Raw genomic sequence first — 115343 nt, 5'->3', positions numbered from 1 at the left:
GCAGCCAATAGGGACGAAACACGCCCTCCGTCCCGGTCTCGGCGATGTACAGCGGTCGGCCGTATCGTGCCGATACCTCGACCAGCAGGTCGGATAACGGACGGTGCAGCCAATCGCCAAGGTAGACGGTCCGATCACCGTCGATCCACTGGTTGTTATAGTAATAATTCACCCCGACAAGGTCGAGCGCGCCGGCATATCCGCCCAACTCGGGCGCCTGGCGTCCCAACAGCATATCGACGGCTTCGAACTGCCCCTCGTTATGGGCGCTTGCCCGCGCCACGGCCTCGGGGCTGGTCCCGTTCGGCCAGATATGGATCAACGGTTCGGCACAAGCGATAATGGCCTGCGGATCGACGGCCCGCACCGCTGCGGTTGCTGCAAGGGCTGCCCTGACCAGTTGACGCTTCAATTCGCCGCCACGGCCGCGTGCAAACGGATTGAGGCCCCCGGTATCGCCACCGCTCCACGCCCAGAAACTCATCTCATTGACCGGCGTAAAGGCTGCGGGACGGCCACCGTGATCCTTGACGACTTGCGCCGCAGCGCCCGCAAAGGCCGCAAACCGGTCGACGAACGATGCCGACCAGATGTCGATGCCGTTCGGCACGCCATAATGCATCAGATCCCAGACAACTTGCATTCCCGCCTGCCCTGCGGCCTCCAGCATCGGGACCACACTCGACCAGTCATAGCGCCCGGGGCGTGCCTCGATCTTGTGCCAGCGCAGGCCGTCGCGGCACGCCGACATGCCATGCGCTTGCAGCAGCGCATAGTCTTCGGCGGCGCGCCGGTCATGTCCCGTCGTCGCTAACAGATCGAGCCTGATGCCGTCGCGGCGCTTGTGCGTGGCGCATTCAAAGCCACCCATGAGGTCACTCGCCAGCAACCTCCCCCGGGGGGCGGTCGCCGGCGCCGGCGCGATGATCATGCAGCGCTGGCCACATCATCCGGCAGGGCGAGGTCAACAGGCGGCCGCGCCGCGCTGCTACGTGGAATACTGGCTTCGATACGTTCGAACGTCGCCAGCGCCTGGCCCGTGACCTGGTCCATGTTGTAATAGCGATACGTCGCCAGGCGGCCGACGAACCAGACATCGGGCGTCGCCTGCGCCAAGGCTTCGTACCGCTTGTACAAAGCAGCATTTTCGGGACGCAGGATCGGATAATAAGGGTCGCCCTCAGCGGACGGATATTCGTATGTGATCGCCGTCTTGGGATGCACCTGCCCGGTCATGTGCTTGTATTCACTGATACGGGTGTAATCCTCGGTCTGCGGGTAATTGATCGTACCGGTCGGCAGCGCCTGTTCGACATCCAAGGTTTCGTGTCGGAACTGCAGCGAGCGATACGGCAGCTTGCCGTGGCAATGGTCGAAATACTCGTCGATGGGACCCGTATAGATCAGGTTACGATGCGGCACGAGATCGCGAATGGTCCGATAGTCGGTGTTCGTCATCACCGCGATATTGGGATGGTCGAGCATTTTCTCGAACATGCGCGTGTAGCCGTCGCGCGGCATAAACTGGTGGCTGTCCGTAAAATAGCGGTCGTCTCGATTGGTCCGGATCGGCACGCGCGCGGTTATCGATTTGTCGAGTTCGGACGGGTCGAGACCCCATTGTTTGCGGGTGTAACCCTGGAAGAATTTTTCGTAGAGTTCGACGCCCACCACCGACACTACGACATCCCTGGATGTCTTCACGACGTCGACCGGCTCTGCACGCGCGGCAAACCAGTCGGGCAATTCGTCACTCGTCAGATTCAGATTGTAAAGCTTGTTGACGGTATCGAGATTGATGGGGATCGGCACCAGCATGCCATCGACCTGCGCCAACACGCGATGTTCGTACGGCCGCCATTCGGTGAATTTCGACAAATAGTCGAAAATCCGCTCGGAATTCGTGTGAAAGATATGGGGACCATATTGGTGGACGAGTAGCCCGTGTTCATTGAAACGATCGAATGCATTGCCACCTATGTGGTTACGACGGTCGACGACGAGAACCCGATCACCGCGTTGCGACGCCAGTCGCTCCGCGAGGACCGATCCCGCGAAGCCGGCGCCAACGATCATCCAATCAAACACGCGACGCCTCCGCCAACTCGCGGCCTGCCGCCATGCTGCTCTTTGCGACCGTAGGAGCGTCGAACCGGCGAATTTCGGCGTACATGGCGGCCCAAGTCTTGTCCCAGCTGTTGCCGGAAAGGAAACTATCCACCTTGGTGAGCCGCCGCTTCTCCGCGGCGGCATCGGCGCGCGTAGCGAGCAGCCGGTCGCCGGCCAAGACCATTCCATCGGCCGTGGCCGCAACCTCGACAAAGCCGCGGGTGCCGTAGGGCTCGACGACATCATGGATAGGTGTCGACAACAAGGGCAGCCCGGCCGCCAGAAACTCCGGCGTCTTCGTTGGCGAGATGAAACGTGTCGCATCGTTCAGCGCGAACGGCATGAATCCAATGTCCCAGTGCGCCATGTAGCGCGGCAGTTCGGCGTACTGCTTGCTCCCGAGCCAGTGAATGTTCGGCGCCTGCGGAAGGCTGGCCGGATCGATCTTGGCGGTCGGTCCGATCATCACGAGATGCCAATCGGGCCGAGCCGCCGCCATGTCCGCGACAAGTTCAAGGTTGATACGCTCGTCCAGCACCCCGAAAAATCCGATGCGAGGATGCGGAATGGCAACCATATCCTCAGGCTCGGAGAGGAGCGCAGCATCACGTGCCGCGCCAAAATGAGCGACGTCGATGCTCGACGGGAAACAGTGCAAATTATCATGACGACCGGTCGCGGCCTTTTGCAGCGATGCACCGCCGGTGAAGACGACATCGGCACGGTCCATCAGCAATGACTCGAGAACGTGCAGCTGCGGCGACGCGAATTTGAAGGCTGAAAGTTCGTCCATCTTGTCAAAAATCACCACATCGGCGTCAATGCGATGGCCAAAGGCATAGGCCATGGGCGTATAATACCAGAGCAATAACGTTCGACCGATCGCCGCATCTGCAAACGACTCGAGCACGTCGCCCTGGTGGAAGATCACATCGGCCTCCGGCGTGCCGGGCGGCACCAACGGCTGCACGACCCGCACACCATTCTCGCGGATCAACGTGCGGTGCGAGAACTCGGTCCCTTCGTAAAGAGGCTCTTCGATGTAGATCACGTCGCAATGACGCGTCGCCCGCGTAAGCACGTGCTGCGGCCGCTGAAATACGAAATCCCACCGAAGATGCGAAAGGACGATCAACAGCGGGCGCGTCGCCGCGCTTTCACCGATTGATTGGTCAAACGGCATGACAATGGCGCGCATCCTCAGCATCCTTACAAAAGGTTGACAGCCTTGGCATCAGGACAATGCCGGGTTGTTGACTGACTGAATAATGCCGAAACCGCTGTTCCGGTTCCGTCCACGCCCTGCGTTACAATCTGTTCAGACAATTCGGCTCGAAACCGACGAACCTGATCGGCACGCGACTTGGTGCCGAGCTACTGACTTGTCTTGTCGATCTCGTCAGTCGGCAAGTGGTTCCCGCTGTATCCGTGCACCAATTCGGTAACGGAGCAGGCCATTAGATGCTCCAGTACCCGCGGGCAACACCGTCGCCGGAACGACTTTCGCCGTCGCGGATTTCAACGGTGTAGCTATATCAAGGAACCGACGATGCCCGCACGCGCCTATTGGTCCGGCCAGTTGCGCCTTGCGCTGGTCTCGATCCCCGTCGAAATCTATTCGGCGACGCGCAGTTCGGCGAGCATTGCGCTCAATCAGATCCACAAGCCCAGCGGCAAGCGCATCAAGCTCGAAAAGACCGTCCCGGGTATTGGCGAAGTCGATGCCGACGATATCGTCAAGGGATATGAGGTTGAAAAGGGCGAGTATGTCCTGCTTAGCGACGAAGAGCTGGAGGACGTGAAGCTGGAAAGCCGCAAGACTTTCGAACTCGTCCAGTTTGTCGACGCCAGCGAGATCGACCCCATTTATTTCGAGAAGCCCTATTATGTCGTGCCCAAGGATGATCTCGCAGAGGAGGCCTTTGGCGTCATTCGCGATGCGCTGCGAACGACCAAGAAAATCGGCCTCGGCCAGCTGGCGATGCGCGGGCATGAGTATCTGTGCAGCCTGAAGCCCTGCGGTCGCGGCATGGTACTCGAAACATTGCGCTATGCCGACGAGGTCAACAAGGCCAACCAGTTCTTCCGCGCCATTCCGGATGACAAGCCGCCCGAGGAATTGCTCGAACTGGCCACCGCCTTGATCACCAAGCGAACATCCGCGTTCGACCCGGCGAAGTTCCATGACCACTACAAGGAAGCTCTGCAGGCCTTGATCGACGCCAAGCGCGGCAAGGCGCCCGCCAAGCCGGAAGCCCCCGAGGTCAAGCCGTCGAACGTCATCGACCTGATGTCGGCGCTGAAGGCGTCGATCGAGAAAGGCGGCAAGAGCGATGCGCCCGCGAAGGCAGTGGCCAAGAAGCCAGCTGCCAAGGCAAACAAGGCGCCGGCGAAGGCCCCACCGCCCGCCAAGCCGGCACGCAAGCGCGCATGAGCGCCGACCCGCTTGCCAGCTACAATGCCAAGCGCGATTTCGGCCGCACCGCCGAGCCTGCCGGCAAGCGCGGCCCGGCTCGGGACAAGGATCTCGCATTCGTGGTTCAGAAGCACGCGGCGACGCGCCTGCACTGGGATTTCCGGCTGGAGCTCGACGGGGTGCTGCTGTCATGGGCGGTGACGCGCGGGCCGAGTACCAGCACCAGGGATCGTCGCCTGGCGGTTCGAACCGAGGACCATCCGCTCGATTATGGCAGTTTCGAAGGCACGATACCGGCCGGTGAATATGGCGGCGGCACGGTCATGCTGTGGGACCGCGGCACCTGGGAACCGATCGACGAACCGCGCGAAGGCGTGAAGAATGGCAAGTTCCACTTCATCCTCCATGGCGAGCGTATGAAGGGCGAGTGGGTGCTGATCCGGCTGAAGCCCGATGAGGGCGAGAAGGTGTCACGCGAAAACTGGCTGCTGTTCAAGATCGCCGATGCGTTCGCCGGTGATGGTGACTTGGTCGCCACCCACGTCGACAGCGTCGCCACGGGGCGCAGCATGGACGACATCGCGAAGGGCAAGACGGCTGGTAACGCCAAGCCGAAGGCCAAGTCCAAGGCAACGCGCACGGGCAAGCCCGCCGCCTTTCGCGAGTTGCAGCTGGCGACGCTCGTCGGCACGCCGCCAACAGGCAGCGACTGGCTGCACGAGACCAAGTATGATGGCTATCGTGCGCTGCTCGCCATTGGTGGCGGCAAGGCAGTTGCCTATACCCGCTCTGGCCTCGACTGGACGGCCAAGTTCGCAAGCGTGGCGACGTCAGCAGCGACCCTGCCCTGCAACACGGCGCTGATCGACACCGAGATCTGTGCCCTCGACCCGCAGGGCCGACCGAGCTTCGGTACATTGCAGGCGGCCCTGAAGGACGGCGGGCCGCTTGTCGCTTTTGCCTTCGACTTGCTCGAATGCGATGGCGAGAACCTTGCCGGCCGACCGCTCGTCGATCGCAAGGCCGCGCTGGCCAAGCTGCTCGCCGACGCGCCCGCGCCACTTCACTACGCCGAGCATGTCCGCGGAGGCGGCGAACGCATGTTCGCGGCGCTGTGCGGTGCAGGGTATGAAGGCGTCGTCAGCAAGCGTGCCGATGCCCCCTATCGCGGTGGCCGGTCCAAGGGCTGGCTGAAATCCAAATGCACCCACCGCCAGGAATTCGTCATCGGCGGCTGGTCGACATCGGACAAGGGTCGCGGCTTTGCCTCGCTGCTGCTCGGCGTCCAGGAAAAGGATGGCCTGCGCTATGCCGGACGCGTCGGCACCGGCTTCAACGACCAGATGCTCGAAATGCTCACCGCCGGGCTCGCCGGCCTCGCCGTCGACAAGCCGGCCTTTGCCGGCAAGCTCGATGCCGAAGCGCGGCGCCGCGCCCATTGGGTCAAGCCCGAGCTTGTCGCCGAAGTGGCGTTCGCCGAGTTCACCCCCGACGGCAACGTCCGCCACGCCAGCTTCATTGGCCTGCGCGAGGACAAGCCCGCCGCCGAAGTCGTCGCCGAAAAGCCGGCCGGCAACGCCAGGGCGGTGCCGTCGGCGGCCAGCGCCCTCGAAAAGCTCAAGATCACCATCAGTTCGCCCGAACGTATCGTTTTCCCCGATATCGGGCTGACCAAGCAGGCACTCGCCGAATATTATGCGCTGCTTGCCAATGCGATGCTGGTCGACATGGCGGGCCGGCCGATCAGTCTGGTGCGGTGCCCGCAAGGGCGGGCCAAGCAGTGCTTTTTTCAGAAGCACGACAGCGGCATGTTCCCCAACAGCGTCCGCCACGTCCCCATCGCCGAAACCGACGGCAAGCAGGAGGATTACCTTTATGTCGAGGACGCCGCCGGCGTTGTCGCGTGTGTGCAGATGGGAACGATCGAATTCCACGGCTGGGGGTCACGCGTCGTGGATCTGGAACGTCCCGATCGCCTGGTCTTCGACCTGGACCCTGACGAAGGCCTGGGGTTCGAGGCGGTCAAGGCCGCCGCCTTGCTCGTCCGCGATCGGCTGAAAAAGGTCGGCCTGGCCTCGCTCCCGATGGTGACCGGCGGCAAGGGCGTTCATGTCGTGGCGCCGCTGGTGCCCGGGGCCGAGTGGCCGGCGGTCAAGGCGTGGGCACGGGCCTTTGCCGAGCAGATGGCCGCCGATGCCCCGAACGACTTCACGGCGACCATGAGCAAGGCCAAGCGCAAGGGCCGCATCTTCGTCGATTGGCTGCGCAATCAGCGCGGCGCCACTGCGGTCATGCCCTTTTCGGTGCGCGCCCGCGAGGGCGCCGGCGTTGCCGTGCCGCTGACCTGGCAACAACTGGCGGACGCCAGCGCCGGGAACGGCTTTACCGCTGCTGACCCGGCGACGGTGCTGGCGATGGCCAAAGGCCGCAAGACGGTGAAGCCAGGTTCCCTGCCGACCTAAAGCCGCTCACACCGTCATTTTCGCCATGATCTTGTCGAGCGTCAGCGGATAATCGCGGATACGCGCACCTGTGGCATTGTGGACCGCGTTGGCAACCGCCGCGCCGACCCCGCAGATGCCGAGTTCGCCGACGCCCTTGGCCTTGATCGGCGACGACTTGTCGTCGAGCTCGTCGAGGAAGATCACCTCCATGTCGGGGATATCGGCATGCACCGGCACATGATATTCGGCGAGGTCGTGGTTGACGAAATAGCCGAAGCGCTTGTCGACCACCTGCTCCTCCATCAGGGCGGCGCCGATCCCCATCGTCATGCCGCCAAGGCACTGGCTTCGCGCCGTCTGCGGATTGATGATGCGTCCGGCGGCGCAGACGCTGAGCATCCGACGCACCCTGACTTCCGCGGTGACACTGTCGACGGCAACCTCGGCAAAATGCGCGCCGAACGCCGCCTGGGCGAAACGCTTGGTCAGATCGCCGAATTCCACCTTGCCCTCGGCGCTCATTCCGTCCTTGCCGACGATATCGGCAAGGTTGCGACTGCGACCGCCGGCGCTGACCTTGCCGTCGGCAAACTGGCTGTCGGTCGAGTTGAATCCGGCCCGCTGGGCGATGGCGTTGCGCAGGTTCTCGCAGGCATAGTAAAGCCCGGCACTGGCGCTGTTGGCACCCCATGATCCGCCCGATCCGGCCGCCTGCGGAAAGCTGCTGTCGCCGAGCTCGACGCGCACCTTGTCCATCGGCAGCCCCAGCATCTCGGCACCGATCTGGGCAAGGATCGTGTAGCTCCCGGTGCCGATATCGGTCATCTGGGTCTGCACGGTCAGTATGCCATCACCCGACAGGTGCACGCGGGCGCCCGACGCCATGGTCAGGTTGTTCCGGATCGCTGACGCGACGCCGATACCGATCAGCCAGCGGCCGTCGCGGACCATGCCGGGTTTCGGATTGCGCCTTGACCAGCCGAACTTGTCGGCACCGGTCCGCAAGCACTCGACCAGGTGACGCGTCGAAAACGGCCGCTCAGGGCCCTTTTCGGGGTCGAACTGGGTGTCGTTCAGGATACGAAACTCGATCGGATCCAGCCCCAGCTTCTCAGCCAGCTCGTCCATCGCGCATTCGAGAGCAAGCAGCCCGACTGCCTCGCCCGGTGCCCGCATCGACGCCCCGAGCGGCAGGTCGAGTTCGGTCTTGCGTGTCCGCAGCAGGCGATTGGCGCCGGCATAGAGCAGCTTGGTCTGGTCGGCGGCATTCTCCGCCTCACCTTCGGGCAAGTTTCCGCACCAGACATCGTGGCCGATGGCGAGCAACTTGCCATTGCGGTCGGCGCCCAGCCGCAGCCGCTGGATCGTAGCCGGCCGGTGGCTCGTATGATTGTAGATTTGCGGCCTGGTCAACGCGACCTTGACCGGACGGCCCAATTGCCGTGCGGCCAAGGCGGCCAGGATCGGATCGCCATAGATCATGAGCTTGGATCCGAAGCCGCCACCGATATAGGCCGACACGACACGAACCTTGTCCCTGGGAATGCCCAGTGTGCCGGCGACACCGTCCACCGCCCAATGGATGATCTGGTGCGAAGTCCACAATGTCAGCTGATCGCCGTCCCAGCGCGCGATACTGGCATGGGGCTCCATCATCGAATGCGCCTGGTCTGGCGTGGTGTAGGTGACGTCGATACGCGCAGGGGCTGCGGCAAAGGCGCGGTCGAAGCTGCCGATGTTGCTGTCGGGCGTATCCTCGGGCATTTCGCCCTTGTCCTTTTCGGCGGCAAGGTCGAAGCGGCCGTTCTCGACGGCATAGCTGATGCGCACCAGTTTTGCGGCGTCGCGTGCCTGTTCAAAGGTGTCGGCCACGACGAATGCCACTGCCTGGTCGAAGTGGCGGATGTCTGCACCCTGCAACTGCGGCTTGTTGTGCCGTCCCGGCTTCTCGCCGCCACCGTCCTTTTCGTCCTGCTGCGGACCCGCACCACCTGGCGGTGCATAGCCGATCCCGAACTGCTTGGGCGCGTTGCGATGGGTCATCACCAGCAGCACGCCCGGCGCGCGCTCCGCTTCGCCAACATCGATCGCGGTAATGCGACCCTTCCCGATCCCGGCACCGACGATGACGCCATAGGCCGCGTTCGGCGCCGCCGAATGATATTCATGGGCATAGGGCGCCAGCCCGGACACCTTTAGCGGGCCATCTACGCGCGGCTGGGATCTGCCGACGATTCGCCCCTGGTCGATGACATTCTGGCCGGCTGCACTGTCGAACTTCATCGCCGTTCTCCCTCAGACCTTGCCATCGGCGAACACCGCGGCGGTCAACCGTTGCGCAAGCGGCAGCTTGAATGCGTTTTCCGGGGTTGTCCGGGCACCGGCAAAGGCCATTTGCGCCACCGCCGCCGCGCCCTGCCCGACACGCGCCTCGGCGGCTTCGACCCGCCACGGCTTGTGCGCCAGACCGCCATAGGCAAGCCGAGCTCGACCAGGTGCGACGATGGCCGCCACCGACACCACGGCAAACGCATAGGAGGCGCGATCCCGGACCTTGCGGTAGACATGCAGACCACTGACCGGCGCCGGCAGTGTCACGCCGGTGATCAGCTCGCCGGCGCGAAGCTGTGTTTCGATGTGCGGCGTGTCCCCGGGCAAACGGTGGAAATCGGCGATCGGGATGGAGCGTGTCGCACCATCCGGAGAGACTGTCTCCACCACCGCATCGAGCACCCGCATCGCCACGGCCATGTCGGACGGGTGCGTCGCAATGCATTTGTCGCTGGTGCCGAGCACCGCCAGATTGCGATTGAACCCGCCCAATGCTGCACAGCCGCTGCCCGGCACGCGCTTGTTGCAAGGCTTGCTGGTTTCGTAAAAGTACTGGCAGCGCGTCCGCTGCAGCAGATTGCCGCCGGTCGTCGCCTTGTTGCGCAACTGTGCCGAGGCGCCCGACAGCAGCGCCCGACTGAGCACGGCATAATCGCGGCGCACACGCTTGTCGGCGGCAAGATCAGTGTTGCGGACCAGGGCGCCGATGCGCACCCCACCGTCCGACGTCGGCTCGATGCGATCAAGCCCCAGGTTATTGACGTCGATCAGATGGCCCGGCGTTTCGATCTGCAGCTTCATCAGATCGAGCAGATTGGTGCCGCCGGCGATGAAACGGCTCCCCGGCTGCTGGGCAGCGGCCCGCGCTGCTTCAGCCGGGCTGGCGGCGCGCTGATAGGTGAACGCCTTCACGACCGGCCGCCGTGCACATCATCGATGGCAGCGATGATGTTGGGATAGGCGGCGCAGCGGCAGATATTGCCGCTCATGCGTTCACGGACTTCCTCGGCCGAATAGCGGACGTCGGCCAGGTCTTCGGTGACATGGCTGGGAATGCCGGCCTTGATCTCCTCGAGCATCGCCACCGCCGAACAGATCTGGCCGGGCGTGCAATATCCGCACTGAAACCCGTCATGGGCAACGAAAGCGGCCTGCATCGGGTGCAGGTGGCCGGGGCGACCCAGCCCCTCGATGGTGCCGATCTCATCGCCGTCGTGCATCACCGCCAGCGACAGGCAGGAATTGATGCGCCGGCCGTTGACGGCTACCGTGCAGGCGCCGCACTGGCCATGGTCGCAACCCTTCTTGCTGCCGGTCAGATGCAGATGCTCGCGCAGCGCATCGAGCAGCGTCACGCGTGGATCGAGCTGCAGACGTCGCGATTGGCCGTTGACCGTCAACTTGATATCGGCCTGTGGCAGCGAACGGCTCGCAGCTGGTGCGGTACTGCCCTCGGCTCCGCCGGCGCCTGCCGCCACGGCGACCCCGCTCAATATCATTGCATCGCGTCGTGTCAGCGGCATCATCGATCCTTTGGCGACATCCGCTGGCAGCGGCTCGGAGGGTCCAACGCCCGAAGGGCCGATCGGCTCAATGCCTGCGACGCCGCCGCCACCGATGGCGCTGCCAGTCGAAATACGACGTGACCCGCCGGTCATCCGGTTCTATCCCGGCGGCTTCTCGACAGGGGTGATGACGGCATGATGGTGCGCGGCGGTATGGCTTTGGCTCTGATCCTGATGGCGACCGCCGCCGCGGCCCAGACGACGCCGGCAAAGCCGCCAAAATGGGACGTGAACGCACCCCCCGGCATGACGACACGGCAGGTCCGCATCAGCGTCGACAACGGCACCTGGATGAACATCGACGTGTCGCGCGACGGTCGGACCATCGCCTTCGATCTGCTCGGCGACATCTACACCATGCCGATCGCCGGCGGCACGCCGACCCGCATCGCCGAGGGCCTTGCCTATGAGCACCAGCCGCGCTTCTCACCCGACGGCAAGCGCATTGCCTTCACGTCCGATCGCGGTGGCGGCGACAATATCTGGCTGATGAACATCGACGGCAGCGACAAGCGCCAGCTGACGAGGGAGGAGTTCCGCCTGCTCAACCAGCCGAGCTGGAGCCCCGATGGCCAGTTCATCATCGCCAAGAAGCATTTCACCACCGGCCGCTCGCTCGGCACGGGCGAGGTCTGGCTCTACCATGTCTCGGGCGGTAGCGGCGTGCCGCTGGTCAAGCGCGCCAGCGAGCAACTGCAGAAGGAGCTCGGCGAACCGATCTACGCTCCCGACGGCAAGAGCCTGTACTATACCCACAACGTCACACCCGGGCCGATCTTCGAATATGCCCAGGACAGCAACACCGACCTGTTCGACATCGAGCGCTACGTCTTCGCGGCCGGCGAGACCATCAAGGCTGTCTCCGGTGCCGGCGGGGCGGTGCGGCCGACCCCGTCCCCCGACGGCCGTTATATCGCCTTTGTCCGCCGCGAGCGGGCGCGCTCGAAACTCTATGTGAAGGACCTGGCCTCGGGCGAGGAGCGCAAGATCTACGACGCCCTCGACCAGGACGTGCAGGAAACCTGGGCGGTCAACGGCGTCTACCCGAACATGGCCTGGATGCCCGACAGCACCGGCATCGTGTTCTGGGCCGGCGGCAAGATTCGCCGCGTCGGCGTCGACGGCAGCAGTGCCCGCGACATCCCGTTCCGGATCGACGACAACCGCACCGTCATCGACGCGCTGCACCCGATCGTCGAGGTCGCGCCCGATCGCATCACAACGAAGATGCCGCGCTGGGCCAGCGTATCCCCCGATGGCCGCCAGATCGTCTTCGAAACACTCGGCAAGCTGTGGATCAAGCCCGCTACCGGCGGCGTAGCCCGGCGGCTGGTCAAGGGCAACGAAGCCGAATTCGAGCTGTTCCCGACATGGTCGCGTGACGGCAAGACCATCGCCTTTGTCGGCTGGACCGATGCCGGGCTTGGCCAGATCCGCAGCGTCGCCGCCGGCGACGGTGCGGCCCGCACCTTGACCAGCCAACCCGGCCATTACGCCCGGCCGCGCTTTTCACCCGACGGCAAGACCATCGCCTTCGAAAGCAATCGCGGTGGCTACCTTACTTCGGCACGCTGGTCCGAAAACCCCGGCGTCTATCGCATTGCTGCGGGCGGCGGCCCGGCAACGCTGGTCACCCGCGACGGCAGCCAGCCGCAATTCGGCGCCGATAGCGACCGGCTGTTCGTCATGGTCACTGACAAGGGCAAGCGCCAGCTGGTCAGCATCGACCTCAATGGCGAAGCGCGGCGCAGCCATGCCGGCGGCGAACTGATCACCGATTACCAGGTGTCGCCCGACGGCCGCACGGTTGCGTTTCGCCAGAACTACGAAGTCTTCGTCATGCCGCTGCTGCCGGGCAAGCTCGACGTCGCTGCCGACGAAAAGGCCGGCCCCCTGCCCGTCACCCGCGTCAGCGCGACCGGCGGCGACTTCATCAACTGGTCGAACAACGGTGCTCGCCTGCACTGGAGCAACGGACCGACGCTCTATGGCGTCGACACCGCGCTATTGTTCGGCAGCGCCCCAGGCGGCGAGAACGCGCCGAAGCTCGCGCCGGTGACGGCTGGCATCGCGCTCGGGATGGCCGTCGCCGCCGACAAGCCCGTTGCCACCATCGCGCTCACCGGTGCCCGCGTCGTCACCATGGCGGCAAAGGATGGCGGCATCATCGACGATGGCGTCATCGTGATCCGCGGCGATCGCATCCTGGCCGTCGGCAAGCGCGGCGACGTGGCGATCCCGGCCGGCGCCAAGGCAATCGACGTCGCCGGCAAGACCATCATTCCAGGGCTTGTCGACGCCCATGCCCATGGGCCACAGGGCGACGACGACCTGGTGCCGCAGCAGAACTGGTCGGCGATGGCCAATCTGGCGATGGGGACGACGACGATCCACGACCCGTCGTCACGCGCCGCCGAGATCTTCGTCGCGTCGGAACTGCAGCGCGCCGGCAAGATCCTGGCGCCGCGCATCTTTTCGACGGGCGAGATCATCTATGGCGCCAAGGCGGCCGACGTCTATGCCCGGATCGACAGTCTCGACGATGCCCTCGCCCATGTCCGCCGGCTGAAGGCGCAGGGCGCGCACAGCGTCAAGAACTACAACCAGCCCCGCCGCGACCAGCGCCAGATGGTCGTCGCCGCCGCGCAGCAGGAAGGCATGGAGGTCGTGCCGGAGGGAGGTTCGCTCTACACCCAGGGCGTCACGCTGATCGCCGACGGCAATGCCACCGTCGAGCACAATATCCCGGTGAAGACCTTCTACGACGACCTCGTCAGCTTCTGGTCGCAGACCAAGACCAACTACACGCCGACACTGGTCGTCACATTCGGCGGCCCGGCGGGTGACCCTTATTGGCGGTCGCACAGCGATGTCTGGAAACACCCGCTGCTGTCACGCCACGCGCCGCCGTCGCTGCTCGCGGCGCAGAACGCCCGCCGCGAACTGGCGCCGGACGAGGATTATGTCGATGACGACAGCGCCCACGAGGCGAAAAAGCTCGCCGACCGCGGCATCCAGGTCTCGATCGGCGCGCATGGCCAGCAGGCCGGTCTGGGCCCGCACTGGGAGCTCTGGTCCTTTGTCCGCGGCGGCTGGTCGCCGATCGAGGCGCTCAGGGCCGGCACCATCATGCCGGCGACGTCGCTCGGCTATGCGCGTGACATCGGTTCGCTGGAGGTCGGCAAGCTCGCCGACCTCGTCGTGCTCGACGCCGACCCGACCGTCGATATCCGCAACAGCGACAAGGTCGCCGCGGTGATGCTCGGCGGCCGCATGTACGACGCGGCGACGCTGAACGAAATTAACACCGGCACTCGCAATCGCCAGGCCTATTGGTGGGAAAGCCAGGGCAGCGGCGCGGTGTCGGCCCAGGCAATTGCGGCTGGCCGCAGCGGCGACTGATCCCTCAGGCCGGGGCGCCGAGCAACAGCGTCGCCGGTGCCCCGGCCTCGGCCGATGGCGCGACCCAGATGTCATAGGCGCCGGGCTCGGTCACCGCCCGCTTGTCGACACCGACAAAGGCCAGATCCTGCCGCCGGATGGTGAACGCCGCCGTCGCGGTGCCACCGGCGGGCACATCGAGCCGCTGAAAGGCGATAAGCCGCCGCACCGGCTGGGTGACCGACGCACTGTGGGGGCGGACGTAAAGCTGCGCAACCTCGGTGGCGGCGCGATGGCCGCGGTTGGTGATCACCGCCGACACCTCGATCTTGCCGTCCCATGCCAGCACGGGATCGAGAATGATCGGCCCATACGTTATGTCGCCATAGGTCAGCCCATGGCCAAAGGCGAAGCGCGCGGCGTTGGGCACCGTGCGATAGCGCGCCTTGTACGCCACCGGCGCGCCATTCGAGGCGGGACGCCCTGTCGGCTTGTGGTCATAATGATACGGCACCTGCCCGCTTTCGATCGGGAAGCTGACCGGCAGCCGCCCCGACGGCGCGACGCGGCCGCGCAGCACATCGGCCATCGCGTTCCCCGACTCCGATCCGAGGAACCAGCCGACGACGATGGCACGCGCCGCCAGCACCGTATCATCGAGTGCCAGCGCACGCCCGGTGCTGAGGACGATCACCATCGGCTTGCCGGTCGCGGCGACGGCGCGCACAAGCTCGAGTTGCGGTGCCGGAACGGTGATTTCGGTGCGCGACTGCGCTTCGCCCGACATGACCTGCGATTCGCCGATGGCGAGGACGGCGACGTCCGCGGCCCGCGCCGCCGCCACGGCCGCCGGTATGCCGCCCGGCAGCACTGTTTCGACGCCCGAACCCGGCGCCACGGTCACGCCCGCACCGAGGCCGGTGGCAAGATCGATAGCCTCGCGATCATCGCCATAGACATTCCAGGGCCCGATAAGGTCGTGCGGCCCGGCGGCGAACGGCCCGATCAGCGCGATCCGCTGACCCGGCCGCAACGGCAACAGGCCGCCCTCGTTTTTCAGCAGCACGATCGAGCGCTGCGCCGCCTCCCGCGCCAGCGCCCGGTGCGCCGGCAGGCCGACGAAGCGCTTCTCCCGCCCCGGCGCCAGGCGCCGAAACGGATCGTCGAGCAGGCCGACCGCGGCTTTCAATACCAGGACCCGCCGCACCGCCTTGTCGAGCCGCGCCATCGGCACGGCGCCCGCCTCGACCAGCGCCGGCAAATGATCGCGATAGAGGCCACTCTGCATGCACATGTCGACGCCGGCGAGGAACGCCAGCCGAGCCGCATCCCGGCCGTCGCGGGCATAACCATGGGCAATCAGTTCTTCATCTGCCGTGTAATCGGATACGACCAACCCCCTGAAATTCCACTCGCCGCGCAACACGTCGGTGAGCAGCCAGTGGTTGGCCGTCGCCGGAATGCCCGACAGTTCGTTGAACGCCGCCATTACCGTTGGCGCGCCGGCACCGAACGCCGCCTCGAACGGCGGAAAATAGACCTGGCGCAGCGTCCGCTCCGACACGTCGACACTGTTGTAGTCGAGCCCCGCCTCCGCGGCGCCATAGGCGGCGAAATGCTTGGCGCAAGCGGCGAGAGCGTCGGGAGCGGCAAGGTCACGCCCCTGGAAGCCGGCGACCCGTGTCGCCGCAAACAGCCGCCCGAGCAGCACGTCCTCGCCCGACCCCTCGACCGCCCGGCCCCAGCGCGCATCGCGGGCGATGTCGACCATGGGGGCAAAGGTCCAGTCGATGCCGGCGGCGCTCGCCTCGACCGCGGCAGCGCGCGCGGTGCGCCGGGCAAGGTCGGGATCGAAGCTCGCCGCCTCGCCCAGCGGCACCGGAAAGATCGTGCGGAAACCGTGGATGACATCGGCCGCGAAGATCAGCGGAATGCCGAGCCGGCTCTGCACCGCCGCCTGCTGCAGGCGGCGGTGCCAGGCGCTGCCCTCACCATTGAAGATACCCGTCAGTTGCCCCTCCCGAGCCGCCGACAGCTGCGCTTCCGCGCTCGGTCCGGTGCCCGGAGGATTGAGCGCCGTTGCTGCGCGACCGCCGATCGCCGAGGCCATCAGCGTCAACTGCCCGGCCTTTTCAGTCACGGTCATTCGCCCCAGCAGGGCCTCGATCCGCGAACTCGTCGTAACCGGCGGCAGCGCCACACCGAACGCCGGACGAGCCGCCAGTGCCGCTCCACCGGCCAGCACAGCACGACGCGAAAGTCTGCTCATGCCGGCGCCAGCCAGCCGCCGGTGAAGCCTGCACGTTCCAAACCAAGTCGAATATGCGGGTTGCGCGCCATGATCCGCCAGATCAGCCCGGTGCGGTAATTCTCGATCATTGCCAGGATCGGGCCCTGATCGATGCCGATCCAGTCCGTATCGTACCAGCCTCGCCCCGGCACGACCTTGCCGTGGCTCAGCCGCCGTTCGAAATCGAACGTCGGATTATAAGCGTCGTAGAAGCCATAGGCACCATACAGCAGGTCGCCGTGACGCTCACGCATCGCCATCAGCGCCGGGATGCAGATCTCGGGGGCGAAGGCGATCGAGCCGCCCGCCGCAGTTGGCGCAATGGTACCGTCGTCGAAATCGCCGACGCCCCGCGCCGAGTAAGACCGGAACACGCGGGTTTCGCCGAGCACGTCGATGCGGAAGGCGCCAGGCCCATCACAGGCCGTCAGCCCCCATTCGTAGCGGCCATAACCGCGCCACCCGTAGGGGTTGGCCATGGCATAGTTGCGCTGGGCGATCGTGGCGCGGCGACTGTTCTCGAAATAATCGATGTTCTTCGACCGCATGAAGTCGTCTTGGATGCCGCGAAAATCGATCCAGACATGGCTGTACTGGTGCCCGAATAGTGGCGGGAAGCGCAGCATGGAAAGCGGACCGGAATCCGTCCAATAGGTTGCCAGCCGCTGGCTCCAGGCGTCCCAGCTCTGTCGGTCAAGCGCGCGCTGCGGATCGGGCGAACCCAGGCCCAGAATATAGACCAGCATCGCCTCGTTATAGGCCAGCCAGTCATATTCGATGAACCCGGCTTCCGGCGTCCAGCCCATCGATACCACCGGCGCCCGGGTCATTGCCCAGCGCCAGTCGACCCGGCGGTACAGCCGCTCCGAAAGGGTGCGGATCTCGCCTTCGCCGGGGCCGTCGTAATAGCTTTGCGCCAGCAGCACGCCGGCCATCAACAGCGCCGTGTCGACCGTCGACAACTCGGTCTTTTCGAAACGGAGCCCGGTCGTATTATCGAGAAAATGGTAGAAGAACCCCTTGTAACCGACTGTTCCTTCAGCCTCGGGCCCCTGGTTCGCACTGATCAGCCAGCGCAGCATCGCCAGCGTGCGCTCGGCGGCCGCCTTGCGGGTGACGTTGCCGCGCTCGACCCCGATGACAAAGGCCGTGAGCGCGAAACCCATCGCCGCGATGCTGGCAAAGGTCGTCGTCGGGAAGCGATCCGGAGCCAGCCCGCGCTTTACCTCGGTGGTGCCCCAGAAATAGTTGAAGGTACGCAATTGCACACTGTCGAGAAAGCTTTCGACCGTTGCACCGTGCGGCACCGGCGGCAGTCCCTCCTCGCCCGGGATTGGCCCCAGCGCCACCTTCAGACGGTCACTGAACCGCGTGCATCCGGCTACGCCGCCGGCAATGCCGGCGAGAAGACTACGACGCGCCAGGGAGATGGAAGAGCCGCACCGCCGCTCCATCAGAAGGTAAACCGGCCTCCGACCTGGAAAGAGCGCGGCGGGCTGTTGAGCGAATTGGGCAGGCCGAAGTTCTCGTTGACCTCGGGCGACTGCGGAATGAAGCCGTCATAACCGCCGAAATTAGCACGATTGAACACGTTGAACACCTCGGCGATCAGCTGCAGTCGAGGGCCGCGATCGCCGCTCAAATAAATGTTCTTGGCAAGGCGCAGGTCGACCTGCCTGAACGCGCGTGGCTTGCCATAGTTGCCGAGCACCAGCCCGCTGCCAAAGCCGTTGCTCGCGTCGGTGACGAAAAACGGCTGTCCCGACGCAAAGCTCATCAACGTGGAGACCTGGAGACCCCAGGGCAGGTCGGCCAGTCCCGAAATCACGACACGATGGCGCTCGTTGCCGGCGTTCGGCCGGAATGGCTGGTTGGCGACATCGGGGAAATCGAAGTTGAAGCTGTAGCCACGCTCCTTCGACCAGGCGAGCGTATAGGCGACGTTGATCGCCCAGGGCGACGCCGCGGTATAGGGCTTGTCGATGGTCAGGAAGATGCCGTCATAGCGGCTGGCCCGGTCCTGCGTCAGCGCCACGACATTGCCGAAGCCCGGGACGGGAACGAAGTCGAGGAAACCCGCGGCATTGCGCGTCGGCGATCGGTTGATCGGGAAATAGCCGACCTGGTTGCGACCCTCGATATGGGTGTAGCTGAGCGAGGTCTGCACGCGGCCGAACTTCTGGCGAACGCCGACGCTGTACTGGTCGGTGCGCGGCGGCCGGGTATCGTTGCGGATGAGACGCAGTTCGCCGTTAGGTGCGACATTGGTGGCGATCAGCGCATCCAGGCCCTCGCGGCTGAGGTAGCTGTCGTTCCAGGCGATCGTCGGCTGGCCGTTGCGATCCGCACCGTCGCGCGAAAATGCAAAGGTGCGCAGCGTGAACTGCCGGAACAGGCTTTCTTCCGCGGCATTGCGGAACAGTGTGCGGTCATAATAGCGGCCGAAGCCGGCAAAGAACACCGTGCGCTGGTCGTCGAACAGGTCGTACGACACACCGATGCGCGGCTGGAAGGCGGTGGTGAACGGCTTGCGGTTGTTGCCCGTCGAGATGTAGTCGTCGGCGCGAAAGCCGCTGCCTTGTGAACCCAGGGTCGTCTCCAGGCTGCGCAAGGCCGCCACCGCATCGGCTGGGGTCACATAGCTGTTGTTCTTGGCGTTCGACTCCCAATCCCAGCGCAGGCCGAGGTTGAAGGTCAGCCGGTCGCTCGCCTCCCAGTCATCCTGCACGAACAGCCCGACCTGGGTGTCATCGGCGCGCACCGTGGGATCGCCGAGGCCGTATACCGCCTCGAACGGGAACGAGAAGTCGAGGCCCTGGGTCGCGTCGACGCGATAGCGGAACAACGGGTTGCCGTTGAGGTTGTTGTTGACCTCGTACTTCTGGAACGAGACCTTGCCGCCGAACTTGATGACATGGTTGCCGCCCAGCGCCTCGATGTTCGACAGGGTGACATTGTTGCGGAACGTCAGCCCCTTCTGGATGACGCGCTGCGTGGTGTCGCGGCCGCCGAAGCGGACGACTCCCTGGAAATCCTGGCCGACCAGATCGGGATTGAGCGCCGTCGGTTCGAATTTGTAGTAGAGGTAGTCGACCGAGGCTTCGTTTTGCCAATCGTCGCCGGTGTGCTGCCAGCGCAGATTGCCGGTGTAGACATTGTTCTTGTTGACCGACGCGGCCTCTTGGGCCGTGGCCCCGCCAAAACCGGATGTCTCGGATTCGATGCGCAGGCTACCCGATAGCTCGATTTTGTCGCGGTCGCCGGGCTGGAAGGTCAGCTTGGCGAAACCCAGGTCCGATCGGAACGGGCTGGCGAACGTGCCCTCATACTGGCCAAAGCGTGCCAGGTTTTCCGGCGTGCGCTGGCCGAGCCGGACGTTGATCAACCGGTCCTCGTCATTCGCTTCATAGGAAACGAAGAAATTGAGCTTGTCGGCGATGATCGGGCCACCCAGCGAGCCGCCATATTGCTTGCGCTTGAACTCGCCCTTGGGACGGTCCTCCAGCTTTTCGAAATAGTCTTTCGCGCGCAGGTTCTTGTCCTGGTAGAAGCCGAACACTTCGCCATGGAACTCATTGCCGCCGGATTTGGTGACGGCGGTGATCACCGACACGCCGGCGTCCTCATACTCGGCCTTGTAGTTGGCGCTGAGCACCCGGAACTCCTGCACCGCGCCCTGCGGGAACGGATTGCCGCGGCTCGAATCGCCTCCGACGAGACCGCCCTGTTGGATGTTCGATTTCAGGCTGACGCCGTCGACGAAGACGTTGACTTGCGGGCTGGCGAGGCTCTCGCCATTGGGGTCTTCGCCGATGCCGCCGCCCGTAAAGGTGCGGCGGAACTCGTTCTTGCTGGCCCGCACGCCTGGCGCCAAATCGGCGAAATTGAGGAAGTTGCGGCTCGACTGCGGCAGCGTCTCGATCTGGCGGGTGGTGACGTTGGTGCCGATTTCCGAAGTGCGCGTCTCGACCAGCCTTCCGCTGTTGACGGTGATGAGTTCCTCGCCGGCAACCGGCGCCACGTCGACATCGAGGGTGGCCGACTGGCCGACACCGACGGTAACCTGCCGGGTCACGGTCTTGCCGCCGGCCGCAAAGCTGATGTCGTAGGTGCCGGGTCGCAAGCCGGGCAGAGCGTAGCTGCCATCGGCACCGGCGGTCGCGCGGGAGGTGAAACCGCTGTCGACATTGCGCGCCGTGACCACCGCACCGGGGCTCGGCGTGGCCGCGCTGCTGACGCTGCCGCGCACGATCGCCGTCGTCAATTGTGCCGCCACAGGGGCAGCGGTTGCCAGAAGCAACGCGCCCAGACCCAATCGCCCGACGCCCGACCGCAAAATCATGACACTCCCCTTCACGCAACATCACTACTGTTCGGGCAGCTTCGACCGGCCACCTTCAGACAGGGGATGCGTGAAATGAGATTCGGTTCCGCAACTGCTCTCGCCGGTCGCGGCGCAGCATCAGAATGCCGACGACTGTGACTTTTTCGCCAGCGGTGACCGCATCTATAGCGTGATTGAAAGACCGTCGGCACGCGCGCTGGCGATGATCGCATCGAGCAGTTGCATGACCTCGATCGATTCCGCTGGACCGATGCCGTTCCACGCCTCCGGGCCGCTGCGCACCGCTGCGGCAAAGGCTTCGGCTTCGGCGCGAAAACCGTTGGTGGCGGGGAAGGCGATCGCCTCGCGGCGCGGCTCCCAGCCGCCCCGGCTGATGTCGAGCACGCCGGGATCGGTCGCCGTCAGATGGTTGAGGAAATCGGTCGATAACGTGCCTTCCTCGCCCACTATCAGCGCCCGGCGATAGATACCGGTGCCGAAACTGCACGCCGCCTGCGCCATCAGCCCGTCGGCGAACATCATGTTTGCGACCAGCGTCATGTCGACGCCGCGCGGGCTCCATTGCGCCAGTGCGGTCACTCGCTCCGGCAGCGCGCCGGCGAACAGGCTGATCAGGCTGACCGGATAGCTGCCGGCATCGAGCAAGGCACCGCCGCCGAGCGCAGGATCGAGGCGGATGTTGGCCGGATTGGCCATCGGGAAGCCGAAAGCCGCCTGGATCAGGCGCGGCCGACCGATGGCGCCCTCGCCGACCAGCCGCGCCGCTTCGAGCGTCTGCGGCTGCGAACGGTATGGAAACGCCTCGACCAGCAGCCGTCCGGCGCGATCTGCCGCAGCAAACATCGCACGCGCATCATCGGCGGTAACGGCGATGGGCTTCTCGCACAGAACATGCTTGCCGGCCTCGAGAGCGCGGATGGACCATTCGGCGTGCAGGCTGTTGGGCAGCGGATTGTAGATCGCCTCGACCGCGGGGTCGGCAAGCAGCGCCTCATAGCCAGCCAATGCGCGCGGGATGCCGTGCCTGGCGGCAAAGGCCTCAGCGGTTGCCAGTTCGCGACTGGCCACGGCGACCACCTCCACAGTGGGCAGGTCCGCGACGCCTGTCGTGAAATGTCGGGCGATGTTGGCCGCCCCCAGAATGCCGATGCGAAGTGGCGCTATTTCGGTCATCGGCAGGTCCTTGCGACAATCCGGCGTCGCCACGGCGACTGGACCCCGGCGGATCGGCAGGGATTCGAACCCTGGAGGAGCTTTAGACCCCTACACACTTTCCAGGCGTGCGCCTTCGACCGCTCGGCCACCGATCCATCCGGGAACGGCGGCGATAGCCGGGCCTCGGCGCGAAAGCAATCATCGTCGCTCAAGCCCACGAAAAAGGGCGGCTGCCATCTGGCAACCGCCCCTTCCCGGCCCTCCTGCGAACTCAGCGGAGCAGCTGCAGGACCTGCTGCTGCGACTGGTTGGCCTGGGCCAGCATCGCCTGCGCGGCCTGGCTCAGCACCTGGCTCTTGGCCAGGTTGGTCGTTTCGGCCGAGAAATCGGCATCGACGATGCGTGACCGCGACGACACGAGGTTGGTCGAGTTCGACGACAGGTTGTTGACCGTCGCCTCCAGCCGGTTCTGGACGGCACCCAGATTGGCGCGATCGAGGCTGACGGTGTTCAGTGCCTCGTCGATGGCGCTCAGCGCCGCGCTGGCGCCTTCCTGCGTCGTCAGGTCGATGTCGGCGACCTTCAGCCCGCCTTCGTCGGCGCCATATTTGCCGGCCTCGAAGCCCAGCGCGGTGAAGTTCGACGTTGTCCCGAAGCCAAGTGAACCGGCCTCGACGTCGATGCTCTTCGACGATGACAGCGACACCGTGGCATAGGCAGTCTGGACGTTTTCCGCAGCCGTCGGCGCATCGACATCGACCGCGGTCTGCACAGTGTAGGCGGTGCCGGTGCCACGGATGCTGGCGGTGCCGAGGCCGAAGCTGGCCGCCGTGACGCCTGTCGAGGTTTCGAATGCCACAGAGACGTTGCGGCCGTCGGCAGCGGTCAGCTCCAGCCCGCCCTTGCCGTTGTCCGCAGCGACGACGCCGGTCAGGCCGGTGTATTTGTTGATCTCCTTCGCCACATTGTCGCGCGTCGCCTGGGCTGAATCGGTGCTGAGCAGGTTGATGTCGATGGTGACGCCGTTGATGCTGAGCTGTTTGGTACCTTCGTTGGCCAGCGCGACGACCGTCGTGACAGTGCCGTCGATGGTCAGCGCATCGGCCTTGGCCGTCACCCCGGTCTCGGCGCTCGATGCGTTGATCGCGGCGGCGATCGCAATGGCCGAGCCTTCCTTCTTGCTCGATGCCACCGTCGTGTCGGACGTCGTGTCGTCATCGGCGGTGCTGGCGCGGATTGCGATGCCGTTGATCTGCAGATCGCCCGAATTCAGCGTCAGCGCCGTGGCGGCCGTCGTCGCCACGGCGCGGCTGTCGCTCGTCGTTGCCGAAACGCCGCGTTCATAACTGCCGACCTGCAGCCCCGAGCGCGAGATACGCCCCGAGCTCGTCGATCCGACCTCGACCGGACCACCGTTGTTGGAGACAAGGTTGTAGGTACCCGATTGGGCGCCGGCCTTGACGCCGGTGGCAGCGGCGGTGACCGTCGTCAGCGACACGACGATGTTGCGGCCGTCGGCGGCCTCCAGGCGGATGCCGGCCAGGTCATCGCCCGTGTCGATGGCGCGCACGCCGGTCTGGCCCGAAATGGCGTTGATGGCATCGGCAACGAGGGTGCGATTGGTCGCATTGCTCGTCGTCGTGGTGATCGCCGCCGTCGCCTGGCCGTTGATGGTGATCGATCCCGTCGCCACCGCCGCGGTCTGGGCGCTGCCGGTCATCACCGTCTTGCCGACGACCGCCGAAACACCGGTCTGGGCGCTGGCGCGGTTGATGGCGGCGACCTTTGCAACTGCCGACGCCGCCTTTTCCGACGACGAGACATTGTCGTCATCGGCGGACGATGCGCCGATGGTGACGCCGTTGATGGTGAGGTCCGACGCGACCAGCGACTGGTTGAGCGACAGGTTGGTGGCGGTCGCCTCGAATGCCCCCGTCGCCGACAGCGCCGCGGTGGCGCCGGTGCCGAGATCGGTGGCACGCGCCGAACCGATGTCGAGCTTCACTGTCTCGCCGGCGCGGCTGCCGGTCTGCAGCTGCAGCGACTTGGCGGAGCCGTCGAGTAGCTTGATCCCGTTGAAATTGGTGCGCGCACCGACATTGTCGATCTCGCTGGTCAGCTGCTTGACCTCGGCCTGCAGCGCCTTGCGGTCGTCGCCGGTCACGGTGCCGTTGGACGCCTGCACCGCCAGCTCGCGCATCCGCTGCAGCATGTTGGTCACTTCGCCCATCGCGCTTTCCGCCGTCTGCGCCAGGCTGATGCCGTCGTTGGCGTTGCGGATGGCGACTGCGAGGCCGCGGACATCGGCAGTCATGCGCTGCGAGATGGCGAGGCCGGCAGCGTCGTCCTTGGCCGAATTGATACGCTGGCCGGTCGACAGCCGCTCCATCGCCATCGACAGGCCCAGCTGCGAGGTGCGCTGGCCGTTCTGGGCCGTCAGTGCGGACAGATTGGTATTGATCACCGTCATGTTCAAAACTCCCGGTTTCGGTTCCCCGGCCTCCGTGGGGTCACGGGGCGCCGTGAACCCGATATCGGCGGGGCTGCGGATTGTTTTACGCTTGCGCGGTTTTTGGCCTTATGAGGGGCGATGACCGACACTTTCCCCCTGCACCTCGCCGGGCTGCCCTTTGCCCTGCTGCATCGCGACACCCACCTTGTCATCATCGACAAACCCGCCGGGCTCGCCGTCCATCCTGGCCCGCAGACGCCCGACAGCCTCGAAGATTTCCTGCCCGACCTGGCGTTCGGCAACCAGCGCCTGCCGGTCATCTCGCACCGGCTCGACCGCGACACTTCGGGCTGCCTGATCGTCGCGCGCCACCCCAAGGCGGTGAAGCGCGTGTCCCAGCTGTTCGAGGCGGGACAGGTCAGCAAGGTCTATTGGGCCGTCCTCGAAAGCCTGCCCGAGGACGACAACGGCACCGTCGATGCGCCACTGCACAAGATTTCGAGTGCCGAGGCCGGATGGCGGATGATCATCGATCGGCGCGGCAAGCGCGCGGTGACGCACTGGCAGGTCATCGACCGCGCTGCCCGGCTGGTCGAGTTCCGGCCCGAAACCGGCCGCACCCACCAATTACGCGTCCATGCCGCCTCGCTCGGCCATCCGATCCTCGGCGATCCGGTCTACGGCGCCGGGGCGGGACCCATGCGCCTGCATGCGCGGACCATCACCCTGCCTTACGACGAAGCGGCGCCGCTCGCCGTTACGGCACCCCTGCCCAGGGACTGGCCGGCGCAGGCGCTGTTCTCGCCCGCAAACGGCCAGACCGCTGCGCTGGCACAGCTTGTCGAGGGCAGTCCGTCAAAGGGCCCGTCATGATATCGCTACGGGCAATATCGGGGTAACCGCGTATATAGTCAGCTGTTTTTCCATGCCAACTTGTCTTGCGCTCTGGCGAGCGACGTTGGACCGGTGCCGGTCGGGGGACAGGCAAAGCGGGACAATGCAGCCGGTGTCGGGATCTACAGGGCGCTTCCTGATAAAGACCCATCCTGGCAAGCAGATGGCGCGGCGATCAGGCCGGGGGGCTGATTGCCGGGCCCATGCGAGGGCGTCGCTGACGTGTCGGGGGGCACGGCAGCGGCGCCCTACTGACATTCCGGCGCTGCCGGTCAGCGCGTCCTTGCCGCGCGCTGCTGGAAACCGACGAAATCGTCATACCGGTCCGACAGGTCGGCGAGCCGGGCGTGGACCTTTTCGGCGCCGATGGCCCTCACCACATCGTCGACCAGCAGGTTGAGCAGGCAGGCGAGCGCCGTATTCATGTCCCAGAAGTGGCCCAGCGCCACCTCGGCAGCGAGAATATGCGGGGTCAGGTCGCGCGCCCAGGGACAATAGGGATCGGTGACGACCACCAGTGGCACCCCTTGCGCCACCGCGCCTTCGGCAAGCAGCCGGAAATGCCGCGAATATCGCCTGAGGTCGACCAACACCAGGACATCGTCGCTGCCGGCTTCCAGCATCTCGGCATAAAGGCCTGCGCCGGCATCGAGGCTGCGCACCCCCGGCCGCACATAGCCCAGGTGATGGGCAAAGCCCGCCGCCAGCCCGCGTTCGGTCTGGAAACCCGCAACCTGCACCTGCCGGGCGCGGACCAGCAGTGCCACCACCGCCGCCCATTCCGGCGTCTCGGCGAGGCGATAGACATCGGCAATCGCGGCGCTTTCCGACCGCAGGCGGGTGTCATGGCCACCCCCCGCCGCCGTCGGCAACATCCACGGCGCGTCGCCCAGATCACCACGCAGATCGTCCTTCAACGCCGACAGACGAGCATAGCCAAGCGATTTCAGGAACCGGCCCACGGTCATCGCCGACACGCCGACGCGCTGCCCGATGCTCGCCGCCGTCTCGAACGGGATCGACGCCATGTTGTCGAGCAGCCAGCCGGCGATCATCCGCTCTGAAACGGTGAACCCGTCATAACGCGCGCGCAGCAGCAGGGCGACCTTGTTAGACATGATAGCGCACTAACATGCACGCGCCGCGGCAGCCCGCCAAGCGGCCTTCGACGATTTATCCGGCCGGCATTGCCGCCGCCAGCCATTGCGCGCTGCGGGCCAGCATGCCGGTCCGTGCCGCACTGTCGTCGAGATCGTGGGCAAGGCCGGGATAGACCACCAGTTCGTGCTGCTTGCCCGCCCGGGCGAGCGCCGCCGCCATCGTCCGGCTCTGCTCGATATCGACGTTGAGATCCTTGTCGCCATGGAACATCAGCACCGGTGCGCTGATCCGCGCGGCATTCTGCGCCGGGGAGCCGGCGATGACATGCGGTCCAACGCCGACATAATTGTTGATGATCACGGCATTGCCGAACCGGACGGTCACGTCATAGCGATGATATTGGCCGGGATCGGCGACGCCGCCGCCAAACAGCAGGTTGCGCGTGCCATCCCAACTCTCGTCGAGGATATCGACCGGTGGCTTGCCAGGCAAGGCGGCCGACAAGGCCTTTGACCGACGCTCGAGCACCGGATCGAAGAAATGATACTGGCCGCCGTCGCGCGTGAAGGTTGCCGCAACCGGCCGCAGGAACTTGCCGATGCGGAGCACGCCGTCAACGTCGACCTCAGGGTCGGCAAAGACCAGTCCGCCGCCGCTTTTTTCGGCCATGTTGACCTGCATCAGCACAATCGTCGGGTCATCGGGCAGCCAGTCGATCACGCTGGCACCCGTCTGGTCGATCTGCAGGGCCTCGGCATCGGCGCGCTGTCCCAGCATGACCCGTGACGTGCCATCGGCCGCGATCGACATGGCGCGCATGAAGCCCAACCGTTCGGAACCGGTATCCCGAATGAAATAGACCCGGCAGATCACCCGCTGCTCGCTTTTCCACCCGCAGCTGACAGGAACGATCGTCGCCTTTTCCGACGACAGCAGGATGGTCGTGGTGCCATTGGCGATGTCTGCCGCCACGACGGCCAGGCCCTGGGTGCCGACGGGTGTGAGGTACAGCACCTTGTCCCCGCTCGGCGACATCTGCATCCGGCGGACGGTCGGCCGCCCGCCATAGGCGGCAGCGAGAGCCTGGATACCGGGCGCGGCGACAGCCGGCGTCGACGAGCCACTGGCCAGCATCAAGCCGCCAATGACCAATTACTTCATATCGATCCTCTTGCTTGACCCACGGTGCCGTAATGACACCTCTGGTTCATGCAAGATTGCCATGGCGTTGTCAGGGATTTGTGCTCGATTCGGTATGACTGCGCAGCGCCTCGCTGTCGAACCAGACCGGCTTCCATCGTTCACTGGCGAAGAGCGCGGATTGGTCGGCATAATGCGGCGATTGGGTGCGGATCGTCGCGGCACCGAACTGGTGGACACTGCGCGACGACACCGCGCCATCGCGTGCCCATTCGATCAGCATGATGAAGCCGTCGCCGTTGTTGGCGACGCGATGCCCCTCGCCGTCCGGCGTGCCGATGATCGCACGCAATGTTTCCGGACCGCCACAGACCGGCAGGTCGACCTTGCCATGGCGCAGCCGCTGGAAATCACCGAGCGGCACATCGAGCCGACCATAACGCGCCTGCAGGGTGTCGACCGCCGCCCGCAAGGCCGGCGCTGCATCCTGCCGCGGCTTGTTCATATAGGCGGAGCGCGCCGCATCGGCGAACGCCAGCGTCACCAGCGTATCGGCAGGTCCATTGCAGTCGAGCGTCCAGTCCCACTGGCCGATCAGTTTCTGCGCCGCCTCGAGATCCGGCGCCTTCGACGTGTCGAGCGCCATCACCTGCCTGTACCAGGTCCCGGCCCAGCCGGTCTTGTCATAACCCTTGTCGAACTTGATGCGCAGCAGGTCATCACGGCTGATCGGACGGTCGCCGAGCCCGGCGAACAGCGACTGGTAGCGCAGCGCCCGGTTGGTCACGAAGGTCTCGATGCCCATCTCCGGCGCAAACGCCTCGCGCTTCTGCTCATCCGCCGGCGCTGTGGACAGGAACGGCGTGTTGTTGGAGTTGCCGACCCAACCGGCGGCCGGATCGACCGTCATCGGATCGGCACGCCACGGCAGGTATTTCGTCCACAGCGTCTTCGACGTGTCGCCGGGCAGGATGCCCTTCCAGTCGTAACCGGGCGCGCGGTCGGGAAAGCGGGCGTTGTAGAACATGCCGATATGGCCAGCGGCATCGGCATAGACGAAATTGGTGCCGCTGATCGCCTGCATGTCCATGACGCGCTGCCATTCGTCGAGCGTGCGCGCCTTGTTCAGGCGGTAATATTGGGTCACCTGGCGGACATCGTCGATGCCGGCATAACGCAGCGCGAACCAGCCCTTGTCGGTCTTGATGACCGGCCCATGCACCGAACGATAGACGGTGCGCGGGATCGGCAGCTTGAACGGCCCGAACTTGACCCGCAGCCAGACCCGCCGACTTTCGAGCGGCAGCCATTTCCCATCGAGCCGATACTCGGTACCGGCCTCGTTCACCACGAGCTTGTAGGTGTCGATCAGGTCGGGGCGGTTGACCGTGTTGGTCCAGCCCAGCGTCTTGTTGTGCCCCAGCAGCGGATAGGGCGCACCGGGGAACAGCGCGCCGGCGAAATCCCAGCCCTGTTCGGAATGGACGACGACCTCCCACCATGACACCCCACCCTCCCAGGGCTGGTGAGAATTGACGATGAGCCGGGTGACGCCGTCGGCCGAACGCCTGCCGGCAACGGCGAAACCGTTGGAGCCGCGCTCGTCGGCCGGGCCGGCATCGCGCGGCACCGGTTCGCCGGCGACCAGCGCACCGAGCGGGCGGTCGAGGCCGAAGAAGAACGGCGAGCGCAGCATGAAGCCGGCGACGATATCCTGCCCATTGACCGGAAACAGGCCGCGGATACGCTGCTCGCCCGGGTGCTTGGCGGCGTAGAAGTTGATGCCCCTCGCATAGGCCTCGAGCAGCAGCCGCGTGTCCAGCGGCAGTTCGCCATAGTGGCGCGCCGCGGTTGCATTGGCACCGAGCAGCGCCCCGGCAAAATCGATCCTGGCGCCATCCTGGCCGGTGATCGCGCCGCCGCGGCCACGAACGGCGGCAACGACCTCCTCGAGATTGCGGAAGTCATCCTCGGCATGGGCGATCGCGAGGCCATAGGCGACGTCCGGGTCGGTCTTGCCATAGATATGGGGCACGCCCCAGCTGTCGCGAACGATGCGCACGTCGTGCTTCAGCATGGGATCGGCGACCGAACCGCGCGCCGTCAGATTGTCCCAGCTGGCGAGGCCAACCATGGCTGTCGCCAGCACGCCCAGGACGATCAGCAGCCCCCGCAACCATTTCGGCATCAACGCGCGTCCCTGGCGACGACGCCGCCCTTGATCACCACCGCAACCTTTTCAAGCACACGGACATCGGCCAGTGGGTCGCCGGTTACCGCGACGATATCGGCATAACGGCCCGGCGCCAGCGCCCCGACATCGGCCGAGCGGCCCAGCGCCTCGCCGGCATTGACCGTGGCCGCCTGGATCGCCTGCAGCGGGGTCATGCCCCATTCGACCATCTTGGCAAACTGCAGCGCGTTGGTGCCGTGCGGATAGACGCCGGCATCGGTGCCGAAGACATGGCGGACACCCGCCTTCACCGACCGCTGGAAGGTCTGGCGCTGCTTCAACCCGATGGCGCGTTCCTTTTCCAGGCTTTCGGCGAACACGCCGTTCTTCGCGCCTTCGGCCAGAATGTAGTCATCGTCATAGACGTCCATCGAGAACCAGGCGCCGCTCTTCCTGGCCAGGGCAAAGCTCTCGTCATCGGCCAGGCTGGCATGCTCGATGGTGTCGGCGCCGGCGCGCAGCGCCGTGTTGATGCCGCTGGTGCCATGGGCGTGGACGGCGACCTTCATGCCCAGCATGTGCGCTTCGGTGACCAGCGCATCCATTTCGGCCTGGCTGTACTGCTGGCCGCCGACAGTCGTTGTCTTGGAAAACACGCCGCCGGTGCCGCAGAACTTGATCACCTCGGCGCCCCATTTCCTGAGCTGGCGCACCTTGGCGCGAATGGCATCGGGCCCGTCGGCCACGCCCGGCGTCTCGACCTTGATCTCGGGCTGGAACTCGGTGGCGTCGCAATGGCCACCGGTGGCGCCGATGGCATAGGTTGCCGGCACGATGCGCGGGCCGACGATATAGCCGCCCTCGATCGCCTGCTTCAGCCCGATGTCGTCAAGGTTGCCGCTGCCGACGTTCCTGACCGTGGTGAAGCCGGCATCGAGCGTGCGCTTGGCAAAGGTGACCCCGATCGCCGTGCTGAAACTGCGGGCATATTCAAGGCCGCGATAGCCGCCGATGGTCGGGTCGCCGCTCAGATGGACATGCATGTCGATCAGGCCCGGCAGCATCGTCATGGCGCCCAGGTCGATGCGGCTCGCCCCGGCCGGAACTGGTGTCGTGCTGGCCGGCCCCGCCGCAACGATACGGCCATCGGTCGCGACGACCACGGCATCGGCGATCGTCCGGCCGGCGACCACGTCGATCATGCGAGCGGCCGTGATCGCCACCGTATCGGCCAGCGCGGGCGCGGTTGTTGCCAGCAGCGCCGCTGCAACCAAGAATTTCGATGGCATTGTCTTCTCCCCTGTCGCTCGACGGTAAGGCGCACGATGACGTCGGGCAAGCGCTTGCCGATGCAACTCTCCAATGCTCTGTACGTATCTATACAAAACAACAGAGGGTCAGTCAGTGCGTTGGCAGGACAATCCCGGAGGCGCACAGGGGCTCAGGCTGCTGGTTGCCGATCGTCAGCCGCTCGTCGCCGCGGGGCTCGCCGCCCTGTTGATGACGTTTGGCCACACCAACATCGCGACATCGAGCAGCGTCAGCGAAGTCCGCGGGATGGTGCACGGCGATCACATCGACATCGCCGTCGTCGATATCGACCTGGACGGTCCCGGCGTGGCCGCCGCGACATCCCTGCCGGTGATCATAATCGCGTCGGCAGTCGATCACCCGAGCATCGCTGCCGCCATCGATGCCGGGTGCAGGGGCCTCGTTCTGCGATCCGACGATGGTACCGGACTGGCGATCTGCCTTGCCGCGGTAGCGGCCGGTGGACAATGGCTTGATGACGAAGCTGTCAGCCAGGCGCATGGTTATCGCCGCGCCATGCTGTCGGTAAACGCGTTAACGCCGCGGGAGCGCGATGTTGCGAAGCTGGTTGCGGCCGGCCAGCGCAATCGCACGATCGGCGACGCGCTGGGCATTTCGGAGGGCACGGTGAAAATGCACCTGCACAATGTCTACACCAAGCTGGGCCTGCAAAGCCGCACCCAGCTGGCGATGGATGACCGCCTCCGTGCCCTCGGCTAGGCGTTATGCCGCGAGCACGCGGAGTGGCGGGTCGACTTCGGCCAGCGCGGCCAGGAACTGATCGCACGAGCGCTCCCAGCCAAACCCCGCGCCGCGTGCTGCGGCAGCGCGCCGGCTGGCGGTGAGCGCCTGCCGCATCGCCGTCGCCAGGTCGGTATCGATCCCGCCGATGCGTCCGGCGCCGCCGGCGCAGCCGTCTTCGCCCAGGATATCGAGCGGCCCGGCGACCGGATAGCCGGCAACCGGTGTGCCGCACGCCAGCGATTCGACGATGACGAGACCAAAGGTGTCCGTGCGGCTGGCAAACACCGAGATGTCGGCACCGGCATAGGTCGACGCCAGCGCCTGGCCGTGCAGGCTCCCGAGGAAACAGGCGTCGGGATACTGTGCCTGCAACTGGTCGAGCGCCGGGCCGTCGCCGACGACGACCTTGCTTCCCGGCCATGCGGCGTCAAGAAACGCGGTAATGTTCTTTTCTACCGCCACCCGGCCGACATGGACGGCGATCGGCCGTGGCAGCTCGGCAAACAGCGGATGCGGTGGGGTCGCGGACGAAAACTGCGCAGTATCGACCCCGCGCGTCCATTGGCGGGTATGGCGCAGGCCGTGTTCGGCAAGTTCGTCCGCGAGCCGCGGCGTGGCCACGAGGATATGCCGCGCCGGCCGATGGAACCGCTCGAGCAGCCGCCAGAACGGCGCCGGCGACAGGCCGGTGCGAGCGGCGACGTAATCAGGAAAGCGCGTGTGAAAACTCGTCGTGAATGGCACGCCCGCGGCGATGCACCAGCTCCGCGCCAGCCAGCCAAGCGGCCCTTCGGTGGCGATATGCACCGCGTCGGGGCGATGGCCGGCGATCGCCGCGGCAACGCGGCGGCGGGTGGTCAGCGCCAGGCGTATCTCGGGATAGTTCGGCATCGGCACCGACCGGAACATGTCGGGCGTGATGGTCTGGACCCGGTGGCCGCGCGCCATCGCCAACGCGACGATCGTCGACAATGTACGGACCACGCCATTGACCTGCGGCATCCAGGCGTCGGAAACGATGGTGATGCGCATCAAGCGGCCTCCGGCACGCGGGCGATCGTGCCGGCGACAGTCCCCGCCGCCTCGGCCCGCGCCGCCCAGTCGAGGATCTCGATGCGTCCGTCCATATGCTCGACCAGCGCCGTGCAGCTTTCCACCCAGTCGCCGTCGTTCATGTACAGCACGCCCCCGAAGTCCCTGATTTCGGCGGAATGGATGTGGCCGCAGACAACGCCATCGACACCGCGTTCGCGCGCCGCATGGGCGACGACCTCCTCGTATTTCGAGATGAAGGCGACGGCGTTCTTGACCCGGTGCTTGATGTACGCCGACAACGACCAGTACGGCAGCCCCAGATGGCGGCGCAGCCCGTTGAACCAGACGTTCAGCCGCAGCAGCACCGCGTAACCAACGTCGCCGGCAAAGGCGAGCCAGCGCGCGTAAAGCACCACCCCGTCGAATTCGTCGCCGTGGAGGACGAGGAAACGCCGGCCATCCGCGGTGACATGAATGGCCTCGGGCATGACCTCGACGCCGCCGAACGCCAGCCCGGTGAAGTCGCGCAGCGCCTCGTCATGGTTGCCGGGGATATAGACGACGCGGGTGCCCTTGTTGGCGAGCTTAAGCACCCGCCGGACAATGTCATTGTGCCGCTGCGGCCAGTACCAGCCGCGCTTCAGCCGCCAGCCGTCGATGATGTCGCCGACGAGGTACAGCGTGTCGGGCTTGATCGAATGCAGGAAGTCATGGAGCAGCTCGGCGTTGCAGCCGGCCGTGCCGAGATGCGTGTCGCTGATCCAGACGGTGCGGAACCGCAGCTTCTTGCGCGCCGCGCGGTCATCGTCATGCTGCCAGTGCGCGGTACCGAAGCGGCTCGTCGGCGGCACGGGATCGATGGTTTCGCGAAGTGCCGTGAGCGGGTGACTTGCCATGCCGTGGGGCCCTCGACCGTTATCGCTGGCGCTCCCCTACATCCTGCCCGTGACAAACGCGTGTCGGCAGGCGCCGCCTCCGCAGTCTCACGCGAGCAGCTGCGTCATCCAGTAGACGACAGCAGCGATCAGCGCCGACGCCGGCAGGGTCACCACCCAGGCGACGACGATACGGCCGGCGATGTTCCAGCGCACCGCCGACACGCGCCGGGATGCCCCCACCCCGACGATGGCACCGGTGATGGTGTGCGTTGTCGACACGGGCACGCCGAGCGCTGTTGCGCCGAACAACGTGATGGCGCCGCCGGCTTCGGCGCAAAAGCCCTGGACGGGGGTGAGCCGGGTGATCTTCGACCCCATGGTATGGACGATCCGCCAGCCGCCGAACAGCGTGCCGAGCCCCATCGCCGCCTGGCAGGCCAGCACCACCCACAGCGGCACATGGAACTCGCCCGTCAGGACACCCTGCGAATAAAGCAGCACGGTGATGATCCCCATGGTCTTTTGCGCGTCATTGCCGCCATGGCCGAGCGAATAGAGCGCCGCCGACAGCAGTTGCAGCTTGCGAAAGATGCCGTCCACCGCCGACGGCGTGAAGCGCGCGAAGATCCAGGCGATGGCCAGCACGATCAGCATGGCGAGGACCAGCCCGATCATCGGCGACATGACGATGGCGCCTGCCGTCTTGGCAACGCCGGCCCAGACCACCGCCGCGCTGCCCGCCTTGGCCGTGCCGGCGCCGATCAACCCGCCGATCAGTGCATGGCTGCTGCTCGACGGGATGCCCAGCGCCCAGGTGACGACGTTCCAGACGATCGCGCCCATCAACGCCCCGAAGATCACCTGCGCATCGATGATGTTGGCATCGATGATCCCGGTGCCGACGGTCTCGGCGACATGCAGGCCGAAGAACAGGAAGGCGATGAAATTGAAGAACGCCGCCCAGACGACGGCATAGTGTGGCGCCAGCACGCGCGTCGACACGACGGTGGCGATCGAATTGGCGGCGTCGTGCAGGCCGTTCAGGAAATCGAACAGCAGCGCGACCCCGATCAACAGGACCAGGACGGTAAAGGAAATCGCCATCAGGCCAGGCGATCAGGCATGATCGATGACAAGGCCCTGGATCTCGTTGGCGACATCCTCGAAACAGTCGACGACCTTTTCGAGCGCCGTGTAGATTTCCTGGCCGACGATGAACGCCATCGGCGCCGTTTCGGCGTGCCTGCGGAACAGCGCCTTCATGCCGGCGTCGTGGATGTCGTCGGCCTGTCCCTCCAGCAGCACGATCCGCCCGGTCAGAACGTGCAGCCGGCTGCCGTTGGCGCCGAGCGCGCGCAGCAACGGGATGGCCTCGGCCGTCACCCGCGCCGCCTCCACGATGATGCCGGTGATGTCGCGCATCTCCGCGTCGAACTCGGTAACATCGTACATCGATATCGCCTTGGCGGTCTTGTTCATCTGGTCGATGGCGTCGTCCATCGAGCTGATCAGCGAGGTGATGGCGCTGCGGTCGAACGGCGTCACAAAGGTGCGGCGCACATCCTGCAGCACCTGGCGCGTGATGGCGTCGGCCGCCTCCTCCCGGTCGAAGATCGCCCTGCTGTGCTCGGCCATCCCCGCGCCGCCCTGCAACAGCTTGGCCAGCGCATCGGCCCCTGCGACGAGCGTCGCGGCATGGGCATCGAACAGCTCGAAGAACCGGCCCTGCTGCGGCATCAGCCTTTGAAACCAGCGTAGCATCGGAAAACGGTGTGCCCCCTTGTTCGTCGCCCAGGTGCTGATCTGGTCGAGCGCGCGATCGGTGATCCCGGGGATCGGCAGCGGCTCCCGGAAATCCCGGATGATCGCCTTCAATTCGGGCTCGTCGACCGCGGCGACCGCGTCGGCAAGGTCGAACCATTGCCGCCGGCGCTGATCCTGTTCGGGCCAGTCGCCCAATTCCGCGGTGACGGCAAGCGGGAACACCTCGACCCGCGTCGGCCGCAGCCCGCCCTTGCTCCGCTTCTTGTCGTAATCGAAGGTGCCAAGCGACGTCGGGCACAGGATGCCGTTGATGCCGGCCTCCTCGAAGGCCTCGACCTCGGCGGCGTGATGCGGACCGAGGCCGCGCATCGGATTGCCTTTGGGGATGACCCATCGCCGGCTGGCACGCGACGTGATCAGCAGAATGGCGGCGGTGCCATCGGGCTTGATGCGGTACGGCAGGGCGGCAATCTGGCGGCTGGTCATGCTGGTAACAAGCGCTGTGGCCGTAATCGGCTGCGGGTGCAAGATCGTGGCGGAACAGGACCGCCGGCGGGCCGTTACGGGAGCGGAGGTGTCCCATGCGACCACAAGACCAGAAAGACGAGAACAACGAGACCAACGGTACGGTGAACCAGGAGCAGCGCGACGAGGACCAGGCGCAGGATGTCGCCAACGACCGGCTTTACGGCGTGCCCGGCGACGATCACGACATCTTGGAAAGCACCAAGCCCCATGGCGGCCTGGGCGTCACGCCCGACGACGATATCGTCGATACGGTTGACCAGTTGAAGCAGATGATCACGTCGGGACGCATCGACATGAGCGCCTATGAAGGCGAACCGATGATGGACGACGGCGACACCGTGATATCCGACGAAGCCATCACCGACGGCATGGAAGGCCGCGGCGACGACGATATCGGTGCCGACGACGATGACACCGGCCGGCTGGAAAACATCGCCGACACCGGCGACGACCCCCTCGCCGCCATGTCCAGCGACCATGGCCTCGAAGACGAGGACGCCGACGACGACGCCGATCCCGATGACATCGACGACGACGAGTTCCCGGGCGGCCTCACGCTCGGCGAGGACGCCGTCGACGCCATGAAGGACATCGACGACGAGGACGACTGAGCGAGACCGCTGACCGGCCCTAAAGGTCGGTCAGCGGTTGCCCCAGATGCGCGAGGAAGTCGCTCTTGCCCAGCGGCACCCCTTCAGCGCGCAGGATCGCATAGGCCGTCGTGATGTGGAAAAAGAAGTTCGGCAGCGCGAACCCGGTCAGGAATGCTGCGCCGGTAAAGCGATAGCCCATGCCGTTGGGAAACTTCAGCTCGATCGGCCGATCGTCGCCGGCCAGCACTGCCGCCGGATCGACGGATGCGATGAACGCCAGTGTGCGGTCGATGCGATCGCGCAATTCGGCCAAGCTGGCTTCGGTGTCGGCCATGGGCGGCGGCGTGACGCCCGCGAGCCTCGCCACCGCGCCCTTCGCCGCATCCGACGCCATCTGGATCTGCGCCGGGAACGGCCGCATGTCGTCGGTCAGCTTCGCCGCCAGCAATTCGGCCTCGGGCTTCACCACCGCCGCCTTGTCGAGCCAGGCCCGCATGTCGGTCAGGGCATTGGTGAACACCGGCACGGCGGCATCATAGATCGTCAAGGCCATGTCGGTGTTCCCTATGATCAGGCGGGCATGCGGTGCAGCGCACACAGCTTGTTGCCTGCGGGATCGCGGAGATAGGCAAGATACAGGCTGCCTAGGCCGCCCCTGCGGACGCCGGGGGGATCTTCGCAGGCCGTGCCGCCGGCGGCGAGGCCTGCTGCATGCCAGGCATCGGCCTGCTCGGGCGAAGCCGCCGCGAAACCGATCGTCGCACCGTTGGCGCAGGATGCGGCGTCGCCGTTGATCGGCTTGGTGATCGCAAAGATGCCGGTCGGCGTCATGTAGAAAACCCGGCCCTTGTCATCCATGCCGCCGGCCGGATGGCCCAGCGCGCCGAGCGTGGCGTCGTAAAAGGCCTTCGAAGCGGCAACATCGTCTGCGCCGACCATGATGTGACTGAACATTGGCGATCTCCCCTTGCCGGCCCTGCCGGGCCGGCGCATCTGTGCCCGGCACGCCGCCGGACCGACGCGTCAATGCCGCGCGGCATCGCCGGTGTCGATAGGCGCAATGAATAGCCGCGTGACCGGCCCCCATCGCAACCGTGGACCCGATGACGCCGTGGAGCGTTGCAGAAATGCGTATCCAAGGAAAACAGATCATGCGGGCGTTGGTGTTGATGGGTATTGTCGGCGGCCAGCGGGCGATGACGCCGCTTGCGGCGGTCTCGATCGCCGCATGGCGCGGCGAACTGGCGAAAGACAACGGCGCGCCGGCGATCCTTGCCCGTCCGACTGTCGCCGCCGCGACCCTGGCGCTGGCCATCGCCGAGATGGCGGGTGACAAGCAGAAGACCGCCCCCGACCGCATCGTGCCGATCGGGCTCACCGCGCGCTTCATCACCGCCGCTGTAGCGGGCATGGCGCTCGCCCCACAACGCGACCGCTGGGCCGCCGCTGCCATCGGTGGTGTGACGGCGGTCGTGGCGTCCTATCCGGGCTGGCGCCTGCGCATGGCGGCAATGGCGGATCACGGCCAGACCCCGACCGGCTTTATCGAGGATGCCGCCGTCGTCACGACAGCCGTCGCGATCATCCGCCGGCGTTAGCGCCTTAGTGGGGATGAGGGGCGGGCCGGGAACCCGCGATCCCTCTGAATTCCGCTGGTCGGGGCGAGAGGATTCGAACCTCCGGCCCCTGCCTCCCGAAGACAGTGCTCTACCAGGCTGAGCTACGCCCCGACTCCAGCGGAAGCGGGCGTATAGCCGGGGGTCGCGGCATCGGCAAGCCGCTTGTGGCCGCGGTCAGGGCTGGCCGCCGCCACCTGCCGCGCCATAGACCTGGCCCGTCGCATAGCTGCCGGCATTTTCGGCGAGCTGCACATAGATGCCCGCAAGTTCGACCGGCTGGCCCGGCCGCCCAAGTGGCGTGTCGCCACCGAAATTCTGCAGCTTTTCCTGCGTCGCGCCGCCGCTCACCTGCAACGGCGTCCAGATCGGCCCCGGCGCCACGCCGTTGACGCGGATGCCCTTGTCGGCAAGCTGCTTGGCCATCGATTTGGCAAAGCTCATGTTCGCGGCCTTGGTCATGGCATAGTCGACCAGATCCTTCGACGGATCATAGGCCTGTTCCGATGTTGTCATGATGATCGCCGAACCCGGCGGCATGCGCGGCACCGCCGCCTTGGTAATCCAGAACGGCGCATAGATATTGGTCTTCATCGTCGCGTCGAAATCTTCGCTGCTGATGTCGCCGATGGTCGGCTTCGTCTGCTGCCGGGCGGCATTGTTGACGAGGATGTCGAGCCCGCCGAGCTGCGCGGCGGCATCGGCCACCAGCTTGGTGCAGAACGCCTCATCGCGCAGGTCGCCGGGCAGTGCCACGCCCTTGCGGCCTTCCCGCCGGATCAGGTCGATGACCTCGCGGGCGTCGGCTTCCTCGGCCGGCAGGTAGTTGATCGCGACGTCGGCGCCTTCGCGGGCAAAGGCGATCGCCGCCGCCCGGCCCATGCCGGAATCACCGCCGGTGACCAGCGCCTTTCGACCGCGTAGCCGCCCCGATCCCTTATAGCTCTGCTCGCCATGGTCCGGCCTGGGCTTCATGTCGCGCGCCAGGCCCGGCCAGGGCTGTTGCTGCTTGTCGAACGGCGGCTTGGGGTATTTCCCGCGCGGATCGACGAGCGCAGGCCCGGCGGGTGTCGCCGCTTCCGCCGCCGGCCCTGCGGCTGCGACGCCGACTGCTGCGACGCCGCCCACCATGGCACGCCGCGACAGCACCGCATCCTGCGGCAAATCCTTTGTTTCGCTCATGAAATCTCTCCGACAAGGGCTCTGCTGGCAACAACACCCGCCCCTGCCGAAGGTTCAGCCGATCAGGCCAAGCATCTCCGCCAAGCTGACCAGTTTCTCGCGCGGCGCCCCCGGCCGCGCCCGCGACACCTCATGGGCATCGAGCGCCTGCCAGTTGGCGAAATGCGTCGTCTTGACGCCGCGACCCGCCAGCAGGGCATCGAGCGCCGCCGGCGCGTCGCCGCCCCTGGACTCGCTCACATCGGCGCCGATGGCATCGACCACGGCAAAACCATCGGGTCGGTTGGTGCCGATGGTGCCCGAAGGCCCGCGCCGTGCCCAGCCGCTGGCGTAAAGCCCCTTGAAAATGCGTCCCTCGCCATCGACAGGAAAGCGGCCAAGGCCCTCGTCATAGGGCACGCCCGGGATGGTCGCGGTGCGATAGCCGATGCAGGCGATGACGAGGCCGCAGGGAATGGCGTGCAATTCGCCGGTGCCGACGGCCTTTCCGTCTTCCAGCCGCGTCGTCTCGACGATCAGCCGTTCGGCCTTACCGTTGCCCTCCACGGCCACCGGGCGGCGGAAAAACTCGAAATGGATAGTGATCGGCTTGTCGCCGCGCGGCGTCGCGGCGAAATTCCTGAGGTGGGTCACCGTCTTGCGATCGCCGGGATCGAGCGCGGCGTCCTCCTCGACCGGCGGCAGGTCGCCGGGCTTGACCAGCGGCTGGGCGCGCTCGAGATGGCCGAGCTCGCCCATTTCCTTGGTGGTGAAGCTCGCCTGGTGCGGCCCGCGCCGGCCGACGATATGGATGTCGCGCACCGCCGACCGGCGCAGCGCGTCGACACTGTGCTGGGCGATGTCCGAAGTTTCCAGCTCCTCGCAGGTCTTGGCGAGAATGCGCGCGCAATCGATGGCGACATTGCCGTTGCCGATGATCGCGGCGCCATGGTGCGACAGCGGCACCTGCAGGCCGGCGAATTCGGGATGGCCGTTGTACCAACCGACGAAGGCACCGCTGCCGAGCACGCCGGGCAGGTCGTCACCTGGGATGCCGAGCGGCTTGTCGTGCGGCGCCCCGACCGACAGCACCACGGCGTCGTAGATGGCCAGCAGTTCGGCGATCTGCACATCGCGGCCGACGGCGACATTGCCGACGAAACGCACCCCCGCCCCCAGGTTGGTCGCCTCATAGCGCTTGGTCACCGCCTTGATCGACTGGTGGTCGGGCGCGACGCCGGCACGGATCAGGCCATAGGGGGTCGGCAAGCGGTCGATGATGTCGATGCGCGCCGTGCCGCCCCAGCGCTTCAGTGCAGCCTCGGCAGTGTAATAGCCGGCGGGGCCGGCGCCGATGATGGCGATGTTGAGGGTCATGGGGCCTGTGTCCGTTGGCGAAGGGTGCTCGGCTCCCCGCTAGGGCCGCAGCGCCGCGCCGGTCAAGTCAGCTGGGCTATCCGACGCTAAACAACAGGTTAACGGGAATTGGAAGAATGGGCATGATTTTTGTCGGTTTCTTCCAATACGACCAACCTTGGAAAGAGCATAAGCCGCCCCAGACGCAGATCGCTGATGATCGCGCTCAACCAAAAAAGGGGAGACGACAATGGCGCTCGACCTGTTCATGGCAAGTTTCGAGAAAACCGGTGGTCCGGACTGGACCGCACGACACGGATTGACTTCGGCCGGACTTCAGACACTGTTCGACGACCTCAGTAAAAAAGGCTGGCGGCAGGTTTGCCTCAGCGGTTATTCGAACGGCACCGAAGCCCGTTATGCCACCATCTGGCACAAAGTTGCCGGCCCCGCCTGGGGTGCCCGCCATGGCCTGACCAGCGCCCAGTACCAGACCCAGGTCAATGCCTGGGTAAAGGCCGGGATGCGGCCGAAATCGCTGTCGGGCTTTGCCGTCGGCAACACCGAGCGCTTTGCAGCGGTCTTCGAAGCCGGCGGCAGTGGTGACTGGGTTGCCCGCCACGGTCTCGACGGCGCGCAGTATCAGGCCGCCTTCAACGATTTCGTCGGCAAGGGCTTCCGGCTGCGCGGCGTCTCGACCTACAGCACCGGCGGCGAGGCCCGCTACATGGCCTGGTGGGAAAAAAGCCCCGGCCCGGCCTGGGTCGCACGCCATGGCCTGCGCGAATCGGCATTCCGATCGGCCCATGCGAGCCTCGCCGCCCAGGGCTATGACCTGGTGTCGGGCGGCTCCTGCATCGCCGGCGGCGTCGATCTCTATGCCGGCCTGTGGGAAAAACGCGCCCAGGCCTCGGTCGGCAACCATGGCATGACCGGCGGCGCCTATCAGGCCACCTTCGATCGCCTGGTCGCCGATGGCTTTCGCCCGGTGTTCGTCGCCGGCGCGCTCGCCATGCTGCCCGTCGACGTCAACCTGCGCTTCCGCATCCAGCGCCAGCAGCAGAGCCAGTGGTGCTGGTCGGCCGTATCCAACAGCATCCGCCGCTACTACCAGCCGGCGGCGACGCTGACCCAGTGCACGCTCGTCAACAGCCGGCGCAACCGCACCGATTGCTGCCTGCCCGGCCCCGGCGCCGATGGCGATCGCTGCAACAAGCCCGACGACACCGCCGGCGTGCTCGACGACCTCGGCCATCTCCAGCAGATGCAGAACAACAGCGTGTCGTTCGCCGACCTGCGCGGCCAGATGGCGGCGGGTCGCCCGGCCTTCGTGCGCATCGAATGGTCGGGCGGTGGCCGCCATGCCATCGTCGCCGCGGGCGTGGAGGATGGCAATTTCGTCATCGTCTGCGATCCCGGCAGCTCCAGCGCTGCCGATCCGGCACAGGGCACCACCACCGTCGTTGCCTATGATACACTGCGCACGGCCTATAACGGCTCGGGCAGCTGGATCGGCACGGGCTATACCAAGGCCTGAGGGCCGCAGATCTTCAGAAAGGATCGATCATGCCGATTACCTTTGCCGTTCCCCCCGCCGGCGTCGCCGCGGCGCTCGCCGAAACCCTGCCCCAGCTCGGCCGCAGCGCCGCGATCGAGATGCGGGCGCCGGCCATCACCGAAGCCGCCGGACGCTTTGCCCTGGGCGACCAGCTCAACGTCGCCCGCAACCTCGAGGAGGTTGCCGCGTCCGACGCCATCGCCACGCCGGTCTATGTGCTCGGCCTCGACCAGCTCATCGCCGGCAATGTCGCCGCCGGGGCAAAGCTGGCGCTCTGGGCGCATATCATGCCGACCAACGCCGGCGCGGTATCCGCCGAGGTCAGCGCCGCCGATACCAAGTTCGCGCAGATCAGCAACGGCATCGCCATCGGCCGCTTCCGCAACGCAGTGACGCGCATGGCCACGGAAGAAGCGGTGGAAGGCGGCGCCGACGGCGAAGTTGCCCAGCTGCGCATCCCGGCGCTGCAGCTGACGCTGCTGTGGCTGCGCAAGGCCGGTGCCGACAGCTTCGAACCACTGGAAGTCAGCAGCCCGGCCCTGGAGGTCGGCCGGCACTATAGCGAAAAGGAGCTCGTCGCCGCGCTGCACGACGAAGCCCAGGCCCGCGCCGCCGGGCAGGGAGACGGCTGAACCACACCACCGGTTTACCCCCCACGGGGTCGGCTGCCAGAGTTCCGGCAGCCGGCCCCGCACTCGTTTCGGCGGGTTCGCCGCATTGCACCCTGCGCCCCCTCTGCTACAGGGCGATGCACAATGACCGCAGACATCTCCCTCATCCGCAACTTCTCGATCATCGCGCATATCGATCACGGGAAATCGACGCTCGCCGACCGGCTGATCCAGACCACCGGCGGCCTGACGGCGCGCGAGATGAGCGAGCAGGTGCTCGACAACATGGACATCGAGAAGGAACGCGGCATCACCATCAAGGCGCAGACCGTGCGCCTCGATTATCCGGCCAAGGACGGCAAGCGCTATGTCCTCAACCTGATGGACACGCCCGGCCATGTCGACTTCGCCTATGAGGTCAGCCGCAGCCTCGCCGCCTGCGAAGGCGCGCTGCTCGTCGTCGATGCGGCGCAGGGCGTCGAGGCGCAGACCCTCGCCAATGTCTACCAGTCGATCGAGCACGACCATGTCATCGTGCCGGTCATCAACAAGATCGACCTGCCCGCCGCCGAGCCCGAGCGGGTGAAGAAGCAGATCGAGGACGTCATCGGCCTCGACACCGAGCACGCCGTCCTCGCCAGCGCCAAGTCGGGCATCGGCATCGAGGATGTGCTCGAAGCCATCGTCACCCAGATCCCGCCGCCCAAGGGCGACCCGGCCGCACCGCTGAAGGCGATGCTCGTCGACAGCTGGTACGATCCCTATCTCGGCGTCGTCATCCTCGTCCGCGTCATCGACGGCATCCTGAAAAAGGGCCAGCAGATCGCCATGATGGCGGCGGGCACCACGCACCTCGTCGATCGCGTCGGCTGTTTCCGGCCCAAGATCGAGCAACTGGATGCGCTCGGCCCCGGCGAGATCGGCTTCATCACCGCCCAGATCAAGGAAGTCGCCCAGACCAACGTCGGCGACACCATCACCGACGCCAAGCGCCCGACCGCGACCGCCCTGCCCGGCTTCAAGACCGTGCAGCCGGTGGTGTTCTGCGGGCTGTTCCCGGTCGATGCCGCCGATTTCGAAAAGCTTCGCGACAGCCTCGGTCGGCTGCGTCTCAACGACGCCAGCTTCTCGTTCGAGACCGAGAGCAGCGCGGCGCTCGGCTTCGGCTTCCGCTGCGGCTTCCTGGGGCTGCTGCACCTGGAGATCATCCAGGAGCGGCTGACCCGCGAATACGACCTCGACCTGATCACCACGGCGCCGTCGGTCGTCTACAAGATGCTGCTGCGCGACGGCCGGACGCTGGAACTGCACAACCCCAGCGACATGCCCGACCCGAGCACCATCGAACTGATCGAGGAGCCCTGGATCGAGGCGACGATCTTCACGCCCGACGAATATCTGGGCTCCATCCTCAAGCTTTGCCAGGATCGCCGCGGCATCCAGAAGAACCTGACATATGTGGGCGGCCGCGCCCAGGTCGTCTATGAACTGCCGCTCAACGAGGTCGTCTTCGATTTCTACGACCGGCTGAAGTCCATCTCGCGCGGCTACGCTTCTTTCGACTATCACCAGATCGGCCACCGCGAGGGCGACCTCGTCAAGATGACGATCATGGTCAATGCCGAACCCGTCGACGCGCTCAGCATGATCGTCCACCGCGGCGCCGCCGAGGCCCGCGGCCGGCACATGTGCGAGCGGATGAAGGACCTGATCCCCCGCCATCTGTTCAAGATCCCGGTCCAGGCCGCGATCGGCGGCAAGGTCATCGCCCGCGAGACCATCGCCGCGATGCGCAAGGACGTGACCGCCAAATGCTATGGCGGCGACGCCAGCCGCAAGCGCAAGCTGCTCGACAAGCAGAAGGAGGGCAAGAAGCGCATGCGGCAGTACGGCAATGTCGACATCCCGCAGGAAGCCTTCATCGCCGCGCTGCGCATGGGTGACGAAAACTGACGTCGGCACCGCAGCCGCTTGCCATTTCTTCATTTGCCGGAAATGCCGCCGACGGCCCACCCGGCGCACAACCGCGACGTCGGGCACACAGGTCCGACGCAACGGAGTGCAGAACCCCATGAACGCCAAGCTGCTCATCCCGCTGATCGCCCTGATGGGCGTTGCCGGTGCCGCCACCGCCGCGCCGGCGCCCAAGGTCGAGAAGGCCGGCAATCATCACACCAGGACCAAGGTCGAAAAGACCGGAACCAAGGCCGGCAAGTAATACCATGAACCGGCTGCGGCGAGCGCTCGCCGCGGCCTTTCTTGGCATCTGTCACCGCCCCATGATTGGGAGTAGAGTCCGCTGATGACCCGTATTCTTTGCGTCGAAGACGACCCCACCACCGCCGACTATATCGCCAAGGGCCTTGGCGAGGCCGGCTTTACCGTCGACATCGCAGGTGATGGCCGCGACGGCCTCTTCCAGGCGTCGGACGGCAGCTACGACGCCATTGTCCTCGATCGCATGCTGCCCGGCATGGACGGCCTTGCCGTGCTGTCGGCCCTGCGCGCCGGCGGCGTCACCACGCCCGTTGTCATGTTGTCGGCACTCGCCAGCCTCGACGAGCGGGTGCGCGGGCTGCGGGCGGGGTCCGACGACTACCTGCCCAAGCCCTTCGCCTTTGCCGAGCTTCTGGCCCGGATCGAAGCGGTGCGTCGCCGCGTCGCCTCCCCCGGCGACACGCCGGTCACGCGGCTGGCCTTCGACGATCTGGAAATGGACCTGCTCGCCCGCCGCGTCACCCGCAGCGGCCGCCGTATCGAGCTGCAGCCGCGCGAGTTCCGCCTGCTCGAATTCATGATGCGCCACATTGGCCAGGTCGTCACCCGCACCATGCTGCTGGAGGGCGTCTGGGACTATCATTTCGACCCGGGCACCAACGTCATCGACGTGCATGTCAGTCGGCTGCGCAAGAAACTCGACGAGGGCGGCGCCAGGCCGCTGCTGCACACCGTTCGCGGCGCCGGCTATCGGCTGGGAGAGCACTGATCTCGCCATTCCCGCCGGTCCGGTCGGTCTGGCCGCGCTCGACAACGGCCCGCATCGGCATCATCGTCTTCCTGGCGCTCGCCGGCAGCGGCGCCATCATCCTGGGCTTCATCGCCCGCGTGACGCAAAACCAGCTCGACGCCGATGCGCGGGCGCTGATCACCGCCGAGCGCAACGCCATCGTCCAGATCTATGCCCGGGACGGCGTCGCCGGCGCGCGCGCCATCATCGCCGGTGAAATGCGCGTGCCGGGGCCGCTGGCCATGATGCTCACCGGGCCCGGCGAACGCCTCGTTGTCGGCAATGTCGCCGCCTGGCCGGCCGGCGTCGCTGCCGACAATCGCTTCACCCAGGTCGCGATGCTGCGCACCGGCCATCGCACCCCGGAAACCTTTGCAACCAGCGCGACGCCGCTGCCCGGCGGCTATCGCCTGCTGATCGGCCGCAGTGTCGAGGAACAGCAGCGCCTGACCGAAACGCTGACGACCAGCCTCGTCGCCGCCGTCGGTCTCGCGCTCGCGCTCGCGCTGGGCGTCGCCTACCTCCTCGCCCGCACCATCGCGGCGCGGGTCCAGGGCATCGCCGATGTCGCCGGCGCGGTGGCGGCGGGCGACCTGTCGCGGCGTGTCGATGCGGCGACCGACGGCACCGGCGACGCCTTCGATGCACTGGGCGGTGCCCTCAACGCCATGCTCGCCCGCATCGAGGCGCTGCTCGACGAGCTCCGCTCGGTTACCGATGGACTGGCGCACGACCTGCGCTCCCCGCTGACCCGGATGAAGGCGCGCATCGACCGGCTGACCCGCGCCAGCGACGGCCATAATGCCGAGGTTGCCGGCATCGGCGCCGAGGCCGACGCGCTGCTTGCCATGCTCGAAACCAGTCTGGAGATCAGCCGGGTCGAAGCCGGTATCGGGCGCGACAGCTTTACGCGCATGGACCTCGCGGCGCTGGTCGTCGACATGGTCGACATGTACGAACCGCTCGCCGAGGACAGCGGCGTGCATCTCACCGCGCTGGCGGCGACCTCGGTACCGGTGCTGGCGCACAGGGAATTGCTCGGCCGGGCGCTGTCCAACCTCATCGACAATGCTCTGCGCTATGGCGCCAGCGGCGGCGAAATCGAGGTGGCGGCGGTACCGACCGCCGACGGCGCGCAACTTGCCGTCTGCGATCGCGGGCCCGGCATCGCCAGCGCGTCCCACGATGACGCGCTGCGCCGGTTCGGCCGCCTCAATGCAGCGCGGCCGGCTGGTGGCGCAGGCCTGGGCCTGTCGCTGGCCGCCGCCATCGCGCGGCTGCACGGCGGCCGCCTGACCCTGAAGGCCAATCAGCCGGGACTGAAGGTCATCATCGACCTGCCGGCACGGACCTAGCCAGCGACGATCACCCCGTGCCGCTTCTTGCCGGCCGACACCCGCGCGCCCGGCCCGACCATGGCGCTGTCCGCCGCCACCGCCACGTCATCGATGCGCGCGCCGCCGCCCGCCACCAGCCGCCGCGCCTCGCCCTTCGACGCCGCAAAGCCAAGGCCGACCAGCGCATCGAGGATGGTCACCGGCGCCGCCACAGCCAGGCTCGGCAGGTCGGCCCCCGCCCCGCCCGCGAACGTCGCTGCCGCCGTCGCCGCCGCGGCCTCCGCCGCCGTACGGCCGCGGCACAGCGCTGTCGCCTCGGTCGCCAGTACCGCCTTGGCGGCATTGATGTCGCCCGCCATCACGGCGTCGATCTCGGCCAGCGGCAGGTCGGTGAACAGCTTCAGGAACCGCGCCACATCGGCATCATGGGTGTTGCGCCAGAACTGCCAGTAATCGAACCCCGGCAGCGAATCCTCGTGCAGCCACACCGCGCCCGCCGCGGTCTTGCCCATCTTGGCGCCATCGGCCCGCGTGATCAGCGGCGTCGTCAGGCCATGGGCATCCTTGCCGTCGACGCGACGGATCAGGTCGGTCCCGTTGACGATATTCCCCCATTGGTCCGACCCGCCCATCTGCAGCGTGCAGCCATGGCGGCGATTGAGCTCCAGGAAGTCATAGGCCTGGAGGATCATGTAGTTGAATTCGAGGAAGCTCAGCGGCTGCTCGCGATCGAGCCGCAGCTTGACCGAATCAAAGCTCAGCATCCGATTGACCGAGAAATGCCGGCCGATGTCGCGCAGGAACGGGATGTAAGCCAGGCCCGACAGCCATTCGTCATTGTCGGTCATGATCGCGGCGTTAGGACCGTCGAAAGCGAGGAAGCGCTCGAAAATCCGCCGGATGCTCGCCTTGTTGGCCTCGATCCGCGCATCATCGAGCAATTGCCGCCCCTCGTCCTTGCCCGAAGGATCGCCGACCTTGGTGGTGCCGCCGCCCATCAGCACGATCGGGCGATGCCCGGTCTGCTGCAGGTGCCGCAGCATCATGATCGACACCAGATTGCCGATATGCAGGCTCGGCGCCGTGCAGTCATAGCCGACATAGGCGGTCACCACGCCCGCCGACGCCGCGGCATCGAGCGCCGCCGCATCGGTGATCTGGTGGATGAAACCGCGCGCCTCGAGCGTGCGCAGGAAATCGGAGGTATAGGTCATGATGCCGGGTTCATAACCAGTGGGTGCGCAACTGTCATCCCGGCCTGACCCGGGATGACAAGCCTGCCGAAATCGGCCACGCTCTCGTCCATGCCTCTCAATTCCGTGAAAACCGTCATCGGCCTCATGTCCGGCACCTCGATGGACGGCATCGATGCCGCGCTGATCGACACCGATGGCGAAGGCGCCGTCAGCCAGCGCGGCTTCGTCTCCGTCCCCTATGCGCCCGAATTCCGACAGCGCCTGCGCGACGCCGCCGCCCATGCGCTCGAACTGCACCAGCCCGGCCCTGATGCGCTCATCGATGCCGTTGCCGCGGAACTGACCGGCCTCCACGCCATCGCCGTCCACCAGCTGCTGAAAGCCACCGACACCGATCGCGAGCGCGTCGACATGATCGGCTTCCACGGCCACACCGTCGCCCACCGCCCCGACCGCAAATGGACCTGGCAGATCGGCGACGGCGCCCTGCTGCAGGCTGCCACCCGCATCCCGGTCATCCTTGATTTTCGCAGCGACGACGTGGCCGCCGGCGGCCATGGCGCGCCGCTGGCGCCGGGCTATCACCGCGCCCGCAGCGAAGGCCTGGGCCGGCCGCTCGGCGTGCTCAACCTCGGCGGCGTCGGCAATCTCACCTGGTTTGCGGCCGACGGCAGCTGGGGCAGCTTCGACACCGGCCCCGCCAATGCGCTGATCGACGACTGGATCAGCCATCACAGCGAACGCCATTACGACGCCGACGGCGCCATCGCCGCCGCCGGCACGGTGCACGAGGACGTGCTCACCAACATGCTCGACCTGCCCTGGTTCGACGCCCCTCCCCCCAAATCGCTCGACCGCGCCGATTTCAGCACCGGGCCCGTGCGCGGGCTGTCGCTCGCCGACGGCGCCGCAACGCTCACCGCCTTCACCGCCGAAACCGTGCGGCTGGCGCTCGGCCATGTCATCCCCCTGGAACGCCTGCTCGTCACCGGCGGCGGCCGCCACAACCCGACGCTGATGGCGATGATCGCTGCCCGCGGCGGCATCCCCACCGAACCCGTCGAGGCCGTCGGCTGGGACGGCGATGCGCTCGAAGCCGAAGCCTTCGCCTGGCTGGCGGTGCGCAGCGCCGCCGGCAAGGCGATCAGCTGGCCGGAAACGACCGGCGTGCCGGTGGCAATGACGGGCGGGCGGCGCGCCTAACTGAAAATGTGAATCTATCTAGTATGCGATGTGTTCTGAAGTTAGTTTGAATTCAACTGGCGCAATTGGTTTGACCTGCAGTGCACGATGAACGCTCATTGTACTATTTAGTGCAATTCTTTGTGCCTACGATTTTTCGATAATTGGAGGATTGATGCTATGGCAGCGGATGCCGCCGCTTGGGCGCAAGCATATCTGAGCGCCGCTGCGATCTTAGCCTCTGGCGCTTTGGCGATATTCGTGCCGTGGAACGAGCGACGACTTACACGTTTGCGCGAGCAGGCGGCTCGCTTGGGTATCGAGTGCCGAAGGTCGACGAGTGGTGGACTTGAGATAGTAATATCCTACGTACCAGAGTTTCACTACTATGCGATTGGCGCAAGCCTATACTTAATGACTCCCACAGACGCACGCGTATATAAAGGGCAAAATGAAGGCGATGAAAATATCCAAGGTCGGTTAGGCCGCAATGTGCGCTACAACGCCGTTTCACTGCTTCGTGACCGAAAGGTCCCCACACAGAACGTTCATAGTGGTGTTATGATTATTGAGTACCCCGACGAGCGGTCGGGACCTAAGTCCGCCGAAGTAAGGATCGATGTACTGGTACATGGAAATCATCGAATATTCTCCAAGAAAATCAGACTGACCGCAATCGACGATCAGTACTATTTAAATGGAGGCCCCACGGCCATTTTGGTTGGCACTCACAGCTGAACTGAAACGACGTTTCTAAATTCGAAGGTCACAACCCGAGCCCCCTGGCTACGAACGCCGCCCCGAGCCGCAGCCCGACCGGATCGACGCTGTGCCCCAGTCCGGTGCTGACATGCGCCTCGGCCTCGATCCCCAGCCTTGCCAGATCCGCCTTGGCCGCATGCAGCGCCGCCACCGGCACGACCGGGTCGGCCGAGCCGTGCACCAGCAGCACCGGCGGCTTGACGATGTCGGCATGCGCAAGCTCGTGCGCGCCAACGAGCATCCCCGAATAGCCGACGATCGCCGCCGGCGCCGCTGCCCGCCGCAACCCGACATGCAGGGCCATCATCGTCCCCTGGCTGAAACCGATGATCGCCAGCTCGGCATCGGTCAGCCCATATTGCGCCAGCTTGCGGTCGACGAACGCCTCGATCGCCGGTGCCGCCTGGGTGGCGCCGGCCGCCAGCGCCGCCGGGGTGAAGCCGTGCAGCGGCCACCATTGGTAGCCGCCGCCCGACCGCTGTGGCGCGTCCGGCGCCAGGAACAGCGCATCCGGCAGGCTCGGCCGCCAGTGCGGCGCCAGCGAGATCAGATCGGCACCGTTCGACCCATAGCCGTGCAGCAACAGCACGATCTGCTTCGGCGGGCCACCGGACAGGGGTTGCAGGCTGGCACCGTTGACGATCTTGTTCATGAACCGCGATGTCGGCGCGCTGGCCAATCTTCGCAAGTCCCGCTGCAATCGACACCAACGGGCGCGACGAAATGGAGCGGACCCGTTCCGGTTTCGTTTGCTGTGCCGATACGCCTGCGATAGATTACGTCAGCGTCGAGTTCGGGGTGTCATGTTCCTTTTCCTGGTGCAGTCGGGCACTGCGACGTCGGGGCTGGACTGGCCCAACACCGGTCGGCTGCCGCTGCTGATGGTGCTCGTCGCCTTCCTGCCCTTGTTCGGCCTCGGCGGCCTCATCCTCCAGCAGGCGGTGCTCGCCACCGCCGGCGCGCTGTTGCCCTGGTATGCCGCCGTGCCCGCCGCCATCGCCATCGCAGCGCCCGCCACCCGCATCGCCACGCGCGGCCTCGCCCGCGTCCTCCCCCATGACGAGACCACCGCCGTCGCCATCGATACCCTGCTCGGCCGCCGCGCCCGCATCGTCATCGAAAATACCCGCCAGGGTCACCCGGCCCGTGCCCGCGTCGAAAAGGCGGTCGGGCTGGCGCCGTCGCTGGCGGGCGCGCATGCGCCGACGGTGGAACCGGCAGCCGAATAGGACACAGCCGATGCGCGCCATCATCGCCACCAAACTCGACTCGCTCGCCGACTATGCCGTCGTCGAAGTCCCGGTGCCGCAGCCCGGCCCCGGCCAGGTGCGGATCCGGGTCGCCGCGGTCGGCATCGGCTATGTCGATGCGCTGGTGGCGCTCGGTCGGTACCAGGTCAAGCCGCCGCTGCCGCACATCCCCGGCAGCGAGGTTTCGGGCGCCATCGACGCCATCGGTGCCGATGTTTCCGGCTGGCAGGTCGGCGACCGGGTGCTGGCGATGACGATGCACGGCTTTGCCGAGCTGGCGCTGGCCCCCACCGCCGCCTGCCGCCGCGTGCCCGATGGCATCGGCTTCGCCGCGGCCGCCGCGATGCCGCTCAACTATCTGACCGCGCTGCATGGCCTCGCCGATCGCGGCCGGTTGCAATCGGGCGAGACGCTGCTGGTCTTCGGCGCCGCCGGCGGTGTCGGCACCGCGGCAATCCAGGTCGCCAAGGCAATGGGCGCCCATGTCATCGCGGCCGCCTCGACACCCGAAAAGCGCGCGTTCGCCGTGGCGCAAGGCGCCGACCAGGCGATCGACACCGACGCAGAAGGCTGGCGCGACCGGCTGAAGGCGCTGCTCGCCGGCCGCAAGCTCGATGTCGTCGTCGATCCGGTCTGCGGTCCCCTGTTCGAAGCCGCCTTCAGATCCCTCGGCTGGGGCGGCCGCCACCTCGTCATCGGCTTCGTCGGCGGTCCGATCCCGGCGCTGCCGAGCAACCTCACACTGATGAAGGGCGCCGGCCTGATCGGTGTCGACGTCCGGCAGTTCCAGCTGTTCGAACGCATGGCCGCCGCCGCGCATCTCGACACGCTGGCGACCTGGCTCGGCGAAGGCCACATCGCACCGGCGGTGGGTGAAGTCTTCGCCTTCGCGGACTTCGGCCCGGCGCTGACCGCTGCGTTCGGCGGCAAGGGCCTCGGCAAGCCGGTCCTCGACATCGCCGGCAACGCGATGGCCTGACAAGCGCTTGTGGCGCCACGCCGCTTGCGCCATCGTGGCGGCGCAACCAGGGGGCGGGCGTGATAAATCGGGGCCGTATCGGCGGAGCGGCTATTGCGGCACTGGCGGCTGCTGCCGCCATCGTTACAGGCGCGCCGACGCCTCAGGTCGATCGCTTCTCCCCGGTCGGCACCGTCCGGGGCCCCGAGCAGGTGACCGTGCATTTCACCACGCCGATGGTGGCCCTGGGCGACCCGCGATTGCCGGCGCCGATTACCGGCAACTGCTCCGCCGGCGCCACCGGCCGCTGGGCCGACGCGCAAAGCTATGCGATCGACCTGCCGGCGCCGCTGCCGGGCGGTCGCCGCTGCGCCTATGACCTGATCCCCGGCCTGAAGGACGCCCGCGGTGCCGCCGTCGGTGGCACCCGGCGCTTCGAATTCACCACCGGCGGCCCCGCCGTGCGCGCCGCGCTCCCCGATGGCGACACTATCGAGGAAGACCAGGTTTTCCTCCTCGCCCTCAATGCCCGGCCGACGCCGGCGTCGGTGGCGGCGCAGGCCTCGTGCCTTATCGAAGGTGTCGGGGAGGCCGTGCCGCTCGACATCCTGCCCGACGCGACGCGCGACACGGTGCTGACCGGCGCCGGCGGCGACTATCGCGTCCGCCGCTTCCTCGAAACCGCCGGCTGGCGCAAGCCCGATTATGGCGACGACGCGGTGCCGCCACGGGCGGTCATCGTCGCCGCGAAGTGCCGCCGCACGCTGCCGGCGGGCGGCAAGCTGACCATCGCCTGGGGTGCCGGTATCGCCACGACGGAGGGGCTGACCGCCGGCGCGCCGTATCGGCTGGCCTATGACGTGCGCCCGGCCTTCACCGCGCGCTTCGAATGCTCGCGGGTCAACGCCGCCGCGTCATGCTCGCCGCTCGAGGCGATGCGCCTGGCCTTTGCCGGCGAGGTGCCGCTGGCGCAGGCAATGGCAGTGCGGCTGGTCGGCCCCGACGGCAAGGCGCTGGCACCGACCGTCCCCAAGAAGCGCGTCGGCACCGTCGGCAGCGTCGAATGGGCCGCGCCGTTCACCGAACGTGCCAGCTATCGCATCGTCCTGCCCGGGGACCTGGCCGACGACGCTGGCCGGCCGCTGGCCAATGCCGCGCGGTTCCCGCTCCCTGTCGCCACCGGCGACTTCCCGCCACTGGCCAAGTTCGCCGGCAGCTTCGGCATCATCGAGGCGGCCGAGGGCGGCGTGCTGCCGGTCACCCTGCGCGGCATCGAGACACCCGTTGCCGCCGCGGCGCTCGCCCTGCCCGCCCGTGCCCTGCCGGTCACCAGCGACGCGGAGGTCGCGGCCTGGCTGCGGCGGCTCGACGACGCCGAGGAGCGCACCAGCATCGAGGAACCGATCGCCGGGTCGAAGGAGACCAAGACGATCGAAACGACGCGCAGCACGCCGCTGATCGACCCCGGCACGCCGGCGCGCGGCTTTCGCATCGGTCGCAGCAAGGATCCGCGCGCCTTCGAAGTCGTCGGTATTCCGCTGAAGACCAACGGCTTTCATGTCGTGGAGATCGCGTCGCCGGCGCTCGGCAAGGCGCTGCTCGGCCGCGGCGGCACCCGCTATGTCACCACCGGCGCGCTCGTCACCGACATGGCCGTCCACTGGCAATGGGGCAAGGGCCGCAGCCTCGCCTGGGTGACGCGCCTCGCCGATGCGACCCCCGTCGCCGGTGCCCGCATCACCGTGAGCGACAGCTGCACCGGCGCGGTCCTGTGGCAGGGCACCAGCGACGCGTCGGGCCGCGCGCTTGTCGGCGACGTGCTGCCGCCGCCATCGAGCTATGGCAGCTGCAACTATGGCACCGATCATGCGCTGATGGTCAGCGCGCGCACCGCCGGCGACTACAGCTTCACCTTGTCGAGCTGGGGCAGCGGCATCCAGGGCAGCGATTTCAACCTGTCGCAGGGCTGGGGCTATCAGCCGACCGCCGTCCACACCGTCTTCGACCGCACGCTGCTGCGCGTCGGTGAAACGATCAACATGAAGCTGCTGGCCCGGCAGCGGACCGACGGCGGCTTCGGTGCCGCGCCGCCGATCACCGCCGAGGTGCTGACAATTCGGCACCAGGGTTCCGACACCGATTTCGAGACGCCGCTCGCCGCCGCCGGCGCCAGCGCCACGGCGAGCTGGACGGTGCCGAAGACCGCGCCGCTCGGAAGCTACAGCGTCGAGCTGGTCGGGGAAGATGGCGAGCCGCGCAGCGTCGGCAGCTTCAAGGTCGAGGAATATCGCCTGCCCACCATCCGCGCCAGCGTCGCCGGCCCGCGCGGGCGCCTCGTCGCGCCGACGCGCGTGCCGGTCGACCTGGCGCTGACCTATCTGTCCGGCGGCGCCGTCGCCGCCGCGCCGGTCAAGCTGCGCACCATCGTCGAGCCACGCACCGTCAGCGTCGCCGGCTATGACGACTGGGCCTTTACCGGTGAGGCACTGGTCGCCGGCATCGTGCCGCTGGGCAGCGACGGCGAGGAGCCCGACACCAACCGCGCCCCGATGCGGGCCCGCACCGAACCGGTCGCGCTGGGCCCCAAGGGCGTCGCCCGCGTCGTCGTCGGCGACCTCACCCCCGTCACCGTGCCGTCGCGGCTGGTCGCCGAAATGGATTATGACGACGCCAATGGCGAGGTCGCGACGACCAGCGCCCGCATAGACCTCGAACCCGCCGCCGTCCGCGTCGGCTTGAAGACCGACGGTTGGCTGGCCAAGGCGGACGATTTGCGGCTGAAGATCGTCGCGCTCGATCTCGAAGGCCGGCCGGTCAAGGGCCAGCGCATCACCGTCAAGCTGTTCTCGCGAGAGACCTACAGCTATCGCAAGCGCCTGGTCGGCGGCTTCTACAGTTACGACAACAGCCGCGAAACCAAACAGCTCGACGCCGATTGCAGCGGCAGCACCGATGCGCAGGGCCGGCTGATGTGCAGCCTCGAACCCGACGTGTCGGGCGAAGTCGTCGCCGTCGCCGAAACCCGCGATGCCGACGGCCGCACCGCCCGCGCCTCGACCTCGGTCTGGCTCGCCGGCGACGATGACTGGTGGTTCGGCGGCGACAATGGCGACCGCATGGACGTGGTGCCCGAAAACGCCGCCGTCGCCGCCGATGGCGTCGCCCGGCTGCAGGTCCGCATGCCGTTCCGCAGCGCCACCGCCCTCGTCACCGTCATGCGCGACGGCGTCATCGACAGCTTCGTGACGACGCTATCGGGCAAGGACCCCGTCGTCGAGGTCGCGATGAAGAACGGCTATGCGCCGAACGTCTATGTCTCGGTGCTGGCGGTGCGCGGCCGCGTCGCCGGCTGGCGGCTGTGGCTCGCCGATCTCGCCCGGCGCTGGAACCTGCCGTGGCTGAGCCGGGAGGCCGCGTCACCGACCGCACTGATCGACCTCGCCAAACCCAGCTACCGTCTCGGCATGGCCAGGCTGACCGTCGGCTTGGACCGGCACAAGCTCGGCGTTACCGTCGCCAGCGACCGGCCAAGCTATGCGGTGCGCAGCATCGCCCAAGCCAAAGTGACGGTCGCGCCGCCCAAGGGCCGAGCGCTGCCCAGGGACGCCGAGATCGCCTTCGCCGCTGTCGACGAGGCGCTGCTGCAGCTGCAGGACAACGACAGCTGGGACGTGCTGACCGCGATGATGGCCGAACGGCCCCTGGGTGTGATCGTCGCCACGGCGCAGACACAGGTCGTCGGCAAGCGGCACTATGGCCGCAAGGCCGTCGCCGCGGGCGGCGGCGGCGGCGAGGGCGCCGGCATGGTGCGCCGCGATTTCAACCCGCTGCTGCTGTGGCGGGCGCGCGTGCCCCTGGATGCGCGCGGCCAGGCGGTGGTGCCGCTGCGGCTGAACGACTCGCTCTCGGGCTTCCGGCTGGTGGCCGTCGCGACGGCGGGCAGCGACCTGTTCGGCATGGGCACCACCACGATCCGCACGACGCAGGACCTGCAGTTGCTCGCCGGCATCCCGCCGCTGGTCCGCGACGGCGACGTCTATGTGGCGACGGTGCTGGCCCGCAACACGACGACGGCGCCGATGCAGGTGCGGATGACCGGCACCGCCGGCACGCTGGTACTGCCGCCACTCGATCTCGCCATCCCCGCGGGCGGCGCGCAAACCGCCGCGTGGCGGGTGCGCGCGCCCGACACCGGTCCCGTCGTCTGGCAGGTATCGGCCCGGGCCGCCGGCGGCCAGTCGGACCGTGTCGAGGTCACGCAGACCCTGCTGCCCGCGGTGCCGGTCGACACCTGGATGGCGACCTTCTTCCAGGCCGGCGCCCCGCCGCTGCCGATGGCGCTGCCTGCCGATGCCCTGCCCGGCCGCGGCGGCGTCATGGTCGCGGCCAGCCGCAGCCTCGGCGGCGACCTGCCCGGCGTCCGCGCCTATATGGCCGCCTACCCCTATGACTGCATCGAACAGCGGCTGTCGCGCGCCGTCGCGCTCGGCGATCGTGCCGCCTGGGATGCCGCCGCCGCCGCCCTGCCCGGCTACCTCGATCCCGATGGGCTGGTGCGCTTCTACCCCGCCGACTGGATCGCCGGCGACGATGCGCTGACCGCCTATATCCTGCGGCTGTCGGCCCTTGCCGGCTGGCCGCTGCCCGACAGCGCCCGCGCCCCGATGATCCGCGGGCTCACCGGCTTTGTCGCCGGTCAGGTCCAGCGCAGCCACGCCAATGTCATCGTCGTGCAAAAGGGCGGCGGCGTCGTCGGCAGCGCCGACCTGTCCGGCGACGGCCCGCGCGGGCTGATCGCGGCGGTGGCGGCGCTGGCCGCGTCGGACGCAGCCAGCCCGCGCATGGTGGAGCCGCTGAATATCGCCCCCGACAACTGGCCGACGGTCAGCATCATCGACTGGATCGAGGTGCTCGAGCGCCTGCCCGTCGCCGGCGCTGCAGAGAAGCTGGCACAGGCCGAGGCGGTGCTGCGCGCCCGGCTCGACGTCCAGGGCACGACATTGCGCATCATCCGCAGCGATTCGCCGTTCCAGCTGCTCGCCAGCCCCGACGCCACCGCCGCGGAACTGCTCCGCCTCGCCAGCCGGCAGTCCGCATGGCGTGCCGAGGCGCCGCGCATTGCCCGCACGCTGATGCTCGGGCAGCGACGCGGCCATTGGGACACCACGCCGGCCAATGCGCTCGGCACGCTGGCGATGCGCGCGTTCGCGCGCAGTTTCGAGGCGACGCCGGTCAGCGGCAGCACCCGGGTGACCCTTGGCACCGCCAGCCGCGATTTCGCCTGGGGCGGCACGCCGGCGACGCAGACCCTGCCCTGGCCCGCCGGCCCGGCGCCGCTGACCGTCGCCCATGCCGGCGGCGGCGCGCCGTGGATCATGGTCACCGCGCGCGCCGCGGTACCGCTCAAGGCGCCTTTCGCCAGCGGCTTCGGCCTGTCGCGCCAGGTCGCCGCCGTCACCCAGGCCGTGCCCGGCCGCTGGAGCCGCGGCGACGTCATGCGGGTGCGGCTGACGGTGACGCCGCGCGCGCCGGCCGAATGGGTGGTCATCAACGACCCGGTGCCGGCCGGCGCGACCATCCTCGGCGGCTCGCTCGGTGGTCGCTCGCAGCTGCTCGCCGGCGGCGACACCAGCGGGGAGCAGCCGACCTTCGTGGAGCGGCGCGGCGATGCCGTTCATGCGCACTACGCCGCCTTGGGCCGCGCTCCGGTCACCTATGAATATACGTTGCGGCTGGGCAGCGTCGGCACGTTCCGCCTGCCGCCGACCCGCATCGAGGCGCTGTATTCGCCCGAAATGATGGCGATGCTGCCGAACGCGCCGGTGGTGGTGCGGTGATGCGACGCTAGGGCGGGGCCGAGGATCCAGCTACGCCGCTCGTCCCTGTCGTTAGCAAGGTCGGCACGATTGAAACCGGTTTCTACCCTGTCGCGACGCACCAAAATCGCCCTCGCCGTTGTTGCCGCGCTGTTCCTGCTCGTCCTCGCCACTACTCCCGCCTCGCCGCCGGACTATTCCGCCGTCCGCACCACGGTCGCCACCAGCGAAGCCCGCCTCCTCGCGCGCGACGGCCGCCTCCTCGAAAAGCGTCGCACCGACCCCCAGGTGCGCCGCCTCGACTGGATCCCGCTTGCCGCCATCAGCGGCGCCCTCACCAGCCGCATCACCGCGTCCGAGGATCGCCGCTTCGCTGACCACCACGGCGTCGACTGGCGCGCCGTCGGCGGTGCGCTGCGCGATCGGCTGCAAGGCCGCAGCGCCCGCGGCGCCAGCACCATAACGATGCAGCTTGCGGCACTGCTCGACCCCGCCATCGGCACCGCCGGCGACCGCTCGTGGCGGCAAAAAATCATGCAGGCGCGCGCCGCCCTGGCCATCGAGCGCCGCTGGAGCAAGCCGCAGATCCTCGAGGCCTGGCTCAACCTCCTGCCCTTCCGCGGCGAGCTCGTCGGCATCGATGCCGCCGCGCGCGGCCTCGCCGGGCGGGCCCCGGCCGGGCTCGACGCCGCCCAGGCCGCCGTCCTCACCGCGCTCGCCCGCGGGCCGTCGGCGGCGCCCGCCACCGTCGCCGGCCGCGCCTGCCGCGCCGCACCGGACCTGCCGTGCAGCACGGTGCAGGTCGCCGCCGACGCCATGCTCGGGGCCCGCGCGCCGATCGCGGGCCCCGGCCTGGCGCCACAACTCGCCGACCGGCTGCTCGTCGCCGGCACGCGCGGCAGCGTTCGCACCACGATCGACCTCGACATCCAGCGCCTTGCGACCGAAGCCCTGACCCGGCAGCTCGCCACCCTGTCCCCCCGCAATGCCCGGGACGGCGCCGCCATCGTCGTCGACAACGCGACCGGCGACATCCTCGCCTGGGTCGGCTCCGCCGGCCCTGCGTCGACCGCCGCGGCCGTCGATGGCGTCACCGCGCCGCGCCAGGCCGGCTCGACGTTGAAGCCGCAGCTCTATGCGCTGGCGCTCGAACGGCGCCTGCTCACCGCCGCCTCGGTGCTCGACGATGCGCCGGTCGACCTCGACACCGCCTCGGGCCTCTACATCCCGCAGAACTACGATCGCAGCTTTCGTGGCCCGGTCAGCGTCCGCTCGGCGCTTGGCAACAGCCTCAACGTGCCAGCCGTGCGCACGCTGCTGCTCGTCGGCGTCGATGCCTTTCGCGATCGGCTGTTCGACATCGGCTACAAGGGGATCGTTCGCGACGGTAATTACTACGGCTTCTCGCTGGCGCTGGGCTCGGCCGAGGTGACATTGCTCGAACAGGCTGCTGCCTTCCGCGCGCTGGCCCGCGACGGCCGCTGGTCGCCGCTGCGCCTCCAGCCGGGCCCCGCCACCCCCGATCGCCAGATCATCGATCCCGGCGCCGCCGCCATCATCCGCGACATCCTCGCCGATCCCGCCGCCCGCACCGCCACCTTTGGCGAGGACAATGGCCTGGCCATGCCCTTTCCCGCCGCCGTCAAGACCGGCACGTCAAAGGCGCTGCGCGACAATTGGTGCATCGGCTTTTCCGATCGCTTCACCGTCGCCGTCTGGGTCGGCAATTTCGAAGGCGATCCGATGGTCGGCGTCAGCGGCATGACCGGCGCCGCCCCGGCCTGGGCGCGCATCATGCTGGCGCTCCACGCCGCCACCCCCGGCCGCGCAACCTCCCTCCCCACCGGTGTCGTCCGCCACCGCGTCGCCTGGGTGCCGGCGGTCGAACCGCCGCGCGACGAACTGTTCCTTGCCGGTACCGAGCTCGACATCATCCGCATCGCCGACCCTGCCGAGCAGCGCCCGCGCCTGCTGGCGCCCGCCGACGGTGCCGTCATCGCCATCGATCCCGACATTCCGCCGGCCCGCCAGCGCATCACCATTCGCGCCGCCACACCCTTGCCCGGCCTCGGCATCACCATCGACGATCGGCCACTGACGGCGCGCCGCGACGGCGACCGGCTGCTGGCCCTGTGGGCACCATCGCCGGGCGTCCATGTCGTCGCGCTGACCGATGGCCGTCACACCTATGACCGGCTCCGGCTGACAGTCAGGTGACTCCTCGCATTCCCAGGCGACGACATCGGGGACACAGTCCGCGTGCCGGCGCAGCCATCCACAGGAATCGTGCCTCGGCCAGGGAACCCTGTTGGCCGCGTGATGTTTCCACCCTGACATGTCGTGGAAATTGACGGAACGGGCGTCGCTGCCGCACCGCCTGGTTCGCCAGCCGCGGGCTCCTGCTGTGCTTCTCGCGGCATCGCTGTCGACGGCGGCCATGGCACAGCCGGCAACTCTACCCCCGGACCTGACCGCCGAACTGCCGCCGCTGGCCCCGCTAGGCATCCCCGATACCGCCCCGGCACCGGCGCCGCTGGTGCCGCCCGCCGAACTGGCTGCCCCGTTGGGCAGCCTCGACAGCGTTGCGCCACCAGCCGCCCTGCCACCCAGCAGCGACCCGAAGTTGCCCGACATCCGTTACCGCCTGCAGGTCGAAGGGTTGAAGGCCATCGGGCTCGAAGCACGCTTTCGGGACCTGTCGGCCCTGCTCGACAAGGGCCGCAAGGCCGGCAGCGCCGCCCAGGTGTCGGCACGCGCCGATGCCGATGTGCAGACCGTTGAGAACCTGCTGCGCTCCGAAGGCTATTTCGATGCCGTCGCCAGCGCGGTCGTCGGTCCACTGCCCGAAGCCGATGGCCAGTTGCTCGTCGCCATCACCGCGACGCCGGGCCGCCGCTACAGCCTCGGCACGATCACCGTCACCGGCGGCGCCACACCGCTGGCGCCGGAACCGCTCGCCCTGTCGCGCCAGGCGCTGACGCTCAAGACCGGCGACCCCATCGTCGCTCCGGTGGTCGAGGGCGCCGAGGCCAGTGTCGCCTTGCGCCTGCCCGAACAGGGCTATCCGTTTGTCGCCATCGGCCAGCGCGACATCCTGCTCGACGACGTTACGTTCACGGGCGATTACACGCTGCCGGTCACCGCCGGCCGCAAGGCGCGCTTCGGCGGCTTCCGGCTCGCCGGCGACCCGGTCTTCGACGCGAAACACATCGGCATCCTGCCGCGCTTCAAGCCCGGCGAGATCTATGACAGCCGCCGTGTCGACGACCTGCGACAGGCGCTGGTCGCCACCAGCCTGCTCTCCACCGTGTCGGTGGAACCCGTCGCCACCGGGACGATCGATGCCGAGGGTATCGAGACGGTCGACCTGCTCGTCCGCCAGAGTCGCGGCCCGGCGCGCAACCTCGCCGCCAATGCCGGCTACGGCACCGGCGAGGGCGTCAGGGTCAGCGCCAGCTGGACCCATCGCAACCTGTTCCCGCCGGAAGGCGCGCTGAGCGCCGCCGTCGTCGCCGGCACCAATGAACAAAGCATCCGGGGCCAGTTCATCCGCTCCAACGCCGGCCAGCGCGACCGCACCTTCCAGGCCGGCGCGTCGGTGGCGCGGCAACGCTATGACGCGTTCAACGCCGAGACGATCAACATCAACGCCAGCCTGTCGCGGGTCAGCACGCCGATCTGGCAGAAGCGCTGGACCTGGTCGCTGGGCGGCGAGCTGATCGCCTCCCGCGAAACCAGCTTCGATCCGCTGCTCGCCGAGCGCGACCGCGGCACCTATCTGATCGCCGCGCTGCCGACGCAGCTCGGCTATGACCGCTCCGACAGCCTGCTCGACCCGACGCGCGGCTTCCGCCTGACCGCCCGCGTCAGTCCCGAGGCGCAAAAGCGCACCGGCGGCTCGTTCGACAGCTATGGCCGCTTCCTGTTCGAGGCCAGCGCCTATTATCCCATCACATCGTCGATCGTCATCGCCGGCCGCGCCCGGGTCGGCAGCATCGTCGGCGCACCGCGCGACGAGATTGCGCCATCGCGGCGGCTCTATGCCGGCGGCGGCGGCTCGGTGCGCGGCTTCGGTTTCCAGGAGCTCGGGCCTCGCGATCTCGAGAACAAGCCCATCGGCGGCCGCGGCCTTACCGAATTCGCGCTGGAAGCACGCTATCGCTTCGGGGACTTCGGCATCGTGCCGTTCATCGACGCGGGACGCCTTGGCGAATCCTCGACCCCATCGCTGTCGGGCATGCGCTACGGCGTCGGCATCGGCGGCCGCTATTATACCAATTTCGGCCCGATGCGCATCGACATCGCCACCCCGATCAACCGCCGTCCGGGTGAATCCAAGGTGGCGCTCTACATCTCGATCGGCCAGGCGTTTTGACCGCCAGGCGTGTCCTCATCTGGGTCGGCGGCGGCATCACCGCGCTGCTGGCGCTCGTCCTCATCCTCGTGCTCGGGCTCAACACCACGCCCGGCAAGCGCTTCCTGCTCGGGCAGCTCGCCGGCTTCACCACAGCGTCGGGCCTGAACTACCGCGCCGCCAGCATCGACGGCTCGATCTATGGCCGCATGACGATCGAGGGGCTGGAGATCCGCGACCTCGACGGTGTGCTGGTCACCTCCCCGGCTGTCCTCGTCGAATGGTCGCCGGGTGAACTGTTCAACGGCTTTCATATCGCCCTTGCGGAGGCCAGCGCCGATACCGTCCGCCTGCTGCGCCGCCCCAATCTGCGCCCGTCCGACCCCGACGAGCCGTTGCTGCCGGACCTCGACATCGACATCGATCGCCTGCGCGTCACCAATCTAATCATCGAACCCGCTGTCACCGGGCACCGCCACAGCGTCGGCCTGTCGGGGTCCGCCAGCATTGCCGACGGCCGTGCTACCGTCGCGCTCGACGCCGCCGCACGCCAAGGGATCGGGATCGCCGGCGGCGATCGACTCGTCCTCCGCCTCGACGCCGTGCCCGATGCCAACAAGCTGGTCATCGACGCACGCCTGACCGCCCCCGCCGCCGGTCTTGTCGATGGCTTTACCCGGCTCGGCCGCCCGCTCGCGCTGCGTGTCGACGGCCAGGGCAGCTGGGCCAGCTGGCGCGGCGCCCTGATCGCCGACAGCGCCGGTGCCCCGCTCGCCAACCTCGCCATTACCGCCAATGACGGCCGCTTCACCATCAGGGGGCGCACCGATCCGGGGCTTCTGCTCACCGGCCCGGCGCAGTCGCTGCTCCGCCAGATCGATGTCGACATCGCCGCCGGCCTTGCCGAACGCCGCGTCGATACCGTTGCAAAGCTCAGAAGCGACGCCTTCGTCATCGACGCCAAGGGCCTTGTCGACCTCGGCGAGAGCCGTTTCCAGGATTTCGCCGTCAACGCCCAGCTGCTCCGCCCCGGTGCCATCGCGCCCGACCTGCGCGGTAACGACGTGCGCCTCGCCGTCACGCTCGACGGGGCGTTCGGCACGCCGACGATCGCCTATCGCGCCAGTGCCCAGTCGCTGACGTTCGACGCGACGACCGTCGAAGGCCTCGTCGCCAGCGGCCGGGCGACGGTCGATGCCGAACGCATCCTCGTGCCGGTCTCGGCCCGCGCCCGGCGCGTCATCGGGTTGAACCCCGCCATCGGCGGCCTGCTGACGAACCTCGCCATCGACGGCGACCTCGCCTGGGCCAAGGGGCAGTTGCTGTCCGACAACCTCCGCCTGCGGTCCGACCGCATCGATGCCACCGCCATCATCATCGCCGATGTTGCCAAGGGCAATTATGCCGGCACGCTGAAGGGCCGCGTCAACGATTACCAGGTCGCCGGCCTGGGCCGCATCGACGTCGTCACCGATGCCCGGCTGGTCACCGCGCCTTCTGGCGGCTTCGGTATCACCGGCACCGCGCGCATCGCCACCCGCAGCTTTGAAAACGCCGCCATTCGCGAACAGCTCGGCGGAAACGCTGTTATCACCGCCGGCTTCGGCTATGATCCCGCCGGCCTCGCCACGCTGCGCAACCTGCGGCTGACCGCGCCGCTGCTGCGCATCACCGACGGCAGCGGCAGCTATCGCCTCGACAACGGCCGCATCGCGCTCAACGCCCGCGCCGTCTCGACGACCTATGGCCCGGCCAGCGTCACCGCCTCGGGTACCGTCGAACGTCCGGTCGTCAGGCTCCGTGCCGATCGACCCGGTCTCGGCATCGATGTCCGCAACCTCGTCGCCGATCTCACCGGCACCGCCGCCGGCTATCGTATCGTCGCCACCGGCGCCTCGGCCTATGGGCCATTGTCGGGCGATCTCGTCATCCGCACCGGCAAGGCACTCGCCATCGACATCAACCGCGCCCGCATCGCCGGCATCGATGCCCGTGGCCGGGTCACCCAGACTGCCGCCGGTCCGTTCGCCGGCAGCATCGCGCTCGTCGGGTCGGGCATCACCGGCAACGTCCGCCTCGCCGCCGCCGGCGCAAACCAGCGTGCCGACATCGATGCCCGCGCCCAATCGGCACGCATCCCCGGCGACGTGCCGATCACCATCGGCAGCGGCACCGCCCGCGCGTCGATCATCCTCTATCCCGACGCGCCGTCGATCACCGGCAGCGCCGATCTCGCCAATGTCCGGTCCGGCACGCTGCTTGTCGCCCGTGCCCGCAGCCGCTTCGACTATCGCGGCGGCAACGGCACAGTCGGCCTGGTCGCCAACGGCAGCACCACGGCCCCGTTCAACATCGCCGCCCAGGCCAGCCTCAGCCCGCAGCGCGTCGTCGCCAATGCGACCGGCGCCTTCAGCGGCATCGATTTCCGCCTCGCCGCTCCCGCCGTCGCCACGCGCGTCGGTGGCGAATGGCGCCTCGCCCCCGCCACCATCATCTTCCTGCAGGGCCGCGCCCGCATCGCCGGCAGCTATGGCCAGACCACCCGTGTCAACGCCGTGCTCGACAGCGTCGACCTGACCATCGTCAACAGCTTCGTCCCCGGCCTCGGTGTCGGCGGCAAGGCCTCGGGGACGATCAACGCGACCCTTGCTGACGTCCCCGTCATCGACGCCCGCGTCGATGTCACCGGTTTCACCCGCACCGCCGCCTATACCATCTCGGCCCCCGTCGACATCGCCACCTCGGCGCAGCTGTCGGGCGCCGGCGGCAGTCTTGCCGCCGCCATTCGCCGCGGCGGCACCACCATCGGCCGGCTGCAGGCCCGCGTCGCGCCGCTGCCCCCCGGCGCCGGCATCGCCGCCCGGCTGCAGGCGGCACCGCTGTCGGGCGGCATCCGCTATGGCGGCCCGGCCGAGGTCCTGTGGGCGCTGACCGGCATCGCCGGCCAGGAACTCGCCGGGCCGATCGCCATCGCCGCCGATTTCGGCGGCCGGGTCGATTCGCCCAGCCTCAACGGCACTATCCGCGCCACGTCGCTGCGCTACACCAACCAGGCCTATGGCACGCTGATCCGCGACATCGCCCTCCAGGGTAACTTCACGCGATCCCAGCTCCAGATCGCGTCTCTGACCGGCCGCGCCGGCGACGGCACCATCGCCGCCAACGGCAGCATCGGCCTCGACGCCGCGCGCGGCTTCCCGGCCAGCGTCAACGTCACCTTCGACCGCGCCCAATTGGCGCGCAGCGATGCCTTGGGCGCCCAGGCCACCGGCAACCTCGCCATCACCAACGGCCCCGGCGGCGCGCTGGTCCGCGGCACCATCGACATTCCGGAGGCACGCTACGAGATTATCCGCCAGGGCGATGCCGCCGTCACGCAGCTGACCGGCGTGCGCCGCAAGAACGCCCCCGCACAGACGGCAAGCACCGCGCCGCCCCCGCCGGGCCCGGCCAGCATCCGCCTCGATGTCCGCGTCCGCGCCGACAACCAGATCTTCGTTTCCGGCATGGGGCTTGAGGCTGAATGGGAAACCGACATGCGCATCACCGGCACCGCCGCGGCGCCGCGCATCGTCGGCCGGCTGGAGGTCATCCGCGGCACCTACAGCTTTGCCGGCAAGCGCTTCGAGCTCGGCCAGAACGACGCCATCATCTTCGACGGCGGTGAATTCACCAACCCCGAGCTGTCGCTCAGCGCCACGACGACGGTCGAGGGCGTCACTGCGATCATCAACATCACCGGCCGTGCCCAGCGTCCGCAGATCAGCTTCACCTCGACACCCGCCCTGCCCCAGGACGAGGTGCTTTCGCGACTGCTGTTCGGCGCCTCGGTCACCAACATCTCGCCGATCCAGGCGGTCCAGCTCGCCGCCGCGCTCAATTCGTTGCGCGGCTCGGGCGGCGGGCTCAATCCGCTCGGCAAGCTGCGCTCGGTCACCGGCGTCGACCGGCTGCGCGTGCTGGGCGAGGACAAGACCACTGGCCGCGGCACCGCGGTGGCGGCCGGCCAGTACATCAGCAACAACATCTATGTCGAAGTCATCACCGATGCCCGCGGCTTCACCGCCACCCAGCTCGAAATCGCGCTGACCAAGACGCTCAGCGTGCTCAGCGCCACCGGCTCGTTTGGCGGCTCGAACGTTACCTTGCGCTATTCGAGGGACTATTGATGGCGCACCGGACAACCCCCGGCAGCGCCGCTGCCGAACGCGCCGGCGCCACCGCCCGGTCGCCGACGGACTATGGCTGGCCGGCGTGGAAGGCCATTCTCGCGCGCGCCTGGGCCAATAACGACGCCCATAATCTCAGCCTGATGGCGGCCGGCGTCGCCTTCTACACCTTCCTGTCGTTCGTGCCGCTGCTGGCCGCGATGGTGATGACCTATGGCCTGGTTGCCGACCCGGCGACGATCGGCCTGCACATGAAATCGATCATCGACCTGGTGCCCGCCGACGCGGCAAAGCTCATCTACGAACAGCTGGTAAACCTGACGACGACCGCGGCCAGCCGCAAGGGCGTCGGCCTGCTGATCGCGCTCGGCGTCTCGATCTATGGCGCCACCCGCGCGTCGGGAGCCATCATCACGGCGCTCAACGTCATCTACGACGAGCGCGATACCCGCGGCATCGTGCGTAGCACCCTGGTTTCCGCGGTGCTGATCGTCGGGGCCATCGTCATCGGTATCGTCGGCGTGCTGGCGGCATCGATGCTGGGCTATGCCGAAACCGTCCTGAGCGGTCTCGGCACCGCCGGCATCGTCGCGGTCAAGGGGACGACCTGGCTCGTGGCCGGGACATTGTGCTGTTTTGCCATCGGCGCGATGTACCGCTTCGCTCCCGATCGCAAGGACGCACGCTGGCACTGGCTGACGCTGGGATCGGTGATCGCGACCGTGCTCTGGCTGGCCGCCACGCTGGGCTTCGGCGTCTACGCCGCCAACTTCGGCGACTATAACGCCACCTATGGCTCGCTCGGCGCCGTCGTCGTGCTGCTGATGTGGCTGTTCCTGTCGGCCTATGCCATCCTCATCGGCGGCCTGATCAATGCGGAGGCCGAGCGCCAGACCGCCGAAGACACCACCACCGGCCGCCCGCGGCCTCTGGGCCAACGCGGCGCCGTGGTTGCCGACATGAGCGCAGCGCACGAGCCGCCAACGCCTTCGGAATAGCCATCAGCCTGCGGGTTGCGGCACCATCACCAGCGTTCGGCCCTCGACTCGCCAGGATTGCAGTTGCGAGAGGAAATTCATCCCGATCACGTCGACGCCGTTCGGCATCGGCGCGATCACCACCCGCAGGTTGCGCGCCTCGATCCCGCCCAGCGTCAACAGCCCGACCTTGGCCGTTTGCGCCGCGACTGCACCATTGGCAGTCTGCAGGATGATCGGCATCAGGCTGGTCGCGGTCTCGGTCGCCGCCGCCGTCCGCCCCGAAAGCACGGTGATCGTCGCGCCGCTGTCGACCAGCATGCGCCGCTCGATGCCGTCGACAGTCGCCCGCGCCCAGAAGTGCCCGTCGGGCGACATGCGGATGCGCACCTCGTCGCCGACGACCCGCTGATCATCGAGGCCGAGCCGCGACGTGATCGCGCCGAGCCCCGGGCTGTACGGCGCCTGCTGCAGAAACAACCAGATGGCGCCGGCCAGCACAGCGAACGAGAACAAGCCGCGCAGCGCCGGGCCGATTTTCGGCAGGTTGAACAATATGATCAGCACGACCGCAGCGCCGATCGCATAAAGCACCAGCTGCAGGTCTGGACCGGCGAGGGGAAAGGATGCGTCTGTCGGGAGCAACATTCCGATAGAACGCCGCCGAGCCCGATGACGCTCCACGCGCTCGAATGTCCCTGTCAAAGGCCCGAACCCACCGACCCGATCTTTGGTCAGGGGCAACCTGTTTCCGCTTGTTAACGATCCTGAAATCGATCAGTACACATTCTGCAAACCAGTCCGAAACGCTATCCTGTGTGACATCTGGCTTTGCCGCTGGACCCCCTTGTGGTCGGCGTTGACGGGGGGCAAATGTCATGAAGAAACTGCTGGTGGCTGCGGCCATTTCCATTCTCGCAGCGGGTACCGCCCAGGCCGCGACGGCGATCACGAGCTTTTCCGGCGGTACCTTGTTTCCATCGTTTGGCGGCGACGATACCGTCGGCTTCGTCTTCACAACGAACAGCGCCATCAGCGTCACCGCGCTCGGCTGGTTCGGGACCGGCGGCGCCGTCAACGGGTCGCACCAGATCGGCATCTGGACGTCCGGCGGCACGCTGCTCGGATCGGCGACGGTGTCGCCCGGCGCCGTCGATGGCACGAACGTGCGCTATATCGGGATCACGCCGATCGCACTGGCCAGCGGGCAGCAGTATTTCATCGGCGGCCGCGACTTGTCCGACGACGGCGACAGCTACTCGACCAGCGTTTCGAACCTGGTGACCGATGCCGCCATCACTTTCAACGGCTCGGCAGCCTCGGCCGGCGGGGCGGGCTTTGCCTTCCCCGGTTCGATCAACTCCATCTCGACCGGCGGACGTTTCGGCGCGAACTTCCAGTTCTCGCTCGCCGCCGTTCCCGAGCCGCAGTCCTGGGCGCTGATGATCGTCGGTTTCGGCCTTGTCGGCGGTGCCATGCGTCGCCGCGCCACGGCCGTCGCGCTGGGCTGATCGCTCGCCATCCGGCGAAAGACAAAGGGCCGCGCAGTCACCTGCGCGGCCCTTCTATTTTGCCCGCCCGGCGCTCAGCGCCCGCCGTTGGCCAGCCGCTTGTCGAGATAGCCGTCGACGACCCCCATCAGGTCATCCATCTCGTGCTGGAAGAAGTGATTGGCGCCCGGGATCGTCGCATGGTCGATGGTGATGTGGCGCTGGGTCTTCAGCTTGTCGACCAGCTTTTGCACCGACGCGCCGGGCACGACCTCGTCCATCTCGCCGTCGACGATGATACCGCTCGACGGGCACGGCGCGAGGAAGGTGAAATCGTACATGTTCGCCGGCGGCGCGATGCTGATGAAGCCCTTGATCTCGGGCCGGCGCATCAGCAGCTGCATGCCGATCCAGGCGCCGAACGAAAAGCCGCCGACCCAGGTGGTATGCGCCTCGGCATTGAACTGCTGCATCCAGTCGAGCGCGCTGGCGGCGTCGGACAGCTCACCGATGCCGTTGTCGAACACACCCTGGCTGCGCCCGACGCCGCGGAAGTTGAAACGCAGCGTCGCAAAGCCGCGGCGCACGAAGCTGTTGTACATGGCAATGACGATCGGGTGGTTCATCGTGCCCTGCGCCGGGTGCGGCTGCAACAGGATGGCCACCGGCGCGCGCGGCCGCGCGGCGGGCTGGTAACGGCCTTCGAGACGACCTTCGGGGCCGGTAAAGATCACTTCGGGCATGTGGTGTCCGCCAAATTGAAAGCTGGTGGCGCAAAACACGCCTTGTCCCCTATATGAGGGCGATGGCCGAAATCGCAATGAAAAGCCGCATCTACCTCGATCACGCCGCGACGACCCCGGTGCTGCCGGCTGCGATCGCGGCCATGGTGACGGCCGCCGGCGTGACCGGCAACCCGGCATCGGTCCACGCCGGCGGCCGCGCGGCGAACGGCATCGTCGAACGCGCCCGCGACGTGGTGGCCGCGTTCGCCGGCTGCGCCCCCGACCGCATCGTCTTCACCAGCGGCGGCACCGAGGCGCTGGCGCTCGCCATCCACGGCACCGCCATGCCGCGCTTGATCGCCTCGGCAACCGAGCACAGCGCCGTGCTCGCCGCCCGCGACGCGATCATCGCGCCGGTCGACCGCAACGGCATCATCGACCTGGCGGCACTGGCGACCCTGCTCGACGGCCCGCCGGCGCTGGTCGCGGTCCAGCACGCCAACAACGAGACCGGCGTCGTCCAGCAGATCGCCGAGGTCGCTGCTGTGGTCGCGGCACATGGCGGCCTGCTGCTGGTCGATGCGGTGCAGAGCGCCGGCAAGCTGCCGCTGCCCGCCGCGGACTTCGTGGCGCTATCGGCGCACAAGCTCGGCGGTCCGCCGGGCGTGGGGGCGCTCATCGTCCGCGATCCCGGCCGGCTGGCGGCAGTGCAGCGCGGCGGCGGCCAGGAGCGCGGGCTGCGTGGTGGCACGCCCAACCTGCCCGGCATCGCCGGCTTTGCCGCGGCGCTGAACGTGCCCCGCGATTGGGCCACCATCGCCACCTTGCGCGACCGCCTCGAAACGCGTCTCGCCACCATTGTCCACGGCGCCGCTGCACCCCGCCTGCCCAACATCGCCAGCATCGGCTTCCCTGGCGTCAAGGCGAGCACCCAGGTCATGGCGCTCGACCTCGCCGGCGTCATGGTCAGCGCCGGCGCGGCCTGTTCGTCGGGCAAGGTCGCCGCCAGCCATGTCCTCGCCGCCATGGGCCTCGGTGCCGCCGCGGGCGAGGCGATCCGCGTCAGCCTGGGGCCGCAGACCACGGCGGCAGAGGTCGATGCCTTCGCCGAAGCCTGGGAAGACATGACCCGGCGCCTCGCCAGGGTGGCGGCATGAACCCGATCTACCTCGATTACGGCGCGACCACCCCGCTCGACCCCGCGGTCGCCGCCGCCATGGAGCCCTGGGGCGTCGCCGGCTATGGCAACCCGCACAGCGCCCACCTCTGGGGTTACCAGGCCAAGGCCGCCGTCGAGATTGCCCGCGACGCGGTCGCCGCGCTCCTCCATGCCCCGCCCGAAACCATCGCCTTCACCTCGGGCGCCACCGAAAGCGTCAACTGGGCGTTGAAGGGCCTGCTCACCCACCCGTCGAACACCCGCCGCCGCATCGTCACGCTCGCCACAGAACACAGCTGCGTCCTCGAAACCGCGCATTATCTCGAATCGCTCGGTGCGCAGTTGACCATCGTTCCGGTCCGCGCCAACGGCATCGTCGATCTCGGTGACCTGGAACGCGCGCTCGGCGAGGATGTGGCGCTTGTCTCCGCCATGCTGGTCAACAACGAGATCGGCGTCATCCAGCCGATCGCCGCCATCGCCCGCGCCGCCCATGCCGTCGGCGCCGTCATGCACTGCGACGCGGCCCAGGCCTTCGGTAAGGTGCCCATCGATGTCGATGCGCTCGGCATCGACCTGCTCAGCCTGACGGCCCACAAGGTCCATGGCCCCAAGGGCGTCGGCGCGCTGTATCGCCGGCCGTTTACGATGTTGACGCCGCTGCTCCACGGCGGCGGGCAGGAGGATGGCCGCTCCGGCACGCTGCCGACCGCGCTCATCGTCGGCCTCGGCGCCGCCGCCCGCATCGCCGGCGAGCGCATGGCCGGCGACCGCGAACATGCCCTCGCGCTGCGCGATCGCCTGCTCGCCAGCCTCACTGTGCCGGTCGAGGTCAACGGCGACCTCGAAGCCCGCTGGCCGGGCAATCTCAACCTCGGTTTCCCCGGCATTGCCGCGCCCCTGCTGTCGCTGCTCCCCGGCCTCGCGCTCTCGTCGGGCTCCGCCTGTGCCGCCGTCACCGGCCGCGCCAGCCATGTGCTGACCGCGCTTGGCCTGTCCGAACCCGCGGCCAAGGCCTCGCTGCGCCTCGGTTTCGGCCGCTTCACCACCCCGGCCGAGATCGACGCCGCCGCGGCCCAGATCAACGCCGTCGTCACCCGCCTCAGCCAGGACGCCGCATGACCCGCATCCGCTTTCTTTCCGCCGACGGCAGTCGCGAACAGTTCGTCGACGCCCCCGCCGGCACGCGGCTGCTCGATCTCGCCCAGGCCAATGGCCAGCCGCTCGAGGGCACCTGCGAAGGCGCCATGGCCTGCTCGACCTGCCACGTCCTCGTCACCGGCGCCGACGCCGCCAAACTGCCGGCCCCTTCGGACGAGGAAGAGGACATGCTCGATTTCGCCGTCGGCGCGTCGCGGACGTCGCGCCTCGCCTGCCAGATCCGCCTGACGGCCGACATAGCCGCCCTCGATGTTCGCATGCCGCCCGGTGTCGTCGACATGAGTCGCAGCTAAAGGACTTCGCAGTCTCGCCCAAGGCGACTAAGGCGTGGAACGTTCCGCCATTGCAAAGACCGCCGCCGATGAAGACCGCGCTGATCGCCCTGTTGCTGCTGACGGCCGCCCCGGCGCTTGCCGCCAGCGCGCCGAAATCGTCGCCGATCGACACGCCGGTGCTGGCCCTGAAGCCCGGCGAATGGATCTGGGACGCCGAGATCGCGCCGTCGGGCCCGATGCTTGTGGTCGTCAACCTGTCGACCCAGCGTGCCTATGCCTATCGCAACGGTGTCCGCATCGGCGCCACGACGATTTCGTCGGGCAAGTCCAGCAAGGCGACTCCGACCGGCGTTTTCACCATCCTGCAGAAGAACAAGGACCATAAGTCCAACCTCTATGACAGCGCGCCGATGCCCTATATGCAGCGGTTGACCTGGGATGGCATCGCAATGCACGCCGGCAACCTGCCCGGTTATCCAGCGAGCCACGGATGCATCCGACTGCCGCTGGAGTTTTCGAAAAAGCTGTTCGACACCAGCAGCATGGGCATGACGGTCGTCGTCACTGCCAAGGGTGACAAGACCCTGATCGAGCCGGAAATGGTCACCGACAACGCCCTGCTGGCGCCGCTGTCGGCGACCGGGACCGCCGCGGACCCGCGCAGTGACTCGCTGACCGGCCAGGAAGTGTCGCGCTGGGAACCCGAGAAATCGCCCGAGGGCCCCGTCACCATCGTGCTGTCGACCGGCAGCAAGCGCATCGTCGTCTATCGCAACGGTGTCATCATCGGCCGCAGCCGCATCGGCGTCGCCCCCGGTTTCGACATCGGCACCCGCGCCGCGCAGTTCGCCGGCCGCGATGCCGCCGGCGTGGCGAAGTGGGTCTATCTCGGCGTGCCCGGCTATGAGGCGCGCAAGGGCCAGAATGTCGAGCAGGACGCCATCAAGCAGGTGACCATCCCGCCGCAATTCTATGCCCAGATGCGCAGCGTCGTCGGCGAGGGCACCACACTCCTCGCCACCAACGGCGGCATGGTCGAAGGCTCCACCGGCAAGGGCCAGACGGTGCTGGAAAGCGATCGGTAGCGGCTTGCCAGTGCGATGGTTAAGCGGCAATAACAACATCTGATCACGAATTTCCGGGGGCGGAATGTCGGCTGTTTTACTTGCGCTGCTGCTTGCAGCCACGGATCCTGTCGCGCCGACGCCAGTGCCGCCATCGCCGCCACCCGCCACTGCTGCTCCGGCACCGTACGACCCCACCGAATTCGGCACCGGTCAGCCGGACGACAGCGCCGAGGCGATCGCCGCCGATTCGGCCCGCGATCTGAAGGACAGCCGCTATTACAACAAGCCCGGCGCCACCCGCGCCGACTATGATCGCGACTGGCAGGAATGCCGGCTGATCGCCCGCGGCTCACGGACACCCGGCGGCAGCCCGGTCGTCGTCTATAATCCGGCGATCATCTCGCCGATGGCGGCGGCCGGCGGCGGCATCATCGGCGGTCTGATCGCCAACGCCATTGCCGAAGGCGAAGCCCGCCGCGCGAACCGCCGCTCCTGCCTGATCTTCAAGGGCTGGCGGCTGGTCCAGGTCGACAAGCAGACGGCGGCGGTTTTTGCCACGCTGACGCCGACGGAACGCGAAAAGGTCTTCAACACTGAGCTGGGCGCCACCGACCCAAAGGGAACCGTCACCGCTTTCAACAACGAATTCGCCGACCCGAGCTTTCTGAAGGGAGGCCGCAAGTGATCGCAACGGCCCTTGTTGTCCTGCTCGCAGCCGCGGCGGCGGTGCCCAAGCCGACGAACCTGCTGAGCGTCCAGAAGCCGGCCGACCTCAGCCTGCCGGTGGTGCTGAAGCCTGGCGAGGCCGCGATCGTCATCGGCTGGCGCCGGCCCGAAACCGGCAGCATCGGCAAATCGGGCATCGTCGCATTCGCGCGCTATGATGTCGAAAAGCGCGACATGATCGCGCGTCCCGCCGATGCGAAAAAGAATGGCGACCAGAATACCTATTGGATCCAGGCGAATGGCGGCAACAAGAAGCTGCCGCTCGACCATCTCGTCATGGTCGTGTCCGCCGGTGATTATGTGCTCTACGGCGCGACGCCGGGGCCCGCGCCGCAGGTTGCCAACACCTTCTGTTTTTCGGCGCCGACGTTCCGCGTCAATGCCGGGGAAACCGTCTATTTCGGCGACATCAGCCCCTATTTCGGCAAGCGCGACAACGGCGAGTTCGCGATCGCCATGGCCTATTCCAGCCATCCCGACGATGCCCGGGCGGCGCTGGCGAAACAGCCGGCGCTGGCGGCGGCATTCCGGCCGGCCGATATCCGCAACGGCGCCAGCTATACCTGCAGCGGCCAGGCGATGACGGCCTATCTGGTGCCGGGCGCCCCGGCCCTGCCGCCGTTGACGGCCGAAGCTAGGGCGGCGCAGACAGGCAACGCACCCGTGCCGACGCCGAGGAAAGCGCGCCCGGCGCCGGGCGCGCCGATCCTGATCCCGACCAACGGATAGCAAGCACTTGCCCCGCCGCGCGCAATCCCCCATATGCGCCGCGGGAGTCGGGCGGGCAGTGTCTTCGCCAACCCGGTCAGGTCCGGAAGGAAGCAGCCGCAACGAATCCGCACTGGGTCGTTCCCGGCTCCCACCGCGCAGCGCCGCGAGCGCGCGACGCGCAGCGTAGCGCGCCGACAGGCGCAAGCGCGGCCAGCGAGGCGGTTGGCCTCAGGCCAACCGATCTCGTCTGACGTCAGCATGGGCTTTGCCCATGCCCCTGCACTCCGCGCCCTCTCCCACAACTTCCCCTCGCCGCCGCCGCCCCGACCGGCTAGAACCACCGCGATGTCCGAAGATACCGAAATCGCCTTCCCCGGCATGGAGCCAGCCCCCCCGCCCGCCCCGCCCGCGGACGATGCCGGCTATCGCGTCCTCGCCCGCAAATACCGCCCCGGCAGCTTCGACGCGCTGCTCGGCCAGGAGGCGATGGTCCGCACGCTCGGCAATGCCATCGCGCGCGAGCGACTGGCCCAGGCCTGGCTGCTGACGGGCGTCCGCGGGGTCGGCAAGACCTCGACGGCGCGCATCATCGCCAAGGCGCTGAACTGCGTCGGCGCCGATGGCAGCGGCGGCCCGACCATATCCCCCTGCGGCACCTGCGAGCCCTGCGTCGCCATCGCCGCCGGCCGCCACATGGACGTCGTCGAGATGGATGCAGCATCGAACACCGGCGTCGATGATGTCCGCGAGATCATCGAGGCGGTGCGCTATGCCAGCGTCTCCGCGCGCTACAAGATCTACATCGTCGACGAAGTCCATATGCTGACCAAGAACGCCTTCAACGCGCTGTTGAAGACGCTCGAGGAGCCACCGCCGCATGTGAAGTTCATTTTTGCGACGACCGAGGTCAACAAGGTGCCGGTGACGGTGCTGTCGCGCTGCCAGCGCTTCGATTTGCGCCGGGTGCCCGCCGAAACACTGGTCACGCACTTCGCCGATATCGTCGCCAGGGAAGGTGCCCAGGCCGAGCCCGAGGCGCTGGCGCTGATCGCCCGCGCCGCCGAAGGATCGGTGCGCGACGGCCTGTCGGTGCTCGACCAGGCGATCGCGCACAGCGGCGGCATCGTCACCGCGCAGGAAATTCGCGAGATGCTCGGCCTGGCCGACCGCGGCGCCGTCCGGCGACTGTTCGGCCTGGTGCTGGCCGGCGATGCCAAGGCCGCGCTGGCGGCGGTGGCGGAACAATATGACCTGGGGCTCGACCCCGAGATGCTGGTGCGTGAGCTGCTCGAACTCGTCCACGCCATCACCCGCGCCCGGCTGGCGCCCAAGGACGATCCGGCGCTGAGCGTCGAGGAACGCGCACAACTCGCCGACTGGGCGCAACGGCTGAGCTTTCCGGCGTTGCACCGGCTGTGGCAATTGCTGTTGAAGGGCCTCGCCGAGGTCCAGGCCGCGCCGGTGCCGCTGCAGGCCGCCGAAATGGCCCTGCTCCGCCTCATCCACGCCGCCGACCTCCCCGACCCCGCCGACCTGGTGAAGCGCATCATCGAGGGCGGCGACGCGCCGAACCTCCCCTCCCGCCTGCGGGAGGGGCCGGGGACGGGGGAGTCTGCGCCTGCATCGCCAGCGCACGCAGCGGCCACACTGCCGGAGCCGACCCCAGCGCCCCCACCGCCCGCCCTGCCCAACCCCACCACCTTCGAAGCCATCGTCGCCCTGTTCCGCGAACGCACCGAACCCCGCCTTGCCCATATCCTCAGCGACGAACTCCGCCTCGTCGAATGCGCGCCGCCATCGCTCGTGCTGGCCCACGACAAGCGCCAGTCGAAGGAGCAGCTCGCCGCCATCGGCCGCCGCCTGTCGGAATGGACCGGCCAGGATTGGCAGGTGACCTTCACCACCGAAGGCGGCGCACCGACGCTGCACGAGGCGTCGCTCGCCGCCGAGGCCGCCCGGCTCGATGCTGCGCGCAGCGACCCGGTGGTCGCCGCGTTGATCGCAGAATTCCCCGATGCCGAGCTGATCGGCGTCACCCCCGAACCGCAAAGGAGTGCCAATGCCCAGTCTCGATGAACTGATGAAAGCCGCGCAGAGCGTCCAGGAACAGATGGCCAAGGCCCAGGCCGAGCTCGACAATATCGAGGTCGAAGGCGGCAGCGGCGGCGGCCTCGTCAAGGTTCGCGCGACTGCCCGCGGCCGCATCCTCGGCATCGTCATCGATCCGTCGCTGCTGACAGCTGATTCCAAGGAAATGCTGGAAGACCTTGTCGTTGCAGCGTTCAATGATGCCAAGGCCAAGGCCGACCAGGCCGGCAGCGCCGAAATGAACAAGCTGACCGCCGGCATGCCGCTGCCCCCGGGCTTCAAGCTGCCGGGGCTGTAAAACCCCTCTCCCGCTTGCGGGAGAGGCGCCTCGCGCACCAGCGCGGCGGGTAAGGGTGCAACCCCGTCCCGACACAGACGAACACTCTCACCCGGGGCGCTGGCGCGCCTCTCGCCTCTCCCGCAAGCGGGAGAGGAACAAGGACCAAGATCATGCTCCAGCTCCGCACCCTCGTGAAATCCAGCGGCACGCTCGAACTCTCGCTCGCCGAGGTCGACACCCCGACACCCGGTCCCGGTGAAATCCTCGTCCGCATCGAGGCGACGCCGATCAACCCCAGCGACATCGGCCTGCTGTTCGGCGCCGCCGACATGAGCACCGCCAGCGCTTCGGGCACCGCCGATCGTCCGGTCGTCACCGCCACCATCCCACCGGCGTACATGCGGGCCATGGCCGCCCGGGTCGATGAATCCATGCCCGCCGGCAACGAAGCCGGTGGCACCGTCACCGCCGCCGGCGAGGGCGCCGAACATCTGATCGGCAAGAAGGTCGGCATCATCGGCGGCGCCATGTACGCCGAATATCGCGTCGTCCGCGCCAAGGAGGCGATCGTCCTGCCCGAAGGCGCCACCGCGGAGGATGGCGCCAGCTGCTTCGTCAACCCGCTGACGGCGCTGGGTATGACCGAAACCATGCGCCGCGAAGGCCACACCGCGCTCGTCCATACCGCTGCCGCGTCGAACCTCGGCCAGATGCTCAACCGCATCTGCATCAAGGACGGCATTGCACTCGTCAACATCGTGCGCAGCGCCGAACAGGCCGAAACGCTGCGCGCGCTCGGCGCCACGCATATCGTCGATTCAAGCAGCAGCAGCTTCATGGAAGACCTCACCGCGGCGCTGGTCGACACCGGCGCGACCATCGCCTTCGACGCCATCGGCGGCGGCAAGCTGGCGGGCCAGATCCTGACCGCGATGGAGATCGCCATCAACAAGACTGCCAAGGAATACAGCCGCTACGGCTCGGCGGTTCACAAGCAGGTCTATATCTACGGCGGGCTCAACATGGCGCCGACCGAATTCAACCGCGGCTTCGGCATGGCCTGGAGCATGGGCGGCTGGTTGCTGTTTCCGTTCCTGCAGAAGATCGGCGCCGCGGATGCGCAGAAACTCCGCGACCGCGTCGCGGCCGAGCTGACAACGACCTTCGCCAGCCACTACAGCCACCGCGTCTCGCTCGCCGAAGCACTGAGCCTCGACGCCATCGCCGGCTACAACCGCCGCGCGACGGGCGAAAAGTACCTGATTACGCCGCTTGGTTGAAAATGTCTGATCCAGCGCCGCATCGGCGCTGGCCCGACGTCATCCCGGCGAAGGTCGAGACCTATGGATCGCAAGATCGCCGTGGTGAGCGCTCATGTGGGCAGACTGGTGGATTATAAGTCCCGGCCTTCGCCGGTATGACACTTGGGGGCGGACAAGTTCCCGCGCCCGATACCCGACGCTCGGCAACATGGGCTCGAGCCTGCCACGCCCATGCCGCAGCCACGCCGCCCGCCGCCCCGGCTATAGCGCGATCGGGAACAGGCTGGCCCAGATGATCACGGCCGTGGTAGCGGTGGCGATCGTCGCCGCGACACCGCCGGCAAGCCGGTCGCGGCGCGACGGCCGGCGCCAGGGGTCGGGCAACGCCGGCCGCGACAGCGCCTCGAACGCAGCCCGGCCGGCGCGGCGGTCCTCGGCGGCGATAACGATCTTTTTCATGGCGTGTCTCCGGCAGTCATGCCGTTAACTACGGTCGCGACGGCGGCTTCTTAACCATGTTTCAGCGCAGGCAGCCGTCGATGCCTTCCCGTCCGACAACCCGAACCCGCCGTTCGATCCGCCGGGCATAACGCTTCACGGCGCGGCCCGGCGCGGCGGCGTCGCGCTTGATCGGCTGCGGCAGGATCGCGGCAATGCGTGACGCCTGTCGCGGGCTCAGGCCCGATGCCGACACGCCGAAATAATGCCGGGCGGCGGCGTCGACGCCATACACGCCGGGGCCCATCTCGGCGATGTTGAGATAGACCTCCATGATGCGCCTCTTGCCCCAGATCGCTTCGATCAGGATGGTAAAATAGGCCTCCAACCCCTTGCGAATATAGGATCGACCCGGCCAGAGGAACGCATTCTTGGCGGTCTGCTGCGATATCGTCGAGCCGCCGCGCAGCGCCTTGCCGGCGGCGTTGCGCGCCGCGGCCTTCTCCATCGCTTCGAAATCGAAGCCATTGTGCGCGCAGAAACGTGCATCCTCCGCCCCGATCGCGGCACGCGAAACGGCCGGCGTGATCTGCGAAAGCGGCACCCAGTGGCGGGCGATATGCTTGCCGGCCATGGCATCGCGCGCCATCGGCCAGGTCATCGGCACCGGCAGCCAGCGATAGGCGGCGACCCAGACGATGCTGAGCACCACCAGCGCGGCGGCGATTTTCAGCGTACCGAGAAGCAGGCGCATGGGGAAGCTGCGGGTGCGGACCAAGATCGTTCCCAGTGAGGAACCACCATCTGCCCGCCGGCGATGCCAAAGGTCAACAGTCGGCGCCCGCCGCCGGGGGGATGGGGCGGGCGCCGACGCCGATCAGGCGGTCACGCTGCCGTATGTGCGCGCCTGACGGATGCGGATGCTGCCGCCGACGAGGCCGAAGCCGATGACGAGCATCGCCCAGCTGCCGGGTTCGGGAACCGCGGCGAGTTGCGGCGCCGTCGCCGCGAGGCCCAGGGTGGCGCCGGCGGTCTCACCCAGGCCGAACGCTGCCGTCAAGGCACCGGACGCCGTCGGCCGGATGGTGAGGGCCAGCAGCGGATTATCGAGATCGGTCAGTTGCGGCACCGTCACCGTCGACAGGTCGAAACTGAACAGGTCGAGTGCCGTGCCGACAAGCGTGCCGTTCAGCGCCGCATCGCCGAACAGGATGCCGGCCGTGGTATCGATGACGAAGTTGCTGAGCGCCAGCGTATTGGTGCCGTTGCTGAGCGAAATGCCCGAGCCGTCGTGCCGGATGGCGCCGGCCAGCGCCGCATCGAGTGTGCCACCGGTGATCGGGAAGTTGACCGTCAGGCCGGGTGCGCCGCCGACGAGACTGGCGGAGCCGAGCAGCGAGGCCTCCAGTCCGGTGATCGCGGCGCCGAACGCCACGCGCGTGTCGCCACCGACAATCGTTGCCGCGGGCGCCACGGCCGGCGTCAGCAACACAGCAAAACCAAGCAACGTCTTTACAAGATGTCGCATTGCGAACTCCATCTTATCGTGAGGGGACCATACCCCGGCGACAAGATGCGGGATTTCGGTAAACAAAATCCTATCTGCAAAGCGAAGATTTTGTGACGTTCGCTCAATTGTTACTTGGTCAGGGGCGCGGCATGCTGTCGCGCCCACGCGAATAGTGTACGCAAGCATACACTATTCGCGCGTCGGCTTCAGGCCGGCTCGGGCAGCAGGTTGCGCTCCGTCGCCAGGCCATGCATCGCCTTGGTCAGCTTTTCAAAGGCGCGGACCTCGATCTGCCGCACGCGTTCACGGCTGATGCCGTAATGCTGCGACAGCTCCTCCAGCGTTTCCGGTTCATCGACGAGCCGGCGCTGCGTCAGGATATGCTTCTCCCGATCGTTGAGCGCCTGCATCGCGGCGCCGAGCAGCTCGTGCCGCTGGTCGCGTTCCTGTTCGTCGGCGACCATCTCGTCCTGCAACGGCCCGGTATCGGCCAGCCAATCCTGCCATTCGCCCTCGCCTTCCTCGCGCAGCGGCGCATTGAGGCTGGTGTCGCCGCCCATCGACATGCGGCGGTTCATCGAGACGACCTCGTCGTGCGTCACGCCCAATGTCGTCGCGATCTTCTCGACATCGGCGCCGCGCAGGTCGCCGTCCTCCATGGCGTTCAGCTTGCCCTTCAGCCGGCGCAGGTTGAAGAACAGCTTCTTCTGGGCGGCGGTGGTGCCGATCTTCACCAGGCTCCACGAGCGCAGGATATATTCCTGGATCGAGGCGCGGATCCACCACATCGCATAGGTGGCAAGGCGGAAGCCCTTTTCGGCATCGAACTTCTTGACACCCTGGATCAGCCCGATGTTGCCTTCGGAAATCAGCTCGGCGACCGGCAGGCCATAGCCGCGATAGCCCATGGCGATCTTGGCGACGAGGCGCAGGTGGCTGGTCACCAGCTTGGCGGCCGCCTCCGGATCCTGATGCTCCTCCCAGCGCTTGGCGAGCATATACTCCTGCTCGGGGGCGAGCAGCGGAAACTTGCGGATTTCGGACAGATATCGGTTAAGCCCAGCCTCGCCACCGAGCGCCGGGATGCTCGTTTTTACCGCGGGAACATTGGCCATGATAACTCCCTTATTTTTCTTCGGCGTCCGAAAGACGACCGATTAACTCCACTATATCGTCGGGCAGCGCCGATTCAAAAGACAGTTTTTCTTGTGTGACCGGATGGACAAACCCCAGTGTCGCCGCGTGCAGCGCCTGGCGCTGAAAGTTCAGCGCCTTCAGGTCGCCGGCAAGGCTGCCCGGTGTCCGCCCATAAACAGCGTCTCCCAATAGCGCATGGCCAATTGATGCCATGTGAACGCGGATCTGGTGGGTTCGGCCCGTTTCCAGCCGGCATTCGACATGGGCGGAATGTCGCAGGCGGGCGATGGTGCGGTAGTGGGTCACGGCATGCTTGCCGCGGCCTTCGGACACGATCGCCATCTTCTGGCGGTTGGCGGTGGAGCGGGCGAGCGCGCCTTCGATCCGCCCGACCGGCGGCACCGGCCGGCCCGCGACGATGGCGGCATAGCGGCGCTCCACGGTATGCGCGGCGAACTGGCGCGACAGCGCCTCGTGCGCCGGATCGGTCTTGGCAACGACCAGCAGCCCCGATGTGTCCTTGTCGATGCGATGGACGATACCCGGCCGGGCGACCCCGCCGATGCCCGACAGGCGCCCGGCGCAATGGTGCAGCAGTGCATTGACCATGGTGCCGTCGTAATTGCCGGCGGCAGGGTGGACGACCAGCCCCGCCGGCTTGTCGACGACAAGCAACGCGTCGTCCTCGTAGATGATGGTGAGCGGGATATCCTGGGCGACGGTCTCCGAAGCTGTCGGCTCCGGGATGACGAGCGTCAGCGCCTCGCCGCCCTTGACCTTCAGCTTGGGGTCCCACATCACGCCTGCGGCGCCCGATACGCGGCCGCCGCCGATCAGCGCCTTCAGCCGCTCGCGGCTGTGCTGCGGCAACGCGATCGCCAGCGCACGGTCGAGCCGAAGCCCCGCCGCATCGGCCGGCAACACGAGATCAATCGACTTTTCGGCCCCCATCGCCTAGCCGATGTCGGAATGATTGTCGGAATTGCAAGCGGGGTCACCGAAACCCTTTTGGCCGCGGCGGCAACCGCCGGCGCCGATGAATGCTGCGGGCTGCTGATCGGCCGCCCGGGCCGGATCATGGCAGCAGTGCCGGCGCGCAACGTCGCCGCCGATCCGGCCCGCAGCTTCGAGATCGACCCGGCGACGCTGCTGCGCGTCCATCGCGAGGCGCGCGGATCGGGGCAGCAGGTGGTGGGCCATTATCACAGTCATCCCGACGGCAGTGCACAGCCGTCGCAACGCGATGCGGCGCGCGCGGTGGCAGACGGTCAGGTCTGGGTGATCATCGCCGGTGGCACGATCACCGCCTGGCAACGCGCCGCGGCCGCGGAAACAGGCTTCACCCCCCTTGTCCTCCAGGTTACCGCCTGATGGCCAGCGGCGCCGTCAAATGGTTCGATGCCCGGAAAGGCTTCGGCTTCATCACGCCCGATCTCGGGCCCCGCGACGTCTTCGTCCATGCCTCGGCACTGGCGGCGGCCGGCCTCGAAACGCTCGATCCCGGCGACCGGCTGGAATTCGAGCTGGCGCAAGGCGGCGACGGCCGGCTGCTGGCGCTCGGCCTGCGCCGCAAGCCGCTGCCGACGCCGGATTCGCCGTCATGACCGACACCATCGCGCCGCTGATCGTCAAATGGCTGACGCATGATTTCGCCAGCCCGATCGCTACGGTGATGACGGCGAGCGAATTGTTGTCGGACGACGCCGACGCCGAGATCAACGGCCTCATCCAGGACGCGGCCAGGAATCTCGGGGCGCGCCTGCGCCTTGTCCGCGCCGCGCTGGCGCCGGGCGACGCGCCGGTCGGCGGCGCCGCGCTCGAGCGGCTGGTGCGTGAAGGACTGACCGGCACACCGGTCACCTGGCACCGCCCTGCCGGTGACACCGATGGCGGCCAATGCGCTGTCGTCGCCGGCGCCGCCTTGCTGCTCGCCGACCTTCGCCGCGGCCAGCCGCTCGCCATCGGCGCCGCCGGCGTCCATCGGCAGGCGCCGCATCCGCTGCCCGAAGCCGTCGCGGCGGCGCTTGCGGGCGGAGCGGCAACCGACGGCAAATCGGCCGTGGCCGCGATGCTGGCGGCAGCGGCGCGGCGCGCCGGCCTGGTGCTGGTCATCGACGACAATGGTATCGCCTGGGGTTGATCGTCGACGACGGGGGCATCACTTCGCGCTGACGGCGCGATCATACCGCATCGCAGCGATTGCCCCGCGCGGTCCAAAGCCTCTAAGACCCGGGACGTGACCGGACTTCCCCCCTCATGAGCGTCTGGGCGACCATCGCCGGCGCCGCGGTCGGCGCGCTGCTCGGCGGGCCGCTGGGCGCGCTCGCCGGTGCCGCGGCGGGCAGTGCCGTCGACCTGCGCCGCGCCACCAGCCCCGAACGCCGCCGCGTCGCCTTCACCGTTGCTGCCATTGCGCTGGCGGCCAAGATGGCGCGCGCCGATGGCGATCCCAGTGCCGCCGAATTCGCCACCTTCCAGCGGCTGTTCCATGTCGACGAGCCCGAGGCTGCCAACGCCAAGCGCTTCTATGACCTCGCCAAGCAGTCGATGGCGGGTTACGAGGCTTATGCCCAGCAGGCGGCGACGCTGCTCGGCCCGGGCTCGCCGCTGCTCGAGGACCTGCTCGACGCGCTGTGGCTGATCGCCGCCGTCGACGGCTATCATCCCGCGGAAATCGCCTATCTCGATGCCGTCGCCGACAAGCTCGGCTTCGACGCCGCCGCAGCGGCCCGGGTGCGCGCCCGCCACACCGGCCCCGCCGAAGACGACCCCTGGGCGGTGCTCGGGGTCGAACCAGGTGCCGATGCCGCCACGCTGCGCCGCGCCTATCACGCGCTGGTCCGCGAATATCACCCCGATCGCCACCTCGCCGAAGGCGTGCCGGCCGAATTCATCCGCGTGACCGAGGCGCGCATGGCCGCCATCAATGGTGCGTATGCACGCGTGACCGCGAAAGCGGGTCACGCCAACGACGCAGCCAGTGGCCGATGAAGCCCCGCCACCTCGCGCTCATCCTCCTCATCGACGTCATCTGGGCCTTCAACATCGTCGCGGTGAAGGTCGCGGTGACCTCGGCCCAGCCGATCACCGCAGTCACGCTGCGCTATGCCATCGTGCTGCTCGTCACCCTGCCCTGGCTGCGCTGGCTGCCCGGGCGGATGACGACCGTGATCGCCACCGGGCTGGTCGCCGGCGCCTTGTTCATGGGGCTCGGCAGCCTCAGCTTCGCGCTCGCCGAAAATGTCTCGGCGCTGGCCATTGCCGGGCAGCTGGGCGTGCCGTTCTCGCTGCTGCTGGCGGTGCTCATATACAAGGAGACGATCCGCCTGCCGCGCATCACCGCCGTCGTGCTGTGCTTTGCCGGCGTCGCGGTGATGGGATTCGACCCCGCAATCGCGCGCGAAAGCATCGCCATCTGGCTGACGGTCGCCGCCGCCCTGGCCTGGGCCGCCGGCAACCTGCTGTTCCGCAAGTTGCAGGGCGTGCCGGTGCTGACCATCCATGCCTGGCTTGCCGTCGTCAGCGTGCCGGTGCTGGTCGCCGCCAGCCTGGTCTTCGAACCCGGTGCACTGGCACGGGTGCCCGACTTGCCGCTGCCGACCTGGGGCTGGCTGGCCTATTCTGCGATAGCCTCCTCGATTCTCGGCCATGGCGGCATGACCTGGCTGTTCCAGCGCTATCCGGTCAGCACCGTGTCGCCGCTCACCCTGCCGACGCCGCTGTTGTCGGTGATCATCGCCGTCATCGTCTTCGGCACGCCGATCACCATCCAGATGGTCATCGGCGGCGCGCTGACGCTGGTCGGCGTCGCCATCATCACGCTGCGCACCGCGCAAAAACGCGACATGGAGCCGCTATGACCCCGCTCCGGCGGCCCAGCCCCAATCACGACGCACGCGCCCTCGCCGTCTCGATGATCGTGCTCCACTATACCGGCATGCCGACCGCCGCCGCGGCGATCGAGCGGCTGACCGATCCGGACGCCAGGGTATCCGCCCATTGGCTGGTCACAGAGGCCGGCGAAATCCTGCAGCTGGTCGACGAAACCGCTCGGGCCTGGCACGCCGGCAAATCATGGTGGCGCGGCATCACCGACGTCAACAGCGCGTCGATCGGCATCGAGATCGTCAACCCCGGCCATGAATTCGGCTATCGTGCCTTCCCCGAAGCCCAAATGGCCAGTGTCGAACGGCTGGTCGCGGCAGCCATGGCGCGCTGGAACATCGATCCGTCCAGCGTCGTCGGTCACAGCGACATCGCCCCGGCGCGAAAAGCCGACCCCGGGGAGCTGTTCGACTGGCCACGGCTCGCCCGCGCCGGCCTTGCGGCACCGATTCCGGCCGACGGCATCGATCCCGGCTGGACCGATGCCGACACCCTCGCCGCCCTGCATCTCTATGGCTATGACATCGCAGCGCCCCAGGCTGCCGTCATCGCCTTCCAGCGCCGCTGGCGTCCGGCCGATGTCGACGGGGTCATCGACGCGGAAACGCGAGCCATCCTCGGCGGCCTGCTCGCTCAATCGGCCCAGACACCGCGCCGCCGGTGCCAGTCCTCGATCGACGCCGCGGAATAGCGATCGAAGCAATCATCATCCGGCCCGACCTGCGGCGCCACCCAGCCCGGCTTGAAATCGAGCATCAGGTGCACCGACGCCACCGACGCCGGCAGCTCGCTGTCGATCGCCGAGGCGAACGGGTGCAGCAGGTCGGGCCATTCCGGCGAAAACAGCCACAGGGCCGTGGCACAGCGGGTGCAAAAGCTGCGCTCTCCGGTCGACGTCTTGCATGCGCCGTCGTCGCCGCGGATCCGGGCGCGGTACACGCCGATCGCGCCGTCGGCCGCCTCGACCTGCAGCGTGCCGGCGATGGCGGCCAGATTGATCGCATAGCCGCCGCCGCCCGCGGTCTTGCGACAGATCGAGCAATAGCAGCGTTGGTACGGCTGCGGCGTGTTGCTGGCACAGCGAAACCGCACGGCGCCGCAGCGGCACGCACCTTCAAGCGTCATCGGCATCGTCGAACCTCCCGGTTGCCGATACCTACCCGCGGATCAGCACCGCAGCCCGCGGCCCTTGCGCCCCGGCTGCAACGCCCGCTGCGCCAGGTTGGCGAACTCGCATAGCTCGCTGCGGGTGTCGCGCGGGTCGATGATCGCCTCGACGCCATAATGTTCCGCCGTGCGAAACGGCGATCGCACCCGCTCCAGCCGCGCCTTGATCTCGGCCAGCCGCGCCGCCGGGTCGTCGCACGCCTCCAGCTCGGCGCGATAGGCCGCCTCCAGCCCGCCCGATATCGGCAGCGACCCCCAATCGCCGGATGGCCAGGCCAGCCGCCAGCGGAACCGGTCCGCCGGCGCATGTCCGCTGCCCGCCATGCCATAGGCCTTGCGCAAGACCACCGCACACCAGGGTACCGACACTTGATATATGGCCGCCAAGGCCCTGGAACCCCAGCGGATTGTCGCCTCGTCCTCGGCACGCCGCCCGATCAGGAAGCCGGGATTGTCGACCAGATGAACGATCGGCAGATGAAAGGTATCGGCCAGGTCGACATGGCGTTCGACCTTGCGCGCCGTCGCCGCGGTCCACAATCCGCCCAGCGCCTCCGGGTTCGACGCCAGGATTGCCACCGGCCAGCCATCGATGCGGGCAAAGCCGGTGACGATGCCCAGCCCCCATTCGCGGCCGATCTCGAACCAGCTGTCGCGATCGACCACCGCCTCGATGATCGGGCGGATGGGGTACAGCTTGCGGCCGTCGCGCGGCACCGCCGATGCCAGCCAGTCCTCGCCCTTGCGGCGCTTGTCCTTGACCATGCCCCGCGCCGGCAGCTCGTCGACCGAGCTTGGCAGGTATGACAGGAAACGCCGCAGCCGGACAAACGCCTCTGCCTCGCTGTCGACCCGATCGTCGATGGCGCCGTTCCGGGCATGGATGCCGGCGCCGCCCAGTTCCTCCTTGGTGCGCACCTCGCCCGCCGCCGCGACCACCGGCGGCCCGGCGACGAACATCTGCGACACGCCCTCCACCAGCAGCGAATAATGCGCCATCACCTGACGGCCGGCGCCCAACCCGGCAACGGGACCGAGGCCGAGCGCCACCACGGGCACATTGGCCATGTTGTCGACCATGACCTCCCAGCCGGGAATTTCTGGGATATAGGTATAGCCGCTGGTTTCGAGCGTGCGCACCGACCCGCCGCCGCCGGTACCCTCGATCATGCGGATCAGCGGCATCCGGTATTGGCCCGCCAGCCGTTCGGCATCGGCGAGCTTTCGATGCAGGCTGGCATCGGCGGCACCGCCGCGCACGGTGAAATCATCGGCGGTCAGCACCACCGGCCGGCCATCGACCGTGGCGCGGCCGAACAGGAAGTTCGCCGGCTGGAAGCTCAGCATCTCGCCGTCATCGGCATAGGCTGCGAACCCCGCCAGCGCGCCGATTTCGCGGAACGATCCCTCGTCGGCCACGGCGGCCAATCGCTGCCTGGCATTCAACCGTCCCATCGCGGCCTGCTTGGCCAGCTTCGCCTCGCCACCCATCAGCAAGGCGGCGGCCTTGCGGCGGGCCAATTCTTCGATCTCGGAGGTCCAACTCATGCCGCCAGCTTAGGATAGGGGAGCCGCGATGCAAACGACGGCCATGCTGAAGCCTCGATTCGCTGCAGCCGAAATGATTGACTAAAAGTTGCGCGCAACTGTTGCTATTTGGCAACAAATGTCATGCGTGCGCAATCATGCGTTAAAAGGGATCGCATGTGTCAGGGCCGAAACGTGACATCCATGTCCCGGAGCTCAAAAATGCCCCACAGCATAAATTATGCTCGCGATCGACGCCGAAAACGGTCAAATACCAACCACTGATAGCCCGTATCAACGCCATTAGTTCATAAAGATCAACGGATTGAGACTCAGGTGCAGCTTTCGTCCGAAACCGTGTGGCCGGGATATCGCATGGTCGCAAGCGCGTGCGACCATGCCTCGGCAGACCGGATTTCGTCTGTAAATGGCCGGCCAGGGTGGCACGTGCGTCATGCTGCGGGCACGGCTGCGACAACGAATGCCGGCCTGGCGCATTCGCAGATCGTCACGGATCCGGCACGTCTGGCCCCGACAACGCCATTTCAGCCTCTTGCGGTGCACCGACAATGCGGCGAAAGCGCACGCGTTAACCTTTGGGGTGGTCTCTCCAGCAGTGAAACGACCGAGTCGTCGTCAACGAATCAGAACGAAAGGTTGCCAAAGGGCAGCATCTGGGTCAAAAATGCGTAGTGAGTTCATGCCGGGTCTGGGCAGCGAGCGAAGGTGGGTCGACTTATGCGTGTCGAATTTTACGATGACGTGGCTGAAACGCTTGACATTGCGGCGCCTCCAAGGTGCCGTGTTGCTGTGACAACACACAAGCCTGTGCCTCCGGCGGAACTGGCGTTGCTGACCGAAGGCCAGCGCGACTGTTTACGCCTTGTTTATAATCACATGACGTCGAAAGACATCGCTCGCATCCTTGGTGTCTCGCCGCATACTGTCGACATGCGCCTGCGCACGGCGATGAAAACCCTGTCGGTCGGCAGCCGGATCGAAGCCGCCCGCCTCCTGGTGCAGGAGGAAGCCGGCGGCGAGATCATGCCGGATGCCTATCAACCATTGATATATCACCCACCGGAGATTGAATCGCAGGCCGATTCGTCGATCTTGGGGTCATCGGCCTCAAGCGGTGCCGGTGATCTGGCCCACCATGATCATCAAGCCCGGTTCAGTCCGGTTGTCGATCCGAACGGCAGCGGCCCTCCCCGCAGTTCGTTCGCATCGGTTTCCCTCGATACCGAGCATTCGACCATCTGGGCGGGTGCCCTGGCTACAGACCCTGGCGTCGGTGCCCGCCCAATGGCTGGCTCGGTCCCTTGGGGGAAGAAGAATGATCTTTCGATCGGGGCTCGCCTCGGTTGGATTGTGTTGATTGCCATCGGTTCCTCTCTGGCGTTCGGCTCCCTTCTTGGTGCCATCGCTGCGTTGAAGACCCTGCACTAGCGCTTCCGGACGGTGGTCGTCCGGAAGGACGCGCCCACACACACGCCTTGCGGCGTGCACGGAAGGATATTGCCCATGACTGCTCAGCTCTCCACGATCGCTGCCTCGAACGTCCAGACCCTCGACAACACCGGCGCTGCCGTGCGGATCGCCGGCAACCAGCTCGCCGAACAGCTGATCGCCGCCGAGCGTGCCATCGATGCCGCCGTCGCCGCTGTTGCGACGCTGACCGCGACGATGCCCACCGTCACGCAGCAGGCCAAGGTCGGCACGCACGTGATGCAGGAATCTCTGATGCACGTGATGGAAACCTGCCAGCAGCTGGTGAAGGCCCGCACCAACATCCTGCGCACCCACAAGGCAATGCGCGCCGCGCAGGTCGACATGGGCATGGGCGAAGTCGCGCTCGGCGACATGAGCTATTGCAACAAGGCCGAGTTCACCAGCCCGGAAGTCGCCTTCCGCGGGCTTGCCGCCGTCGCCTGATCCCGCACAGACCGGGCTCGCCGTCATCACCGACGGCGGGCTCTGCTGTACCTGGATCGAAGGAGACGCACATGATCCTGCAAATCATTTCAACAGCTTTCCTGCTGGGCTGCTGCGGAATCGCTTTGCTTTGGGGTGCCAGCGAGGAACGCTACACCGCCATAGGCATCGCGCTCGCCGTCGTGGCCTCCAACATCGTCACCGACGGCAGCTATGCGCATACCGAGAATGGCGTGCTGATCGTCGATATCGCGGTGTTCTGCGGCCTGCTCGTCCTCGCGCTGCGCAGTGACCGTTACTGGCCGATGTGGGCCGCTGCCTTCCAGCTGGTCGGCACCATGGTTCATTTCGCCAGTATTCCGCAGTCAGGCAACTTTGCCTGGGCCTATTTCGTAGCTCTTATTTTCTGGACCTACCCGGTGTTCATCGCGCTCGCCGCGGGCACCTGGCTCGAAGGGAGATTTCGCCGCAACACCTGACCGCGGATGAACGGCGCGGGGTCATCAGACCCATGACCCCGCGCTGTCGCCGCACTGAACGACGGCCGATGGCAACCGGGCGTGGCCAGACCCGCCACCCCCGATGCGCCAAGGCCCGAACTGCCGGCCCGACGTCCCGCCGCTACCGACCTGGCCAGACCCGCCATGTCGCAGCGACAGGACCCGTGATCCGGCGTGGCCAGACCCGCCACGCCGTCAAGACCGGGCCATCGTATAACGGGCAAGCCCCGCCCCTGCGCCCGGCCACCGCCGCGGCGCAGATTGGCGAGCCGCGCCCGATCGTCCTTCGATGGTTGGTTGACCACCAGCCAGCCGTCGGATGCAGCGCTGTCGGGCCCGGCTCCTTCCGCCGGGAACGACAGCGCTGCCCTGCGTGGCGGCACGTCGCGCCACATTGCGACACCGACCGGCAGACCCTATCTGTCCGGGGCACCGCCTCTTGCGTGCCGTGAACAAATCTGGAACAAACGCCGACATGCTGACCCATATCCAGGTGCGCGGCGCGCGCGAGCACAATCTCAAGGGCGTCGATGTCGACCTGCCCAAGAACAGCCTGACGGTCATCACCGGCCTGTCGGGCAGCGGCAAGTCCAGCCTCGCCTTCGACACCATCTATGCAGAGGGCCAGCGCCGCTATGTCGAATCGCTGTCGGCCTATGCCCGCCAGTTCCTCGAACTGATGTCCAAGCCCGACGTCGACCATATCGAGGGGCTCTCCCCCGCCATCAGCATCGAGCAGAAAACCACCAGCAAGAACCCGCGCTCCACCGTCGCGACGGTCACCGAGATCTACGATTACATGCGGCTGCTGTGGGCCCGCGTCGGCATACCCTACAGCCCCGCCACCGGCCTGCCCATCACCGCCCAGACCGTCAGCCAGATGGTCGATCGCGTCATGGCCCTGCCGGAGGGGACGCGGCTGTTCCTGCTCGCCCCCATCGTCCGCGGGCGGAAGGGCGAATATCGCAAGGAACTCGCCCAGTTGCAAAAGGACGGCTTCACCCGCGTCAAGATCGACGGCGAATTCCACGACATCGACGCGGCGCCGGCGCTCGACAAGAAATACAAGCACGACATCGACGTGGTGGTCGACCGCATCGTCGTGAAGGAAGGCCTGGAGGCCCGCCTCGCCGAAAGCTTCGAAACCGCACTGAAACTGGCCGAGGGCCTTGCGATCGCCGAGCCTGCTGACGCCAAGGACGGCGAAGCCCCCGAGCGCATCACCTTCTCCGAAAAATTCGCCTGCCCGGTCTCCGGCTTCACCGTCGCCGAGATCGAGCCGCGCCTGTTCTCGTTCAACGCCCCGCAAGGCGCCTGCCCGGCCTGCGATGGGCTGGGCGAAAAGCTGCTGTTCGACGAAGACCTGATCGTCCCCAACCACGCCCTCACCATCGACAAGGGCGCCGTCATGCCCTGGGCCAAGTCGCAGCCGCCCAGCCCCTATTACCAGCAGGTCCTGGCCAGCGTCGGCCGCGCCTATGGCTTCACGGTCAAGTCGAAATGGGCCGACCTCACGCCCGAAGCCCAAAAAGCCGTCCTCCACGGCACCGCCGGCAAGGCCATTGCGCTGCGCTTCGAAGACGGCCGCAAGTCCTATGAAGTCGTCAAGCCCTTCGAAGGCGTCATCGCCAATCTCGAAAAGCGTCTGCGCGCCACCGAATCCGCCTGGATGCGCGAGGAACTCTCGCGCTACCAGTCCGCCGCCCCGTGCGAGGTCTGCCACGGCGACCGGCTCAAGCCCGAAGCGCTCAGCGTTAAGATCGACGGCGAGACCATCGCCGATGCCGTCCGCCGCCCCGTCTCCCAGGCCTTCGCCTGGGCCAAGCAGCTCGGCGACAAGCTCACCCCGAAACAGCGCACCATCGGCGAGCGCATCCTCAAGGAAATCATCGAACGTCTCGGCTTCCTCGACAATGTCGGCCTCGATTACCTCAACCTCGATCGCAAGTCCGGCACGCTGTCGGGCGGCGAAAGCCAGCGCATCCGCCTCGCCTCCCAGATCGGCTCCGGCCTGTCGGGCGTCCTCTACGTCCTCGACGAACCCAGCATCGGCCTCCACCAGCGCGACAACGACCGCCTGCTCGTCACCCTTCGTCGCCTGCGCGATCTCGGCAACACCGTCCTCGTCGTGGAGCATGACGAAGACGCCATCCGCACCGCCGATTATATCGTCGACATGGGCCCCGGCGCCGGCGTCCATGGCGGTGAAGTCGTCGCGCGCGGCAGCCTCGAGGACATCCTCGCCACGCCGGGCAGCGTCACCGCCGATTACCTCGCCGGCCGGCGCAGCGTCCCCCTGCCCGCCAAACGCCGCAAGGGCACCGGCAAGAAACTGACCGTGAAAAACGCCCGCGGCAACAACCTCCAGGGCGTCACCGCCTCCATCCCGCTTGGCACCTTCACCTGCATCACCGGAGTCTCGGGCAGCGGCAAATCGACCTTCACCATCGACACGCTCTACGCCGCCGCCGCGCGTGAACTGAACGGCGCCCGCCTCGTCATGGCCCCGCACGACAGCGTGGAGGGCCTCGGCAACCTCGACAAGGTCATCGACATCGACCAGTCGCCCATCGGCCGCACGCCGCGCTCCAACCCCGCCACCTACACCGGTGCCTTCACCAACATCCGCGACTGGTTCGCCGGCCTGCCGGAGGCGCAGGCCCGCGGCTACAAGCCCGGCCGCTTCAGCTTCAATGTGAAGGGCGGCCGCTGTGAAGCCTGCACCGGCGACGGCCTCATCAAGATCGAGATGCACTTCCTGCCCGACGTCTATGTCACCTGCGACGTCTGCCACGGCGCCCGCTACAACCGCGAGACGCTGGAGGTGAAGTTCAAGGGCCGCAGCATCGCCGATGTGCTCGACATGACGGTGGAGGACGGCGTCGAGTTCTTCAAGGCCGTGCCGCCGATCCGCGACAAGCTCGCCATGCTGCACGAGGTCGGGCTCGGCTATGTCAAGATCGGCCAACAGGCAACGACGCTCAGCGGCGGCGAGGCGCAACGCGTCAAGCTCGCCAAGGAACTCGCCCGCCGCGCCACCGGCCAGACGCTCTACATCCTCGACGAACCGACGACCGGCCTCCACTTCGAAGACGTCCGCAAACTCCTCGAAGTCCTCCACGCCCTCGTCGACCAGGGCAACACCGTCGTCGTCATCGAACACAACCTCGATGTCATCAAGACGGCGGATTGGGTCATCGACCTGGGGCCGGACGGCGGCGACAGGGGCGGGCAGATCGTGGCGACGGGGACGCCGGAGGTGATTGCGGCGTGTGCGGGGAGCCATACTGGGTTTTACCTGAAGCCGCTGCTGGTGGAGCGCGAGGCTGCTCCCCTCCCGCCTGCGGGAGGGGCCGGGAGTGGGGGAGAGCCGGCAGCGAAGCCTGCTCGCGCGCGGAAGAAGGTTGCGGCGGAGTAGAGGCCCCCGGCGGCGGAGCCTGCCGGCGTGAGGGCGGGAGGCCTGGGCTCCATACCCTCTCCCGCCCGCAGGCGAAGGGACGGCTAGCATTAGCCGCGAGCGCCCGTACGCGCCGCGCGGACGGTGAGCTCAAAACCTTTAAAGTTTGCTACTATGCAGACTAATTATGGAACGCATCAAAAAAGGAAAATATCACTATCCTCGCAATGCGATGGGTGTTTGCTGCTTCTTCAATTGTTGTAACGCGCGTACCTGCATGCGCGAAGGCATGCCGCCAAGATAATATGTTTTCGAATTCAGACTCTATACTCTTTCCCGTAATTCTCAGCATGAGCGCTTTCCGCCGAACAAGCGTCAGTCTGAATTTCTCATGGATTGTCGGATCGAACATTTTTGTATAATTTTTGAGATCTTTGACTGAAATTCGACTATTCAGTTTCTCATAATTCTTAGCCGTAAAGTTCTCGAATTCTACATTGAAGCGAGCAGCGTGAGTTATCATTGTGTCCTTGACACAAGATTCATAAGCGGCAGCAATAGATACAACTAGCATACCAGCAAGATCGGCACGGAACGCAGTGACTCCACGCATCGATGCCGGAACAAACAAATCCATCTCTTCGACTAGCCGGTCTATCCTACCCATATGCAATGCTAGTTCACTATGATGCATCAGCGATTTCTGCCTTTACAAGCGCTATACGTTGCAGAAGAGTTGACTGATTAGTCGTATTAGAGGTGACAAGCTCAAGGAAGTCCGGATCTTTAATTACTTTGTTATAGGTAGCTAAGAGTCTGTCGTCGCTGATATCCTCGCTTTCAAGAAGTGCTACCATAAACGCTTCGAGTACTGCCGCATTAATTATTGCGCGCGGCCTGAAGGGCTTGCGGATAGCTCGCTGCACTTGAGTCGCCACAAGAGGAAAGCGTACCGAAAAATCCAATGCATCTTGGCTATCGAATGCTCGATTGTTTGACATTGACCTGTTTAGGAATGTTATCATCGGCTTGTCATAGTTGCCCCATTTTCTATACAACGAGAATATCCGTAACAACAGCTCTACATCTTTCTGGTTTTTGTCCGGAGACCTAAGACCTAATATGCTTTGCCAAGCCGAGTTCTTGTTTAACTCGCTGAGTGAGTTCACGATATTTCCACGATACACAGCATTTCTGATTTCTTGAGGCTTTAGCCTTGTCCCACCCGTGTTTAGTCGTTCGAATATATGAAAAGCACTGTCGCCGTCTGTTGATGGTTTCAGTTGGCGAATGTTTATCGCTCGCAATGTTGAGTTTTTCAACTTCCTTTGATCTCGGTTTGACAATTCAGAAAAGAGCTTGCCGTTATATTCTGATCTCTGCGCTAGACCTTTAAGACGGAATTCTTGGCGCCTGCCCCGCGCGTCTGCTTCGCCAAAATAGCCCTCGAAGAAATACTTTACTGACAGAAGTCGTTGTTGGCCATCTATAACTTCAAGCTGATTTTCGTCGTTTTCATAGAGAAAAACCTGCGGAACGGGAAGCCCCATTAGAAACGATTCAACGAGTTTAGAAGCTTGCTCGATAGTCCAGACATAGCGTCTCTGGTAGAATGGTATTATGATGTCGTTCTGTGCAATCTTTTGAGCAATCAGCTCTAGTGACAGATCGGAAGGCGATACCGATATATCATATTCGACATACGGTGTTTCATCCTCTTCTTCGACAGTCGTCAGCACATCAGGTTCATTCTGAACGTTCATTTTATGGGCATTTCCCGAGTAGGTTTTATGACCGCCAATGGCAGCTGCCAATACCAGTGTGCACAAATCTGGCGCCGCAGGCAACGGTACACCTGTGATGCAATGGGCTGTAACTTCGCCGCCGAAAGCTAGATCAGGATTTTGGCTGATTTCTCATGCGTTGCGTGTTTAGCCATTCCCTCATCGGTGCAATCGGTCGAGCCGAGCGCGCGGCAAGGTCGAGCCGGGCTTACGGCGTTGATCTGTACGATAGAATGGCGACCAATGAACGCGAGTGACATGCCGATGCCGGTGACTTAGCTAAAGCATTATAAGGGGGCTTATCCCTTGCTTGTCTGATACAAGTTCTTGTCACGTCTGGCGGCCAAGCCCGAGGCCTGCAAAGCAATTAAGGCAGAAGAGAGCGCGGCAAAGCCGCGCCGTCGGACGGGTTCGGTCGGCTTGGCCAACCGCCCCGCCGGCCGGGCCTGCGGCGAGTCTCGGTGCTGCGCTGCGCGCTGCACCGTGCCGCCTCGGCCCTGTCCTACACGAACCAAATAGGCTACATCGAGTCGCATGGCTCAACCCTTCCTCCCCGTCCCCGTCCAGAATCGCGCCGATGGTTGGACTCCCGAAAAGCAATGGAAGTTCGTGGAGGCGCTGGCGCAGAGCGCCTCGCTCACCCAGGCGGCGCGGGCCGTGCGGATGAGCGTGCGGTCGGCGCATCGGCTGCGGCAGCATCCGCAGGCCGCGGCCTTTCGCGCCGCCTGGGATGCGGCGCTGGGCCAGGCCTGGGGGCTGCTGGAACAGGTCGCGCTCGATCGCGCCGTCAATGGTGAGCGGGAGACCATCGAGCGCGACGGCTTTCTGGTCGCCGAGCGGCGCAAGCCCTGTTCGGACCGGCTGCTCATCCACCTCCTCGCCGCGCACGAACGCACCCAGGCCGCCGCGCGCGCCGATCGCGCCGCGGCGCACAAGCTCGCGCTGGCGGAGGCGAAGCTCGCCGCCATCCAGGCCGGCGCCGATGCCCCCGCCCGCCGGCGCAAGGGCGCGGCCCCGCCGCCACCGCCGCCCCGCTTGCCCGACGATGCCGCCGCCGCGACCGCCGCGTTGCAAGCCTTTCATGGCCATGCCGAGGCCTTCGAATATTGGCCGGAGCTCGACGAGGCGATGATCGAGCACAACGCCCTGACGGCGCGCAATTCGCTGCCGACCGGCTGGCGGGGGCCGGGCGATGCGCCCGCGGATGTGGCGGACGACGATTCGGAAGCCGAGGACGAAGCACCGGCAGCCAAGGGCGGCGGGCGCGAGCCCGACCCGGCGACCGTCGCGTACAACTTCGCCAATCGGCCGCGGTGGGAGGATTATGCGGCGGCGGAACGCGCGGCGGCGAATGGCGCGCAGAGTGAAAGTCGGTGACTTTCGAGACTTTCGTTGGATTTGGCGGCGCGGCCGGCGGCAGAGCCGCCGAGTCCGTGAGGAGTGTAAGGGGAGGGAGGAAGGGCGCGGCGAAGCCGCGTCGTCGGACGGGTTCGGGCAGCCATGCCGCCCGCCCCGCCGGCCGGGCCTGCGGCGTGTTGCCAGATACAATTGTATCTGGCACCGCCTCGGCCGTGTGCAACGAAGTCGCCCGCCGCATCGCCCTCGGCCTGATCCGCGAGGATTTCAGCCAGCTGAAGATCGTGCTGCGCTTTTCCGAAGGGCTGCCCAACCTCGCCGCCGCCGACAGCATCCGCATCACCGACACCACGGCCATCATCCGGGCGGCGCCCGCCAACAACGCGGAAACGGCCGAGGCCGACATGATCCAGCGCCGCTGGTCCTGGCCCTCCCCCAACGGCAAGCCGGTCTACAACTACCGCTCCGAAGGGCGGGAGCTCGGCAACTCGGCCAAGGGCGGTCGCTGCCTCATCCCGATCGACGGCTTCTACGAATTCACCGCGCCGGCGGACCCCAAGGCGAAGCGCAAGGACAAATGGCTGTTCACTTGTGGCGACGCGCCGTTCTTCTGCGTCGCCGGCCTGTGGCGCGCCGACCCCCGGGTCGGGGAGGCCTTCACCATGCTGACCTGCGAACCGGGCCCCGACATCGCCCCCTATCATTCGCGCCAGATCGTCCTGATGCCGCGCGAACATTGGGCCGACTGGCTCGGCGGCGAGGTCCCGTCGGCCGCGCTGATTGCGCCGACGCCGGCGGGTACGCTCCATGTCGCCCGGGCTTGACCCACATCAAGGCGGCGTGCGTCCCCCGGGTCCAATCAGGCGTTATCCCGACCAAAGGATATTAACATGACCCATGTTCCCCGGCACCTCCACGATGCCTTTCCCAACGACGCGGACACCATCAGCCGGCTGAAGGCCGATGATGCGCAATTCCAGGACATGGCGGCGCGGTTCGAAACGATCGATGCCGAAGTCGCCGCGGCCGAGGGTGGCGACGATCCGGCATCCGACGAGCGGCTGGAGGCGATGAAAAAGCGGCGCCTGGCGCTGCTCGACGAAATCGCCGCCTATCTGGCAGCCGCCGGGGACGCGAAATGACCGACCTTGCCGCGATCGAGACGGGCCTGAAGCAGCGATTGGCCGCCCTCACCGGTGAAGTCGACGCCATCGACGCCGAACTGTCGGCGCCGCTCGCCGCCGATTTCGCCGAGCAGGCAACCGAGCTGGAGGGCCAGGACACGCTGAAATCCGTGGAGGCGGTGCAGCTGGGCGAAATCGAGGCCATCCACGCCGCCCTCGCCCGCATCGAGGCCGGCACCTATGGCCAGTGCCGGGTCTGCGGTGTCGACATCGCCCCGGCGCGGTTGGCGGCGCTGCCGACGGCGACGACCTGCATCGGCTGCGCGGCTTAACGCCGGGCGGCGGGCGGCCGTGAACAGGGTACGATGATCGAGCCCCCGCGTGCCCTGATTGCCGCCTGCGATGCCGATGCCGAGGCGCTGCGGTTGATGCAGGAGGATAATCCCTTCCTGATGGCGCGCGCCGCCCGCTGCGCGCAGCTCGACACGCTGATCGAGGCGCTGGCGGCGGAGGCCCAGAACACCGGCATGCGCCGGCGCCTGGCCTATCTCAAGGCGGAACGCGAGGCCCTGCTGGCGGAAATGGTGGCGATGGTGTTGGACGGCGAGGCAACGCCGGCACCGAAATCGGCAGCTCCCCCGCCCCGCCTGCGCCACAACCCCTGGTCGTGGCCGGCCTAACGCCTATTCGGCGGCGATGGCGTGGGGCACCTGGACAAAGCCCTTGCGGCGCGCGATGCGGCCCTCGATCTCTGGCCGGAAATGCCGGATCAGGCCCTGGATCGGCCAGGCCGCGGCATCGCCGAGCGCACAGATGGTGTGCCCCTCGATCTCGGTCGTCACCTCGAGAAGCAGGTCGATCTCGTGCGGTTCGGCATCCCCGGTGACCAGCCGCTCCATCACCCGCCACATCCAGCCGGTCCCTTCCCGGCACGGCGTGCACTGGCCGCAGCTCTCGTGCTTGTAGAAGTAGGACAGCCGGGCAATGGCGCGGACGATGTCGGTGGACTTGTCCATCACGATGACGGCGGCCGTGCCGAGACCGGACTTCAGATCCTTCAACCCGTCGAAATCCATCGGCGCATCGGCAATCTCCGCGGCCGGCACCAGCGGCACCGACGACCCGCCGGGAATGACGGCAAGCAGATTGTCCCAGCCGCCGCGAATGCCGCCGCAGTGCACGTCGATCAGTTCACGGAACGGCAGGCCCATCGCCTCCTCGACGACGCACGGCTTGTTCACATGGCCGCTGATCTGGAACAGCTTGGTACCTTCGTTCTTGGGCCGGCCGATGGCGGCGAACCAGGCCGGACCGCGGCGCAGGATGGTCGGGGCGACGGCGATGCTCTCGACATTGTTGACGGTCGTCGGGTTGCCGTACAGCCCGGCACCGGCGGGGAACGGCGGTTTCAGTCGCGGCTGACCCTTCTTGCCCTCCAGGCTTTCGAGCATCGCGGTTTCCTCGCCGCAGATGTACGCCCCGGCGCCGCGATGGACGACGACGTCGAAATCATAGCCCGAACCGCAGGCGTTCTTGCCGATCAACCCGGCGGCATAGGCCTCCCGCACAGCAGCGAACAGCGTTTCAGCCTCGCGGACATACTCCCCGCGGATATAGACGTAGGCTGCCGTCGCGCGCATCGCGAAGCCGGCGACCAGCGCGCCCTCGATCAATTTGTGCGGATCGTGGCGGATGATCTCCCGGTCCTTGCAGCTGCCAGGTTCGGACTCGTCGGCGTTGATGACGAGATAACTTGGCCGCGCCGGATTGGGCGTTTTCGGCATGAACGACCATTTCATGCCGGTGGGGAAGCCGGCGCCGCCGCGGCCGCGCAGGCCCGATGCCTTGATCGCGTCGATGATCGCGTCGGGTCCGCCGGCGAGCAGCGCCTTCGTATCCTCCCAATCGCCGCGCTTGCGCGCCGCCTCGAGGTTCCACGGCTGGAGGCCATAGAGATTGGTGAAGATCCGGTCCTTATCGGCCAGCATTGCTGTCATCCATCTTGCGTGCGCGCCGGTCCATCACGAGTCCAATCAGGAACGCCCCGGCGCTGATACCTAGCAGGGTCGCATCGGCACCCGACGCGGTAAATAGCTGCACCAGCGCGATGCCGCCGGTCACGATCGCCGTCAGCATCGCCGCCAGGCTGAAACGGCGCAGGAAATCGCGGTTCGGGTTCATTTGGCGAGCTTGTCAGCAGCGTTAACCAGCGCATAGCCGCCGATTGCGACAAAGACCCCAGTGACGATGATGCCAAGCGGATTGCCGAACTTCATCCCGAAAAACACCGCAAAACCGAGCAGCGCCACGGCGAGCCCCATCATCGCCAGGCCGAGGCTGCGGACGACGACGGGATGCATCAGACGAACTCGACCAGCGTCGTCGGGCCGCCTTCGGGGCAGCTCGCGGTGCGGCCGATCTGGCTGCCGGCCTTCGGCGTTTCACCCCGCGCCAGCGCATCGATGATGGCGGCCATGGTGTCGTAGGTCAGGTCTTCATAATTGTCGGCATTGATCTGCACCATCGGCGCGTTGGCACAGGCGCCAAGGCATTCGACCTCGGTCAGCGTGAACAGGCCGTCGGGGGTGTTGGCGCCCTTTTTGAGGCCCTTGTCCTTGCAGGCGCGCATGATGTCGTCGGATCCGCGCAACTGGCACGGCGTCGTGCCGCAGACCTGGACATGATAGCGGCCGACCGGCGCCAGATTGTACATGGTGTAGAAGCTGGCGACTTCGTAGACGCGGATGTACGGCATGCCGACCTGTCTCGCGACAAACTCGATCACCGGCACCGGCAGCCAGGCGGAGCCGGTCGCGTCGGCCATCTGGCCCTGCGCCAGCCACAGCAGCGGCATCACGGCAGAGGCCTGGCGCCCCTCTGGGTACAACGCGATGATGCGCGCCGCCTCCCCAGCATTGTCGGGCGTCCAGCCGAAAGGCCCCTCGAACGGCGCCACCGGCCCCGGTGCGATATCAGCCATCAGCAATCCTACTCCACACCGGCGCCGTGGCGCCTTACTACATCCGATCAGTCGTCATCACCAGGATCGCCGCCCAGACATGCACGAGCCCGACGACGACGAGCACATTGTAGAACACCGATGGCGACGACGCCGCCAGATACAACGCAATGGAGGTGAACAGCAACGATATGGTGACGGATTCTCGCATCAGAAACTGCATCGGTCTCGCTCCCCAATCAATTCGTACCGCGCCACCCTGCCGGTAACCCGTGGTGTAAACAGCAGGTTGCGGCACGATGCAACCGGGCGGGCCGGCATCATCGCCGCGATCAATCGAAGCGATCGGCGGTCATCTGCCACAGCGTCCACAGGAACCAGCCAAGGATCAGGATGAACACCAGGCCCATGCCCGTCGTCGGGTAACGGAACACGCCGATCAGCGCGACGGCCGCGCACAGGAACGAGAACCAAACCGCTTCGTCACGGCCGCTGTTCGACTTGTCGTCCATCATCCATCCCCTTCGCGCGTTCGCCGCCTTTCCTGCGGCGCCTTGTCACACTATGCCGACTGCAGCCCGCCGCCAAGCCCGACGATCCACGGACGCAACGATCAGCGGTCGACCTCTCCGAAAACGATATCGAGGCTGCCGAGAATGGCCGGCGCGTCGGCGAGCATATGGCCCTTGCACAGGAAATCCATCGCCTGGAGATGCGCCATGCCGGTCGCGCGGACATGGACACGCCAAGGCTTGTTGGTGCCGTCGGCGACCATGAAGATGCCGAACTCGCCCTTGGGGCTTTCGGTCGCGACATAGGCCTCGCCGGCCGGCACGTGCATGCCCTCGGTATACAGCTTGAAATGGTGGATCAGCGCTTCCATCGATCGCTTCATCTCGCCGCGGGATGGCGGCGACACCTTGCGGTCGAGCGTCGCGTGGCGGCCGGCCGGCATCTCGGCCAGGCACTGGCGGATGATCTTCAGGCTCTCGCGCATCTCGTCCATGCGGACCATGAAGCGCGCATAGCAATCGCCGTCGTTCGAAACGATGACGTTGAAATCCATGCGATCATAGACGTCATAAGGCTGCGACTTGCGCAGGTCCCAGGCGACGCCCGAGGCGCGGATGCACGGGCCGGTAAAGCCCCAGGCGACCGCATCGTCCTTGGAAATCACGCCGATATCGACGTTGCGCTGCTTGAAGATGCGGTTGTCGGCAACCAGGCGCTGCATCTCGTCGAGCACCTTCAGATAGCCGTCGCACCAGTCCTTGATGTCACCGAGCAGGCCGTCGGGCAGGTCCTGGTGGACACCACCGGGGCGGAAATAGGCGGCATGGAAACGCGCGCCCGACACCCGCTCGTAAAATTCCATCAGCTTTTCGCGTTCCTCGAACAGCCACAGGATCGGCGTCATCGCGCCGACGTCCATCGCATGCGTCGTGGTGTTGAGGATGTGGTTGAGAATGCGGGTGATCTCCGCGAACATCACGCGGATATACTTGGCGCGCAGCGGCACCTCGATGCCGGCCAGCTTCTCGATGGCGAGCACATAGCTGTGCTCCATGCACATCGGGCTGACGTAATCGAGCCGGTCCATATACGGCAGTGCCTGCAGATACGTCTTGTATTCGCACAGCTTTTCGGTGCCGCGATGCAGCAGGCCGATGTGGGGGTCGCAGCGTTCGATGACTTCGCCGTCAAGCTCCATGACCAGCCGCAGCACGCCGTGCGCCGCCGGGTGCTGGGGCCCGAAATTGATCATGTAGTTCTGGATGCTGTTGCCGTCCTTCAGCGGCGGCAGCAGATCCTGTGTGTCCTCGGCGGTCCAGGCGGCGCCGGCGGGTGACAGGTCGGCCATTATTTCGCCTCCGCCTTTTCGTCGCCGGGCAGCACGTAATCGGTGCCCTCCCATGGCGACAGGAAGTCGAAGCTGCGGAAATCCTGCGCCAATTTCACCGGCTCATAGACGACCCGCTTGTGTTCCTCGGAATAGCGCAGCTCGACATGGCCGGTCAGCGGGAAATCCTTGCGGAACGGGTGCCCTTCGAAACCATAGTCGGTCAAAATGCGGCGCAGATCGGGGTTGCCGTCGAACAGCACGCCATAGCAATCCCAGGTCTCGCGCTCGTACCAGCCAGCAACCGGCCACAGCCCGGTCAGCGACGGCACCGGCATGCGGTGATCGGTCGTCACCTTGACGCGCAAGCGCAAGTTCTTCGCCATCGACAGCAGCTGGTAAACGACATCGAAACGCTCGGCGCGATCGGGATAATCGACGCCGCAGATGTCGATCAGCTGATTGAGGCGCAGTTCGGGATCGTCGCGAAGCGTCTGCATGACCGCGACAAGCGCCTCGCGCTTCACGGTAATGCCGGTCTCATGGACATACTCCACGACCTCGACGATCGCGTCGCCTAGCAGCGTCCGCAGCCGCTCGGCCATGTCGGACATGCTGCCCATCACCGGCCAGCTGTGCCGCCCCAATTCGGGCACCAGCGCGTTCACCGTTCGAAACTCCCGACGCGGCGGATCTTCCGCTGCAGCGCGAGAATGCCGTACAGCAATGCCTCGGCGGTCGGCGGGCAGCCCGGCACATAGATGTCGACCGGCACGATGCGGTCGCAGCCGCGCACCACCGAATAGCTGTAGTGGTAATAGCCGCCGCCATTGGCGCAGCTGCCCATCGAGATGACATAACGCGGTTCCGACATCTGGTCGTAAACCCGGCGCAGCGCCGGCGCCATCTTGTTGCACAGCGTGCCGGCGACGATCATCACGTCCGACTGGCGGGGCGAGGCCCGCGGCGCGACGCCGAACCGCTCCAGGTCATAGCGCGGCATGTTGGTGTGCATCATCTCGACCGCGCAGCAGGCGAGACCAAAGGTCATCCACCACAGCGACCCGGTGCGCGCCCAATGGAACAGGTCCTCGGTCGATGCGACAAGAAAGCCCTTGTCGGCGACTTCCTGGCTGAGGTCGGCCAGGAACATGTCCTTGTTGTCGCCACGCAGCGTCAGCCCGCGGGCCTGCTGCTCCTCGGTCAGCGCCTTCGGGACTTCGATCACTCCCATTCCAGTGCTCCGACATGCCAGGCATAGGCGAGGCCGATGGCGAGTTCGCCGAGGAATTCCATCATCGCCCACCAGGCCGCCTGCCCGCCCCAATGCAGCGACACCGCCCAGGGAAACAGGAACGCCGCCTCGAGATCGAAGACGATGAACAGGATGGCGACGAGGTAGAAGCGCACGTCGAACTGCGCCCGGCTGTCCGAAAACGCCGGAAAGCCGCTTTCATATTCGCTGAGCTTGATGGTGTCGGGCTGCGACGTGCCGGTCAGCTTCGACACGGCGATCGGCGCCCCGACAAAGATCAGGGCGAACACGATGCCGACCGTCAGGAACAGCAGGATCGGCAGATACTGGTTGGCGATATCGGACATAGCCGCAAAACGGGCTTTCGATGCTGGAGTTGCGTCGCGCGCCTTCTATGCCCCGCGATGCGCGAGGGCAAGCTTGTGCGGCCAATCGCCCCCAACAAACCTGTCACCCGTCTCAATCGTCATCGCACCACATTGTCACCCCGGCTGCGCCGGGGTTACAGAATAATTTCTACTCGTCGTCATCCGGATAGCTGAACGGGTTGGTCGGCTTCGGCGCCGTCGGCAGCACGCCCTTGGGCAGCGGCGCATCGCTGTTGGCGGCGTTCCATAGGAAACTCGCCATGATCACCGCCGCCTGGCGCAGGTCCGCCGGCTTCAGATGGTCGAAGGTGTCGACATCCGAATGGTGCGTCCGGCTCATGTAATCGAGCGGGTCCTGGATGAACTGATACCCCGGCAGGCCGATAGCTTGCATGAAGACATGGTCGGTGCCGCCGGTCTTGCTGTTGACGACGGCGGTGGCGCCCATGCTGGCGAACGGCGCCAGCCAGTCGCGGAACACTGGCGCGACGCCCTGGTTGCCCTCGGTATAGATGCCGCGAATCTTGCCGCTGCCATTGTCGAGGTTGAAATAGGCGGCAAGCTCGCCATAGCCGGGCTTTGGCGTGATCGGGAAGCTGCGCGACCAATTGGCATAGGGGCCGAGCTTCAGCTTTTCGGGGTCGGTCTCGGGCGGTCGGGTGGCGAAATGCTGCTCGACATAGGCGAGGCTGCCGAGCAGGCCCTGTTCCTCGCCATTCCACAGCGCGAACCGGATCGTCCGCTTGGGCCGCACGCCCAGGCTCGCCAGAATCCGCGCCGCCTCCATGACGACCGCCGATCCGGCGGCATTGTCGCCGGCGCCGTCGGCCGCGACCCAGCTGTCGAGATGCGCGCCGGCCATGACATAGCCGGCGCGGGCGTCGCTGCCCGGAATGTCGGCGATGATGTTGTTGGCGCGGGTGTCGGCCTCGTGGAACGTCACGCGGGTATCGACATCGATCGTCACCGGCCCCGTTTTGGCGAGACGCGCCAGCCGGCGATAATCCTCGGCGGCCATCTGGATGCCGGGCACCTTGCGCTTGTCGATGGCTTGATAGCCATAGCCTTCACCCGACACCAGGCCGCCGTCGCGATAGGATTGGCTGACCCAGGCCTTCGCACCCTCCTGCGCCAGGAAGGCATCGAGCCGGGCGTCGAAGCCCTGGCGCTTCAGCCTTTTCTCGATGGCCGCCGGGTCGAAGCTCGGCTGGTCGAATGTGTCGAGCTTGCGCAGTTCATCATCGCCCAAGCGCTGGAACGCCGGCTTGCCCGGCTCCGACCCGTCGGTCGGCCGCGACACCAGCACGATCTTGCCGCCGAGCTTGCCGCGCCACTGGGCGAAGTCGCTGTCCTTCTTCATCGGCGCGACGACGATCGGCGCCGTTACCGCGCCGCCGGTGCCGGGCGTCCACGCCACCGGGATGGCGTGCAGCGGCAGCACGCGCGGCGCCGTCATGCGAACGGCGACGCTGTCGATCGACCAGCCGCGGCCGAATTCGAACGGTTCGGCGTGGACGTTCGACAGGCCCCAGCCGCGGTACTTGGACTGCGTCCAGGCCTCGGCGGCGCGCATCTGCGGCGAATTGGTCATGCGGCCGCCGATGCGGTCGGTCAGATATTGGGCGGTCTCGACGACCTCGCCATGGTTGAGGCCGGCATCGATGATCCGCGCCGTCATCGCGCTGGTGTCGGCCGCCACCGCAGGCATGGCAGCGGCAAGCGCCGTGATGGCGCAAAAGGTCAGACGCATGAGATATGTCCCCGGAATCGCAAGCGACGAACGCTAATGCCAGCCGCAGCCTGCGGCAAGAGGAAGGCCCGCGGCGGCTAGCGTACCGCGCCCGCAACCAGCCGGTGCAGCTTCGACTGGATGTTGCCGTTCGCGGCGACGATCTCCGACCGCGCCACCATATTGTCCTGGCCGCGGTAATCGGTGACGAAGCCGCCGGCCTCGCGCACCAGCAAGATGCCCGCCGCGACGTCCCAATATTGGAGCCCCTGTTCCCAGAAGCCGTCGAAGCGCCCGGCCGCAACCCAGGCCAGGTCGAGCGCCGCCGAGCCGAAGCGGCGCACGCCGGCGACTTCGGGCATCACCGCCGACAGCACATTGGTGAACTCGGTCGCCTTGCCATGACCGTGATAGGGGATGCCGGTGGCGATGACGCAATCGAGCATGTCGCGCCGCGCCGACACCCGCAGCCGGCGATCGCTGAGCCAGGCGCCGCGGCCCTTTTCGGCCCAGAAGCTTTCGCCGGTCAGCGGCTGGTGAACGAGCCCCGCGACGACTTCGCCCTGCACCTCGGCGGCGATCGAGATGGCGAAATGCGGCATGCCGTGGAGAAAGTTCGTCGTGCCGTCGAGCGGATCGACGATCCAGCGCGCCTGTTTCTCGGCGCCGGCGGTTTCGCCCGATTCCTCCATCAACAGCCCCCAGTCGGGCCGGGCATGGGTCAGCACCTCGGCAATGGCCTGCTCGGCGGCGCGATCGGCGTTCGACACGAAATCGGCCGGGCCCTTGCGACTGACCTGCAGGGCGTCGACTTCGTTGAAATCACGGCGCAGCCGCGGCGCCGCCTTGCGAGCGGCCTTTTCCATGACGGTGATCAGGGCGGAATGGGCAACCAAGGCTGTGTCTTTCTATCGTGGCGCACACATCCTGCGGGGATGGGCCCGGCGCATCCGGCGCGGAGAAGCGGCAGCCCTTAACCGCTATCACGCCATCTGCCAACCGCAAGGCGTCGCGGACGCAGGCCGATATTCACGATGTCAAAGAGCCGCGCGACTCACGACATAACCATATCGGTTCATGTAGGACAGGCTTTTGTGCCGTTTATTTCACCGCTTTCAGAAAGGGTAGCGGATCGACGCTGCGATAGCCCGGCGTGAGCCCGGCGAAATGGCGCAGCCAGAAATTGTGCCCGCTACCATAGACGACAAGCACGCGATCGCCGGGTTTCGCCACCGACATCAGCTTGGCAAAGATCTTGGCATTGCGCAGATACCACATGGCATTGAGATCGGCGCCGGCCTGGTTGTCATGGTCGCCGATCGGCAGCACGCCATAATAGCTGTCCATGCCGGTGACCGCGCTGCCCGGCGTGTTGAAGGCGATCAGCGATTGCCCGACGGTCAGGCGTTGCTGCCGGGCGCTGAAATCCTTCAGCCACGCCGCCACGCCGACGTTCGTCGCCGCAAGCTCCGCGGTCTGGCCGAACTGCTTGGCGGCCGCATCGACCTTGTCGAACGGGAAATAGTCGGGCTCGCCGGGCCCCGGCTGCTCGTCGATGCCATTGACGGTCTTCACCCCCGCCAGCCGCGCGGTGCGATAGCCGATCTGGACAATCTCGTTGGCGTCCTTCGCCAGCATGGCATCGTCGAACCGGTCGTATTCGGCAATGGCAAGGTCGGGCCCCTTGCCCTGCATCTCGACCATCACCCGTGTAGGCCGGAACCGGGCCACCGCCCGCGCCACGCGGTCGAGCTGCCGCTGGCGATCGGGCGTCAGCACCGTGTCGACCTTGATATTGTTCTTGTCGAGACCGGGGTTGGCGAAATGGTACGACCCGAGCACCATCACCTCGACCGGCGCGGGCGCGGCCATCCCCGGGATCGAAAACACCAGACTTAACGCCGCGACCACCGCCTTCATGTATCATCCTTTGTGTATTAATTGAATAACACAGTGACGCCAGCAGCGCTTGCCGTCAATCCCGCCAGCCGAGCACCTCGCCGAAAGTCGCAACGCCCGCCCCTGCCCCATCCTCGTGGTCCCACACCGCGCGCACCACGGCGATGAAATCGGCGCCGGCCGTCACCAGTGCCGCGGCATTGTCGGGGAAAATGCCACCGATGGCGACGCAGGGCAGCTGGCTGATCGTCGTCCACCAGCCGAGGATCGACGGATCGGGGCGGTAGTGGCTGGGCTTGGTCGTGGTGTCGTAAAAGGCACCGAAGGCGACATAGTCGGCGCCCTGCTCGCCGGCCTCCATCGCCAGGTGGCGGCTGTCGTGGCAGGTGCGGCCGATCTGGGCGTCGGGTCCCAGCAGCGCCCGCGCCTCGGCGATGCTGCCGTCGGACTGGCCGAGATGAACGCCATCGGCGCCCGCTGCCTTGGCCAGGGCCGCCGAATCGTTGAGAATGAACGCCACATCGGCGGCGTTGCACACCGGCACCAGCGCCGCGCAGGCACGCAGCACCGCCGCCTCGTCGACGTCCTTCAACCGCAGCTGGAACGCCGCCACCGGGCCGCCGTCGAGCGCCGCCTTCAACGTGTCGGCAAAGGCCGGAATGTCGATCCGCGGCGGCGACACGATGTACAGCTGGCACGCCGGCCGCGGCTGCCGATCGAAGCGGTCGCCAAAGCCGGGATCGAGCGGTACCGTTTCGTCTTCGCCTGCCATTTTTGTCACCTTGATCCCGGCCCGCCCTACCCACGAGTTGCGGCACGCGCAAGCACAGCGGGGCCGCACCCGGTTGCCGAGACCGGAACAGTCCGTTAACCGAAGTCGGGGGCGTCATCACGCAATTGGATTCGCCGCACCGGCCATGACGGACCTGATCACCCTCACCCGGCGCCAGATCGCGCCCGATCGAATCGATAGTCTTGCCACGCTGGTCGGAACCGACAATGCCACCGCCGCGCAACTCTTCGCCGGTGCCGTGTCGCTGCTGATCGGCAGTCGCGGCCTGTCCGCGGCCGGCGTTGAAGGGCTGCTTGCCGCGCCGCGCGCCGCGCCCGACCTCGAACTCGAACCCGCGCTGGCGCTGCTCGCCGGGCTGTCGGGGTCAAAGGTCGAGCTGATGGCGCGGGCCCTTGCCGGCGCCAGCGGCTCGACGATCAGCGCCGCCACCCGGACGCTAGCGATCGCCACCCCGCTGCTCGGCAACGCCATCGTCGCGGCGCTGGCCCAGGCCGACCAGCGCCCCACCCGGGGAGCCGCGCTGCAACTGCTCGCCGCCAACCAGTCGGCCGCGGTCGATGCGATGCGGCCGGCACTGCGCCGCGGCATCGGCCGGCTGCCGGGCCTGGCGGGGCTCTACACCATCGCCCAGGCCGACGGCCGCCGCGACTACAGCTGGGCGGCGCTTGCCGGCCTGGCGCTGCTGCTGATCGTCATTCTGCTGCTGCGCGGCTGATCAGTCGCGCCCGAGATAGATGTCGACGATCTTGTCGAGCATCGCCAGCGCTTCGTCGCGCGGCCGCTGGAAGGTGTTGCGGCCGATGATCGAGCCGTTGCCGCCACCGTCGCGGATGTCGCGGGCATCCTGGTAGACCGCATCGACGCCCTTTGACGCACCGCCCGAGAACACCACGATGCGGCGCCCGTTGAAGCAGGCCTGGCGGACATGGGCGACGCGCTTGGCCTGGGTGGACCAGTCGCCGCCCTCATAGGATTTCTTGGCGTCCTTCTGCTCGATATGGTCGGTCGGCAGCTTGACCTTGATGATGTGCGCGCCGGCCAGCGCCGCCATGTGCGCGGCATAGGCGCCGACATCGAGGGCCAGTTCGCCGGCCTTGGAGATTTCGCCGCCGCGCGGGTAGGACCAGATCACCGTGGCGATGCCGACAGCCTTGGCCTCCTGGCTCAGCTCGCGGATTTCCTCCATCAGTTCAAAGATATCGTCCGAACCCGGATAGATGGTGAAGCCGATCGCCGAGCAGCCGAGCCGGAGCGCATCCTCGACCGTGCCGGTCACCGCCTGGTTGATGCTAGTCGACCAGCTGTTGGAACTGTTGACCTTGAGGATGGTCGGGATCTGACCGGCAAAGGTATCGGCCCCCGCCTCGATCATGCCCAGCGGCGCCGCATAGGCCGACAGCCCGGCATCGATCGCCAGCTGGAAATGATAATGCGGGTCATACGCTGGCGGGTTGAGCGAGAAGCTTCGCGCCGGGCCATGTTCGAAGCCCTGGTCGACCGGCAGGATCACCAGCTTGCCGGTGCCGCCCAGCCGGCCCTGCATCAGGATGCGGGCGAGGTTGGCCTTGGTCCCGGGATTGTCGCTCTCGTAATTGGCGAGAATGGCACGGACGGCGGGGGTCATGGTGGTCGTTTGGGCGATCGTCATCGAATGTCTCCGGAAAATATCAGATATCGAGCCAGCGACGCAGCGCCGCGTCGACCGCGACCATGACATCGCTCGATGCCCGGCCGATCGGCTTGCCAAGCCGCTGCAACCACACTGACTGCAATTTGTCGACCTCGATTTCGCTCTCGAACATCAGTGCGTTTTCGGCATCGGGCAGAATCGGAATACGATACAGGCCGTCGCCGGTCATGTGGCTGCTGAGCGGACAGACGGTTACGCTGGGGTCAAACTCATTGAACGGATCCGACTGGACGATAAGGCCAGGACGGGGATTGCCTGAAAAATCGCCTGCACCAGCGATGGTGTAAATGCGCCGCGTTGCAAAACCGGTCAATCGTCCGACTGCGGGCCGGCGCGATCAGCTTCGTTCGACGCAGCGCTGGATTCCCAATACGCTTCCTCTTCGGTCCAGCCCCGTGCCGCGGCGTTCAACGACTGCCGGCGCGCCTCGGCGCGCAGGGCAACGTCGTTGCGGTCGACACGCAGACGGACCGCATCACGGGCAACTTCGCTCTTGCTGCGTCCCTGTGTTTTCGCAACGGCAGCCAATCGCGATTCGAGCTGCGTATCGATGCGCAGACCCAGCGAGGATGTCTCGTTCAACATCTTGAACAATTTAGTGTCGCACGACGTGACATTCAAGCCGCGAAATGCTGTTCCGCAACCTGGACGAACAGTTCAAAGATGCTCTCGGCGATCTCGCAGGCTTCGGCCTCGGGCATCGACGCCAGCGTGTTGGCGACGGCGCCGGTCTTGACCGCGCCATTCTCGACCACCGGGCCAGCCTTGGTCATCCGGTCGGTGATCTCGTTGTAGATGATGCGTTCCTCGGGACCGAATTCCTCGCCCTTCAGGTCGCGGATGGCGCGAAAGGCGTCGCCGACACGGGCGTGGATCGGATCGGCCGACCGCGCCAGCTTCCAGGCCGCCGGATAAAGCTTTTCCCAAAGGCGATCGGTGTCGACTGGCATGGTTACCCCCGCTGCAATGCTTCCACGCCCGGCAGCGCCTTGCCCTCCATCCATTCGAGGAAGGCGCCGCCGGCGGTCGAGACATAGGTGAAATCGTCGGCGACGCCGGCATGGTTCAGCGCCGCGACCGTATCGCCGCCGCCGGCCACCGACAGCAGCCCGCCGCTCTGCGTCAATGCCGCAGCGATGCGCGCCAGGGCGACCGTCGCGGTATCGAAGGGCGGAATCTCGAAGGCGCCGAGTGGCCCGTTCCAGACGACGGTGCGGCAGGTCTTCAGCGCATCGGCGAGCGCTTCCACGGCGGACGTGCCCAGGTCGAGGATCATCTCGTCCGCGGCAACCTCATGGACATTACAGGTCCGGCTCGGCGCATGGGCAGCAAATTCCTTCGCTACCACAACGTCATAGGGCAAATGGACGGTGCAGCCGGCGGCCTCGGCGCGGGCCAGGATATCGCGCACCGTGTCGCCCAGCTCGTGCTCGCACAGCGACTTGCCGACATCGATGCCGCGCGCCGCCAGGAAGGTATTGGCCATGCCGCCGCCGATCATCAGATGATCGACCCGCGTCACCAGATGCGTCAGCACGTCGAGCTTCGACGACACCTTGGCGCCGCCGACGACCGCCGCCACCGGATGCTCGGGCTTGCCGAGCGCCCGCTCCAGCGCCACCAGTTCCGCCTGCATCGACCGCCCGGCAAAGCTGGGCAGCACATGCGCCAGGCCTTCCGTCGACGCATGGGCGCGATGTGCCGTCGAAAAGGCATCGTTGACGTAGAAATCGCCGTTCGCCGCCAGCGCCGCGACGAACGCCGGGTCATTCGACTTTTCGCCGTCATGAAAGCGGGTGTTTTCCAGCACAGCGATGTCGCCGGCCTGCAGCGCCGCAATGCCCGCCGTCGCCGCCGGCCCGACACAGTCCTCGATGAACGTCACCGGCCGGCCCAGCACGTCGGACAGTGCCGCCGCCACCGGCCGCAGCGTTGCCGAACGGTCATCGCCCTTGGGCCGGCCGAAATGCGACAACACAAGGACGATGGCGCCGCGATCGGCGAGCGCCGCCAGCGTCGGCACCGCTGCCGACAGCCGCGTCGCATCACCGACGACGCCATCGGCCATCGGCACGTTCAAATCGGCCCGCACCAGCACGCGCTTGCCGGCAATATCGGGCATGTCGTCGATGGTACGGAACGTCATGATTACAGCAGCTTACCCATCGCCACTGCGGTGTCGGCCATGCGGTTGGAAAAGCCCCATTCATTGTCGTACCAGGAAACGACGCGCACCAGATTGCCGCCGATGACGGCCGTCTCCAGCGAATCGATCGTCGACGACGCGGCATTGTGGTTGAGGTCGATCGAGACCAGCGGTTCGTCGGTCCAATCGAGAATTCCCTTCAGCTCGCCATCGGCAGCCGCCTTGAGCGCGGCGTTGACCTCCTGCTTCGTCGTGTCGCGCGCGGCGATGAAGGTCAGGTCGACGAGGCTGACGTTCGGCGTCGGCACGCGCACCGCCGAGCCGTCGAGCTTGCCCTTCAGCTGCGGCAGAACCTCGCCGACGGCGCGCGCGGCGCCGGTCGTCGTCGGAATCATCGACAGCGCCGCGGCGCGGGCGCGGCGCGGGTCCTCGTGGATCTGGTCGAGGATCTTCTGGTCGTTGGTATAGGCGTGGATCGTCGTCATCAGACCCTTGGTGATGCCGAACTCACGATCGAGCACCATGGCGAACGGCGCCAGGCAGTTGGTCGTGCAGCTGGCGTTGGAAACGATCTTGTGCTCGGCGGTCAGCTTGTCGTGGTTGACGCCATAGACAACGGTCAGGTCGACGCCCTTGCCGGGGGCCGAGATCAGCACGCGCTTGGCGCCTGCGGTCAGATGCGCGCCAGCCTTGTCGGCGGCGGTGAAGAACCCGGTGCATTCGAGCGCGATATCGACGCCCATCTCGGCGTGCGGCAGCTTGGCCGGGTCACGTTCGGCCGTCACACGGATGCGATGTCCGTCGACGACCATGTAGTCGCCATCCACCTCGATGGTGCCAGGATAGGCGCCGTGCACCGAATCGCGCTTCAGCAGCCGGGCATTGGCGGCGGTATCGGCGAGATCGTTGATGGCGACGACGACGATGTCATCGCGCTTGGCCTCGTGGATGGCGCGCAGCACGTTGCGCCCGATGCGACCGAAACCGTTGATGGCGACCTTGATGGCCATGATAACTCTGCTCCCAATTGTCACCCCGGGCTCGACCCGGGGCCCAGTTTCTTCAGGCGAGCTTCGCCCGCACCCGCGCCGCGATTTTCGGCGCCGTCAGCCCGAAATGGTCGTACAACGCCTCGATCGGCGCCGACGCGCCAAAGCTGTCGACACCGATGTTCAGCCCGCGCGAACCGGTATAGCGCTCCCAGCCCAAAGTCACCCCGGCTTCGATGGAAACAATGAGCGCATCGGCCGGCAGCACATCACCCCGATACGCCGGCGTCTGCGCGTCGAACGCCTCCCAGCATGGCATCGACACGACATCGCAGCCGGTGCCCTCGGCCTCCAGCAGCGCCGCTGCCGCGACGGCGATCTCGACTTCGGAGCCGGTGGCGACGAATACCACCCGCCGCGCCGCCATCGCGGCCTGCAGCCGATAGCCGCCCTTCGCCGTCAGATTCTCGCCCGCGACCAGCCGCAGCTGCGGCAGGTTCTGCCGGCTCAGCGCCAGCACCGACGGCCGGTCCAAGTTGGCCAGCGCCAGCGCCCAGGCCTCCGCCGTCTCCACCGCATCACACGGGCGATAGACGGCGAGGTTGGGGATGGCACGCAGCGACAGCAGATGCTCGACCGGCTGGTGGGTCGGGCCATCCTCGCCAAGCCCGATCGAATCATGGGTCAGCACATAGATGGCGCGCACCCGCTGCAGCGCCGACATGCGGATGGCGTTGCGCATGTAATCGGAGAAAACCAGGAACGTGCCGCCATAGGGGATCAGCCCGCCGTGCAGCGCAATGCCGTTCATTGCCGCCGCCATGCCAAACTCGCGGATGCCGTAATAGATGTAGCGACCGCCGTAGGAATCGGCCGTAAACGCCTGCTGATCCCTGGTTTTCGTATTGTTCGATCCGGTCAGGTCGGCCGAGCCGCCGAACATCGCCGGCGCCTGCGGGTTGATCGCGCCCAGTGCCAGCTCGCTCGCCTTGCGGGTCGCGATCTTCTGGGG

The 115343-nt window shown here is 66.8% G+C and carries 104 protein-coding genes, 2 tRNA genes, 1 other RNA gene and 2 pseudogenes (2 of these 109 running past the window's edge); 49 read left to right on the top strand and 60 right to left on the bottom strand.

The annotated features are described in order from the left end of the window. The 3 genes in view from ACP7AI_RS03135 to ACP7AI_RS03125 are tightly spaced (each overlapping or abutting the next) and all read right to left on the bottom strand, a layout consistent with a single transcriptional unit that may run on beyond the window. Positions 1–931: the 5' portion of a hypothetical protein gene (locus tag ACP7AI_RS03135; protein ID WP_426163968.1), read on the bottom strand. 221 nt of this gene lie to the left of the window's left edge; 931 of the gene's 1152 nt are visible here — the first part of the coding sequence; the start codon lies at positions 929–931; its stop codon lies off the left edge, out of view. After that, positions 928–2088, bottom strand: a complete 1161-nt coding sequence (gene glf, locus ACP7AI_RS03130; RefSeq protein WP_426163966.1) for a UDP-galactopyranose mutase — start codon at positions 2086–2088, stop codon at positions 928–930. Before glf ends, ACP7AI_RS03135 begins: the two co-directional genes overlap by 4 nt. After that, entirely contained in the window at positions 2081–3307 is a 1227-nt protein-coding gene (locus tag ACP7AI_RS03125) for a glycosyltransferase (RefSeq protein WP_426163964.1), read from the bottom strand. The genes glf and ACP7AI_RS03125 overlap by 8 nt, the downstream gene beginning before the upstream one ends. Positions 3308–3658: 351 nt before the next feature. On the opposite strand from ACP7AI_RS03125, the gene ACP7AI_RS03120 reads away from it, so the two are divergent. After that, a complete protein-coding gene (locus ACP7AI_RS03120; RefSeq protein WP_426163962.1) occupies positions 3659–4543 on the top strand; it encodes a Ku protein in 885 nt (294 codons plus the stop codon). Continuing rightward, positions 4540–6987, top strand: coding sequence for a DNA ligase D (gene ligD / locus ACP7AI_RS03115; protein ID WP_426163960.1), 2448 nt, complete (start codon positions 4540–4542; stop codon positions 6985–6987). Before ACP7AI_RS03120 ends, ligD begins: the two co-directional genes overlap by 4 nt. Positions 6988–6993: 6 nt before the next feature. Here ligD and ACP7AI_RS03110 read toward each other — a convergent pair whose 3' ends face one another. The 3 genes from ACP7AI_RS03110 to paoA are packed head-to-tail and all read right to left on the bottom strand — an operon-like array spanning position 6994 to position 10823. Next, positions 6994–9252, bottom strand: coding sequence for a molybdopterin cofactor-binding domain-containing protein (locus ACP7AI_RS03110; RefSeq protein ID WP_426163958.1), 2259 nt, complete (start codon positions 9250–9252; stop codon positions 6994–6996). A gap of 12 nt (positions 9253–9264) precedes the next feature. Next, positions 9265–10212, bottom strand: coding sequence for an FAD binding domain-containing protein (locus ACP7AI_RS03105; RefSeq protein WP_426163956.1), 948 nt, complete (start codon positions 10210–10212; stop codon positions 9265–9267). Continuing rightward, positions 10209–10823, bottom strand: coding sequence for an aldehyde dehydrogenase iron-sulfur subunit PaoA (paoA, locus tag ACP7AI_RS03100; protein ID WP_426163954.1), 615 nt, complete (start codon positions 10821–10823; stop codon positions 10209–10211). The genes ACP7AI_RS03105 and paoA overlap by 4 nt, the downstream gene beginning before the upstream one ends. 195 nt (positions 10824–11018) lie before the next feature. Between paoA and ACP7AI_RS03095 the strand changes: the two genes are divergently transcribed. Then, positions 11019–14267, top strand: coding sequence for an amidohydrolase family protein (locus ACP7AI_RS03095; protein WP_426163952.1), 3249 nt, complete (start codon positions 11019–11021; stop codon positions 14265–14267). 4 nt (positions 14268–14271) lie between these two features. On the opposite strand, the gene ACP7AI_RS03090 is transcribed toward ACP7AI_RS03095, so the two are convergent. From ACP7AI_RS03090 to ACP7AI_RS03060, 7 genes and pseudogenes are all read right to left on the bottom strand, one after another. Next, entirely contained in the window at positions 14272–16515 is a 2244-nt protein-coding gene (locus ACP7AI_RS03090) for a glycoside hydrolase family 3 N-terminal domain-containing protein (protein WP_426163950.1), read from the bottom strand. Next, positions 16512–17885: a glucoamylase family protein gene (locus ACP7AI_RS03085; protein ID WP_426163948.1), complete on the bottom strand. Its 1374-nt coding sequence runs from the start codon at positions 17883–17885 to the stop codon at positions 16512–16514. Before ACP7AI_RS03085 ends, ACP7AI_RS03090 begins: the two co-directional genes overlap by 4 nt. Before the next feature lie 104 nt (positions 17886–17989). Continuing rightward, positions 17990–20878: a TonB-dependent receptor domain-containing protein gene (locus ACP7AI_RS03080; protein ID WP_426163945.1), complete on the bottom strand. Its 2889-nt coding sequence runs from the start codon at positions 20876–20878 to the stop codon at positions 17990–17992. A 165-nt stretch (positions 20879–21043) separates the two neighbouring features. Further along, on the bottom strand, positions 21044–22054 hold the full coding sequence (locus tag ACP7AI_RS03075) for a Gfo/Idh/MocA family protein (protein ID WP_426163943.1): 1011 nt from the start codon (positions 22052–22054) through the stop codon (positions 21044–21046). A 49-nt stretch (positions 22055–22103) separates the two neighbouring features. After that, positions 22104–22191, bottom strand: a tRNA-Ser gene (locus ACP7AI_RS03070). Positions 22192–22307: 116 nt separating this feature from the next. Next, positions 22308–22562 (bottom strand): annotated as a pseudogene (locus ACP7AI_RS03065) (flagellin); the annotation flags it as partial. A 1533-nt stretch (positions 22563–24095) separates the two neighbouring features. After that, positions 24096–24506, bottom strand: a pseudogene (locus ACP7AI_RS03060) (flagellin); the annotation flags it as partial. Between the two features lie 120 nt (positions 24507–24626). Here ACP7AI_RS03060 and ACP7AI_RS03055 point away from each other — a divergent pair. After that, the gene (locus tag ACP7AI_RS03055) at positions 24627–25361 is read left to right on the top strand and encodes an RluA family pseudouridine synthase (RefSeq protein ID WP_426163941.1); all 735 of its coding nucleotides are present in this window, start codon (positions 24627–24629) and stop codon (positions 25359–25361) included. A 293-nt stretch (positions 25362–25654) separates the two neighbouring features. Here ACP7AI_RS03055 and ACP7AI_RS03050 read toward each other — a convergent pair whose 3' ends face one another. The 4 genes from ACP7AI_RS03050 to ACP7AI_RS03035 all read right to left on the bottom strand — a co-directional run bounded on the left by ACP7AI_RS03050 (position 25655) and on the right by ACP7AI_RS03035 (position 31085). Further along, positions 25655–26500: a MurR/RpiR family transcriptional regulator gene (locus ACP7AI_RS03050; RefSeq protein WP_426163939.1), complete on the bottom strand. Its 846-nt coding sequence runs from the start codon at positions 26498–26500 to the stop codon at positions 25655–25657. A gap of 55 nt (positions 26501–26555) precedes the next feature. Further along, the gene (locus ACP7AI_RS03045; protein ID WP_426163937.1) at positions 26556–27617 is read right to left on the bottom strand and encodes an alpha/beta hydrolase family protein; all 1062 of its coding nucleotides are present in this window, start codon (positions 27615–27617) and stop codon (positions 26556–26558) included. Between the two features lie 97 nt (positions 27618–27714). After that, a complete protein-coding gene (locus ACP7AI_RS03040; RefSeq protein ID WP_426163934.1) occupies positions 27715–29811 on the bottom strand; it encodes a penicillin acylase family protein in 2097 nt (698 codons plus the stop codon). After that, complete coding sequence (locus tag ACP7AI_RS03035; protein ID WP_426163931.1) at positions 29811–31085, bottom strand: amidohydrolase family protein; 1275 nt, start codon at positions 31083–31085, stop codon at positions 29811–29813. Before ACP7AI_RS03035 ends, ACP7AI_RS03040 begins: the two co-directional genes overlap by 1 nt. Positions 31086–31158: 73 nt before the next feature. On the opposite strand from ACP7AI_RS03035, the gene ACP7AI_RS03030 reads away from it, so the two are divergent. Next, positions 31159–31827, top strand: coding sequence for a LuxR C-terminal-related transcriptional regulator (locus ACP7AI_RS03030; protein ID WP_426163929.1), 669 nt, complete (start codon positions 31159–31161; stop codon positions 31825–31827). A 3-nt stretch (positions 31828–31830) separates the two neighbouring features. Here ACP7AI_RS03030 and ACP7AI_RS03025 read toward each other — a convergent pair whose 3' ends face one another. The 4 genes from ACP7AI_RS03025 to ACP7AI_RS03010 all read right to left on the bottom strand — a co-directional run bounded on the left by ACP7AI_RS03025 (position 31831) and on the right by ACP7AI_RS03010 (position 36014). Next, entirely contained in the window at positions 31831–32883 is a 1053-nt protein-coding gene (locus tag ACP7AI_RS03025) for a glycosyltransferase (protein ID WP_426163926.1), read from the bottom strand. Continuing rightward, a complete protein-coding gene (locus ACP7AI_RS03020; RefSeq protein ID WP_426163924.1) occupies positions 32883–33782 on the bottom strand; it encodes a UDP-2,3-diacylglucosamine diphosphatase in 900 nt (299 codons plus the stop codon). The genes ACP7AI_RS03025 and ACP7AI_RS03020 overlap by 1 nt, the downstream gene beginning before the upstream one ends. Before the next feature lie 87 nt (positions 33783–33869). Further along, positions 33870–34868, bottom strand: a complete 999-nt coding sequence (locus ACP7AI_RS03015) for an anion permease (protein ID WP_426163922.1) — start codon at positions 34866–34868, stop codon at positions 33870–33872. 12 nt (positions 34869–34880) lie between these two features. After that, positions 34881–36014 (bottom strand): DUF47 family protein, encoded by a 1134-nt coding sequence (locus ACP7AI_RS03010; RefSeq protein ID WP_426163920.1) that lies wholly within the window; start codon positions 36012–36014, stop codon positions 34881–34883. Positions 36015–36109: 95 nt separating this feature from the next. Here ACP7AI_RS03010 and ACP7AI_RS03005 point away from each other — a divergent pair, with 95 nt between their 5' ends. After that, positions 36110–36667, top strand: a complete 558-nt coding sequence (locus ACP7AI_RS03005; protein ID WP_426163918.1) for a hypothetical protein — start codon at positions 36110–36112, stop codon at positions 36665–36667. A gap of 19 nt (positions 36668–36686) precedes the next feature. Here the strand turns inward: ACP7AI_RS03005 and ACP7AI_RS03000 are convergent, their stop codons facing one another. Both ACP7AI_RS03000 and ACP7AI_RS02995 read right to left on the bottom strand, forming a co-directional pair. Next, complete coding sequence (locus ACP7AI_RS03000) at positions 36687–37202, bottom strand: DUF1993 domain-containing protein (RefSeq protein ID WP_426163916.1); 516 nt, start codon at positions 37200–37202, stop codon at positions 36687–36689. A gap of 17 nt (positions 37203–37219) precedes the next feature. Then, the gene (locus tag ACP7AI_RS02995) at positions 37220–37603 is read right to left on the bottom strand and encodes a VOC family protein (RefSeq protein WP_426163914.1); all 384 of its coding nucleotides are present in this window, start codon (positions 37601–37603) and stop codon (positions 37220–37222) included. Between the two features lie 149 nt (positions 37604–37752). Between ACP7AI_RS02995 and ACP7AI_RS02990 the strand changes: the two genes are divergently transcribed. Next, on the top strand, positions 37753–38247 hold the full coding sequence (locus tag ACP7AI_RS02990; protein ID WP_426166540.1) for a DUF4126 domain-containing protein: 495 nt from the start codon (positions 37753–37755) through the stop codon (positions 38245–38247). A gap of 55 nt (positions 38248–38302) precedes the next feature. Here the strand turns inward: ACP7AI_RS02990 and ACP7AI_RS02985 are convergent. The 3 genes from ACP7AI_RS02985 to ACP7AI_RS02975 form a co-directional block, all read right to left on the bottom strand. Next, a tRNA-Pro gene (locus ACP7AI_RS02985) sits at positions 38303–38379 on the bottom strand. 63 nt (positions 38380–38442) lie between these two features. After that, complete coding sequence (locus ACP7AI_RS02980; protein ID WP_426163912.1) at positions 38443–39447, bottom strand: SDR family oxidoreductase; 1005 nt, start codon at positions 39445–39447, stop codon at positions 38443–38445. 54 nt (positions 39448–39501) lie between these two features. Then, positions 39502–40803 carry an FAD-dependent oxidoreductase gene (locus ACP7AI_RS02975; RefSeq protein WP_426163910.1) on the bottom strand — a complete coding sequence of 434 codons (1302 nt, stop codon included), beginning with the start codon at positions 40801–40803 and terminating at the stop codon, positions 39502–39504. Between the two features lie 229 nt (positions 40804–41032). Between ACP7AI_RS02975 and ACP7AI_RS02970 the strand changes: the two genes are divergently transcribed. From ACP7AI_RS02970 to ACP7AI_RS02945, 6 genes are all read left to right on the top strand, one after another. Next, positions 41033–42319, top strand: a complete 1287-nt coding sequence (locus ACP7AI_RS02970) for a papain-like cysteine protease family protein (protein WP_426163908.1) — start codon at positions 41033–41035, stop codon at positions 42317–42319. Positions 42320–42348: 29 nt separating this feature from the next. Continuing rightward, on the top strand, positions 42349–42972 hold the full coding sequence (locus ACP7AI_RS02965) for a hypothetical protein (protein ID WP_426163906.1): 624 nt from the start codon (positions 42349–42351) through the stop codon (positions 42970–42972). A gap of 123 nt (positions 42973–43095) precedes the next feature. Continuing rightward, positions 43096–44904, top strand: a complete 1809-nt coding sequence (lepA, locus tag ACP7AI_RS02960; RefSeq protein ID WP_426163904.1) for a translation elongation factor 4 — start codon at positions 43096–43098, stop codon at positions 44902–44904. 118 nt (positions 44905–45022) lie between these two features. Next, positions 45023–45169, top strand: a complete 147-nt coding sequence (locus ACP7AI_RS02955) for a hypothetical protein (protein ID WP_426163902.1) — start codon at positions 45023–45025, stop codon at positions 45167–45169. An 84-nt stretch (positions 45170–45253) separates the two neighbouring features. Further along, the gene (locus tag ACP7AI_RS02950) at positions 45254–45937 is read left to right on the top strand and encodes a winged helix-turn-helix domain-containing protein (RefSeq protein WP_426163900.1); all 684 of its coding nucleotides are present in this window, start codon (positions 45254–45256) and stop codon (positions 45935–45937) included. A 119-nt stretch (positions 45938–46056) separates the two neighbouring features. Further along, the gene (locus ACP7AI_RS02945; RefSeq protein ID WP_426163897.1) at positions 46057–47313 is read left to right on the top strand and encodes a sensor histidine kinase; all 1257 of its coding nucleotides are present in this window, start codon (positions 46057–46059) and stop codon (positions 47311–47313) included. Here the strand turns inward: ACP7AI_RS02945 and tyrS are convergent. Beyond that, positions 47310–48509, bottom strand: coding sequence for a tyrosine--tRNA ligase (gene tyrS, locus ACP7AI_RS02940; RefSeq protein ID WP_426163895.1), 1200 nt, complete (start codon positions 48507–48509; stop codon positions 47310–47312). The two genes, ACP7AI_RS02945 and tyrS, sit on opposite strands and share 4 nt — an antisense overlap. 90 nt (positions 48510–48599) lie before the next feature. On the opposite strand from tyrS, the gene ACP7AI_RS02935 reads away from it, so the two are divergent. Further along, positions 48600–49694, top strand: a complete 1095-nt coding sequence (locus ACP7AI_RS02935) for an anhydro-N-acetylmuramic acid kinase (protein WP_426163893.1) — start codon at positions 48600–48602, stop codon at positions 49692–49694. 159 nt (positions 49695–49853) lie between these two features. Beyond that, the gene (locus ACP7AI_RS02930) at positions 49854–50411 is read left to right on the top strand and encodes a hypothetical protein (RefSeq protein WP_426163891.1); all 558 of its coding nucleotides are present in this window, start codon (positions 49854–49856) and stop codon (positions 50409–50411) included. Between the two features lie 28 nt (positions 50412–50439). Here the strand turns inward: ACP7AI_RS02930 and ACP7AI_RS02925 are convergent, their stop codons facing one another. Beyond that, entirely contained in the window at positions 50440–51087 is a 648-nt protein-coding gene (locus ACP7AI_RS02925; protein ID WP_426163889.1) for an alpha/beta hydrolase, read from the bottom strand. A gap of 151 nt (positions 51088–51238) precedes the next feature. Here ACP7AI_RS02925 and ACP7AI_RS02920 point away from each other — a divergent pair, with 151 nt between their 5' ends. From ACP7AI_RS02920 to ACP7AI_RS02890, 7 genes are all read left to right on the top strand, one after another. Then, positions 51239–51664 carry a hypothetical protein gene (locus tag ACP7AI_RS02920; RefSeq protein ID WP_426163887.1) on the top strand — a complete coding sequence of 142 codons (426 nt, stop codon included), beginning with the start codon at positions 51239–51241 and terminating at the stop codon, positions 51662–51664. 10 nt (positions 51665–51674) lie between these two features. Then, the gene (locus ACP7AI_RS02915; RefSeq protein WP_426163884.1) at positions 51675–52664 is read left to right on the top strand and encodes an NADPH:quinone oxidoreductase family protein; all 990 of its coding nucleotides are present in this window, start codon (positions 51675–51677) and stop codon (positions 52662–52664) included. A gap of 59 nt (positions 52665–52723) precedes the next feature. Continuing rightward, positions 52724–58480, top strand: a complete 5757-nt coding sequence (locus ACP7AI_RS02910; protein ID WP_426163882.1) for an alpha-2-macroglobulin family protein — start codon at positions 52724–52726, stop codon at positions 58478–58480. A gap of 69 nt (positions 58481–58549) precedes the next feature. Next, positions 58550–60676, top strand: coding sequence for a penicillin-binding protein 1C (pbpC, locus tag ACP7AI_RS02905; RefSeq protein ID WP_426163881.1), 2127 nt, complete (start codon positions 58550–58552; stop codon positions 60674–60676). Positions 60677–60896: 220 nt separating this feature from the next. Beyond that, on the top strand, positions 60897–62834 hold the full coding sequence (locus ACP7AI_RS02900; protein ID WP_426163879.1) for an autotransporter assembly complex protein TamA: 1938 nt from the start codon (positions 60897–60899) through the stop codon (positions 62832–62834). After that, complete coding sequence (locus ACP7AI_RS02895; protein ID WP_426163876.1) at positions 62831–66982, top strand: translocation/assembly module TamB domain-containing protein; 4152 nt, start codon at positions 62831–62833, stop codon at positions 66980–66982. The genes ACP7AI_RS02900 and ACP7AI_RS02895 overlap by 4 nt, the downstream gene beginning before the upstream one ends. Next, entirely contained in the window at positions 66982–67980 is a 999-nt protein-coding gene (locus tag ACP7AI_RS02890; protein ID WP_426163874.1) for a YihY/virulence factor BrkB family protein, read from the top strand. Before ACP7AI_RS02895 ends, ACP7AI_RS02890 begins: the two co-directional genes overlap by 1 nt. Before the next feature lie 3 nt (positions 67981–67983). Here ACP7AI_RS02890 and ACP7AI_RS02885 read toward each other — a convergent pair whose 3' ends face one another. Next, positions 67984–68607, bottom strand: a complete 624-nt coding sequence (locus tag ACP7AI_RS02885) for a retropepsin-like aspartic protease family protein (protein WP_426163871.1) — start codon at positions 68605–68607, stop codon at positions 67984–67986. A 230-nt stretch (positions 68608–68837) separates the two neighbouring features. Between ACP7AI_RS02885 and ACP7AI_RS02880 the strand changes: the two genes are divergently transcribed. Next, complete coding sequence (locus ACP7AI_RS02880) at positions 68838–69470, top strand: PEPxxWA-CTERM sorting domain-containing protein (RefSeq protein WP_426163868.1); 633 nt, start codon at positions 68838–68840, stop codon at positions 69468–69470. A gap of 74 nt (positions 69471–69544) precedes the next feature. Here ACP7AI_RS02880 and ACP7AI_RS02875 read toward each other — a convergent pair whose 3' ends face one another. Beyond that, entirely contained in the window at positions 69545–70192 is a 648-nt protein-coding gene (locus tag ACP7AI_RS02875; RefSeq protein WP_426163865.1) for an alpha/beta hydrolase, read from the bottom strand. 62 nt (positions 70193–70254) lie between these two features. Here ACP7AI_RS02875 and ACP7AI_RS02870 point away from each other — a divergent pair, with 62 nt between their 5' ends. The 10 genes from ACP7AI_RS02870 (at position 70255) to ACP7AI_RS02825 (ending at position 78921) form a co-directional block, all read left to right on the top strand. Next, complete coding sequence (locus tag ACP7AI_RS02870) at positions 70255–71331, top strand: cysteine desulfurase family protein (protein WP_426163862.1); 1077 nt, start codon at positions 70255–70257, stop codon at positions 71329–71331. After that, complete coding sequence (locus ACP7AI_RS02865; protein ID WP_426163859.1) at positions 71328–72455, top strand: cysteine desulfurase family protein; 1128 nt, start codon at positions 71328–71330, stop codon at positions 72453–72455. Before ACP7AI_RS02870 ends, ACP7AI_RS02865 begins: the two co-directional genes overlap by 4 nt. Next, a complete protein-coding gene (locus tag ACP7AI_RS02860; RefSeq protein ID WP_426163856.1) occupies positions 72452–72787 on the top strand; it encodes a 2Fe-2S iron-sulfur cluster-binding protein in 336 nt (111 codons plus the stop codon). The genes ACP7AI_RS02865 and ACP7AI_RS02860 overlap by 4 nt, the downstream gene beginning before the upstream one ends. Before the next feature lie 68 nt (positions 72788–72855). Then, positions 72856–73854, top strand: coding sequence for a L,D-transpeptidase (locus ACP7AI_RS02855; RefSeq protein WP_426163853.1), 999 nt, complete (start codon positions 72856–72858; stop codon positions 73852–73854). Positions 73855–73918: 64 nt separating this feature from the next. Further along, on the top strand, positions 73919–74521 hold the full coding sequence (locus tag ACP7AI_RS02850; protein ID WP_426163850.1) for a hypothetical protein: 603 nt from the start codon (positions 73919–73921) through the stop codon (positions 74519–74521). Next, positions 74518–75291: a hypothetical protein gene (locus tag ACP7AI_RS02845; protein WP_426163848.1), complete on the top strand. Its 774-nt coding sequence runs from the start codon at positions 74518–74520 to the stop codon at positions 75289–75291. The genes ACP7AI_RS02850 and ACP7AI_RS02845 overlap by 4 nt, the downstream gene beginning before the upstream one ends. Positions 75292–75332: 41 nt before the next feature. Then, positions 75333–75427: signal recognition particle sRNA small type (gene ffs, locus ACP7AI_RS02840), an RNA gene on the top strand. 191 nt (positions 75428–75618) lie between these two features. Then, a complete protein-coding gene (locus tag ACP7AI_RS02835; protein ID WP_426163846.1) occupies positions 75619–77349 on the top strand; it encodes a DNA polymerase III subunit gamma/tau in 1731 nt (576 codons plus the stop codon). Beyond that, positions 77333–77659, top strand: coding sequence for a YbaB/EbfC family nucleoid-associated protein (locus ACP7AI_RS02830; RefSeq protein ID WP_426163844.1), 327 nt, complete (start codon positions 77333–77335; stop codon positions 77657–77659). Before ACP7AI_RS02835 ends, ACP7AI_RS02830 begins: the two co-directional genes overlap by 17 nt. A 152-nt stretch (positions 77660–77811) precedes the next feature. Further along, a complete protein-coding gene (locus tag ACP7AI_RS02825) occupies positions 77812–78921 on the top strand; it encodes a zinc-binding dehydrogenase (protein WP_426163842.1) in 1110 nt (369 codons plus the stop codon). Between the two features lie 243 nt (positions 78922–79164). Here the strand turns inward: ACP7AI_RS02825 and ACP7AI_RS02820 are convergent, their stop codons facing one another. The 5 genes from ACP7AI_RS02820 to ACP7AI_RS02800 all read right to left on the bottom strand — a co-directional run bounded on the left by ACP7AI_RS02820 (position 79165) and on the right by ACP7AI_RS02800 (position 82939). After that, positions 79165–79362, bottom strand: a complete 198-nt coding sequence (locus tag ACP7AI_RS02820; protein WP_426163840.1) for a hypothetical protein — start codon at positions 79360–79362, stop codon at positions 79165–79167. 61 nt (positions 79363–79423) lie between these two features. Beyond that, complete coding sequence (mtgA, locus tag ACP7AI_RS02815) at positions 79424–80095, bottom strand: monofunctional biosynthetic peptidoglycan transglycosylase (protein WP_426163838.1); 672 nt, start codon at positions 80093–80095, stop codon at positions 79424–79426. A gap of 123 nt (positions 80096–80218) precedes the next feature. After that, positions 80219–80869 (bottom strand): PEPxxWA-CTERM sorting domain-containing protein, encoded by a 651-nt coding sequence (locus tag ACP7AI_RS02810; protein ID WP_426163836.1) that lies wholly within the window; start codon positions 80867–80869, stop codon positions 80219–80221. Positions 80870–81057: 188 nt separating this feature from the next. Then, entirely contained in the window at positions 81058–81966 is a 909-nt protein-coding gene (gene rpoH, locus ACP7AI_RS02805) for an RNA polymerase sigma factor RpoH (protein ID WP_426163834.1), read from the bottom strand. 10 nt (positions 81967–81976) lie between these two features. Beyond that, positions 81977–82939: an RluA family pseudouridine synthase gene (locus tag ACP7AI_RS02800; RefSeq protein ID WP_426163832.1), complete on the bottom strand. Its 963-nt coding sequence runs from the start codon at positions 82937–82939 to the stop codon at positions 81977–81979. 18 nt (positions 82940–82957) lie between these two features. On the opposite strand from ACP7AI_RS02800, the gene ACP7AI_RS02795 reads away from it, so the two are divergent. The 6 genes from ACP7AI_RS02795 (at position 82958) to ACP7AI_RS02770 (ending at position 86564) form a co-directional block, all read left to right on the top strand. Further along, positions 82958–83359: a M67 family metallopeptidase gene (locus tag ACP7AI_RS02795; protein WP_426163830.1), complete on the top strand. Its 402-nt coding sequence runs from the start codon at positions 82958–82960 to the stop codon at positions 83357–83359. Continuing rightward, positions 83359–83592 (top strand): cold-shock protein, encoded by a 234-nt coding sequence (locus ACP7AI_RS02790; protein ID WP_426163828.1) that lies wholly within the window; start codon positions 83359–83361, stop codon positions 83590–83592. Before ACP7AI_RS02795 ends, ACP7AI_RS02790 begins: the two co-directional genes overlap by 1 nt. Continuing rightward, positions 83589–84128 carry a hypothetical protein gene (locus ACP7AI_RS02785; RefSeq protein WP_426163826.1) on the top strand — a complete coding sequence of 180 codons (540 nt, stop codon included), beginning with the start codon at positions 83589–83591 and terminating at the stop codon, positions 84126–84128. Before ACP7AI_RS02790 ends, ACP7AI_RS02785 begins: the two co-directional genes overlap by 4 nt. A gap of 116 nt (positions 84129–84244) precedes the next feature. Continuing rightward, positions 84245–84979 carry a TerB family tellurite resistance protein gene (locus tag ACP7AI_RS02780; RefSeq protein WP_426163823.1) on the top strand — a complete coding sequence of 245 codons (735 nt, stop codon included), beginning with the start codon at positions 84245–84247 and terminating at the stop codon, positions 84977–84979. After that, entirely contained in the window at positions 84976–85848 is an 873-nt protein-coding gene (locus tag ACP7AI_RS02775) for a DMT family transporter (RefSeq protein WP_426163821.1), read from the top strand. Before ACP7AI_RS02780 ends, ACP7AI_RS02775 begins: the two co-directional genes overlap by 4 nt. Further along, positions 85845–86564 carry an N-acetylmuramoyl-L-alanine amidase gene (locus tag ACP7AI_RS02770; protein ID WP_426163819.1) on the top strand — a complete coding sequence of 240 codons (720 nt, stop codon included), beginning with the start codon at positions 85845–85847 and terminating at the stop codon, positions 86562–86564. The genes ACP7AI_RS02775 and ACP7AI_RS02770 overlap by 4 nt, the downstream gene beginning before the upstream one ends. Here the strand turns inward: ACP7AI_RS02770 and ACP7AI_RS02765 are convergent. Continuing rightward, positions 86507–87004, bottom strand: coding sequence for a GFA family protein (locus ACP7AI_RS02765; RefSeq protein WP_426163817.1), 498 nt, complete (start codon positions 87002–87004; stop codon positions 86507–86509). The genes ACP7AI_RS02770 and ACP7AI_RS02765 overlap by 58 nt on opposite strands. Positions 87005–87040: 36 nt before the next feature. Then, positions 87041–88588, bottom strand: a complete 1548-nt coding sequence (locus tag ACP7AI_RS02760) for an acyl-CoA carboxylase subunit beta (protein WP_426163815.1) — start codon at positions 88586–88588, stop codon at positions 87041–87043. Between the two features lie 717 nt (positions 88589–89305). Here ACP7AI_RS02760 and ACP7AI_RS02755 point away from each other — a divergent pair. From ACP7AI_RS02755 to uvrA, 4 genes are all read left to right on the top strand, one after another. Next, complete coding sequence (locus ACP7AI_RS02755; RefSeq protein WP_426163812.1) at positions 89306–90016, top strand: helix-turn-helix domain-containing protein; 711 nt, start codon at positions 89306–89308, stop codon at positions 90014–90016. Between the two features lie 75 nt (positions 90017–90091). Further along, the gene (locus ACP7AI_RS02750; protein ID WP_426163810.1) at positions 90092–90502 is read left to right on the top strand and encodes a hypothetical protein; all 411 of its coding nucleotides are present in this window, start codon (positions 90092–90094) and stop codon (positions 90500–90502) included. 71 nt (positions 90503–90573) lie between these two features. Further along, positions 90574–90981 (top strand): hypothetical protein, encoded by a 408-nt coding sequence (locus ACP7AI_RS02745; RefSeq protein ID WP_426163807.1) that lies wholly within the window; start codon positions 90574–90576, stop codon positions 90979–90981. A gap of 496 nt (positions 90982–91477) precedes the next feature. Continuing rightward, on the top strand, positions 91478–94420 hold the full coding sequence (uvrA, locus tag ACP7AI_RS02740; RefSeq protein ID WP_426163805.1) for an excinuclease ABC subunit UvrA: 2943 nt from the start codon (positions 91478–91480) through the stop codon (positions 94418–94420). 160 nt (positions 94421–94580) lie between these two features. Here uvrA and ACP7AI_RS02735 read toward each other — a convergent pair whose 3' ends face one another. Together ACP7AI_RS02735 and ACP7AI_RS02730 are read right to left on the bottom strand one after the other, a co-directional pair. Further along, entirely contained in the window at positions 94581–95036 is a 456-nt protein-coding gene (locus ACP7AI_RS02735; protein WP_426163803.1) for a HEPN domain-containing protein, read from the bottom strand. A gap of 46 nt (positions 95037–95082) precedes the next feature. Further along, on the bottom strand, positions 95083–96213 hold the full coding sequence (locus tag ACP7AI_RS02730) for a DUF262 domain-containing protein (RefSeq protein WP_426163801.1): 1131 nt from the start codon (positions 96211–96213) through the stop codon (positions 95083–95085). Between the two features lie 504 nt (positions 96214–96717). Between ACP7AI_RS02730 and ACP7AI_RS02725 the strand changes: the two genes are divergently transcribed. The 5 genes from ACP7AI_RS02725 to ACP7AI_RS02705 all read left to right on the top strand — a co-directional run bounded on the left by ACP7AI_RS02725 (position 96718) and on the right by ACP7AI_RS02705 (position 99343). After that, complete coding sequence (locus ACP7AI_RS02725; protein ID WP_426163799.1) at positions 96718–97560, top strand: hypothetical protein; 843 nt, start codon at positions 96718–96720, stop codon at positions 97558–97560. Between the two features lie 194 nt (positions 97561–97754). Then, a complete protein-coding gene (locus ACP7AI_RS02720) occupies positions 97755–98363 on the top strand; it encodes an SOS response-associated peptidase family protein (RefSeq protein WP_426163797.1) in 609 nt (202 codons plus the stop codon). Between the two features lie 66 nt (positions 98364–98429). Further along, a complete protein-coding gene (locus tag ACP7AI_RS02715; RefSeq protein WP_426163795.1) occupies positions 98430–98681 on the top strand; it encodes a YdcH family protein in 252 nt (83 codons plus the stop codon). Further along, a complete protein-coding gene (locus ACP7AI_RS02710) occupies positions 98678–98995 on the top strand; it encodes a TraR/DksA family transcriptional regulator (RefSeq protein ID WP_426163793.1) in 318 nt (105 codons plus the stop codon). Before ACP7AI_RS02715 ends, ACP7AI_RS02710 begins: the two co-directional genes overlap by 4 nt. A gap of 33 nt (positions 98996–99028) precedes the next feature. Continuing rightward, a complete protein-coding gene (locus tag ACP7AI_RS02705) occupies positions 99029–99343 on the top strand; it encodes a hypothetical protein (protein ID WP_426163791.1) in 315 nt (104 codons plus the stop codon). Between the two features lie 3 nt (positions 99344–99346). Here ACP7AI_RS02705 and nuoF read toward each other — a convergent pair whose 3' ends face one another. From nuoF to thiE, 14 genes are all read right to left on the bottom strand, one after another. Further along, entirely contained in the window at positions 99347–100651 is a 1305-nt protein-coding gene (gene nuoF, locus ACP7AI_RS02700; protein WP_426163789.1) for an NADH-quinone oxidoreductase subunit NuoF, read from the bottom strand. Next, complete coding sequence (locus tag ACP7AI_RS02695; protein WP_426163786.1) at positions 100638–100844, bottom strand: hypothetical protein; 207 nt, start codon at positions 100842–100844, stop codon at positions 100638–100640. Before ACP7AI_RS02695 ends, nuoF begins: the two co-directional genes overlap by 14 nt. Beyond that, complete coding sequence (locus tag ACP7AI_RS02690) at positions 100841–101023, bottom strand: hypothetical protein (RefSeq protein WP_426163784.1); 183 nt, start codon at positions 101021–101023, stop codon at positions 100841–100843. Before ACP7AI_RS02690 ends, ACP7AI_RS02695 begins: the two co-directional genes overlap by 4 nt. Continuing rightward, positions 101023–101643, bottom strand: coding sequence for an NADH-quinone oxidoreductase subunit NuoE (gene nuoE, locus ACP7AI_RS02685; RefSeq protein WP_426163782.1), 621 nt, complete (start codon positions 101641–101643; stop codon positions 101023–101025). The genes ACP7AI_RS02690 and nuoE overlap by 1 nt, the downstream gene beginning before the upstream one ends. A gap of 37 nt (positions 101644–101680) precedes the next feature. Then, a complete protein-coding gene (locus ACP7AI_RS02680) occupies positions 101681–101833 on the bottom strand; it encodes a hypothetical protein (protein WP_426163780.1) in 153 nt (50 codons plus the stop codon). A 121-nt stretch (positions 101834–101954) separates the two neighbouring features. Beyond that, a complete protein-coding gene (locus ACP7AI_RS02675) occupies positions 101955–102134 on the bottom strand; it encodes a hypothetical protein (RefSeq protein WP_426163778.1) in 180 nt (59 codons plus the stop codon). 101 nt (positions 102135–102235) lie between these two features. After that, positions 102236–103387: an NADH-quinone oxidoreductase subunit D gene (locus ACP7AI_RS02670; protein ID WP_426166538.1), complete on the bottom strand. Its 1152-nt coding sequence runs from the start codon at positions 103385–103387 to the stop codon at positions 102236–102238. 95 nt (positions 103388–103482) lie between these two features. Continuing rightward, positions 103483–104130, bottom strand: coding sequence for an NADH-quinone oxidoreductase subunit C (locus tag ACP7AI_RS02665; protein WP_426163776.1), 648 nt, complete (start codon positions 104128–104130; stop codon positions 103483–103485). Next, positions 104127–104615 (bottom strand): NuoB/complex I 20 kDa subunit family protein, encoded by a 489-nt coding sequence (locus tag ACP7AI_RS02660; RefSeq protein WP_426166536.1) that lies wholly within the window; start codon positions 104613–104615, stop codon positions 104127–104129. The genes ACP7AI_RS02665 and ACP7AI_RS02660 overlap by 4 nt, the downstream gene beginning before the upstream one ends. Positions 104616–104686: 71 nt before the next feature. Continuing rightward, positions 104687–105064, bottom strand: coding sequence for an NADH-quinone oxidoreductase subunit A (gene ndhC, locus ACP7AI_RS02655; RefSeq protein WP_426163773.1), 378 nt, complete (start codon positions 105062–105064; stop codon positions 104687–104689). Between the two features lie 169 nt (positions 105065–105233). Then, complete coding sequence (locus ACP7AI_RS02650; protein ID WP_426163771.1) at positions 105234–106835, bottom strand: M20/M25/M40 family metallo-hydrolase; 1602 nt, start codon at positions 106833–106835, stop codon at positions 105234–105236. 77 nt (positions 106836–106912) lie between these two features. Beyond that, positions 106913–107710: an inositol monophosphatase family protein gene (locus ACP7AI_RS02645; RefSeq protein ID WP_426163769.1), complete on the bottom strand. Its 798-nt coding sequence runs from the start codon at positions 107708–107710 to the stop codon at positions 106913–106915. Between the two features lie 205 nt (positions 107711–107915). Further along, positions 107916–108734, bottom strand: coding sequence for a DUF5694 domain-containing protein (locus ACP7AI_RS02640; RefSeq protein ID WP_426163766.1), 819 nt, complete (start codon positions 108732–108734; stop codon positions 107916–107918). Between the two features lie 55 nt (positions 108735–108789). Continuing rightward, complete coding sequence (gene thiE, locus ACP7AI_RS02635) at positions 108790–109485, bottom strand: thiamine phosphate synthase (protein WP_426163765.1); 696 nt, start codon at positions 109483–109485, stop codon at positions 108790–108792. 145 nt (positions 109486–109630) lie between these two features. Here thiE and ACP7AI_RS02630 point away from each other — a divergent pair, with 145 nt between their 5' ends. Next, positions 109631–110221: a hypothetical protein gene (locus ACP7AI_RS02630; RefSeq protein ID WP_426163763.1), complete on the top strand. Its 591-nt coding sequence runs from the start codon at positions 109631–109633 to the stop codon at positions 110219–110221. Here ACP7AI_RS02630 and ACP7AI_RS02625 read toward each other — a convergent pair whose 3' ends face one another. The 7 genes in view from ACP7AI_RS02625 to tkt are tightly spaced (at most 52 nt apart) and all read right to left on the bottom strand, a layout consistent with a single transcriptional unit that may run on beyond the window. Further along, on the bottom strand, positions 110222–111130 hold the full coding sequence (locus ACP7AI_RS02625) for a class I fructose-bisphosphate aldolase (protein ID WP_426166534.1): 909 nt from the start codon (positions 111128–111130) through the stop codon (positions 110222–110224). 43 nt (positions 111131–111173) lie between these two features. After that, complete coding sequence (locus ACP7AI_RS02620; protein WP_426163761.1) at positions 111174–111509, bottom strand: type II toxin-antitoxin system PemK/MazF family toxin; 336 nt, start codon at positions 111507–111509, stop codon at positions 111174–111176. Further along, complete coding sequence (locus ACP7AI_RS02615) at positions 111506–111781, bottom strand: CopG family transcriptional regulator (RefSeq protein ID WP_426163758.1); 276 nt, start codon at positions 111779–111781, stop codon at positions 111506–111508. The genes ACP7AI_RS02620 and ACP7AI_RS02615 overlap by 4 nt, the downstream gene beginning before the upstream one ends. 32 nt (positions 111782–111813) lie before the next feature. After that, positions 111814–112146, bottom strand: coding sequence for a hypothetical protein (locus ACP7AI_RS02610; RefSeq protein ID WP_426163756.1), 333 nt, complete (start codon positions 112144–112146; stop codon positions 111814–111816). A gap of 2 nt (positions 112147–112148) precedes the next feature. Then, entirely contained in the window at positions 112149–113342 is a 1194-nt protein-coding gene (locus tag ACP7AI_RS02605) for a phosphoglycerate kinase (protein WP_426163754.1), read from the bottom strand. Between the two features lie 2 nt (positions 113343–113344). After that, positions 113345–114352: a type I glyceraldehyde-3-phosphate dehydrogenase gene (gene gap / locus ACP7AI_RS02600; protein ID WP_426163752.1), complete on the bottom strand. Its 1008-nt coding sequence runs from the start codon at positions 114350–114352 to the stop codon at positions 113345–113347. Between the two features lie 52 nt (positions 114353–114404). After that, positions 114405–115343, bottom strand: partial view of a transketolase gene (gene tkt, locus ACP7AI_RS02595; protein WP_426163750.1) — the end only. 1029 nt of this gene lie beyond the right edge of the window; 939 of the gene's 1968 nt are visible here — the last part of the coding sequence; the start codon falls outside the window, past its right edge; its stop codon occupies positions 114405–114407.

It is taken from the genome of Sandarakinorhabdus sp. DWP1-3-1 (genome assembly GCF_049896705.1).
Classification (GTDB): Bacteria; Pseudomonadota; Alphaproteobacteria; order Sphingomonadales; family Sphingomonadaceae; genus Sandarakinorhabdus.
Note: the sequence above shows the minus strand (reverse complement) of the source record. Positions and strands in the feature narration are given on the sequence as shown.

Bases quoted from the DNA above. Each gene is read 5' to 3' on its own strand.
- ACP7AI_RS02855 (WP_426163853.1), top strand. From the start codon at position 72,856: ATGAAGACCGCGCTGATCGCCCTGTTGCTGCTGACGGCCGCCCCGGCG.
- ACP7AI_RS03010 (WP_426163920.1), bottom strand. From the start codon at position 36,014: ATGACCAGCCGCCAGATTGCCGCCCTGCCGTACCGCATCAAGCCCGAT.
- ACP7AI_RS02930 (WP_426163891.1), top strand. From the start codon at position 49,854: ATGGCAGCGGATGCCGCCGCTTGGGCGCAAGCATATCTGAGCGCCGCT.
- ACP7AI_RS02725 (WP_426163799.1), top strand. From the start codon at position 96,718: ATGGCTCAACCCTTCCTCCCCGTCCCCGTCCAGAATCGCGCCGATGGT.
- ACP7AI_RS02660 (WP_426166536.1), bottom strand. From the start codon at position 104,615: ATGTTCCTGGCCGACCTCAGCCAGGAAGTCGCCGACAAGGGCTTTCTT.
- ACP7AI_RS02880 (WP_426163868.1), top strand. From the start codon at position 68,838: ATGAAGAAACTGCTGGTGGCTGCGGCCATTTCCATTCTCGCAGCGGGT.
- ACP7AI_RS02990 (WP_426166540.1), top strand. From the start codon at position 37,753: ATGACGCCGTGGAGCGTTGCAGAAATGCGTATCCAAGGAAAACAGATC.
- rpoH (WP_426163834.1), bottom strand. From the start codon at position 81,966: ATGGCCAATGTTCCCGCGGTAAAAACGAGCATCCCGGCGCTCGGTGGC.
- ACP7AI_RS03095 (WP_426163952.1), top strand. From the start codon at position 11,019: ATGGCTTTGGCTCTGATCCTGATGGCGACCGCCGCCGCGGCCCAGACG.
- ACP7AI_RS03050 (WP_426163939.1), bottom strand. From the start codon at position 26,500: ATGTCTAACAAGGTCGCCCTGCTGCTGCGCGCGCGTTATGACGGGTTC.
- mtgA (WP_426163838.1), bottom strand. From the start codon at position 80,095: ATGCGCCTGCTTCTCGGTACGCTGAAAATCGCCGCCGCGCTGGTGGTG.
- ACP7AI_RS02615 (WP_426163758.1), bottom strand. From the start codon at position 111,781: ATGTTGAACGAGACATCCTCGCTGGGTCTGCGCATCGATACGCAGCTC.
- ACP7AI_RS03015 (WP_426163922.1), bottom strand. From the start codon at position 34,868: ATGGCGATTTCCTTTACCGTCCTGGTCCTGTTGATCGGGGTCGCGCTG.
- ACP7AI_RS02750 (WP_426163810.1), top strand. From the start codon at position 90,092: ATGACTGCTCAGCTCTCCACGATCGCTGCCTCGAACGTCCAGACCCTC.
- ACP7AI_RS02675 (WP_426163778.1), bottom strand. From the start codon at position 102,134: ATGGACGACAAGTCGAACAGCGGCCGTGACGAAGCGGTTTGGTTCTCG.
- ACP7AI_RS03020 (WP_426163924.1), bottom strand. From the start codon at position 33,782: ATGGCAAGTCACCCGCTCACGGCACTTCGCGAAACCATCGATCCCGTG.
- ACP7AI_RS03120 (WP_426163962.1), top strand. From the start codon at position 3,659: ATGCCCGCACGCGCCTATTGGTCCGGCCAGTTGCGCCTTGCGCTGGTC.
- ACP7AI_RS02980 (WP_426163912.1), bottom strand. From the start codon at position 39,447: ATGAGCGAAACAAAGGATTTGCCGCAGGATGCGGTGCTGTCGCGGCGT.
- ACP7AI_RS02785 (WP_426163826.1), top strand. From the start codon at position 83,589: ATGACCGACACCATCGCGCCGCTGATCGTCAAATGGCTGACGCATGAT.
- ACP7AI_RS02780 (WP_426163823.1), top strand. From the start codon at position 84,245: ATGAGCGTCTGGGCGACCATCGCCGGCGCCGCGGTCGGCGCGCTGCTC.
- ACP7AI_RS02900 (WP_426163879.1), top strand. From the start codon at position 60,897: ATGGCACAGCCGGCAACTCTACCCCCGGACCTGACCGCCGAACTGCCG.
- nuoF (WP_426163789.1), bottom strand. From the start codon at position 100,651: ATGCTGGCCGATAAGGACCGGATCTTCACCAATCTCTATGGCCTCCAG.
- ACP7AI_RS02610 (WP_426163756.1), bottom strand. From the start codon at position 112,146: ATGCCAGTCGACACCGATCGCCTTTGGGAAAAGCTTTATCCGGCGGCC.
- lepA (WP_426163904.1), top strand. From the start codon at position 43,096: ATGACCGCAGACATCTCCCTCATCCGCAACTTCTCGATCATCGCGCAT.
- ACP7AI_RS02950 (WP_426163900.1), top strand. From the start codon at position 45,254: ATGACCCGTATTCTTTGCGTCGAAGACGACCCCACCACCGCCGACTAT.
- tyrS (WP_426163895.1), bottom strand. From the start codon at position 48,509: ATGACCTATACCTCCGATTTCCTGCGCACGCTCGAGGCGCGCGGTTTC.
- ACP7AI_RS02670 (WP_426166538.1), bottom strand. From the start codon at position 103,387: ATGATCAATTTCGGGCCCCAGCACCCGGCGGCGCACGGCGTGCTGCGG.
- ACP7AI_RS03025 (WP_426163926.1), bottom strand. From the start codon at position 32,883: ATGCGCATCACCATCGTTTCCGACGCCTGGATGCCGCAGGTCAATGGC.
- ACP7AI_RS03045 (WP_426163937.1), bottom strand. From the start codon at position 27,617: ATGCTGGCCAGTGGCTCGTCGACGCCGGCTGTCGCCGCGCCCGGTATC.
- ACP7AI_RS02625 (WP_426166534.1), bottom strand. From the start codon at position 111,130: ATGACCCCCGCCGTCCGTGCCATTCTCGCCAATTACGAGAGCGACAAT.
- ACP7AI_RS02705 (WP_426163791.1), top strand. From the start codon at position 99,029: ATGATCGAGCCCCCGCGTGCCCTGATTGCCGCCTGCGATGCCGATGCC.
- ACP7AI_RS02835 (WP_426163846.1), top strand. From the start codon at position 75,619: ATGTCCGAAGATACCGAAATCGCCTTCCCCGGCATGGAGCCAGCCCCC.
- ACP7AI_RS02850 (WP_426163850.1), top strand. From the start codon at position 73,919: ATGTCGGCTGTTTTACTTGCGCTGCTGCTTGCAGCCACGGATCCTGTC.
- ACP7AI_RS02745 (WP_426163807.1), top strand. From the start codon at position 90,574: ATGATCCTGCAAATCATTTCAACAGCTTTCCTGCTGGGCTGCTGCGGA.
- ACP7AI_RS03110 (WP_426163958.1), bottom strand. From the start codon at position 9,252: ATGAAGTTCGACAGTGCAGCCGGCCAGAATGTCATCGACCAGGGGCGA.
- ACP7AI_RS03075 (WP_426163943.1), bottom strand. From the start codon at position 22,054: ATGACCGAAATAGCGCCACTTCGCATCGGCATTCTGGGGGCGGCCAAC.
- ACP7AI_RS02775 (WP_426163821.1), top strand. From the start codon at position 84,976: ATGAAGCCCCGCCACCTCGCGCTCATCCTCCTCATCGACGTCATCTGG.
- ACP7AI_RS02795 (WP_426163830.1), top strand. From the start codon at position 82,958: ATGATTGTCGGAATTGCAAGCGGGGTCACCGAAACCCTTTTGGCCGCG.
- thiE (WP_426163765.1), bottom strand. From the start codon at position 109,485: ATGGCAGGCGAAGACGAAACGGTACCGCTCGATCCCGGCTTTGGCGAC.
- ACP7AI_RS02790 (WP_426163828.1), top strand. From the start codon at position 83,359: ATGGCCAGCGGCGCCGTCAAATGGTTCGATGCCCGGAAAGGCTTCGGC.
- ACP7AI_RS02695 (WP_426163786.1), bottom strand. From the start codon at position 100,844: ATGAACCCGAACCGCGATTTCCTGCGCCGTTTCAGCCTGGCGGCGATG.
- ACP7AI_RS03000 (WP_426163916.1), bottom strand. From the start codon at position 37,202: ATGGCCTTGACGATCTATGATGCCGCCGTGCCGGTGTTCACCAATGCC.
- gap (WP_426163752.1), bottom strand. From the start codon at position 114,352: ATGGCCATCAAGGTCGCCATCAACGGTTTCGGTCGCATCGGGCGCAAC.
- ACP7AI_RS02890 (WP_426163874.1), top strand. From the start codon at position 66,982: ATGGCGCACCGGACAACCCCCGGCAGCGCCGCTGCCGAACGCGCCGGC.
- ACP7AI_RS02875 (WP_426163865.1), bottom strand. From the start codon at position 70,192: ATGCCCGAAGTGATCTTTACCGGCCCCGAAGGTCGTCTCGAAGGCCGT.
- ACP7AI_RS02920 (WP_426163887.1), top strand. From the start codon at position 51,239: ATGTTCCTTTTCCTGGTGCAGTCGGGCACTGCGACGTCGGGGCTGGAC.
- ACP7AI_RS02925 (WP_426163889.1), bottom strand. From the start codon at position 51,087: ATGAACAAGATCGTCAACGGTGCCAGCCTGCAACCCCTGTCCGGTGGC.
- ACP7AI_RS02975 (WP_426163910.1), bottom strand. From the start codon at position 40,803: ATGACCCTCAACATCGCCATCATCGGCGCCGGCCCCGCCGGCTATTAC.
- ACP7AI_RS02765 (WP_426163817.1), bottom strand. From the start codon at position 87,004: ATGCCGATGACGCTTGAAGGTGCGTGCCGCTGCGGCGCCGTGCGGTTT.
- paoA (WP_426163954.1), bottom strand. From the start codon at position 10,823: ATGCCGCTGACACGACGCGATGCAATGATATTGAGCGGGGTCGCCGTG.
- ACP7AI_RS02830 (WP_426163844.1), top strand. From the start codon at position 77,333: ATGCCCAGTCTCGATGAACTGATGAAAGCCGCGCAGAGCGTCCAGGAA.
- ACP7AI_RS02735 (WP_426163803.1), bottom strand. From the start codon at position 95,036: ATGGATTTGTTTGTTCCGGCATCGATGCGTGGAGTCACTGCGTTCCGT.
- ACP7AI_RS02770 (WP_426163819.1), top strand. From the start codon at position 85,845: ATGACCCCGCTCCGGCGGCCCAGCCCCAATCACGACGCACGCGCCCTC.
- ACP7AI_RS02800 (WP_426163832.1), bottom strand. From the start codon at position 82,939: ATGGGGGCCGAAAAGTCGATTGATCTCGTGTTGCCGGCCGATGCGGCG.
- ACP7AI_RS02915 (WP_426163884.1), top strand. From the start codon at position 51,675: ATGCGCGCCATCATCGCCACCAAACTCGACTCGCTCGCCGACTATGCC.
- ACP7AI_RS02825 (WP_426163842.1), top strand. From the start codon at position 77,812: ATGCTCCAGCTCCGCACCCTCGTGAAATCCAGCGGCACGCTCGAACTC.
- ACP7AI_RS03030 (WP_426163929.1), top strand. From the start codon at position 31,159: ATGCTCTGTACGTATCTATACAAAACAACAGAGGGTCAGTCAGTGCGT.
- ACP7AI_RS02760 (WP_426163815.1), bottom strand. From the start codon at position 88,588: ATGAGTTGGACCTCCGAGATCGAAGAATTGGCCCGCCGCAAGGCCGCC.
- nuoE (WP_426163782.1), bottom strand. From the start codon at position 101,643: ATGGCTGATATCGCACCGGGGCCGGTGGCGCCGTTCGAGGGGCCTTTC.
- ACP7AI_RS02870 (WP_426163862.1), top strand. From the start codon at position 70,255: ATGGCCGAAATCGCAATGAAAAGCCGCATCTACCTCGATCACGCCGCG.
- ACP7AI_RS02885 (WP_426163871.1), bottom strand. From the start codon at position 68,607: ATGTTGCTCCCGACAGACGCATCCTTTCCCCTCGCCGGTCCAGACCTG.
- ACP7AI_RS02995 (WP_426163914.1), bottom strand. From the start codon at position 37,603: ATGTTCAGTCACATCATGGTCGGCGCAGACGATGTTGCCGCTTCGAAG.
- ACP7AI_RS02680 (WP_426163780.1), bottom strand. From the start codon at position 101,833: ATGCGAGAATCCGTCACCATATCGTTGCTGTTCACCTCCATTGCGTTG.
- ACP7AI_RS02955 (WP_426163902.1), top strand. From the start codon at position 45,023: ATGAACGCCAAGCTGCTCATCCCGCTGATCGCCCTGATGGGCGTTGCC.
- ACP7AI_RS03055 (WP_426163941.1), top strand. From the start codon at position 24,627: ATGACCGACACTTTCCCCCTGCACCTCGCCGGGCTGCCCTTTGCCCTG.
- ACP7AI_RS02710 (WP_426163793.1), top strand. From the start codon at position 98,678: ATGACCGACCTTGCCGCGATCGAGACGGGCCTGAAGCAGCGATTGGCC.
- ACP7AI_RS02810 (WP_426163836.1), bottom strand. From the start codon at position 80,869: ATGCGACATCTTGTAAAGACGTTGCTTGGTTTTGCTGTGTTGCTGACG.
- ACP7AI_RS02820 (WP_426163840.1), bottom strand. From the start codon at position 79,362: ATGAAAAAGATCGTTATCGCCGCCGAGGACCGCCGCGCCGGCCGGGCT.
- uvrA (WP_426163805.1), top strand. From the start codon at position 91,478: ATGCTGACCCATATCCAGGTGCGCGGCGCGCGCGAGCACAATCTCAAG.
- ACP7AI_RS03040 (WP_426163934.1), bottom strand. From the start codon at position 29,811: ATGCCGAAATGGTTGCGGGGGCTGCTGATCGTCCTGGGCGTGCTGGCG.
- ACP7AI_RS02965 (WP_426163906.1), top strand. From the start codon at position 42,349: ATGCCGATTACCTTTGCCGTTCCCCCCGCCGGCGTCGCCGCGGCGCTC.
- ACP7AI_RS03090 (WP_426163950.1), bottom strand. From the start codon at position 16,515: ATGAGCAGACTTTCGCGTCGTGCTGTGCTGGCCGGTGGAGCGGCACTG.
- ACP7AI_RS02690 (WP_426163784.1), bottom strand. From the start codon at position 101,023: ATGCATCCCGTCGTCGTCCGCAGCCTCGGCCTGGCGATGATGGGGCTC.
- ACP7AI_RS02605 (WP_426163754.1), bottom strand. From the start codon at position 113,342: ATGACGTTCCGTACCATCGACGACATGCCCGATATTGCCGGCAAGCGC.
- ACP7AI_RS03005 (WP_426163918.1), top strand. From the start codon at position 36,110: ATGCGACCACAAGACCAGAAAGACGAGAACAACGAGACCAACGGTACG.
- ACP7AI_RS02640 (WP_426163766.1), bottom strand. From the start codon at position 108,734: ATGAAGGCGGTGGTCGCGGCGTTAAGTCTGGTGTTTTCGATCCCGGGG.
- ACP7AI_RS02755 (WP_426163812.1), top strand. From the start codon at position 89,306: ATGCGTGTCGAATTTTACGATGACGTGGCTGAAACGCTTGACATTGCG.
- ACP7AI_RS03035 (WP_426163931.1), bottom strand. From the start codon at position 31,085: ATGCCATCGAAATTCTTGGTTGCAGCGGCGCTGCTGGCAACAACCGCG.
- ACP7AI_RS02970 (WP_426163908.1), top strand. From the start codon at position 41,033: ATGGCGCTCGACCTGTTCATGGCAAGTTTCGAGAAAACCGGTGGTCCG.
- ACP7AI_RS03080 (WP_426163945.1), bottom strand. From the start codon at position 20,878: ATGATTTTGCGGTCGGGCGTCGGGCGATTGGGTCTGGGCGCGTTGCTT.
- ACP7AI_RS02630 (WP_426163763.1), top strand. From the start codon at position 109,631: ATGACGGACCTGATCACCCTCACCCGGCGCCAGATCGCGCCCGATCGA.
- ACP7AI_RS02865 (WP_426163859.1), top strand. From the start codon at position 71,328: ATGAACCCGATCTACCTCGATTACGGCGCGACCACCCCGCTCGACCCC.
- ACP7AI_RS02935 (WP_426163893.1), top strand. From the start codon at position 48,600: ATGCCTCTCAATTCCGTGAAAACCGTCATCGGCCTCATGTCCGGCACC.
- ligD (WP_426163960.1), top strand. From the start codon at position 4,540: ATGAGCGCCGACCCGCTTGCCAGCTACAATGCCAAGCGCGATTTCGGC.
- ndhC (WP_426163773.1), bottom strand. From the start codon at position 105,064: ATGTCCGATATCGCCAACCAGTATCTGCCGATCCTGCTGTTCCTGACG.
- ACP7AI_RS02650 (WP_426163771.1), bottom strand. From the start codon at position 106,835: ATGCGTCTGACCTTTTGCGCCATCACGGCGCTTGCCGCTGCCATGCCT.
- ACP7AI_RS03125 (WP_426163964.1), bottom strand. From the start codon at position 3,307: ATGCGCGCCATTGTCATGCCGTTTGACCAATCAATCGGTGAAAGCGCG.
- ACP7AI_RS02860 (WP_426163856.1), top strand. From the start codon at position 72,452: ATGACCCGCATCCGCTTTCTTTCCGCCGACGGCAGTCGCGAACAGTTC.
- ACP7AI_RS02715 (WP_426163795.1), top strand. From the start codon at position 98,430: ATGACCCATGTTCCCCGGCACCTCCACGATGCCTTTCCCAACGACGCG.